80 protein-coding genes, 2 tRNA genes, 5 pseudogenes and 1 riboswitch (1 of these 88 cut by a window edge) are annotated in these 90,758 nt (G+C 59.6%); of the genes and pseudogenes, 45 read left to right on the top strand and 42 right to left on the bottom strand.

What is annotated here, in order from left to right; translation table 11 throughout:
* The 4 genes from AC1D2Q_RS15730 to AC1D2Q_RS15745 all read left to right on the top strand — a co-directional run.
* Positions 1-724, top strand: the 3' portion of a protein-coding gene (locus tag AC1D2Q_RS15730; RefSeq protein ID WP_477813779.1) for an ATP-binding protein. Its footprint begins 539 nt before the window's first position; only the last 724 of its 1,263 coding nucleotides appear in the window; its start codon lies beyond the left edge, outside the window; it ends in the stop codon at positions 722-724.
* Entirely contained in the window at positions 717-1,277 is a 561-nt protein-coding gene (locus AC1D2Q_RS15735) for a response regulator transcription factor (RefSeq protein ID WP_018929526.1), read from the top strand. Before AC1D2Q_RS15730 ends, AC1D2Q_RS15735 begins: the two co-directional genes overlap by 8 nt.
* Before the next feature lie 96 nt (positions 1,278-1,373).
* Complete coding sequence (locus AC1D2Q_RS15740; RefSeq protein ID WP_477813780.1) at positions 1,374-3,101, top strand: ABC transporter ATP-binding protein/permease; 1,728 nt, start codon at positions 1,374-1,376, stop codon at positions 3,099-3,101.
* Positions 3,102-3,275: 174 nt separating this feature from the next.
* A complete protein-coding gene (locus AC1D2Q_RS15745) occupies positions 3,276-4,022 on the top strand; it encodes a FadR/GntR family transcriptional regulator (RefSeq protein WP_258697566.1) in 747 nt (248 codons plus the stop codon).
* 20 nt (positions 4,023-4,042) lie between these two features.
* On the opposite strand, the gene AC1D2Q_RS15750 is transcribed toward AC1D2Q_RS15745, so the two are convergent.
* The 3 genes from AC1D2Q_RS15750 to AC1D2Q_RS15760 all read right to left on the bottom strand — a co-directional run bounded on the left by AC1D2Q_RS15750 (position 4,043) and on the right by AC1D2Q_RS15760 (position 6,328).
* Positions 4,043-4,396: a hypothetical protein gene (locus AC1D2Q_RS15750; RefSeq protein ID WP_477813781.1), complete on the bottom strand. Its 354-nt coding sequence runs from the start codon at positions 4,394-4,396 to the stop codon at positions 4,043-4,045.
* A gap of 394 nt (positions 4,397-4,790) precedes the next feature.
* Positions 4,791-4,982: a hypothetical protein gene (locus AC1D2Q_RS15755; protein WP_429544537.1), complete on the bottom strand. Its 192-nt coding sequence runs from the start codon at positions 4,980-4,982 to the stop codon at positions 4,791-4,793.
* Between the two features lie 14 nt (positions 4,983-4,996).
* Entirely contained in the window at positions 4,997-6,328 is a 1,332-nt protein-coding gene (locus AC1D2Q_RS15760) for a phospholipase (RefSeq protein WP_477813782.1), read from the bottom strand.
* Between the two features lie 235 nt (positions 6,329-6,563).
* On the opposite strand from AC1D2Q_RS15760, the gene kdgD reads away from it, so the two are divergent.
* The 4 genes from kdgD to garD all read left to right on the top strand — a co-directional run bounded on the left by kdgD (position 6,564) and on the right by garD (position 12,027).
* Positions 6,564-7,475 carry a 5-dehydro-4-deoxyglucarate dehydratase gene (gene kdgD, locus AC1D2Q_RS15765; RefSeq protein WP_305480072.1) on the top strand — a complete coding sequence of 304 codons (912 nt, stop codon included), beginning with the start codon at positions 6,564-6,566 and terminating at the stop codon, positions 7,473-7,475.
* Positions 7,476-7,548: 73 nt separating this feature from the next.
* Positions 7,549-8,994, top strand: a complete 1,446-nt coding sequence (locus AC1D2Q_RS15770) for an aldehyde dehydrogenase family protein (RefSeq protein ID WP_477813783.1) — start codon at positions 7,549-7,551, stop codon at positions 8,992-8,994.
* A 100-nt stretch (positions 8,995-9,094) separates the two neighbouring features.
* Positions 9,095-10,462 (top strand): MFS transporter, encoded by a 1,368-nt coding sequence (locus tag AC1D2Q_RS15775; RefSeq protein ID WP_477813784.1) that lies wholly within the window; start codon positions 9,095-9,097, stop codon positions 10,460-10,462.
* A gap of 11 nt (positions 10,463-10,473) precedes the next feature.
* A complete protein-coding gene (gene garD / locus AC1D2Q_RS15780) occupies positions 10,474-12,027 on the top strand; it encodes a galactarate dehydratase (RefSeq protein ID WP_477813785.1) in 1,554 nt (517 codons plus the stop codon).
* A gap of 135 nt (positions 12,028-12,162) precedes the next feature.
* Here the strand turns inward: garD and mksF are convergent, their stop codons facing one another.
* From mksF to mksB, 3 genes are read right to left on the bottom strand one after another with little or no spacing between them, the layout of a single operon-like run.
* On the bottom strand, positions 12,163-15,003 hold the full coding sequence (gene mksF / locus AC1D2Q_RS15785; protein ID WP_477813786.1) for an Mks condensin complex protein MksF: 2,841 nt from the start codon (positions 15,001-15,003) through the stop codon (positions 12,163-12,165).
* The gene (mksE, locus tag AC1D2Q_RS15790; protein ID WP_477813787.1) at positions 15,000-15,701 is read right to left on the bottom strand and encodes an Mks condensin complex protein MksE; all 702 of its coding nucleotides are present in this window, start codon (positions 15,699-15,701) and stop codon (positions 15,000-15,002) included. The genes mksF and mksE overlap by 4 nt, the downstream gene beginning before the upstream one ends.
* Entirely contained in the window at positions 15,691-16,968 is a 1,278-nt protein-coding gene (gene mksB / locus AC1D2Q_RS15795; RefSeq protein ID WP_477813788.1) for an Mks condensin complex protein MksB, read from the bottom strand. The genes mksE and mksB overlap by 11 nt, the downstream gene beginning before the upstream one ends.
* 220 nt (positions 16,969-17,188) lie before the next feature.
* Here mksB and AC1D2Q_RS15800 point away from each other — a divergent pair, with 220 nt between their 5' ends.
* Positions 17,189-17,935 carry an energy transducer TonB gene (locus AC1D2Q_RS15800; protein WP_477813833.1) on the top strand — a complete coding sequence of 249 codons (747 nt, stop codon included), beginning with the start codon at positions 17,189-17,191 and terminating at the stop codon, positions 17,933-17,935.
* Complete coding sequence (gene rimI, locus AC1D2Q_RS15805; protein ID WP_018929537.1) at positions 17,928-18,380, top strand: ribosomal protein S18-alanine N-acetyltransferase; 453 nt, start codon at positions 17,928-17,930, stop codon at positions 18,378-18,380. Before AC1D2Q_RS15800 ends, rimI begins: the two co-directional genes overlap by 8 nt.
* 111 nt (positions 18,381-18,491) lie before the next feature.
* Here the strand turns inward: rimI and AC1D2Q_RS15810 are convergent, their stop codons facing one another.
* On the bottom strand, positions 18,492-18,896 hold the full coding sequence (locus tag AC1D2Q_RS15810) for a serine kinase/phosphatase (RefSeq protein ID WP_477813789.1): 405 nt from the start codon (positions 18,894-18,896) through the stop codon (positions 18,492-18,494).
* Between the two features lie 191 nt (positions 18,897-19,087).
* Here AC1D2Q_RS15810 and can point away from each other — a divergent pair, with 191 nt between their 5' ends.
* On the top strand, positions 19,088-19,732 hold the full coding sequence (gene can, locus AC1D2Q_RS15815; protein ID WP_105348047.1) for a carbonate dehydratase: 645 nt from the start codon (positions 19,088-19,090) through the stop codon (positions 19,730-19,732).
* A 7-nt stretch (positions 19,733-19,739) separates the two neighbouring features.
* Here the strand turns inward: can and AC1D2Q_RS15820 are convergent, their stop codons facing one another.
* The 4 genes from AC1D2Q_RS15820 to AC1D2Q_RS15835 form a co-directional block, all read right to left on the bottom strand.
* Entirely contained in the window at positions 19,740-20,264 is a 525-nt protein-coding gene (locus AC1D2Q_RS15820; RefSeq protein ID WP_477813790.1) for an SET domain-containing protein-lysine N-methyltransferase, read from the bottom strand.
* A 181-nt stretch (positions 20,265-20,445) separates the two neighbouring features.
* Positions 20,446-21,618 carry a hypothetical protein gene (locus AC1D2Q_RS15825; RefSeq protein WP_477813791.1) on the bottom strand — a complete coding sequence of 391 codons (1,173 nt, stop codon included), beginning with the start codon at positions 21,616-21,618 and terminating at the stop codon, positions 20,446-20,448.
* Between the two features lie 113 nt (positions 21,619-21,731).
* Entirely contained in the window at positions 21,732-23,432 is a 1,701-nt protein-coding gene (locus tag AC1D2Q_RS15830; RefSeq protein WP_477813792.1) for an acid phosphatase, read from the bottom strand.
* A 153-nt stretch (positions 23,433-23,585) separates the two neighbouring features.
* Entirely contained in the window at positions 23,586-25,004 is a 1,419-nt protein-coding gene (locus tag AC1D2Q_RS15835; protein ID WP_477813793.1) for a short-chain fatty acid transporter, read from the bottom strand.
* A 196-nt stretch (positions 25,005-25,200) separates the two neighbouring features.
* Here AC1D2Q_RS15835 and AC1D2Q_RS15840 point away from each other — a divergent pair, with 196 nt between their 5' ends.
* The 3 genes and pseudogenes from AC1D2Q_RS15840 to AC1D2Q_RS15850 form a co-directional block, all read left to right on the top strand.
* Positions 25,201-26,514, top strand: coding sequence for an MFS transporter (locus AC1D2Q_RS15840; protein ID WP_477813794.1), 1,314 nt, complete (start codon positions 25,201-25,203; stop codon positions 26,512-26,514).
* A gap of 208 nt (positions 26,515-26,722) precedes the next feature.
* Positions 26,723-27,409: pseudogene (locus AC1D2Q_RS15845) on the top strand (PAS domain-containing protein); the annotation flags it as partial.
* A gap of 102 nt (positions 27,410-27,511) precedes the next feature.
* Positions 27,512-27,949: pseudogene (locus AC1D2Q_RS15850) on the top strand (methyl-accepting chemotaxis protein); the annotation flags it as partial.
* Between the two features lie 77 nt (positions 27,950-28,026).
* On the opposite strand, the gene ggt reads toward AC1D2Q_RS15850, so the two are convergent.
* From ggt to AC1D2Q_RS15865, 3 genes are all read right to left on the bottom strand, one after another.
* A complete protein-coding gene (ggt, locus tag AC1D2Q_RS15855; RefSeq protein ID WP_477813795.1) occupies positions 28,027-29,871 on the bottom strand; it encodes a gamma-glutamyltransferase in 1,845 nt (614 codons plus the stop codon).
* Positions 29,872-30,009: 138 nt separating this feature from the next.
* Positions 30,010-30,086, bottom strand: a tRNA-Met gene (locus AC1D2Q_RS15860).
* Between the two features lie 116 nt (positions 30,087-30,202).
* Positions 30,203-32,260: a methyl-accepting chemotaxis protein gene (locus AC1D2Q_RS15865; RefSeq protein ID WP_477813796.1), complete on the bottom strand. Its 2,058-nt coding sequence runs from the start codon at positions 32,258-32,260 to the stop codon at positions 30,203-30,205.
* Positions 32,261-32,580: 320 nt separating this feature from the next.
* Here AC1D2Q_RS15865 and AC1D2Q_RS15870 point away from each other — a divergent pair, with 320 nt between their 5' ends.
* The 7 genes and pseudogenes from AC1D2Q_RS15870 (at position 32,581) to AC1D2Q_RS15900 (ending at position 38,137) form a co-directional block, all read left to right on the top strand.
* Positions 32,581-33,798 (top strand): MFS transporter, encoded by a 1,218-nt coding sequence (locus tag AC1D2Q_RS15870; protein WP_477813797.1) that lies wholly within the window; start codon positions 32,581-32,583, stop codon positions 33,796-33,798.
* 102 nt (positions 33,799-33,900) lie between these two features.
* Complete coding sequence (locus tag AC1D2Q_RS15875) at positions 33,901-34,392, top strand: hypothetical protein (RefSeq protein WP_305411148.1); 492 nt, start codon at positions 33,901-33,903, stop codon at positions 34,390-34,392.
* Between the two features lie 4 nt (positions 34,393-34,396).
* Positions 34,397-34,630: a hypothetical protein gene (locus AC1D2Q_RS15880; RefSeq protein ID WP_019651144.1), complete on the top strand. Its 234-nt coding sequence runs from the start codon at positions 34,397-34,399 to the stop codon at positions 34,628-34,630.
* A 579-nt stretch (positions 34,631-35,209) separates the two neighbouring features.
* Positions 35,210-35,497 (top strand): putative quinol monooxygenase, encoded by a 288-nt coding sequence (locus AC1D2Q_RS15885; protein WP_018929562.1) that lies wholly within the window; start codon positions 35,210-35,212, stop codon positions 35,495-35,497.
* 216 nt (positions 35,498-35,713) lie between these two features.
* The gene (locus tag AC1D2Q_RS15890) at positions 35,714-36,601 is read left to right on the top strand and encodes a helix-turn-helix domain-containing protein (protein ID WP_429540271.1); all 888 of its coding nucleotides are present in this window, start codon (positions 35,714-35,716) and stop codon (positions 36,599-36,601) included.
* Positions 36,602-37,047: 446 nt separating this feature from the next.
* A pseudogene (locus tag AC1D2Q_RS15895) lies at positions 37,048-37,362 on the top strand (LysE family translocator); the annotation flags it as partial.
* Between the two features lie 151 nt (positions 37,363-37,513).
* Positions 37,514-38,137 (top strand): glutathione S-transferase family protein, encoded by a 624-nt coding sequence (locus AC1D2Q_RS15900; RefSeq protein ID WP_477813798.1) that lies wholly within the window; start codon positions 37,514-37,516, stop codon positions 38,135-38,137.
* A gap of 242 nt (positions 38,138-38,379) precedes the next feature.
* Here AC1D2Q_RS15900 and ychF read toward each other — a convergent pair whose 3' ends face one another.
* The 8 genes from ychF to AC1D2Q_RS15940 all read right to left on the bottom strand — a co-directional run bounded on the left by ychF (position 38,380) and on the right by AC1D2Q_RS15940 (position 45,299).
* Positions 38,380-39,480, bottom strand: a complete 1,101-nt coding sequence (gene ychF / locus AC1D2Q_RS15905) for a redox-regulated ATPase YchF (RefSeq protein ID WP_018929566.1) — start codon at positions 39,478-39,480, stop codon at positions 38,380-38,382.
* A gap of 22 nt (positions 39,481-39,502) precedes the next feature.
* Positions 39,503-40,087: an aminoacyl-tRNA hydrolase gene (gene pth, locus AC1D2Q_RS15910; protein ID WP_477813799.1), complete on the bottom strand. Its 585-nt coding sequence runs from the start codon at positions 40,085-40,087 to the stop codon at positions 39,503-39,505.
* Between the two features lie 169 nt (positions 40,088-40,256).
* Positions 40,257-40,856, bottom strand: a complete 600-nt coding sequence (locus tag AC1D2Q_RS15915) for a 50S ribosomal protein L25/general stress protein Ctc (RefSeq protein WP_018929567.1) — start codon at positions 40,854-40,856, stop codon at positions 40,257-40,259.
* A 142-nt stretch (positions 40,857-40,998) separates the two neighbouring features.
* Positions 40,999-41,940 carry a ribose-phosphate pyrophosphokinase gene (locus tag AC1D2Q_RS15920; RefSeq protein WP_003171603.1) on the bottom strand — a complete coding sequence of 314 codons (942 nt, stop codon included), beginning with the start codon at positions 41,938-41,940 and terminating at the stop codon, positions 40,999-41,001.
* Between the two features lie 46 nt (positions 41,941-41,986).
* A tRNA-Gln gene (locus tag AC1D2Q_RS15925) sits at positions 41,987-42,061 on the bottom strand.
* A 37-nt stretch (positions 42,062-42,098) separates the two neighbouring features.
* Positions 42,099-42,950 (bottom strand): 4-(cytidine 5'-diphospho)-2-C-methyl-D-erythritol kinase, encoded by an 852-nt coding sequence (ispE, locus tag AC1D2Q_RS15930; RefSeq protein ID WP_477813800.1) that lies wholly within the window; start codon positions 42,948-42,950, stop codon positions 42,099-42,101.
* A 2-nt stretch (positions 42,951-42,952) separates the two neighbouring features.
* The gene (gene lolB / locus AC1D2Q_RS15935; protein WP_477813801.1) at positions 42,953-43,570 is read right to left on the bottom strand and encodes a lipoprotein insertase outer membrane protein LolB; all 618 of its coding nucleotides are present in this window, start codon (positions 43,568-43,570) and stop codon (positions 42,953-42,955) included.
* Positions 43,571-43,574: 4 nt separating this feature from the next.
* The gene (locus AC1D2Q_RS15940) at positions 43,575-45,299 is read right to left on the bottom strand and encodes a tetratricopeptide repeat protein (RefSeq protein ID WP_477813802.1); all 1,725 of its coding nucleotides are present in this window, start codon (positions 45,297-45,299) and stop codon (positions 43,575-43,577) included.
* A 235-nt stretch (positions 45,300-45,534) separates the two neighbouring features.
* On the opposite strand from AC1D2Q_RS15940, the gene hemA reads away from it, so the two are divergent.
* The 6 genes from hemA to AC1D2Q_RS15970 all read left to right on the top strand — a co-directional run bounded on the left by hemA (position 45,535) and on the right by AC1D2Q_RS15970 (position 50,902).
* Positions 45,535-46,824 (top strand): glutamyl-tRNA reductase, encoded by a 1,290-nt coding sequence (hemA, locus tag AC1D2Q_RS15945; protein ID WP_007939757.1) that lies wholly within the window; start codon positions 45,535-45,537, stop codon positions 46,822-46,824.
* A complete protein-coding gene (prfA, locus tag AC1D2Q_RS15950; RefSeq protein WP_007939759.1) occupies positions 46,821-47,903 on the top strand; it encodes a peptide chain release factor 1 in 1,083 nt (360 codons plus the stop codon). The genes hemA and prfA overlap by 4 nt, the downstream gene beginning before the upstream one ends.
* Positions 47,904-48,734 carry a peptide chain release factor N(5)-glutamine methyltransferase gene (gene prmC / locus AC1D2Q_RS15955; RefSeq protein WP_477813803.1) on the top strand — a complete coding sequence of 277 codons (831 nt, stop codon included), beginning with the start codon at positions 47,904-47,906 and terminating at the stop codon, positions 48,732-48,734. It begins immediately after the preceding gene.
* Positions 48,728-49,483 carry a molybdopterin-synthase adenylyltransferase MoeB gene (locus AC1D2Q_RS15960; protein WP_477813804.1) on the top strand — a complete coding sequence of 252 codons (756 nt, stop codon included), beginning with the start codon at positions 48,728-48,730 and terminating at the stop codon, positions 49,481-49,483. The genes prmC and AC1D2Q_RS15960 overlap by 7 nt, the downstream gene beginning before the upstream one ends.
* Positions 49,476-50,267, top strand: a complete 792-nt coding sequence (gene murI / locus AC1D2Q_RS15965; protein ID WP_477813805.1) for a glutamate racemase — start codon at positions 49,476-49,478, stop codon at positions 50,265-50,267. The genes AC1D2Q_RS15960 and murI overlap by 8 nt, the downstream gene beginning before the upstream one ends.
* Positions 50,268-50,383: 116 nt before the next feature.
* Positions 50,384-50,902, top strand: coding sequence for an acyloxyacyl hydrolase (locus AC1D2Q_RS15970; RefSeq protein ID WP_019582388.1), 519 nt, complete (start codon positions 50,384-50,386; stop codon positions 50,900-50,902).
* Between the two features lie 68 nt (positions 50,903-50,970).
* Here AC1D2Q_RS15970 and AC1D2Q_RS15975 read toward each other — a convergent pair whose 3' ends face one another.
* The 6 genes from AC1D2Q_RS15975 to AC1D2Q_RS16000 form a co-directional block, all read right to left on the bottom strand.
* The gene (locus AC1D2Q_RS15975) at positions 50,971-51,276 is read right to left on the bottom strand and encodes a YkgJ family cysteine cluster protein (protein WP_018929577.1); all 306 of its coding nucleotides are present in this window, start codon (positions 51,274-51,276) and stop codon (positions 50,971-50,973) included.
* Positions 51,277-51,336: 60 nt separating this feature from the next.
* Positions 51,337-52,110: an SDR family NAD(P)-dependent oxidoreductase gene (locus AC1D2Q_RS15980; protein WP_477813806.1), complete on the bottom strand. Its 774-nt coding sequence runs from the start codon at positions 52,108-52,110 to the stop codon at positions 51,337-51,339.
* A 67-nt stretch (positions 52,111-52,177) separates the two neighbouring features.
* On the bottom strand, positions 52,178-53,626 hold the full coding sequence (gene phrB / locus AC1D2Q_RS15985; RefSeq protein ID WP_477813807.1) for a deoxyribodipyrimidine photo-lyase: 1,449 nt from the start codon (positions 53,624-53,626) through the stop codon (positions 52,178-52,180).
* 34 nt (positions 53,627-53,660) lie between these two features.
* Entirely contained in the window at positions 53,661-54,602 is a 942-nt protein-coding gene (locus tag AC1D2Q_RS15990) for a MerR family transcriptional regulator (protein ID WP_477813808.1), read from the bottom strand.
* Positions 54,602-55,564, bottom strand: coding sequence for a YbgA family protein (locus tag AC1D2Q_RS15995; RefSeq protein WP_477813809.1), 963 nt, complete (start codon positions 55,562-55,564; stop codon positions 54,602-54,604). The genes AC1D2Q_RS15990 and AC1D2Q_RS15995 overlap by 1 nt, the downstream gene beginning before the upstream one ends.
* Positions 55,565-55,718: 154 nt before the next feature.
* Complete coding sequence (locus AC1D2Q_RS16000) at positions 55,719-56,705, bottom strand: NAD(P)/FAD-dependent oxidoreductase (protein ID WP_477813810.1); 987 nt, start codon at positions 56,703-56,705, stop codon at positions 55,719-55,721.
* Positions 56,706-56,901: 196 nt separating this feature from the next.
* Here AC1D2Q_RS16000 and AC1D2Q_RS16005 point away from each other — a divergent pair, with 196 nt between their 5' ends.
* Together AC1D2Q_RS16005 and hemH are read left to right on the top strand one after the other, a co-directional pair.
* Positions 56,902-57,804 carry a TIGR01777 family oxidoreductase gene (locus tag AC1D2Q_RS16005; protein ID WP_477813811.1) on the top strand — a complete coding sequence of 301 codons (903 nt, stop codon included), beginning with the start codon at positions 56,902-56,904 and terminating at the stop codon, positions 57,802-57,804.
* A gap of 13 nt (positions 57,805-57,817) precedes the next feature.
* Entirely contained in the window at positions 57,818-58,840 is a 1,023-nt protein-coding gene (hemH, locus tag AC1D2Q_RS16010; protein WP_477813812.1) for a ferrochelatase, read from the top strand.
* Positions 58,841-58,948: 108 nt separating this feature from the next.
* On the opposite strand, the gene AC1D2Q_RS16015 is transcribed toward hemH, so the two are convergent.
* Both AC1D2Q_RS16015 and upp read right to left on the bottom strand, forming a co-directional pair.
* Positions 58,949-60,223: a uracil-xanthine permease family protein gene (locus tag AC1D2Q_RS16015; protein WP_477813813.1), complete on the bottom strand. Its 1,275-nt coding sequence runs from the start codon at positions 60,221-60,223 to the stop codon at positions 58,949-58,951.
* 2 nt (positions 60,224-60,225) lie between these two features.
* Positions 60,226-60,864: a uracil phosphoribosyltransferase gene (upp, locus tag AC1D2Q_RS16020; protein WP_007939777.1), complete on the bottom strand. Its 639-nt coding sequence runs from the start codon at positions 60,862-60,864 to the stop codon at positions 60,226-60,228.
* Between the two features lie 176 nt (positions 60,865-61,040).
* On the opposite strand from upp, the gene AC1D2Q_RS16025 reads away from it, so the two are divergent.
* Positions 61,041-61,598 (top strand): hypoxanthine-guanine phosphoribosyltransferase, encoded by a 558-nt coding sequence (locus tag AC1D2Q_RS16025; protein WP_007939779.1) that lies wholly within the window; start codon positions 61,041-61,043, stop codon positions 61,596-61,598.
* Between the two features lie 101 nt (positions 61,599-61,699).
* Here the strand turns inward: AC1D2Q_RS16025 and dauA are convergent, their stop codons facing one another.
* A complete protein-coding gene (gene dauA / locus AC1D2Q_RS16030; protein ID WP_477813814.1) occupies positions 61,700-63,421 on the bottom strand; it encodes a C4-dicarboxylic acid transporter DauA in 1,722 nt (573 codons plus the stop codon).
* Between the two features lie 151 nt (positions 63,422-63,572).
* On the opposite strand from dauA, the gene AC1D2Q_RS16035 reads away from it, so the two are divergent.
* The gene (locus AC1D2Q_RS16035) at positions 63,573-64,058 is read left to right on the top strand and encodes a hypothetical protein (RefSeq protein WP_019651163.1); all 486 of its coding nucleotides are present in this window, start codon (positions 63,573-63,575) and stop codon (positions 64,056-64,058) included.
* A gap of 63 nt (positions 64,059-64,121) precedes the next feature.
* Positions 64,122-64,409 carry a PA4642 family protein gene (locus AC1D2Q_RS16040; protein WP_019651164.1) on the top strand — a complete coding sequence of 96 codons (288 nt, stop codon included), beginning with the start codon at positions 64,122-64,124 and terminating at the stop codon, positions 64,407-64,409.
* Between the two features lie 117 nt (positions 64,410-64,526).
* On the opposite strand, the gene mqo is transcribed toward AC1D2Q_RS16040, so the two are convergent.
* A complete protein-coding gene (gene mqo, locus AC1D2Q_RS16045) occupies positions 64,527-66,035 on the bottom strand; it encodes a malate dehydrogenase (quinone) (RefSeq protein WP_018929589.1) in 1,509 nt (502 codons plus the stop codon).
* A 739-nt stretch (positions 66,036-66,774) separates the two neighbouring features.
* Positions 66,775-67,008, bottom strand: coding sequence for a hypothetical protein (locus tag AC1D2Q_RS16050; RefSeq protein ID WP_477813815.1), 234 nt, complete (start codon positions 67,006-67,008; stop codon positions 66,775-66,777).
* A 205-nt stretch (positions 67,009-67,213) separates the two neighbouring features.
* Here AC1D2Q_RS16050 and AC1D2Q_RS16055 point away from each other — a divergent pair, with 205 nt between their 5' ends.
* Positions 67,214-67,798 carry a YajG family lipoprotein gene (locus AC1D2Q_RS16055; RefSeq protein ID WP_253416736.1) on the top strand — a complete coding sequence of 195 codons (585 nt, stop codon included), beginning with the start codon at positions 67,214-67,216 and terminating at the stop codon, positions 67,796-67,798.
* Between the two features lie 79 nt (positions 67,799-67,877).
* Here AC1D2Q_RS16055 and AC1D2Q_RS16060 read toward each other — a convergent pair whose 3' ends face one another.
* A complete protein-coding gene (locus AC1D2Q_RS16060) occupies positions 67,878-68,084 on the bottom strand; it encodes a hypothetical protein (protein WP_018929592.1) in 207 nt (68 codons plus the stop codon).
* A gap of 194 nt (positions 68,085-68,278) precedes the next feature.
* On the opposite strand from AC1D2Q_RS16060, the gene AC1D2Q_RS16065 reads away from it, so the two are divergent.
* On the top strand, positions 68,279-68,557 hold the full coding sequence (locus AC1D2Q_RS16065) for a hypothetical protein (RefSeq protein ID WP_477813816.1): 279 nt from the start codon (positions 68,279-68,281) through the stop codon (positions 68,555-68,557).
* A 111-nt stretch (positions 68,558-68,668) separates the two neighbouring features.
* Here the strand turns inward: AC1D2Q_RS16065 and AC1D2Q_RS16070 are convergent, their stop codons facing one another.
* Complete coding sequence (locus tag AC1D2Q_RS16070) at positions 68,669-69,835, bottom strand: 1-acyl-sn-glycerol-3-phosphate acyltransferase (RefSeq protein WP_477813817.1); 1,167 nt, start codon at positions 69,833-69,835, stop codon at positions 68,669-68,671.
* Positions 69,836-69,974: 139 nt separating this feature from the next.
* Here AC1D2Q_RS16070 and AC1D2Q_RS16075 point away from each other — a divergent pair, with 139 nt between their 5' ends.
* From AC1D2Q_RS16075 to AC1D2Q_RS16085, 3 genes are read left to right on the top strand one after another with little or no spacing between them, the layout of a single operon-like run.
* Positions 69,975-70,157: a CPXCG motif-containing cysteine-rich protein gene (locus tag AC1D2Q_RS16075; RefSeq protein ID WP_477813818.1), complete on the top strand. Its 183-nt coding sequence runs from the start codon at positions 69,975-69,977 to the stop codon at positions 70,155-70,157.
* A 9-nt stretch (positions 70,158-70,166) separates the two neighbouring features.
* Positions 70,167-70,427 (top strand): putative signal transducing protein, encoded by a 261-nt coding sequence (locus AC1D2Q_RS16080; protein WP_007939795.1) that lies wholly within the window; start codon positions 70,167-70,169, stop codon positions 70,425-70,427.
* A 35-nt stretch (positions 70,428-70,462) separates the two neighbouring features.
* Entirely contained in the window at positions 70,463-71,086 is a 624-nt protein-coding gene (locus AC1D2Q_RS16085) for an SOS response-associated peptidase (protein ID WP_477813819.1), read from the top strand.
* 43 nt (positions 71,087-71,129) lie between these two features.
* Here the strand turns inward: AC1D2Q_RS16085 and AC1D2Q_RS16090 are convergent, their stop codons facing one another.
* Positions 71,130-71,972, bottom strand: a complete 843-nt coding sequence (locus AC1D2Q_RS16090) for a methyl-accepting chemotaxis protein (protein WP_477813834.1) — start codon at positions 71,970-71,972, stop codon at positions 71,130-71,132.
* A gap of 12 nt (positions 71,973-71,984) precedes the next feature.
* Positions 71,985-73,526: pseudogene (locus AC1D2Q_RS16095) on the bottom strand (methyl-accepting chemotaxis protein); the annotation flags it as partial.
* Between the two features lie 19 nt (positions 73,527-73,545).
* Between AC1D2Q_RS16095 and AC1D2Q_RS16100 the strand changes: the two are divergent.
* Positions 73,546-74,364 (top strand): M48 family metallopeptidase, encoded by an 819-nt coding sequence (locus tag AC1D2Q_RS16100; protein WP_477813820.1) that lies wholly within the window; start codon positions 73,546-73,548, stop codon positions 74,362-74,364.
* Positions 74,365-74,493: 129 nt separating this feature from the next.
* On the opposite strand, the gene AC1D2Q_RS16105 is transcribed toward AC1D2Q_RS16100, so the two are convergent.
* The 3 genes from AC1D2Q_RS16105 to AC1D2Q_RS16115 form a co-directional block, all read right to left on the bottom strand.
* On the bottom strand, positions 74,494-75,078 hold the full coding sequence (locus AC1D2Q_RS16105) for a TMEM165/GDT1 family protein (RefSeq protein ID WP_026286682.1): 585 nt from the start codon (positions 75,076-75,078) through the stop codon (positions 74,494-74,496).
* Between the two features lie 91 nt (positions 75,079-75,169).
* Positions 75,170-75,294: riboswitch (yybP-ykoY riboswitch) on the bottom strand.
* A 51-nt stretch (positions 75,295-75,345) separates the two neighbouring features.
* Positions 75,346-76,344, bottom strand: coding sequence for a methyltransferase (locus tag AC1D2Q_RS16110; RefSeq protein ID WP_477813821.1), 999 nt, complete (start codon positions 76,342-76,344; stop codon positions 75,346-75,348).
* A gap of 33 nt (positions 76,345-76,377) precedes the next feature.
* Positions 76,378-77,343 carry a 2-hydroxyacid dehydrogenase gene (locus AC1D2Q_RS16115; RefSeq protein WP_477813822.1) on the bottom strand — a complete coding sequence of 322 codons (966 nt, stop codon included), beginning with the start codon at positions 77,341-77,343 and terminating at the stop codon, positions 76,378-76,380.
* 91 nt (positions 77,344-77,434) lie between these two features.
* Here AC1D2Q_RS16115 and AC1D2Q_RS16120 point away from each other — a divergent pair, with 91 nt between their 5' ends.
* Positions 77,435-78,064: a LysE family translocator gene (locus AC1D2Q_RS16120; protein WP_349747115.1), complete on the top strand. Its 630-nt coding sequence runs from the start codon at positions 77,435-77,437 to the stop codon at positions 78,062-78,064.
* A 13-nt stretch (positions 78,065-78,077) separates the two neighbouring features.
* On the opposite strand, the gene AC1D2Q_RS16125 is transcribed toward AC1D2Q_RS16120, so the two are convergent.
* A complete protein-coding gene (locus AC1D2Q_RS16125; RefSeq protein WP_111454523.1) occupies positions 78,078-78,848 on the bottom strand; it encodes an AraC family transcriptional regulator in 771 nt (256 codons plus the stop codon).
* A gap of 84 nt (positions 78,849-78,932) precedes the next feature.
* Between AC1D2Q_RS16125 and AC1D2Q_RS16130 the strand changes: the two genes are divergently transcribed.
* The 6 genes and pseudogenes from AC1D2Q_RS16130 (at position 78,933) to AC1D2Q_RS16155 (ending at position 89,633) form a co-directional block, all read left to right on the top strand.
* Entirely contained in the window at positions 78,933-80,117 is a 1,185-nt protein-coding gene (locus AC1D2Q_RS16130) for an MFS transporter (protein WP_477813823.1), read from the top strand.
* 147 nt (positions 80,118-80,264) lie between these two features.
* Complete coding sequence (locus AC1D2Q_RS16135; RefSeq protein ID WP_477813824.1) at positions 80,265-81,947, top strand: fatty acid--CoA ligase; 1,683 nt, start codon at positions 80,265-80,267, stop codon at positions 81,945-81,947.
* Positions 81,948-82,281: 334 nt separating this feature from the next.
* On the top strand, positions 82,282-84,171 hold the full coding sequence (locus tag AC1D2Q_RS16140) for a DUF1302 domain-containing protein (RefSeq protein ID WP_477813825.1): 1,890 nt from the start codon (positions 82,282-82,284) through the stop codon (positions 84,169-84,171).
* 28 nt (positions 84,172-84,199) lie between these two features.
* Positions 84,200-85,564, top strand: a complete 1,365-nt coding sequence (locus tag AC1D2Q_RS16145; RefSeq protein ID WP_477813826.1) for a DUF1329 domain-containing protein — start codon at positions 84,200-84,202, stop codon at positions 85,562-85,564.
* 231 nt (positions 85,565-85,795) lie between these two features.
* Complete coding sequence (locus tag AC1D2Q_RS16150) at positions 85,796-88,534, top strand: winged helix-turn-helix domain-containing protein (protein ID WP_477813827.1); 2,739 nt, start codon at positions 85,796-85,798, stop codon at positions 88,532-88,534.
* A 131-nt stretch (positions 88,535-88,665) separates the two neighbouring features.
* Positions 88,666-89,633: pseudogene (locus tag AC1D2Q_RS16155) on the top strand (transposase domain-containing protein).
* Positions 89,634-89,721: 88 nt separating this feature from the next.
* Here AC1D2Q_RS16155 and AC1D2Q_RS16160 read toward each other — a convergent pair.
* A partial coding sequence (locus AC1D2Q_RS16160) for a calcium-binding protein (protein ID WP_477813828.1) occupies positions 89,722-90,758 on the bottom strand: 1,037 nt, incomplete at its 5' end.

Raw genomic sequence — 90,758 nt, forward strand, 5'->3', positions numbered from 1 at the left:
GCTGCGTCGTCAGGAAGAATTGCGCGCCATTCGTCGCGAAGAAGGCCTGCGAGATCAGCAATTGCTGGCCGTCGCGACTCAGGCTGCCGGTGCTGCTCATGAACTGGGCACGCCGTTGGCGACCATGAGCGTGTTGCTCAAAGAGATGCAGCAGGATCACCCCGACCCGATGTTGCAGGACGATCTGAAGGTTTTGCAGGATCAGGTCAAGTTGTGCAAGGAAACCTTGCAGCAACTGGTGCGCGCCGCCGAGGCCAACCGTCGTATGGCGGTGGAGATGCAGGACGTCACCGACTGGCTCGACGAAGCGCTCAACCGCTGGCACCTGATGCGTCCTGAGGCCAGTTATCGCTTCCAGCGTCTGGGCCAGGGGGCCGTGCCGCGCATGGCGCCGCCGCCGGATTTGACTCAAGCGCTGTTGAACCTGCTGAACAACGCCGCCGATGCCTGCCCTGAAGGCTTGCAAGTGACCCTGGACTGGACTGCCGAAGACCTGACCATCAGCATTCGCGACCATGGCGCCGGTGTGCCGCTGGCTATCGCCGAGCAGATCGGCAAACCGTTTTTTACCACCAAGGGCAAAGGTTTCGGCCTGGGCCTGTTTTTGAGCAAGGCCAGCGTGACACGCGCCGGCGGCTCAGTGAAACTCTACAGTCATGAGGAAGGCGGCACGCTCACCGAGCTGCGCCTGCCCCGTGTCGCCCGAGGAGACGAACATGAGTGACGAGATCCAAGTTGAAGGCGAAGAACTGCCGCATTTGCTGCTGGTAGATGACGATGCAACCTTCACCCGCGTGATGGCCCGCGCCATGGCCCGCCGTGGTTTTCGCGTCAGCACCGCAGGTTCCGCCGAAGAGGGCCTGACGATCGCCCAGGCCGATATCCCTGATTACGCCGCGCTGGACCTGAAAATGGACGGCGATTCGGGCCTGGTGTTGCTGCCCAAGCTGCTCGAACTCGACCCGGAGATGCGCGTGGTGATCCTCACCGGTTACTCGAGCATTGCCACCGCCGTCGAGGCAATCAAGCGCGGCGCCTGCAATTACCTGTGCAAACCGGCGGATGCCGATGACGTGCTGGCCGCGTTGCTCTCCGAGCACGCCGACCTCGACAGCCTGGTGCCGGAAAACCCGATGTCCGTGGACCGTCTCCAGTGGGAGCACATCCAGCGCGTGCTGACCGAGCACGAAGGCAACATCTCCGCCACTGCCCGCGCCCTGGGCATGCACCGCCGCACGCTGCAGCGCAAACTGCAGAAGCGCCCGGTCCGTCGCTGAACGAGCGCTGAACGGTTATCGCCAGCCCTCGCGAACACACGAGCCGATCATCTATGATCGGTTCGTGTGTGTTCTTTTCTTTATTGAGCCTTTTCCATGAATCAGAACGCTGAATATTCCGCGGTCAACGATGCTGTGCGCGGGCAGTTTTTTCGCAAAGTGTGGGCGATGACCACGCCTTACTGGCGCAGCGAAGAGAAGGGCAAGGCCTGGACGCTGTTGATCGCCGTGATCGCGCTGTCATTGTTCAGCGTGGCGATTTCGGTGTGGATCAACAGTTGGTACAAAGACTTCTATAACGCCCTGCAAAAGAAGGACGAAGCAGCCTTCTGGCAGCTGATTCTGTATTTCTGCGGCATCGCCGCCGTGGCGATTCTTGGCGCGGTGTATCGGCTTTATCTGACTCAGATGCTGACCATTCGCTGGCGAGCCTGGCTCACCGAAAAGCACTTCGCCCGCTGGCTAGGCAGCAAGAATTACTATCAGCTGGAGCAGGGCGGTTACACCGATAACCCGGACCAGCGGATTTCCGAAGACCTCAATAAGTTCACCACCAACACCTTGGGCCTGGGCCTTGGGCTGATACGGAACATCGTCAGCCTGGTGTCGTTTTCGATCATTTTGTGGGGCGTGTCGGGCAGCATCGAAGTGTTTGGCTTCACGATCCCCGGCTACATGTTCTGGTGCGCACTGGTTTACGCCGCTGTCGGCAGTTGGCTGACGCATGTGATCGGTCGTCGCTTGATCGGCCTCAACAACAACCAGCAACGTTTCGAAGCCGACTTGCGTTTCTCCATGGTGCGGGTCCGCGAAAATGCGGAGAGCATTGCGCTGTACAACGGCGAACCCAACGAGAACCGTCGTCTGAGCAGTCGCTTCGGCCTGGTCTGGCACAACTTCTGGGACATCATGAAAGTGTCCAAGCGCCTGACCTTCTTCACCTCCGGCTATGCCCAGATTGCAATCATCTTTCCATTCATGGTCGCTGCGCCGCGTTACTTCGCCGGCAAGATCGAACTTGGTGAGCTGATGCAAATCAACTCCGCGTTTGGCAATGTGCAGGAGAACTTCAGCTGGTTCATCAGCGCGTACCAGGACCTCGCCGAGTGGCGTGCCACCTGTGATCGTCTGCTGAGTTTCCGTCAGGCCATGACCGACAACGAAGAGCGCGCGCCAGCTATCGACGTGCAGAATCAGGGCTCGGCGCTACGGGTGCATAACCTTGGCCTCGACCTGGCGGATGGTCGTCACCTGCTGACCAACGCCGACATGACCGTGGAGGAGGGCGAGCGCGTCATGCTCAGCGGTCGTTCCGGCAGCGGCAAGTCGACCTTGCTGCGAGCAATGGGGCACCTTTGGCCAGCCGGCCACGGCAGCATTCGCCTGCCGACGGCGCGTTATCTGTTCCTGCCGCAAAAACCCTATCTGCCGATCGGCAACCTGCGCGAGGCGTTGAGTTATCCACAACCAGGCGACACCTACCCGCACGAACGCTACGTCCACGTGCTGGAAACCTGCCGCTTGCCGCACCTGGTTTCGCGTCTGGATGAAGCCAATCACTGGCAGCGCATGCTCTCGCCGGGCGAGCAGCAACGTCTGGCCTTCGCCCGTGCGCTGCTGTATGCGCCGCAATGGCTGTACATGGACGAAGCCACCTCGGCGATGGACGAAGAGGATGAAGCGTCGCTGTATCAGGCGTTGATCGATGAACTGCCGGGGCTGAGCATTGTCAGCGTCGGCCATCGCAGCAGCCTGAAGCGTTTCCATCCACGGCATGTGCGCATCGAGAATGGTCACCTGGTGGACCAGGCCGTGACCGCCTGACCGCCATACCTCCCTGTAGGAGCTGCCGAAGGCGGCGATCTTTTGATTTTACAAAGATCAAGATCAAAAGATCGCAGCCTTCGGCAGCTCCTACAGGGGGAGGGCGAGGTGATCGTACAACACGCATGCGCTATGATGCGGTTTCAGCCGTTTTTATCGAGACAGACGTTCACCATGGAAAACCCGATCGACGCACCTCGCCTCCCTCGCAAGCGCCGCAGCCTCGCACAGGAACTGGTGACGGTGCTGTCCGAGCAGATCCGCGACGGTCAGCTCAAGCGTGGCGACAAGTTGCCCACCGAGTCGGCGATCATGGATGCCCATGGCGTCAGCCGCACCGTGGTTCGCGAAGCGATTTCCCGTTTGCAGGCCGCAGGACAAGTGGAAACCCGTCATGGCATCGGCACCTTCGTGCTCGACACCCCGAGCCCGAGCGGTTTTCGCATCGACCCGGCCACCGTGGTGACTTTGCGCGACGTATTGGCCATTCTGGAACTGCGCATCAGCCTGGAAGTGGAATCCGCCGGCCTTGCCGCACAACGTCGCAGCCCTGAGCAGTTGGCGTTGATGCGAGCGGCGCTGGACGCGTTGAATGAAAGTGTCTCCCACGCCAGCGATGCCGTGGCATCGGACTTCCAGTTCCACCTGCAAATCGCCCTGGCCACCGGTAACCGCTACTTCACCGACATCATGACCCACCTGGGCACCAGCATCATTCCGCGAACACGCCTCAACTCTGCGCGCCTGGCCCACGACGATCAGCAGCACTATATGAGTCGCCTGAGCCGTGAACACGAAGAGATTTATGACGCGATTGCCCGGCAGGATTCCGATGCGGCGCGGGCGGCGATGCGGTTGCATCTGACCAATAGCCGTGAGCGGCTGCGCCAGGCCCATGAAGAGGCGCAGGCGCAGCGTTGAACCGTGTTACTTAACACTGCCTATAGTTCGAGACGGACTTGCAGAGCCGGAGAGACCGCTACATTCCCGGCATCGTCGCTGGTGCGATAGTGCAGTTTGGCCGTAGCGCCTGGGACCAATCCTTCGGCAAAGATTTTTTTTGGAATAGTGAAGACGATGGGTTTTCCCACCATTTCGGGGGTCAGTATGAGCCGATCACGCCGTTGGTTACCAGTAGAGGTTTCAACGGTTAATTCGACTTCATCCCCTGGTCTCGCGTTTGGGAAAGGGGCAATGACGGCGTGTGCCGGGTCTATCAGGTTATGAACGTAAAGCACGCCTTCGATGGCTTCTTTAAGCACGGGTGCAGGTAAGACTTTCTGTTGTGCAGTCATGATCAAAATCCTTTTAGCGATGAAATTGAACTGTTCGGAAGGTGCGCATTACGGCATCGCGCTGACGGAGCCGGTTCGTAAACTCCTGAGCTATTTAGGCTGAGGCAGCAGTGAACGGGCTACTGTTAGAAATAACAGTTTCGACGAATGGCATGCGTGGGCATTTCAGAGCAAGACTCCGGCCTGGGCGGTCGCATGTGTGAGGCAGAGCATCAGGTGCATGAAGCGGGTTCAGGTTTTCTGATTGAGGTGATTTCTTGCCTGACAGATAGCCATCGCGAGAAGGCTCGCTCCCACAAGGGGGTTTGTGTCTTTCACAATAATGCGATCACACGCAGATCCAATGTGGGAGCGAGCCTGCTCGCGATGAGGTCAGTGGCCTTCCTGGAATATGTCAGCCAGTCCTCAAAATCGAACGATCCACCCTCACTGCCAACTCAGCAGCCCCAGGTTTGGCATCGAAAACCGCATGCCCGCGCTCATCCACAAGCGCCCGGGCAATCGGCAAACCCTTCGACAGCAATTCCAGCGGCGCGCCTTTCAGCGATTGGCCAGAAGCCAGTTCCAGTTTCAATTTGATAGTCATCAGTAATCTCCTTATCAGGCGTTGGCCGCTGAGTTCAGCACGCCGGTTGGTTGGTAGTCCTTGAGCAGAAGATAAGTGCTCCAGCCCCACCAGTCGTCAACGGTGGCGGTGTCGTTGAGGTTGTTGACGTCCTTGCGCCGCAATACCTTGTTGCCCTCGACTTTGAACAGTGGCGAGAAATTGCCTGCCGGGTTCAGTACCGCTTGCAGGTCGGGCAGCCTTTTCAAAGCAGCAAAGCTGCCGGCCGACAGGGCAGTGCCACTGAGGTATGCCACGAATACTTCATCCGCAGACACCTGAACCGCTTGATTCACCTGGGCGCGATTGGCGCTGTCGATGGTGTCGAAGTAGCGCTTGTCGCCGTAGGCGTGCCAGCGATCGCCGTTGCCATTGCTCACGTTGAGGCCGAACTTGCTGTCTTCATCGTGCATGAAGCGGGTAATCAGCGAGCCGAGATCACTGGGCGTGACCACCGTCGCCAACTGTTTGCGCGGTACTCGCAAATGGCCGGCGGAATACAGGTCGGTCAGGTAGTGATCGGCAAAAGCGTTCATCGCATAGGCCCGCTCCAACTGCTTTTCATCGCCGCTGTTGTGGGCCAGCACTGCTTGTTGCAGCGCTGCGGTGTGCCCGGCGATGTAGGCCAGCAACGCCCATTCGGCAAAGTGGTCGGCATTGTTGGCGGCCAGTTTCAGATAACGCCCCAAAGGGAACAGCGCCGAGACGAAACTGCCGCCGCCGGTGATCTTGTTCCACTCTTCCGACAACGTATCACCTAGGGCGTCATAAGCTTCGTGAGGTTGTTTACCGTCCCTGATCGCTTGATTGATGGCGGCGATTTCTTTCTGCATGACGCCGAGGATCAACTTCGCCTCGGCGTTTGAGGCCGGCAGTACCGCCAGGGAGTTGAAGGCGTTGGTAAAGCGCTGGATTCGGTCCGCCGCTGTTGCGCCTTCGCAGATCGGTTGGTCGGGAATTCCATAAAAATCACCCCCCAGCGCAATCACTTGCCCATAGGTCAATGCCAGGCCATTGGGCAGGTGCAACTCCACCTGCGAGGCCGGTATGGCAGGTGCATCCTTGACGAAGCGCAGCAGGGTGCTGTCGCCGATCGCGGTATGTTCTGCACCCTCAAACCTCAACTGGGGCGCGCCTTTCAGCGATTTTTTCGGTGGCGTCTGCAGCGGGCCCTGGCGCTGATGCTTGAGGTCGTGATGGCTGCCGGCAGTGAGTTTAAGTGTGTCGCCATCGCCAGAAAGGGCGATGCCGTGCTCGGTAAAAAGATCATCCAGATCGGCAATGACCTGTCGGGTATTTTCCTTCGATTGTGCATGTAGACCTGACATTTCTAGCTCCTTGATATGTCGTAGGTAGAATCAAATTTAACTGTATATATATACAGTTGTCTGAATCATAGATGAGAACTTTCCTACGTCAAGGAATTACTTTTTCCGACGCAAATTTTGCGGCTCGCGATGAAATGCAGTTGACGGTTGTATTTTAAGTTGTACGATGACCTACAACTTCAGCGAAGGCTGAACGGTTTTCTCACACAACGTTGCTACCCAGGGTGTTCGAATAATGAATCCACAAGAACTGAAGTCCATCCTCTCTTCCGGCTTGCTGTCGTTCCCGGTCACCGACTTCAATGCTCAGGGCGACTTCCATCGCGCGGGCTACATCAAGCGTCTCGAATGGCTGGCCCCATACGGCGCCTCGGCATTGTTCGCCGCGGGCGGCACCGGTGAGTTCTTCTCTCTGGCGGCCAGCGAATATTCGGAAATCATCAAGACTGCGGTCGACACCTGCGCCAGCAGCGTGCCAATTCTTGCCGGTGTCGGCGGTTCTACCCGTCAGGCCATCGAATACGCTCAGGAAGCCGAGCGTCTGGGCGCCAAAGGTCTGTTGCTGCTGCCCCACTACCTGACCGAAGCCAGCCAGGACGGCGTCGCCGCCCACGTTGAAGCCGTGTGCAAATCGGTAAAAATCGGTGTGGTGGTTTACAACCGCAATGTCTGCCGTCTGACCGCTCCGCTGCTGGAACGTCTGGCTGAACGCTGCCCGAACCTGATCGGCTACAAGGATGGCCTGGGCGATATCGAGCTGATGGTGTCGATCCGTCGCCGCCTCGGCGATCGCTTCAGCTACCTGGGCGGTTTGCCGACCGCTGAAGTTTACGCCGCGGCCTACAAGGCTTTGGGCGTACCGGTTTACTCCTCGGCGGTGTTCAACTTCATCCCGAAAACCGCGATGGATTTCTACCACGCCATCGCCCGGGACGATCACGCCACGGTTGGCAAGATCATCGATGACTTCTTCCTGCCGTACCTGGACATCCGTAACCGCAAGGCCGGTTACGCGGTGAGCATCGTCAAGGCCGGGGCAAAAATTGCCGGCTATGACGCAGGCCCGGTGCGTGCACCGCTGACCGATCTGACGGGCGAAGAGTACGAAATGCTCGCCGCGCTGATCGACAAGCAGGGCGCGCAGTAATACCCGACAAGCCCGAGGCCGCTGAGCAATCAGCGGCTTTTTGTGTGAGGACTTCTTTTAAAAGGTGCAAGCCGTGGCTGATTTGAAGCGTTACGACAACTACATCGGTGGCCAATGGGTCACCGGCGTCGACTATTGCAGCAACATCAACCCGTCGGAATTGACCGACACCATTGGCGATTACGCCAAGGCCGATCTGGCTCAAGTCAACGCCGCCATCGACGCCGCTCGCGCCGCGTTCCCGGCGTGGTCCACTTCCGGCATTCAGGCTCGGCACGATGCGCTGGATAAAGTCGGCAGCGAAATCCTCGCCCGTCGCGAAGAGCTTGGCACATTGCTGGCCCGGGAGGAGGGCAAGACCCTGCCCGAAGCCATCGGCGAAGTGACCCGCGCCGGCAACATCTTCAAGTTCTTCGCCGGTGAATGCCTGCGCCTGTCGGGTGACTACGTGCCATCGGTGCGTCCGGGCGTCAATGTCGAAGTCACTCGCGAAGCGCTGGGCGTGGTCGGTCTGATCACGCCATGGAACTTCCCGATTGCGATCCCGGCGTGGAAAATCGCTCCGGCGCTGGCCTACGGCAACTGCGTGGTGCTGAAACCGGCGGATCTGGTGCCGGGCTGCGCCTGGGCGCTGGCGGAAATCATCTCCCGCGCCGGTTTCCCGGCCGGCGTGTTCAACCTGGTGATGGGCAGCGGGCGAGTGGTCGGCGAGGCGCTGGTCAACAGCCCGAAAGTCGATGGCATCAGCTTCACCGGTTCGGTCGGCGTCGGTCGGCAGATCGCGGTCAATTGCGTGTCGCGCCAGGCCAAGGTGCAGCTGGAGATGGGCGGCAAGAACCCGCAGATCATTCTTGACGACGCCGACCTCAAGCAAGCGGTCGAACTGTCGGTACAGAGCGCGTTCTACTCCACCGGCCAGCGTTGCACCGCGTCGAGCCGCCTCATCGTCACCGCCGGGATTCACGACAAATTCGTCGAAGCCATGGCCGAGCGCATGAAGTCGATCAAGGTCGGTCACGCGTTGAAGTCCGGTACCGATATCGGCCCGGTAGTGTCGCAAGCGCAGTTGGAACAGGATCTGAAGTACATCGACATCGGCCAGTCCGAAGGTGCGCGTCTGGTCAGCGGCGGTGGTCTGGTGACGTGCGACACCGAGGGCTATTTCCTCGCCCCGACGCTGTTTGCCGACAGCGAAGCGGCGATGCGCATCAGCCGCGAAGAGATCTTCGGCCCGGTGGCCAATATCGTGCGCGTCGCCGATTACGACGCTGCACTGGAGATGGCCAACGATACCGAGTTCGGCCTGTCGGCGGGCATCGCCACCACATCGCTGAAGTACGCTAACCACTTCAAGCGCCACTCCCAGGCCGGGATGGTGATGGTCAACCTGCCGACCGCCGGTGTGGATTACCACGTTCCGTTCGGTGGGCGTAAAGGTTCATCCTATGGCTCACGTGAGCAAGGTCGCTATGCGCAAGAGTTTTACACGGTCGTAAAAACTGCCTACGTCGGTTCCTGATACACCGCAATACCTGTAGGCGTCGGCTCCCATAAAAGCCGGCGCTTACAAATAAATCGCTATTACCCGCATAAAAATAATCAGTGGGAGTACATCTACAATGCAATCGACCAAGCCGACTCACGTCCGCTATTTGATCCTGCTCATGCTGTTCCTGGTGACCACGATCAACTACGCCGACCGGGCCACCATCGCAATCGCCGGCTCCAGCCTGCAAAAAGACCTCGGCATCGACGCGGTCACTCTCGGTTATATCTTCTCTGCATTCGGTTGGGCCTACGTGGCCGGGCAAATTCCCGGTGGCTGGCTGCTGGACCGATTCGGTTCGAAAAAAGTCTACGCACTGAGCATCTTCACCTGGTCGCTGTTCACCGTGTTGCAGGGTTATGTCGGTGAGTTCGGCATGTCCACGGCGATCGTTGCGCTGTTCATGCTGCGCTTCCTGGTGGGCCTGGCCGAAGCGCCATCCTTCCCCGGCAACGCACGCATCGTAGCGGCGTGGTTCCCGACCGCAGAACGCGGCACCGCCTCGGCGATCTTCAACTCGGCGCAATACTTCGCCACCGTACTGTTCGCGCCGCTGATGGGCTGGATCGTCTACAGCTTCGGCTGGCAGCACGTGTTCATCGTCATGGGCGTGATAGGCATCATCTTCTCGGGGATCTGGCTGAAAGTTATCCACAGTCCGCGCCAACACCCGATGATCAATGACGCCGAGTTCAAGCACATCGCCGACAACGGCGGCATGGTCGACATGGACCAGGACAAGGGCAAAGGCAAAAAGGTCGACGGTCCGAAGTGGGACTACATCCGCCAGTTGCTGACCAACCGCATGATGCTCGGCGTGTATCTGGGCCAGTACTGCATCAACGGCATCACCTACTTCTTCCTGACCTGGTTCCCGGTGTACCTGGTGCAAGAGCGGGGCATGACCATCCTCAAGGCCGGTTTCATTGCCTCGTTGCCGGCAATCTGCGGGTTTATCGGTGGCGTGCTCGGCGGGGTGATTTCTGACTATCTGCTGCGCAAGGGCCACTCGCTGACCTTCGCTCGCAAGGCGCCGATCATCGCTGGCCTGCTGGTTTCCAGCAGCATCGTGGCCTGCAACTATGTGGATGTTGAATGGATGGTGGTCGGCTTCATGGCCCTGGCCTTCTTCGGCAAAGGCGTTGGCGCTCTGGGCTGGGCGGTGGTGTCCGACACCTCGCCAAAACAGATCGCCGGTCTCAGTGGTGGCCTGTTCAATACCTTCGGCAACATTGCCTCGATCACCACGCCGATTGTCATTGGCTACATCATCAGCTCCACCGGCTCGTTCAAATGGGCGCTGGTGTTCGTCGGTTGCAACGCGCTGGTCGCGGTATTCAGCTACCTGGTGATCGTTGGCCCGATCAAACGTGTGGTACTCAAAGAGCCGCCAGTCAGCGGTCCTGAAACGAACAACAAGTTATCTGAAGCGCATTCCTGAGGAGCGGCGTCATGCAGTTGATTGAACATTCCGACTCGCCGCGCTACATCCGCCTGCACGAGCGGGACAATGTGGTGATCGTGGTCAACGATCAGGGCGTACCGGCCGGCACTGAATTCCCCGATGGCCTGGTCACCGTGGATTTCGTGCCGCAGAGCCACAAGGTCACCCTCGAAGATATTCCCGAGGGCGGTCAGGTGATTCGTTACGGCCAGACGATCGGCTACGCGTTGCAGCCGATTCCTCGCGGCAGCTGGGTCAAGGAAGATCAACTGCGCATGCCCACCGCGCCACCGCTGGACAGCTTGCCGCTGTCCACCGAAGTGCCGGCCGCGCAGGCACCGCTGGAAGGCTTCACCTTCGAGGGTTATCGCAACGCCGACGGCACCGTCGGCACGCGCAACATTCTCGGCATCACCACCACGGTGCAGTGCGTCACCGGCGTGCTGGATCACGCGGTAAAACGCATCAAGGACGAGTTGCTGCCCAAGTACCCGAACGTCGATGACGTGGTGGCGCTGACCCACAGTTACGGCTGTGGCGTGGCGATCACCGCCACCGACGCGTACATCCCGATCCGCACCGTGCGCAACCTGGCGCGCAACCCGAACCTGGGGGGCGAGGCACTGGTGATCAGCCTGGGCTGCGAGAAATTGCAGGCCGGGCAGGTGATGCACGACAACGACAGCTCGGTGGATTTGAGCGAGCCGTGGTTGTACCGCTTGCAGGATTCGAGTCACGGTTTTACCGAGATGATCGAGCAGATCATGGCGCTGGCCGAAACCCGTTTGAAGAAGCTCGATCAGCGTCGCCGGGAAACCGTGCCTGCATCCGAGCTGATCCTCGGCATGCAGTGCGGCGGCAGCGATGCGTTCTCCGGGATTACCGCCAACCCGGCCTTGGGCTATGCCTCGGACCTGTTGCTGCGGGCCGGTGCGACGGTGATGTTTTCCGAAGTCACCGAAGTGCGCGATGCGATTTACCTGCTGACGTCCCGAGCGGAAACCGAAGAAGTCGCTCAGGAGCTGGTGCGGGAAATGGACTGGTACGACCGTTACCTGGCCAAGGGCGAAGCGGATCGCAGCGCCAACACCACGCCGGGGAACAAGAAGGGCGGGTTGTCGAACATTGTCGAGAAGTCCTTGGGCTCGATCGTCAAATCCGGCAGCAGCGCGATCAACGGGGTGCTTGGCCCTGGCGAGCGCTTCAAGCGCAAAGGGCTGATTTTCTGCGCGACCCCGGCCAGTGATTTTGTCTGCGGGACGTTGCAGTTGGCGGCGGGGATGAACCTGCATGTGTTCACCACCGGGCGTGGCACGCCTTATGGGTTGGCGATGGCGCCAGTGGTGAAGGTGTCGACTCGCACAGAACTGGCGCAGCGCTGGCCGGACCTGATCGACATCGATGCCGGGCGGATTGCCACCGGGCGGGCGTCGATCGAAGACCTCGGCTGGGAGTTGTTCCACTACTACCTGGACGTGGCCAGCGGCAAGAAACAGACGTGGGCGGAGCAGCACAAGCTGCATAACGACATCACCTTGTTCAACCCGGCGCCGATCACGTAAGACAGCTATCGTTCATCGCGGCCTTGCCCGCGAAGGGGCCATGGAGCTCACCGAAGGTTTCAAGCATGTACCCATAAATAAAAAGGCCGCGATCCAGGTTGGATCGCGGCCTTTTTATTGGCTTCGATTCAGGCGTCAGACCGCATCCAGCTCCGGTTCGTCCGCCTGGACGTTAACGGTTGCCTTCACTTCATCGTGGCGACGGATGTACTTCCAGTCCGCCTCGTCGATGTAGATGCCGTTCGGGCCGCTGCCGCCTTCCAGGTCGATGGCGACGCTGGCGCAGACTTGCGGCTTCACGCTCGCCAGGATCGGCACGAAGCCCAGTTGCAGGCTGGTTTCCAGCAGCGCTGCCTGGTTCTTCTCGTCGATGTCCGCTGCCTCGTCGAGGTAGTACGGCAGGCGCACGCGGCCGGCCTGGTCGCGGTCCATCAAGTGCAGCAACAAGTACATGTTGGTCAGTGCCTTGATGGTCATGGTGGTGCCGTTGGACGCCGCGCCGTCGATGTCGGTGTGGATCACCGGTTGGCCATTGACCTTGGTGATCTCGAACGCCAGTTCGAACAGATCCTTGAGACCGAGCTGGTTGTGGTTGGCCGCCACCAGCCGTGCCAGATATTCCTTGGCTTCTTCGTTCTTGTTGTCCTGCTCGGCGCTTTGGCTCAGGTCGAAGACGGAGAGGGTTTCGCCTTCTTCGTACTGACCGGCGCTGTGGATGATCTGGTCAATATGCTTGAGCGCTTCCTTGTTCGGCGCGAGCACGATACGGAAGCTTTGCAGGTTGGAGACCTGACGCTTGTTGATCTCACGGTTGAACAGCGCCAGTTGATGTTCGAGGCTGTCGTAGTCGCTGCGGATGTTGCGCAGGGTCCGAGCGATATCGGTGACTGCCGCGCGGCGCGCCTTGCCGAGGGTCAGGGCTTCATCGGTGCGGTGTGCGTACGCGTTGATCAGCAGTTGCAGGCGACGCTCCATATCGTCTTCGCTGTCGAACTTGGCCACGCCCTTCAGGCGAACCTGCGCGTAGAGCGCGTCGATCTGCCCGTCGGCCCGCAGCAGGCCTTGCCAGCTGTCCTGATAGTCATTGAGCAATGGCAGCAGGTTGTCCATGGAATCGTCGACCGGGTCCATGAACGGCGTGCCGAACGGCAGGTCGGCCGGCAACAGCTGACGACGGCGCAGGGCATCGTCGAGGGTGCGTTGCTTGGCTTCCATGTCGCCGATCTGCCGGCCGACCAGTTGCAGCTTGGCCGACAATTGCTGGACGCGTTCGGTGAAGGCATCGCTGGAGCGTTTCAATTCGTCCTGGGCGGCTTCCATCTGCGCCAATTGCTCAAGCTTGTCGCCTTCTTCGGCGCTCAGGGTTTGCGCGCGGCGGAAGTCTTCCAGGGCTTTCTGCGCATCCAGCACTTGCTGGTACAGCGCTTCGGTCTGGGTCTTGCTGGCTGCGCGGTCGGCCGCTACGGCTTGTTGGGTTTTCAGTTGCTTGAGTTCTTTGTCCAGGCGCTCTTTCTGATCGCGCAGTGCCGCACGGTCGGCCAAGGCTTGCAGGGCCGGTGGCTCGATATGCGACAGGTCGATGGACAGGCCCGGCACTTCGAAGCGCTCGCCTTTGAAGCCATCAAGGATCAGCTCCATGGATTTGACCCACTGGCCGTCTTCATCCAGAGCGATGCCGTGTTCACCCAACGGCAGGCTGAACAGCGCGCTGTTGAACAGTCGCATCAGGCGCTCGACGTCCTGCTGCGAGAACTCTTCGCGCAGACGGGCATAGCTGTTGTTGTCGGCGTGATCGAGTTGTTGCTTCACCGATTTCAGGCGTTTTTCCAGATCCCGCAGACGCTCTTCCAGGTCTTCGGCCGAGAACTGTCGCGACTGGGCCAGCGCACCGGCCAGTTCATCGTGCGCGTCCTTGGCTGCGAGCAATTGCTGTTCGAGGACTTTGACGTCATCGACCAAGGCGAAGCGATGCTTGAGCACCGACAATTCGCCGAGCCAGCGCTGGATACCGGTGATTTCCCGCTCCAGACGCATCAGCTCTTGAGTGCCACCGCGTTGATCGTTTTGCAGGGCGTCCTGCTCGTTGCGGTAGTGCTCGGCCTGGATCGTCAGTTCTTCCTTGCGCGCACTGGCGTAGTCCGACCAGGTGCCGAGCAGGGAGTCGAGCAGCGGCGACAGGCGATGCAGTTTGCCGCGCAGGATATCCCGCTGTTTCACGCCGTTGGCCAAGGCTTCGACCAGGGGACCGGCTGCGACCAGCGAGTTGTAGTCCTGCTCCATGCGGCGGACATCGCGGAACGCTTCTTCGCACGCGGCGATGTAATCGACACTGCCGGAACGCAGGCTGTGTTCGAAGGCATCGAGGAACAGCTGCTTGAGCTTGGCCGCGGTGATTTCACGCATGTGCAGCAGGTTGATGAACAGGGCGCGGAAGGTCTTCAGGCTCTGTTCGCTGGTGGAGCGCAGCGGGATCAGCGTCAGGTCGAGCGGAATCGAGGTGTGGCCGCCCACCAGCAAACGACGCAGTTCATCCGGCTTGAGTTCGTAGGCTTTCAGGCCTTCGCGCTCAAGATTGGTGAACAGCTCTTTCTGCCGCAGGCAGGTGTCGTCTTTCTGATAATGAGCCAGGTCGAGTTTGCCGGCGTAGGCAAAGAACTGGTGACCGAAACCACCACCCGGGCCGCGACCGACCACGCCAATCACGTGCGGGCCGTGGGGCAGGGAAACTTCGACGAGGATGTAACTGGTGTCCGAGGCGAAGTAGAACCGCCGCGATTGTTCCAGGCTGTACTTGCCGAAACTCATGTCCGACATGCGCGCCAGGATCGGGAACTGCAAGGCGTTGATCGAGGCGGATTTGCCGAGGTTGTTCGCGCCGTAGACCGACAGCGGCTCTTCCAGCGGGAACAGGCCGAGGCTGTAACCGGCGGTGTTCAAAAGGGCAAAGCGGCGAATGCCGTAGCGTTCCTTGCTCATGCGTCGGTCTCCTGTTCTTCGGCAATGGCGCGGGCCAGGGCGTCTTCTTCGCTCTCTTCTTCAAACTCGGTGAGATCGAGCGGGTCGTCGGTCTGCAGCAGTTTTTCGTCGCTGTCTTCGTCGATCAGTACCGGCGCCGGCAACGGCAGCACGCTGTGCAGGCTGGCGGCCAGATCACGGTCTTGCTGTACCGACAGGCACACGTCGAGGAAACGGTGCATCGGCGGCAGGAAACGGTAGATGCCGTTTTCTTCGCCGGCGAAGCCGAGTTGGGTCATGCGGCGCATGATTTTTTCTTCGAGTTCTTCGACGGTCTGCACTTCGGCCTGGATGAACAGGTCGCGGTACTTCTCCAGCAACGATGGCAACTCATCGCGACCGAGGCTGCCACCGTCGAGCACGGCGATCGGGTCACGGCCCTGGTCGGCCAGGTGTTCAACGAGGATGAAGGTGAACAGCGCCAGACGTTGCGCCGTTTTGTTCACCGCGGCCGCCGCCAGGTCCGGCACGAAGTAGTAGAAACCGCGGGTGTCGCACACCAGTTCAAAACCCAGCGCCTTGAACAGGGTGCGGTACTGGTCCTGGAAGTTCGACAGTTGGGCGTACAGCTCCGGGTCGCGGCGGCTGACGTGGTAGCCCTTGAACAGCTCGCGAAAGATCGGCGCCAGCTGGGACAGTTCGTTTAGATCAAGATGCATGTGGGATGCTCGCAGAATCCTCGGCGGCGGTGTCGCGGGCCGAGAGCAGGGCGAAGGAGCGCAGGCTGACCTGATGCTCGTGAGTATGGTAATCGCGGCGTTCCAGACGCTCGCGCTTGAAGCGTTTTTCCCGCGACAGGCGCGAGAACCAGTAGAGCAATTCGTCGGTGGCGCCGTCCGGCTCCTGCTCCAGCAGCCAGCCCATCAGGTCCGGCATCGGCAGGGCATCTTCGCAACGTTCGAGCATTTCCCGAACCGTGCGTGGCGCGCGCGGGGCTTCGCCTTTCTGGGTCTTGTGGGCCTTGGGGAAACGCGCCGGTTTCGGCTCGAAACGGGCCAGGGCGTAGACATAGGCTTCGACCTGGCTGGCACTGCCGAGGAAGGTGCTTTGCGGGCGGGTGAACAGCGGCATCGCGGCTTGTGGCACCGCATCGATGCCTTTACGACGAATGGCCGACAACGCCAGGGCTGCGCCACGGGTCACGGCGTTATGCCGGCGCGCCTCTTCGCGCAGCGGCAGCAGCAGTTCGCGGGCGTGACGCAAGGTCAGCTGGGCGCTGGTCTGCATCTCGAGGATGCGCGCGTGGGTGCGCAGCAGCATGTCGTCGTCGACCAGATGGCCGAGGCGCTGCTGTTCGGTGAGCATGCGCAACAACACGTTCTCGACCTTGCGCACGCCTTGTTCGAAGGCGCCATCGGCGTTCACCAGCTGGATCATCGGTTCGACGTATTCGTCCCAGGTCGCCAGCACTTCAGCATAACGCTGACGCAGCGGAATCTGCCGGTCGCTGGTCTTGGCCCGCTCGGCGACGGCCACCAGGGCCTGTTCGTCGTTGGCGAGTTTCTTCAGCACGTCCCGCACACGCATGTCGAGCAGGCGCAACTGACGCGCCAGATCGTTGCCGTCGCGAATGTCGAAGGCGTCCTGGATGTAACCGGCCAGGCGCTCGAGGTGGCGCAGGTAGGCTTCGATTTCCAGGCACAGGCCCAGACGGTGCTCACGGCGCAGGTAAGCGAGGAAGTCGTGAATCTGCGCGTTGAGCTCGAAACGGTTCGGGCTTTTCGCCACGGGAACCAGAATGTCGAGGCGGATCCACACGTCCAGCAGGCTGGTGATGTCCTGCGGTGTGCTGTCCAGTTGCTGGGCGGCCAACTGTGAACGCAGTTCGTTGAGGCTCAGGGTGCCTTGGTCGAAGTGCTCGCACAGTGGCTCCAGAAGTGCCCAGTGTTCAGCGAGGGCGCGCAAGACGCGCTTGGGTTCGATCATCGGAATGGCCGGCTGGTTGGCAATTAAAAGCCGCGATTGTACTTCATCGCAGCCGTGTCGATTCACTCTGGGGATGGGCTGTCGCTTCTTCTATCGGTGAAGTCTATCGATCAAGCGTGGGCGATCTTGAGCGAAGGGCGGTAGAATCACCGCACTTTAGTTATCCACAAGTGGCCGACCTTTGCTTATCGAGTCCCGTCGTCGCGCTTATTTGACCGCCATGCAGGTGGTCAACTGGCTGCCGCGCACCGAATTGCCCTTTGCTGCGCCATCGCGGCCCGAGCTGCTGGAGACGCCTGAACCGTTGGTCGTCGCCCCGGTGACGCCTGCTCCGGTAGCGCAAACGCCCGTGGAACCTGTGGCCAAACCGGCCGAACGGGTGAAAATCGAGGTGCCACGGCCGACGCCATCGGCTGGAAAACCAGCAAGCAAAGCGACGCAAGAGAGCGAAGAGGCGCCGCTCGTCGCCAAGGCTGCGCCAGTGCCGCCGCCGCGTTTCGCTCTGCAATTGCTGCGAGCCGGTCGCTGCCTGTTGCTGGTTGAGTTACCCACAGGCGAAACTTTCCAGACCCGCGATCCCGCTTATCTGTTGCTCAAAGACATGCTGCGCGCCGCCGGTCTGCCGGACAGCCCGCAGATCGTCGGCGAGCCGGTACGCTGGCCGTTGCTGGCTCGCGGCACCATGGACCAAGGGCCGGAGGCGGCTCGGGATTTCGTACAAGGTTTTCTGTCGGCCCGCCTGGAAGACGCACCGTGCGTCTGCCTGTGGCTGATCGGTCTGCCGGCGGTGCGTTTTGCCGGTGAGGCCAACGCCGAATCCTTCAACCGTGAACTTCAGGTCGAAGGCCTGGGGTCGGTCTGGGCCTTGCCGGGCCTGGAGTTATTAATGGAAGAGCCACAGCGTAAGGCTGATGTCTGGCAAGCCATGCGTCGGCTGATGGCGCGTTGGAAAGAATCGAATGAGTGACGCTGTATCGTTCCGCCCGATGACCGAGGCGGACCTGGACGCTGTACTGAAAATCGAATACGCGGCCTACAGCCATCCCTGGACCCGCGGGATTTTTCTCGATGGCCTGGGCAAGTACCAGATCTGGCTGATGTTCGAAGGGCAGCAGCAGGTCGGTCATGGCGTAGTACAGATCATCCTTGATGAGGCGCATCTGCTGAACATCACCGTCAAACCGGAAAATCAGGGCCGCGGCCTGGGCTTGACGTTGCTGGAGCATTTGATGTCGATTGCCTACAAGGCTGAGGCGCGGGAATGCTTCCTGGAAGTGCGCGACAGCAACCGGGCGGCGTTTCGGTTGTATGAGCGATATGGGTTTAACGAGATCGGGCGTCGGCGGGATTACTACCCGGCGGTTGGCGGGCGAGAAGATGCCGTGGTGATGGCCTGCACTTTGGTTGATTGAACACTGGTAGGAGCTGCCGAAGGCTGCGATCTTTTGATCTTTTGTTGCCGCGACACAGGAAGGTCAAAAGATCGCAGCCTTCGGCAGCTCCTACATTGGAATGCGGTCAGATCAAGGCTTGCCGTCCAACGGATCGCGCTCGGCCAGTTCCGCTTCGTCCAGCCCATCGCCCCCACCGATATCGTCCTCGTCGACAATGCTCAACTCCCAATCCGCCTGGCCGTCTTCACCCGCTTCGTGGGCATCCCGTGCGCCGTCTTCACGGATCAGGGTTTCCGGGCTCAAGTCATCGTCGGTGGTGTCATTGTCATTGGTCGAGGCTCCGGTCATGCCGGCTTTACGGATGCGCTCGTCGGGCATCTTGTGCGCACGCTCGCTTTCGGGGATCAGGTCGCCGATTCTGGTGCCGGGTTCTTCCTCGTCGAAATCCAGCTCATGCACCGAGCCCATGCGGTCTTCATCGTCGTCGATGGGCTCGGGTTGCTCCTGATCGAACGGACGTCGTGAATCAGTCATGGCAATTCCTCATACTGTAGGCCCTACTACAATTGACCCACTGGGCTGCCGAGAATTCCCGCGGGCATGGAGCGCCGGCTAGCCGTTATAGGCATCAGGGCATCAGGGCATCAGGGGTATCTGCATCTTGCGCGTGACCCCGACACACGGTTGTCTGTCAAAGCAGCAAATCATTCTTGAGGCTTCATTGCATGAACGAATTACAAGATCTGATTGATAACAATGAGCGCTGGGCCGACGCGATCACCAAAGAAGATCCTGATTTCTTCGCCAAGCTGGCCCGTCAACAAACGCCCGAATACCTGTGGATCGGCTGTTCCGATGCCCGCGTGCCAGCCAACGAGATCGTCGGCATGCTGCCGGGCGACTTGTTCGTGCATCGCAACGTGGCCAACGTGGTGCTGCACACCGACCTCAACTGCCTGTCGGTGATTCAGTATGCGGTGGATGTACTCAAGGTCAAACACATCCTGGTGACCGGCCACTATGGCTGCGGCGGTGTACGCGCCTCGATGCAGGATCGTCAGTTGGGCCTGATCGACGGCTGGCTGCGCTCGATTCGTGATCTTTATTATGAAAAACGCGACGAACTGGCCAAGTTGCCCACCGAAGAAGAGCGGGTCGACCGCCTCTGCGAGCTCAATGTGATCCAGCAGGTGGCCAACGTCGGTCACACCAGCATTGTGCAAAACGCCTGGCACCGCGGGCAGAGCCTGTCGGTCCATGGTTGCATCTATGGCATCAAGGATGGACGCTGGAAAAGCCTGAACGCCACCATCAGCGGCTTCGAACAATTACCGCCACAGTACCGTTTGCGTCCTGTCGAGGCGTTGTAAAAGCTTTTCAGCCGAGACTTCGCCGACGCCAGTGTTGAAAGAACTGTTCACCATTGGCATTCGGTGACTCGTCATAACCAATGATCCAGCCACGGCAGCAAGGACAACCGCAGCGGCAGGCGAACTGCCGCAGCAGCTTGTCTTCTGTCGCGGCGAAATCCATCGTCAGCCGATCCCCCTTTTTGATGTCTTTGAGCGCCCATAACCACAGCTCACTCATGTCGAGAAAGACGTTGGGGTCGCAGGAGTGACTCAGCAGACCACTGAAGCACGGATCGTAGACATGGATTCCCGGCGCCAACTGCCGGGTGTGTCGGCAGCGATAGGGCAATAGATGTCCGGAAACCCGGCAGATTCGGCTGATGCGGGGGAACTCGCGCAGTGCCGCGACCGCCATTGCCGAGCCCTGAGCGTTATGGAGGATTTCAAAGTCTTCTTTGGAGGGGAATCCAAGGCGAAGGGGCAACTCTACAAACGGATAGATGCCATTTGATGACGGCGGTGGTAATCCTTGTTCGGCATGGCTTCTCATAACAATCCTTGTCAGTTGGGTGCTACGACCTCCGTCTGCTGACATCCTGTCAGCTCTGCAGCACGTGGATACGACACAAGCCTCTCGCAAATGAAATAACCGGTCTACTGTCAGATATGACAGGCGAAAAAAGCTCTTTCCCGCGTCAGCCATGGCTCACGCGGGAAAGACTTCCATCGTTTTACAAGTGTGGGGCAGAGGCGGAGGTCATAAGGGCCGGGGTCTGCAGCTGTTTCAGCTCGGATTTGACCGGCGCTGTCGAGCATTTGGCCACCGCTTGCTCAGGCGTCAGGTTGCGAATCGAGGTGTAGAACAGTTCGCAGGTTTTTTCTTTCTGGGTCACTTGCCAGGTCTGAGTGCAGCTTTTCAGCTGAGCGGTAGGGTCAGTGCCCGGTTTGCTGCCCATTCCGGCCTGCCAGCACGCGGCACTCAAATCCTGCCCCATGACTTTCAGCCCCGCGGCGTCGGCCTTGGCCTGTGCATCGTCGCCGCTATAGGCTTCGGGGTCGGCGGCGTACCAGATGTAACTCGGGTGGTTGGAACCCAGTACGGGGACCGCCACACCCTTGCTTGGGATGATGGTTGCCAGGCCCAGCACGTCCACGGTCTGCCCGTATTGTTGCTTGATCCAGTTACGCACCGGTGAACCAAAGGCGACCATGGGCAATGCAGCGCCTTTGGCGTTCTGGCTGACTTCCTTGACCATGGTGGTCTGGTAGTCCGTGAAGTAGTTGTAGACGCCTTCCAGATCCTTGCCGGCGGTGGACGGCGCGGCAATCGGCGCGATGTCGATGATGGTCTGATAGGCCGGCGTCTGGTCGGCGGGAATGTTGTTGGCGGTCAGCAGCGCGGCCCAGCGGTCGGTGGTCTTGGACTCCAGATAGTCCTGGGCCTGGGTCAGGGAATAATCCGGCGGGAAGTGCAGCAGTTCGACGCTTTTGCGGTTTTCCAGCGCCATGCCCAGCGGCAGGAACAGGTACCAGTTATAGGTCCACTTACCATCGGCGCTCAGCTTGTTGGCGCCCTTGTAGGCCAAATCCCCAGCATTGAGCAGCGCGGTCAGTGGCTTGTCATAGCCTTTGGGCACACCGCTGATATGGGCGTGGAGCTGCTTGTTTTCGGTTTTGACCAGCACTTTTGCGGTTTTGTAGCCATCGCGCTGGACGCTTTGGGTCAGGTAATGCTCGACGGTCTGCTCCAGTGTCCAGTTGCGGAAGCAGATGACATTACAGTTGTTGGGGTAGGCGAACAGCCTGGTAACGCGTTCGGTACTGCCCAGATTCAGATCGACATCGGCGTGAGCGGCGGCGCTCAGGGTGAGTGCGGCGAGGGTGAATCCTGCGAGTTTGAACATGCTCAGATCCTTTTCAGCGTGAGCCCTCGGAGGTGGGGCGGGTACATACTGAAACTAGTTGTGTCGAACGGTCTAGTAGACAAGTGAAAAGATCGCCAGTCAGAGCACCTCTTTCATCCGGCAAAGTGCAGTGCAGTGCTCAAATCGCCCATGGGCTTCTGGCCACGGGCAATCATCGCGTCATCCCGCTGCCTGAGCCCATCGAGCTTTTCAAGCTGAAACACCCGGGTGATCAACCGCAGAATCGAGCCAGTGTCATAGACCGTGTGATCCACCATGCCCTTGCGCGCAAACGGCGAAACCACCAGCGTCGGTACCCGCGAGCCTGGCCCCCAGCGGTCTCCCTTGGGCGGTGCGACGTGATCCCACCAACCGCCGTTCTCATCGACCGTGACCACGACCACCATGTTTTTCCACTGTGGGCTTTCCCGCAGCACTTTCAGGGCGCGGACGATGTGCCGGTCGCCGGACGCTACATCGGCGTAACCGGCGTGCATGTTCAGATTGCCCTGGGGTTTGTAGAAACTCACCGCCGGCAGCTTGCCCGCCTCGGCATCGGCAAAGAACTTGTTGGTATTCGACTCATCGCCCAACCCCGCATCCCGTAGACGTTTACCGCGCTCCAACGGGTTTTCCGGCCCCTGCTGCTTGAAGTAGTTGAACGGTTGGTGGTGGTACTGGAAGTTCGGGATTTTCGGAATGCCGCCAGAGTCCTTGTACTGATCCAGCGTCGCCTGCCAACCTCCGGCATACCAGGCCCAGTCGATGTTTTTCTTCGAGAGCTTGTCGCCTATGTGCTCGTGGGTCTGGGGGACCATGACGTTCGGCAGGTCTGGTTTGGCGTACGCCGGACGCTCCGGGTCGCGAATCCAGGTCGGCCAGTACGGCGGAGCGAGCGTGTTGACCCCATAGCCGTCCGGCGTCAGCGCGCTGGGGCCGAATTGGGGTGGGCCGGTCATGGCACTGGCCGGGGATTGTTCCAGAGGCTTGAGGCGTGGGTCGGCCGGATCATCGCTTTGCAGCGTGGCGATCTGTGTCTTGGCTACCGAGTCGACGGCGTCCGGATAGAACGGCGCGGTGGCGCTGATCAGGTATTGATGGTTGAGAAACGAGCCGCCGAAAGCCCCCTGGAAAAAGTTATCGCAGAGCACAAATTCTTGGGCAACGTCCCACAACCGCAGGGAATATCGACTCTGGGCGTAATGCCCCATGGGCAGGCCACCGGAGTCGGCCCAGGCGACAAAGCCGTCATTTTTGCCACCGTTGATCTGCATCTGGTTCTGATAGAACGCATGCCACAGATCGCGTGTCACCAGGCCGAACGGCAAGTCTTCTGCATTCGGACCTTTGAGGGCAAAGGGCGCGTTAGGCAGGTGTTCCTGGAACTGGGTTACGCTGGGGTAAGTCACGCCATCGAGGGTTTGCGGGCCGATCTGCAGCACGCCGCCCCAGACTGGCGGCAGGGTCTGCAACAGGCTGCCATCGCGATCACGCTGCTGATATTCGACGGGTTTGAGGCCCGAGAGCGGTTTCTCGACGCCGGGGAAGTCGCCGAACAGGTTATTGAAACTACGGTTCTCGGCGTAGATCACCACCACGGTTTTCACCTGGTCGCGTAGGGCTTTGTCCAATTCGACAGGTGAAAGCAGGCGTTCGACCGGTTTACCCGACTCATCGCCATGACTGCCACAAGCGCTGAGGGTCGCGCCGACACCGAGTACCGCCACGCCACCCAGGAAGCGGCGGCGACTGGTGTCGGTGGGCGTATCTGTTTGCGGGGAGGAGGCGTCGTTGCGGTTTTCTTCGTCGTTCATGGCGAGTTCCGTCTTGCTAAGTTGTTTCAATATGTTTCGGCGGGACGCTAGCAGCGAGGTGTGACAGAGGGGTTACGTTGGTGAAAACAATGAGTCGTCAGTGTGGAAGCAGCCCGCTTCCACACTGGATCGGTGGTGGATTGAAGGTCGGCGTCAAGGCATCACTGGCGCCATATACGTAAGCGTCGTCCCTAGCGCCCACAGCAGAAACAGCACCAGTGGCGTGTGCACCAGCAACTGCACGAACGAAAACCCGATCAGATCCCGGGCCTTCAACCCGAGCACGCCCAGTAGCGGCAGCATGTAGAACGGGTTGATCAGGTTCGGCAGCGCTTCGGCGGCGTTGTAGATCTGCACGGCCCAGCCCAGGTGGTAGTTCAGGTCATTGGCCACTTGCATGACGTATGGCGCTTCAATGATCCATTTGCCGCCACCGGAAGGGATGAAAAAGCCGAGGATGGCCGAGTACACGCCCATCAGCAGGGCATAGGTGTCGTGGGACGCGATTTGTACGAAAAAGGTCGAGATGTGGTGGGCCAATGATTGTCCGTCGGTGCCCTTGACCACCGTCATCAGGGCAGCGATCGAGCCGTACAGCGGGAACTGGATCAGCACGCCGGTGGTGGTCGGCACCGCACGGGCCACCGCATCGAGGAAGCTGCGCGGGCGCCAGTGCAGCAGTGCGCCGAGCATCAGGAACAGGAAGTTGTAGGTGTTCAGTCCGGAAATCGCGCTGATCGCCGGTTTGGTCGCAAACTCATGGAACAGCCATCCGGCCGCCAGCAATGCCAGCAGAATCGTCAGCAGCGGGCTGTATTCCAGCCATTCACCAGGGCGGGTACGCGGTGCTGGCGCCGGCAGACTGAAACCCGGATCGATACCGCAGGCTTTGGCGTCACGCGCTGTCGCGGGGCCGGGCGCGGTGGCGTAGGCAACGATTAGCGAGACCACGGTCAGTGCCAGCAACAGCACACCCGACTGCCAGAGAAAGATCGTTTGAGTGAAGGGAATGACGCCCGTGATCGACAGAATCGATGGCGGCAAACTGGCGGGGTTGGCCTGCAATTGTGCCGCGGACGACGACAGCCCCAAGGCCCAGACCGCGCCCAGACCAAGATAGGCGGCGGCACCGGCAGCGCGGTAGTCCATTTTCAGATCGGTACGGCGGGCGAGGGCACGTACCAGCAGCCCGCCGAATACCAGTGACAGCCCCCAGTTCAGCAACGACGCGACCATGGAAATCAGCGCCACCCAGGCCACGGCGGAACGGCCGTTTTTCGGGACCCGTGCCAGGCGATCGATCAGTTTCACCGCCGGTGGCGAACTGGCGACCACGTAACCGCCGATCACCACGAATGCCATCTGCATGGTGAACGGAATCAGGCTCCAGAAACCGTCACCGAAGGCCATGGCGGCGGCGATGGGTTTGGCGCCCATGGCCATGGTCGCCACAGCGACGATGATCACTGCCAGCGCGGCGAATACCCAGGAGTCGGGAAACCAGCGTTCGGCAAAGTTTGAACAGTGCAGGGCAAAGCGCGCAGAGCGGCTATCTTCGATATCAGCGGCCACGGGAGTACCTCGTTTTTATGTTTATTGTGGGGTTCAGGGCGCAATGGCCCATCCGGTCGGTGCCAACAGTAAATCAATCGGTCCGTTGCGGGGACGCTGTTTGGGGCGTTTGGGACTATGGTCTAACGGGTTGTCCACAAGCTCATTTGCGTAGACCATGGGCGCCTTGGTTTTTTGCCTGCCAGAGTTCTTTTACATGACTGCCAACATCGATGCGCGCCCGGCGCCCTTCACTCGTTCGGACTACAAGACCCTGGGGCTTGCAGCCTTGGGCGGTGCGCTGGAAATCTACGACTTCATTATTTTCGTATTCTTCGCGCTGACCCTCAGCCAGCTGTTCTTCCCGCCGCAAATGCCCGAGTGGCTGCGTCTGCTGCAAAGCTTCGGGATCTTCGTCACTGGCTACCTCGCGCGTCCGTTGGGCGGGATCCTGATGGCGCATTTCGCTGACCGGTTGGGACGCAAGAAGGTGTTCAGCCTGAGCATTCTGATGATGGCGTTGCCGTGCTTGCTGATCGGGATCATGCCGACCTACGCCCAGATCGGCTATTTCGCACCACTGCTGCTGTTGGCCCTGAGGGTCCTGCAAGGCGCGGCGGTGGGTGGTGAAGTGCCGAGCGCCTGGGTGTTCGTCGCTGAGCACGCGCCGGTCGGGCATCGCGGTTATGCCCTTGGTTTCCTGCAGGCGGGGCTGACCTTCGGTTACCTGATCGGCGCCTTGACGGCGACTTTTCTGGCTCAGGCGTTCACCCCGGCGCAAATCCTCGATTACGCCTGGCGTTACCCGTTTCTGTTGGGCGGTGTGTTTGGCGTGATCGGTGTCTGGCTGCGCCGCTGGCTCAGCGAAACCCCGGTGTTCATGGCGATGCAGGCCCAGCGCGAGGCCGCTGTCGAACTGCCGCTGCGCACGGTCCTGCGTGAGCACCGTCTGGCGATGCTGCCGGCGATGATCCTCACCTGCGTGCTGACCTCGGCCGTGGTGGTGTTTGTGGTCATCACCCCGACCATGATGCAGAAAACCTTCGGCATGACCGCCAGCCATACCTTTGCGCTGAGTGCCTTGGGCATCGTCTTTCTGAATATTGGCTGTGTGCTCGCCGGGCTGCTCGTCGATCGTATCGGCGCCTGGCGCACGGTGATGCTGTATAGCCTGCTGCTGCCTCTGGGCATCGGCGTGCTCTATACCTGTCTGATCATTGAGGGCCAGTGGATCGGTCTGGCCTATGCGCTGGCCGGCCTGGGTTGTGGGGTGGTCGGCGCAGTGCCGTCAGTGATGGTCAGCCTGTTTCCGGCGCGGATTCGTGTCTCGGGGATTTCTTTCACCTACAACATTGCCTACGCCGCCTGGGCAAGTGTCACACCGCTGCTGTTGATCGGTCTGATGCCGTGGAGTCCGTGGATTTGTGTGATCTTCTGCGCGGTAATGGGGACCGTGGGCATCAGCAGCGCGGTGTATTTCGGTGCGCGAATGCCGCGAGTCGGACGCTGTTCGGTGGCTGGCGCGGCATGAGGCTGTTTGTGCCGCGACTATTTTTGTAGGACAACCCTGCAACACTCTTCAGAAAATATCCGCAAAGCCGATGGTTAGGCTGTAAGCCGCTTTTTATCTCTGTCCATCGGTGCTTCCCATGTTCAATAAACGCTTGAAGCAGGAGCTGTCGGCTCTTCGCGAAGAACTCTCCAGCCTTCTGCAAGTCAAGGAGAGTCTGGAAAGCGAGATGCTGGTCCTGACCCTCGACTCCGATGGGCGAATTCAATCGGTCAACCAAAACTTCGTCAGTGAGATGCTCTACAAAAGCAATGATCTGATCGGCCGGCACATCGAAGACCTTGTTCCGGTCCATGTGAAATCGGATGAATTCCACAACCGTTTCAAGGCCGCGCTGACCCGTGGCGAGCACTTTGCCGGCGCGGTCCGTTTGCTACGCGGCAACGGTGCCGAAGCCTGGTTGCGTTCGATCATGCAGCCGGTGCGGTCCTCGGACGGCCGTATCAAGAACTTCTCGATTTACTCCAGCGACCTGACCCGTACCATCGAGGCGTCCCGTGAGCATGAAAACCTGATTGGCGCGCTGGTGCGTTCGACGGCAGTGATCGAGTTCGACCTCAATGGCAATGTGCTGACGGCCAACGAGCGTTTCCTCAGTGGCATGGGTTACAGCCTGGCGCAGATCCAGGGTAAACATCACCGGACCTTTTGCGAGCCAGAGGAATACAACAGCGCCGAGTATCAGAACTTCTGGCGTCGCCTGAACGCCGGGGAGTTCGTCGCTGATCGTTTCAAACGCATCGACAGCCACGGTCGCGTGGTCTGGCTGGAGGCTTCCTACAACCCGGTGCTCGACGCCAACAACAAGCTCTACAAAGTGGTGAAGTTCGCCACGGTGGTTACCGATCAGGTGCATCAGGAGCAGGCTGTCGCCGAGGCGGCCAACATTGCCTACAGCACTTCTCAGCAAACCGACCAGAGTGCACAGCGCGGTACTGCCGTGGTGACCCAAGCTGTGGATGTGATGCGTGACTTGGCCAAACACATGCAAACCGCTGGCGAAGGCATCGAAGCACTGAACGAGCAATCGTTGGTGATCGGCACCATCGTCAAAACCATCAGCGGCATCGCCGAACAGACCAACCTGCTGGCGCTCAATGCGGCCATCGAAGCGGCTCGCGCCGGTGAACAGGGGCGCGGGTTTGCCGTGGTGGCGGACGAAGTCCGGCAATTAGCCTCGCGCACCAGTCAGGCGACCGATGAAATTGTCGGCGTCGTGCGTCAGAACCAGGACATGGCGCGCAACGCCGTGGCGCTCATGACTGACGGCAAGCTCCAGGCTGAGCAAGGTCTGGCGCTGGCGGCGGAGGCGGGCACGGTGATCGTCGAGATCCAGGACGGTGCGCAGAAAGTGGTGAACGCGGTTGGGCAGTTTGCCAACCAACTATCGACTTGATGCTATCTACCCGGCGCGGGTGGTCCTCAAAAAGGCCTACCCCGCCCGGTAAGCCTTTCCTCGTTCCTGCGTACGACTCAATCCCCCAACGCTTCCCCCTCGCGCCGTGGATCGGCCCCGCCGGCCAACGCGGCTTTCCCCTGCGCATCCTTGACCCGAACAATCGCCTGAGTCCCGCTGGTCATGTCGATCTCGCCCACGCTGTGCCCTTTGTCCTTCAGCGCCTGAATCAGTGCCGGGCTGAACTGACCCTGTTCCAGTTCGGTCGGGCCGTTGCGGCTGCCGAAGTTGGGCAGGTTGATGGCGGCCTGTGGGTCGAGGTTCCAGTCGAGCAGGCCGATGGTGGATTTGGCCACGTACTCGATGATCTGCGAGCCGCCGGGCGAGCCGACGGTGGCCACGAACTCGCCGCTCTGGCGGTCGAAGATCAGCGTGGGCGCCATGGACGAGCGCGGGCGTTTGCCGGGTTCGACGCGGTTGGCGACTTTTTGCCCTTGCTCTTCGGGGATGAACGAGAAGTCAGTCATCTGGTTGTTGAGCAGAAAACCCTGGACCATCAAGTGTGAGCCGAATGCCGCTTCCACGGTGGTGGTCATGGACACGGCATCGCCCTCGTCATCGACCGCCACCACCTGCGAGGTGGAGATGCGCAGCGGCGAGCGGTCCGGCGCGTAGGCGACCTGAATGCCCGGCGGGGTGCCGGGTTTGGCCTGGCCCATGCTGCGCTCGCCAATCAAGGTTGCGCGGGTCGCCAGATAAGTCGGGTCGACCAACCCTTTGACCGGCACGGGTACGAAGTCGGTGTCGGCAACGTACTGCGCACGATCGGCATAAGCCAGGCGCTCGGCTTCGGCGATCAGGTGCACAGCTTCAGGGGCTGGCTCTATGCCCGCCGGTTTGCTGGTCTTGACCGGTTTGAGTGGTGCCAGTGCAAAACGCGGGTCGCGGGTTTCCAGGGCCTGCAAGGTGCCAAGGATCTGCGCCACGGCGATCCCGCCCGACGACGGTGGCGGCATGCCGCAAACCTGCCAGCGTTTGTAGTCGGTGCACAGCGGCGCGCGTTCCTTGGCCTTGTAACCCTGGAGATCGCTCAGCGACAGGCTGCCGGGGTTGGTATGGCCCTGAACCTTGGCGACGATCTCTTTTGCGATCGGGCCTTTGTACAGTGCGTCGGGACCTTCCTTGGCGATGCGCTTGAATACCGCGGCGAGTGCCGGGTTTTTCAGTTGCGTACCGACGGCTTTCGGGCTGCCATCGGCATTCAGAAAGTAGGCGGCCATGTCCGGCGAGCGTTGGATAAACGCGTCGGCCGCGATCAACTGATGCAGTCGTGGCGAGATGGCGAAGCCTTGCTCGGCGAGTTTGATGGCGGGTTCGAACAGCCTCGCCCACGGCAGGCGACCGTGCTTTTGATGGGCCAGCTCCAACGCCCGCAATACACCCGGCGTACCCACCGAGCGACCACCGATCTGCGCCTGGGTGAACGGCATCGGTTTGCCATCGGCTTGCAGGAACAATTTCTCGGTGGCGCCGGCCGGGGCGGTTTCGCGACCGTCGTAGGTGCGCACAGCCTTGCCATCCCACAGCACAATCAACGCGCCACCGCCGATACCCGACGATTGCGGCTCGACCAGCGTCAACACCGCTTGCATGGCAATGGCTGCATCAATCGCCGAGCCGCCTTCGCGCAGCATCTCCCGCCCGGCTTCGGCCGCCAGCGGATTGGCGGCTGCGGCCATGTGTCTGGAGGCGTGCCGCGTCTGCAGGTCGGTGCGATAACCGAAGGCGATTTCCGGCGCGACCGGCAAGGTCGAGACCGAAGGCGAAGAGGGCGGGGCGTTACACGCGGCGAGGGTTAAAGCGGTGGCGATCAGCGAAAGGGCTGACAGGCGATAGCGACTCAAGTGGAAGGCTGAGAACACGTGGGGCACTCCGTCCATGGGATAAAAGGTCTGGGGACTTTATCGGCCGAAGGAGTGCTACGCAAATCAGGGTTCGCCCGCCACTTTTCTCGAGGCATAAAAAAACGGCCTACCTTTCGGTAAGCCGTTTTTAGTACTTGGTGGCTACACAGGGACTTGAACCCCGGACCCCAGCATTATGAATGCTATGCTCTAACCAACTGAGCTATGTAGCCAAGTGGCGCGCATTATTCACCTGGAACGACGATGCGTCAAGCGTAAATCTAAAATATTTCTCCACACTTTCAACCGCTTATCCCCCTGACCCGAAAAATCGGGCCAGGGAAGGGCATCAACCGAGCTGAAATCTCCCGGTATTCGCACTCAAGGCCTTGCTGCCCTGGCTCAAGGTGTCCGCGGCGAGATTCACCGCCCGCGCGCCTTCGAGCAAGCGTACCGCCGCCTGATCGACTTGCTGGATGTTGCCGCTGACTTCATCGGCGGTACTCGCTTGCTCTTCAACGGCAGTGGCGATTTGTGCCAGGGTGTCGGTGACGCTTTGCACCGCGCTGGCGATTTCCCCCAGGCGTTCGCCGAGACCGGTGACGGCTTGCGCATCCGATTGCGCCTGGCCGCAGGCCGCTTCCATCAGGCTTACCGCTTCGTTCACGGTGCTACGCAGGCTGTCGACGGTGCCGGCGATCTGCGCGGTGGAGGACTGGGTGCGTTGCGACAGGCTGCGCACTTCATCGGCCACCACCGCAAAGCCGCGACCTTGCTCGCCAGCCCGTGCGGCCTCGATGGCGGCGTTGAGGGCCAGCAGGTTGGTCTGCTCGGCCACGCCGCGAATGGTATCGACCACCAATTGAATCTGCTGCCCTTGCTCGCTGACCCGACCCAGTGCCGCCGCCGTGTCGTTCAACCGCTGATTGAGCTGCTGAATACTCGCTGTCGTGCGTTGGCTGTCGCGGCTGCTGTCGGCGGCGATGCGCTGGGTGTGCTGAGCGCTGCCAGACGCCTGTTCGCAACTCTGGGCGACCCCTTGTGAGGTGGCGGCCAATTGCGTGGCCGCTGCGGCGATCTGGCTGATTTGCAACTGCTGGGCTTCGACTTCGCCAAGGGCACCGCTGGAGTGATCGTTGAGGGTGCGCACCGCGTTGCTTAACTGCAGGGTTTCGTGATCGACCCCCAGCAAACTGTTGCGCAGTTGTACCACTGCGACGTTAAGCGAGGTGCTGATCGCCGCCAGTTCGTCGCGGCCATGTACCGGCACTTGCAGGCTCAGGTTGCCGTCGCGCAGTGCTTCGGCCAGTAGTGTGATGCCGCTGGCGCTGCGACGGATCGAGGCCTGTAGACAGATGAACAGGTACAGCGCGGCCAGCAGCAGGCAGCCAAAAATTGTCGCCACCAGGATGAACTGGCGGATGGCCGAGCCGTGGTAATAATCCAGCCGTTGATCCAGAGAAACCAACGATTGCTGGCGCAGCGAGGCAAGGTTACCGAGGAGAGCGTCGAGACTGCGTTCGAAGTCTTCGGGCTTGAGGTTGATGCTGCCACCGAAGACGCCGTCGTCCAGCACTTTCAAGCCGGTATCCAGCTGCTTGAGGCTGTCATGGTACTGCCCGGCCCAGGTTTGCAGGGCACTGGGCAGGCGCGCTTCCAGCAGGCCACCAGTTTTCGCCAGCTGTTCCCGAGCGTCGCCGATGCGGCTGCGCAAGTCGCGCAATTGCAGGCGGCTTTGCAGAGTGAACTGCCCGGACACCACCGAAGCTTGGCCAACCGCGGCGAGGCGACCGACCCGTTCGATCAGGTCCGGTGCGTGTTGAGTGGAGATCTGCGTCAGCAGATAAGTTTCCAGCCATGGCGCGAGGGTCAGGCGATTGTCCATGGCGATTTGTTCGCGCAAGGCTTGCAGGGCGCTCAAGGCATTGGTGAAGCGATCATAGCCGTCCGGCCACCATCCAACGCTGCTCAGGCTTTTCGAATCCAGGCCGGTGAGGGCGCTTTGCAGGGCTTGATAGCGGGTGAGGGTCTCGCCCTCGGCGCCTTCGGTGTTCAGGGCATTACCCAAGTCTGTGATTGCCTGGGCCACAGCCGGCTGAACCGTGTCGAACGCCGCCATCGCAGCGATGGTTGCTGGCGTCGGCTGGCGGTTGGTTTCGGTGGCGCGCCAGCGCGCGGCACGGTCACGCTGGGCGGCGAGCAAGTTGTCGAGCGCATCCAGGGCAATCAATTGCCGGACCCCGGCGCGTTCGCCGGCGATCAGGCTCAACTTGTCACGATAGTCCTGGCCGATCATCCACAAGCTGCCTGCCAGCGGCAGGATAAACAGCAGAAACAGCAGCTGAAATTTGCGCGCGAAGCCGAAACGCCCCAGCAGCCCGATCCCCGGTGATAAAAAAGCCTGCATGCCCCATGACTCCTCTGGACACCACGCACCATTGGCGTGCGTCGAGGTCATTGCGACCGCGACTGATGCCCTTCTAAAACGCCTCGAAAGTTCACCTTGGTCCGCTCTGTAGGCCGACTCTGTAGCGAAACTTCCCATTCTCGGTCCCCTTTGTAAGGGGCCGCGTTGAAGCGGATAAGCAAGGCAAGATTCAGACCATGGCTTTGCGCTATCACCTTTTTTGAGGTCGTTAGCAGGCTAAGGGGATGGCGCGACTGCACCGAAAAATGGCACATTGACCGGCCTGCCTGTGCGCACCCATCCGCAGTACGGAAACTCTCATGGCCATCAGCAACGTTCAGTCCGCCACGACATCGGCGCCCGCCACTTCACAAAGCAGTCCGCTGGTCATGCGCATCATCGGCGCGGTGGCGCTGGCGCATTTGATCAACGACCTGATTCAGGCGGTGTTGCCGTCGATCTATCCGATGCTCAAGGCCAACTATGGCCTGACCTTCACGCAGGTCGGCCTTATTACCCTGACCTTTCAACTGACGGCCTCGCTGTTGCAGCCGTGGGTTGGTTACCACACCGATCGCCATCCCAAGCCCTGGCTGTTGCCGGCCGGCACCGTTTGCACATTGATCGGTATTCTGATGATGTCGGTGGTCGGCAGCTTCCCGATGATCCTGCTGGCGGCGGGGTTGATCGGCATCGGCTCGTCGACCTTTCACCCGGAAGCTTCTCGCGTCGCGCGACTGGCCTCGGGCGGGCGCTTCGGCTTGGCGCAGTCGACGTTTCAGGTGGGGGGTAATGCGGGCTCGGCCTTTGGGCCGTTGCTGGCGGCAGCGATCATCATTCCTTACGGGCAGGGTAATGTGGCCTGGTTCGGATTGTTCGCGCTGTTTGCGTTGTTCGTGCTGTACCGGATCAGCCGCTGGTACGCCAATCACTTGAACCTGTTCAAGCTCAAACAAGGTCAGGCAGCGACGCACGGTTTATCAAAGGGCCGGGTGATCAGTGCGTTGGTGGTACTGGGGTTGCTGGTGTTCTCCAAGTATTTCTACATGGCCAGTCTCACCAGTTACTTCACGTTCTACCTGATCGAGAAATTTGACCTGTCGGTGGCCAGTTCGCAGCTGCACCTGTTCCTGTTTCTGGGGGCGGTAGCGGCGGGGACCTTTTTCGGCGGGCCTATCGGCGACAGGATCGGACGCAAGGCGGTGATCTGGTTCTCGATCCTCGGGGTGGCGCCGTTTACGCTGCTGCTGCCCCATGTGGACCTGTTCTGGACCAGTGTGTTGAGCGTGGTGATCGGTTTCATTCTGGCCTCGGCGTTCTCGGCCATCGTGGTGTATGCGCAAGAACTGGTGCCGGGGAATGTCGGGATGATTGCCGGAGTGTTCTTCGGCCTCATGTTCGGTTTCGGTGGGATTGGTGCGGCGTTGCTCGGGCATTTGGCGGATATTCGCGGCATCGAGTATGTGTACTTCCTGTGTTCGTTCTTGCCGCTGTTTGGGGTGTTGGCTATCTTTCTGCCACGGACCAAAAAAGTCTGACCCGGAGCGCCTGCGGGCACCTGCAGCCGTGATTGCAATTTGCGCAAATCACTATCCTGGTGGACACTTCGCGCCTTTCTGGACTCGATAAGGACGCGAGCAGTGGAGTTTGACAGGAATCAATTTATCGCCAATCACGGCATTGTCTTCAGCGTCACCCGTTTCAGCATCACCCCCAGTGACCGGAGTGGCCTCAGGACGCTCCATTTCGGGGAGGCGAAATCGGCCCATTTTGAGGTCAGCAGTTTGCTGGTCGAGCTGTATGACAAGATGCTCGCCAAGGACCTGCCCTGCGTAATGATGGTAGGTATCTCCAGCCCGCTGACCCGCAAGCAGGGTGACCTGCTCAACGACCAGCGCATGAGTATTGCCAACGTTACCGCCGGGATCTTTATGGCGGCTGGCTCTAAAGTACCGGTTATTGGTCTCGCTGTCGGGCCAGCGGCCGGCTATTTTGGCCGAGAGTTGGTGAAGGGCAAGCTACCGACCTATCACGCTGGCGATATCATCGTCAGTCTGGACGCTAAAGTCAGCGGCGGCATCGGACCGCAGCGCTCGGTGTCTTCCATGATCATCAAGTCCCAAGGAACATAGGCCCATGAATCTCTACAGTCAGTATGCGTTGGCCTGTGTGGGGATGGTGCTGCTGTACACTTGCGTAAGGAGCTACGTACTCAGGAAATGGCTCGGTATTGCTCTGGTCGGTCTGGGCTTTGGCGTGATGTTTGTGCTGCCACCCTACATTGGCAGCATTGATGTCGGGATCTTTGCAATCGCGGTAGTGGGGGCGGGGTCTTCGATGTTCTTCAATCGGAGTAAGTACCGAGTGTGAACATCGCGGTGGCGGTTCCTGATAAAGGAGCCGCCGTAGCCTTTGTTGTGCTGGTTTTATCCACGAAAAAAGATGTCGCGTCCTGAATGAGGTTTATACCTGTTTCAGGATCCTCAAAATATTCAGCCGTTTCGTCAATTTCAGGCGGCGCATGCCATCGGCCGTCGCGCAAGAAAAACGCAAGAGTGACTGGAATCGTGCATTTTTAATCATTTTTAATCATTTTCATTTTTTCACTATATATATAGTAGTTGCTTCCATGGCGAATTCTTTGCGCCATATCGAATCTACACCAATAAGGAATTTACATAATAATCTCTAACGGAAGAGGGTTTTGGGCTAGCGCTGCGTGTCATGTGAAAGGAAAAGATTTTATTGATGCAGTCCAGGTCAAGCAATGGATTCAAGAACTTAGTGTTTTCGCTGGTCGGCTTGGCCATGTTAGATACGGGAACGGAACAGCAAATGAAAGCCTGAACATTCTTTTCGTATTCTGCGCATTTTGTTTGGCCGCCTCGTCAATCTACGGTTCCTGCAATCGACTTTTTTTTTGTAGTCAAATCCAACTGGAGAAGTAATATGTCCGTCAATCTCGTCATCAGCTTTAATGTAAAAGAAGAAAAGCTGCAATCGTTCAAGGACATCATGAACGACGTGAAGATCAATCTGCCGAAGGTGGACGGTTGCCAAACGGTCAAGATCCTCAACCACTTGGAGGATCCACTCGCGTTCACGCTAGTGGAAGCCTGGGATTCGCGTGAAATGCATGGCACCCACGTCGACCAGATGATCTCGAGCGGTCAGTGGAGCGTCATCGTCGAGCATCTGAGCAGTGCGCCGGTCAGCGGCTACTTCAGCGAAGTTTGATGCCGTAACGTCTGCGGCAGGGCGCGTGCGGCGAGTCCGGCCGCTTCCGACGCCATCTCGGGCATACACGCGCTATTTGCTGTTATGTATTTTCTGCTATTTTCCTGGATATCCTCTTCCGTCCCGAACGTCCTACACGCTTGGGCAGCAGCATGTCGCGCTGCTGGATACCGTCCTGTCCAAATGGGGCGGCCAATTTGTTGAGAAGCCATAGCAATGACACTCGAAGTAGTACCGGCGGCGCTTTATTCGATGCGCAACGTAAAGCCTATCCTCGCTGACGGTAGCTCGTCCATCCTCCATAAAACGCTTGAAACGAACCTGGAAAACAAGGCGATCTATATCGCCACGCCGTTGATCGTCTACATCAAGCAGGGCAAGCAGATTATTCGCGACTATGACGCCATGGCCAATGTCGTCGACGAGAATCATTTGATTTTCCTCTCCAAAGGCGTTTACACGGTATCGGACTACGTCACTGGCAGCGATATCTTCGAGGCGGTGCTGCTGTTTTTCGACGACAAGCTGATCGCCAAATACCTGTCGCGCGCGGCCGGCACAGGTAATTCGCATACGGACGGCCTGCAGAAAAACGTGCACGGCACTTATACCCTGCACGCCAATGAACAGATTCAGCGCTATATCGATTCGCTGAATTATGTCTACAAGGGCGCGGAGGGCTCCGACGCGCTGCTGGAATTGAAACTGCTCGAACTACTGCACCTGATCGCCATCCAGGACAAGTCCTTCCGTTTCCTGCGCGAGCTGTCCTGCGGCGGCAGCCGCAAACGCCGCCTCATCACCGACTTCATGGAGCAGTACTATTCGCACAAGCTGAAGATTGAAGATTATGCCCTGCTGACGGGACGCAGCGTGTCGACCTTTATCCGCGACTTCAGGCGCAGCTACAACACCACCCCGAACCGCTGGATCATCGAAAAAAAAGTCGACATCGCGCATCAGCTGTTGACGGCTAAAAATTATTCCGTCACCGACGCGGCTGCGGAGGTGGGATATGAAAATACCTCCCACTTCATCAAGGTCTACAAGCAACGGTACGGTGTCACGCCGAAGAAAGCCAAGACCTTCGCAGCGGAACTGTAGCGCGACAAGGCCCAAGCCCCCCGCTGCCGCGACAGGGTGTTGTTGGGCGTGGTTGTAGGCGCCGACTAAATTTTGACCCGGGTGGCCGATTCTGGCTGACCCAGGCTGAACCCAACCCCAGAAAAAGATCGACTCCGGAAGCCTCTGCCAAAAGTAAAGATTTCAATCCCGGACGCGTACTTTTTTGATGCGCAAACCATGACCGACTGTTTTCAACAGAGTCGGTCGATTCCGGCCTGCCACAACAGGCGGTTCCTGACCGAAAGCCCTCATCCATAATGCACGCGGCTGATTGCGTTAGAGTGTTTGGATGCGCTATTGGGGCAAGTCATTGCTCACGTTGAAGTCGAACGTATTCCCAGGGAGCGGATACCCAGTGCTGCGACCGCTGTATGACGTTTTGTCAGTCAATCTGTATCTAACGTTCCCCCTTTGACCACCCTACTATCGCAGCCTTGGTCTTGGCGGTTCCCTATGCGTATGACGCGCTGCGACTCGGCTGCGCGCGCTATCTGCTCTACCTTGCCTGGCAAGCGGTCAAGTCCAACACGCCGACCGCGGCAGCATGCTGGCGCAATCCATCGTGCTTGTTTTACGCAGATCGTCATTAGCGTGAGCGTCAACGCGCTGATTGCCGTCCTGGCTGGCCCCATCGCGACATTTCTCGCCAGCAGGCTCGTGTGGCAGATCGTGCAACGCTGGCTGATGGGGACGGTCCTCGCGGGCTAGCCGTGCGCATGGCCGTAGAAGGGCGGCGCTGAACCGGGCTGTTTGCGGTTGGTGCGGCGCGGTAAACCTGCGTCACCCGGATTTGAGAGCGGCCCCTGTGCATCGCGCCAGGCGCACTAGAAAAAGATCCGAGCGGGTTATCGAAAGCCCCTGACCAACCACCCTGAACGATAAGGACATGAAATGTTGCGCATATTGGGTAAGGCATCGTCGATCAATGTACGAAAGGTACTTTGGGCATGCGCCGAGATCGAAATCCCCTTTGAGCGAGAGGATTGGGGGGCTGGCTTCAAGTCGACGCGTACGCCCAAATTCATTTCGCTGAACCCCAACGCAACGGTGCCGGTGATCCTGGACGATGACTTCGTGCTCTGGGAGTCAAACTCGATCATTCGGTATTTGGCGTCTCGCTATAACGGAGGTCATTTTTACCCGGTCCAACCGAGAGCAAGAGCGCGGGTGGACCAATGGATAGACTGGCAAGCGTCGGACCTCAACAAATCGTGGACGTATGCCTTCATGTCGTTGGTCAGGCATTCGCCTGACCATCAGGACAGCAGAGCCTTGGCAGCCGCTTGCAGTCTGTGGTCAAGGCACATGGAGATCCTGAATCGACAACTCGAATCAACAGGAGCCTATGTCAGTGAAGACGGTTTTTCTCTCGCAGACATACCGATAGGCCTGTCGGTTAACCGGTGGTTTGAAACACCGCTCGATCATCCAGACTTTCCTGCTGTAAGTGCCTATTACGAACGGTTGAGTCGTCGACCTGGCTACCTCTTGCATGGAAGAAACGGGACTCCGTAATAGTTCAGCAGGGTGTCAGGCGGCGCCAGGGACATTTGTTCCCATTGCCTCCTCCACGGTCAACCGGCAGTTGCTGCAGTCGGCCAAGGGGGCGGTGGTCATGGCCGGCATGAACGCTGGTGTGCAGGCCGGTGGAGGCGCCGCGATCTACATGGGCTATCTGTTCTAGTCGCGCATAGCAGGTCGATATAACGCCCAAAAAAAAGCCGCGAATCAACGCGGCTTCTTCGATTCCAACAACGCTACACGTTGAAACGGAAGTGCATTACGTCGCCGTCTTTAACGATGTAATCCTTGCCTTCCAGGCGCCATTTACCGGCTTCTTTGGTGCCGGCTTCGCCTTTGTACTGGATGAAGTCGTCGTAGGCGATGACTTCGGCGCGGATGAAGCCTTTTTCGAAGTCGGTGTGGATCACGCCGGCGGCTTGCGGTGCGGTAGCACCGACGCGGACGGTCCAGGCGCGGACTTCTTCGACACCGGCGGTGAAGTAGGTCTGCAGGTGCAGCATTTCGTAGCCGGCGCGGATTACGCGGTTCAGGCCAGGCTCTTCGAGGCCCAGGGCTTCGAGGAACATGTCTTTCTCTTCGCCGTCTTCCAGTTCGGCGATTTCGGCTTCGATCTTGTTGCAGACCGGAACCACCACGGCGCCTTCTTCTTCGGCAATGGCCTTGACCACGTCCAGCAGCGGGTTGTTCTCGAAACCGTCTTCAGCGACGTTGGCGATGTACATGACCGGCTTGGTGGTCAGCAGGTGGAAACCGCGAATCACCTGCTTCTCATCGGTGCTCATGTTCTTCATCAGGCTGCGCGCAGGCTTGCCCAGGGTGAAGTGAGCGATCAGCTGCTCAAGCAGGCCTTTCTGGACCACGGCGTCCTTGTCACCGCCCTTGGCGTTACGAGCGACTTTCTGCAGTTGCTTCTCGCAGCTGTCGAGGTCGGCGAAGATCAGTTCCAGGTCGATGATTTCGATGTCGCGTTTCGGGTCGACGCTGTTGGAGACGTGAATCACGTTCTCGTCTTCGAAGCAGCGGACCACGTGGGCGATGGCATCGGTCTCGCGGATGTTGGCGAGGAACTTGTTGCCCAGGCCTTCACCTTTCGAGGCGCCGGCCACCAGGCCTGCGATATCGACGAATTCCATCGTGGTCGGCAGGATACGCTTGGGCTTGACGATGGCCGCCAAGGCTTCCAGACGCGGATCCGGCATCGGCACGATACCGCTGTTGGGCTCGATGGTGCAGAAGGGGAAGTTCTCGGCCGCAATCCCGGACTTGGTCAGGGCGTTGAACAGGGTGGACTTGCCGACGTTAGGCAGGCCGACGATGCCGCAATTGAATCCCATGGTGTTTCCCCTCGGGTAAGAGTCAGGCCTTCTGGCTGTGCAGGTTTTTCATCGCGCGGTTCCATTCCCCGGCGAGGATATCCGGCAGCACGCCGAGGGCAAAGTCGATGCTGGCATCGAGTTTTTCCTGTTCGGCGCGTGGCGCACGACCCAGGACGAAGTTTGAAACCATACTGGCAACGCCCGGGTGGCCAATGCCAAGCCGCAGGCGGTGAAAGGTATTCTGATTGCCCAGTTGCGCAATGATGTCGCGCAACCCGTTATGACCGCCATGGCCGCCGCCCTGTTTGAGCTTGGCAATGCCCGGAGGCAGGTCGAGTTCGTCATGCGCCACCAGAATCTCTTCCGGCTTTATGCGAAAGAAGCCGGCAAGTGCCGCTACGGCCTGGCCGCTGCGGTTCATGTAGGTGGTGGGAATCAGTAGACGAACATCCTGACCTTGATGCGAATAGCGCCCGGTCAGGCCGAAATATTTGCGATCGGCCACAAGGTTGACACCCTGTGCCTGCGCGATGCGCTCAACAAAAAGGGCCCCTGCGTTATGCCGGGTCTGTTCGTATTCAGCGCCTGGATTTCCCAGGCCAACGATCAGTTTGATGGCAGTCACGATAGGGGCCCTTCCTTGAAGTGGTGGATAACATCGCCGCCATCAGGGAGTGCGGCGAAAGTGGACGACAAGTGCTCATTTACCATTATGTAAACTCCGCGTTCTCGCCCGCTTTCTCGCTACGCTCTAGTCCGCGATGTTTCCGGTCACTCCGGCGTACAGAGTGAAATTACTCTGCAGCGCCTTCTGCAGCTTCTGGAGCAACACGTGGAGCGTGAACGTTGGCAACAGCCAGGTCGTTACCGTGAGCCAGAGCAACAAATTCAACGCCTTTAGGAGCGCTGATGTCGGACAGGTGAATGATCGAGCCGACTTCGGCGTTAGCCAGGTCAACTTCGATGAATTCAGGCAGGTCTTTCGGCAGGCAGGACACTTCGATTTCAGCAACAACGTGCGAAATCTCGCCGCCTTTCTTCACTGGAGCAGCTTCGTTGATGAAGTGCACTGGAACGATAGCGGTCAGCTTTTGGCCAGCAACTACGCGTACGAAGTCAGCGTGCATCACGTGGCCTTTGGCCGGGTGACGCTGCAGAGCCTTGATGATTACGTTTTGCTTGGTGCCGCCAACGTTCAGCTCGATGATGTGGCTGTAAGCCGCTTCGTTTTCGAGCAGTTTGGCAACTTCTTTAGCCAGCATGCTGATGGATTCAGGGGCTTTTTCGCCACCGTAGACTACAGCTGGAACCAGGCTTGCGAGACGACGCAGGCGGCGGCTCGCACCTTTCCCCAGGTCGGAACGCACTTCAGCATTCAGAGTAAAATCGTTCATGTTGTATCTCCAAAATAACCACATTCGCCCCAGCGTTTGCGACCAGCGCTAAAGGCGATATGGGCAAAAAAGCCCCGCCCCGACAGGAATGCCGGGGCGGGGCGCTTTTCGTCAACAGGATGTAATGAAAAGGGCAGGGCCCTTAACGGAACATCGCGCTGATCGATTCTTCATTGCTGATGCGGCGGACCGCCTCGGCAACTACCGGTGCGATATCCAGTTGGCGGATACGCGCACAGGCTTGTGCTGCAGCGGACAGCGGGATGGTGTTCGTCACCACCAGCTCGTCCAGCACGGAATTTTCAATGTTTTCGATCGCCCGACCCGACAGCACAGGGTGCGTGCAGTAGGCGAAAACCTTGGCAGCGCCATGCTCTTTCAAGGCCTTGGCCGCGTGGCACAGAGTGCCGGCGGTATCGACCATGTCATCGACCAGAATACAGGTACGCCCTTCGACATCACCGATGATATGCATCACTTCAGAGTGATTGGCTTTCTCACGGCGTTTGTCGATGATCCCGAGATCCACGCCCAGGGATTTGGCAACAGCCCGTGCACGCACGACGCCGCCAATGTCCGGGGACACGATCATCAGGTTTTCGAAGCGCTGATCTTCAATGTCATCCACCAGTACCGGGGAGCCGTAGATGTTATCTACCGGAATATCGAAGAAACCCTGGATTTGGTCAGCATGCAGATCAACCGTGAGAACACGGTCGATGCCGACTACGGTAAGCATGTCAGCAACGACTTTCGCGCTGATAGCCACACGTGCGGAACGCGGACGGCGATCCTGACGGGCATAACCAAAGTAAGGAATAACAGCAGTGATACGAGTAGCCGAGGAGCGGCGGAAGGCATCAGCCATCACTACCAGTTCCATCAGGTTATCGTTGGTCGGAGCGCAAGTCGGCTGAATAATGAAGACATCTTTACCGCGGACGTTTTCATTGATCTCGGCTGTAATTTCGCCGTCGGAAAACTTACCGACAGAGATGTCACCGAGAGGGATATGCAGCTGACGTACAACACGCCGAGCCAGATCGGGGTTAGCGTTCCCCGTAAAGACCATCATCTTGGACACGCGCAGTACCTGAAGGCTGAGGGTAACCTGGATGAGTATAGGAAAATGGCAGGGGCGGCTGGATTCGAACCAACGCATGGCAGGATCAAAACCTGCTGCCTTACCGCTTGGCGACGCCCCTGTATCTGTTGCTACGAGTACCCAGTACCCGATTCCTTTTAGAGCAGACTTTGCAGCTTGCGATGCAACATCGAAACGTTGCTTCCTTTTGCCACAAACCCTGTAAGGGTCTCTGTAAGAAGGGCCGAGACTTTATCAGCTTCAGCTTTGCTTGGGAAGCCCCCAAACACACAACTTCCAGTTCCGGTGAGTTTTGCTTCGGTAAATTTACCTAACAAATTCAAGGCGTTACGTACCTCTGGATAACGTCTTGCTACCACCGGTAAGCAGTCATTTCGACTGTTTCCCTTGGGAACGGGGCGCACTTTAATGGGAGGAGTGTTACGTGTCAACAGTGGATCTGAAAAAATTTCTGCTGTACTTACAGATACTTGCGGCACAAGCACCAGATACCACGGTTCCTCGGGTTCTACAGGTGTGAGTTTCTCTCCCACACCCTCGGCGAAAGCCGCGTGGCCACGCACGAAAACCGGGACGTCGGCGCCAAGCGTCAGGCCCAGCGCGGCCAGCCTGTCGTCATCCCAGCCCAGTTGCCAAAGATGATTGAGGCCCAGCAACGTGGTTGCCGCATTCGAACTGCCGCCACCGATTCCGCCGCCCATGGGCAGGATTTTTTCGATCCAGATGTCGATGCCCAGCGAGCAACCGGATTGCTCCTGCAGTTTTTTTGCGGCTTTGACGATCAGATTACTGTCATGAGGGACGCCAGCGAATTCGGTGTGCAACCGAATCACGCCATCGTCGCGAACGGCGAAGGTGATTTCATCGCCGTAATCGAGAAACTGAAAAATCGTCTGCAACTCGTGGTAACCGTCTTCACGGCGACCGAGGATGTGCAGCATCAGGTTGAGTTTGGCGGGCGAGGGCAGTGTCAGGCGTGGTGCAGTCATCTTCACTGCCCCAGCTTGCGCGGTTGCCAGTCCTTGATCACCAGCGTGACATCAAGGTCGGTGCCGTGCAGTTTGATCCGCTCGGGCAGCCAATAGCCGTTTTGCTCGGCATAACTGAGGTACTCGACCTGCCAGCCATCCTGTTCGAGATTGGCCAGGCGGCTGTCGACGTCCAGGGTCAGACGACTTTTGCTGTCCGGGGCCGGGAGACCGCGAACCCACCACGCCAGATGGGACACCGGCAATTTCCAGCCCAGTTGCTCTTCGACCAGGGCTTCTGGAGTCGATGCGTCATAACGGCCTTGATTGGCCACTTCCAGCGAGACTTTGCCGGGGCGCCCGGTCAAACGGGCCGCGCCACGACCCAGCGGGCCGGAGAGGCGGATGTCGTAATAATCCTGGCGCTGCAGCCAGAACAAGGTGCCGCTGCCCGAATCTTTCGGGGCGCGGATGCCGATCTTGCCGTTGATCTGCCAGCCATCGAGACCGGCCAGTTGCTGTTTATGCACGCGCCATTGGGCCGGGTTGCCGTGTCCCTCGACCGATTCACGGGCGCTGAAGCCCGCGCAGCCGGCGAGCAGGGCGATGAAGCTGAAAACGATAATGTGGCGCAAAAACATAATCTTAAAGAGTCTCTGATCCGGTCAGGCGCTTGATGGTGCTGCGCAGGGCAGGGCTGTCGGGCTGTTCCTTGAGGAATTTGCTCCAGACTTGTTTGGCTTCGCGTTGTTTGCCATTGGCCCACAGGACTTCGCCCAGGTGAGCGGCGACTTCCTGATCGGGGAAGCGTTCCAGTGCCAGGCGCAAATAGCGCTCGGCTTCGTCGAGGTTGCCCAGGCGGAAATTCACCCAGCCGAGGCTGTCGAGAACGGCCGGGTCTTCCGGGTTCAACTGGTGCGCCTGTTCGATCAGGGCCTTGGCTTCGACGTAGCGCGTGGTGCGGTCGGACAGGGTGTAGCCGAGGGCGTTCAACGCCATCGCATTGTCCGGGTCGCGTTTGATGATCAGTCGCAGGTCTTTTTCCATCTGCGCCAGGTCATTACGTTTTTCCGCCTGCATGGCCCGGGTATACAGCAGATTCAAATCGTCCGGATATTTCTGCAGGGCTTGCTGCAAGACTTTCCAGGCCTTGTCGCCCTGTTTGTTGGCCGACAAGGTTTCGACTTCGATCAGGTACAACTGGATCGCGTAATCGGGTTGCTCGTCGCGCTGGGCCGCCAGACGGCTTTGGGCTTCGGCGGTCCTGCCGTTGTTCATCAGAATATCGGCCTGACGCAATTGCGCTGGCAGGTAATCGTTGCCCGGCCCGACCTGGGCGTACTCGATCAGCGCGCCCTGGGGGTCGTTACGCTCTTCAGCGATACGCCCAAGGTTCAGGTGAGCTGAGTCGACATGGCTTTCCCTGGCGATCAAGTCTTCCAGATAACCTTTTGCTTCGTTCCAGGCCTTGGCTTCCAGGCAGACCAGAGCCAACGAATAACGCAGTTCGTCGTCTTCCGGGTATTGCTGCACCAGGCTCGAGAACTCGACCTTGGCGTCGTCCATGCGGTCCTGTTCGACCAGCATGCGCGCGTAGGTCAGGCGCAGGCGTTTGTCGTCCGGGTATTTCTTGATGCTTTTTTGCAGTAACGGCAAGGCTTCACCGCCACGGCTGAGCCCTTGCAGCAGGCGCGCGCGCAGCAGAATCGGCGCTATTTCGCCTTCTCCCGGCGGGTTGTCTTCGAGCAGGGTCAGCGCGCCTTTGGCGTCGCCATCCTGTTGCAACAGCAAGGCCTTGCCGAAAATCAGCTGGTTGTTGTGCGGATGGCGCTGCAGCAAGCGGTCGAAACCTTTCATCAGACCGTTGCGGGTCTCCTGGTCAGTATCGGCCGCGGACAGGGCAAGGAAGTCGAAATGGGTGTCGCCTTTGCCCTGCAGGACTTTTTCCATATAAGTCATGGAGTCGTCATAACGCCCGGCGCGGGCGAGTTGCACGGCCGCCGCCCGTTGCGCCTCCAGATCGTTCGGGGCGTTTTTTGCCCAGATCAGCGAGGTGTCGAGGGCCGCTTGATCAGCGCCCAGGTATTCGGCAATGCGAAATGCCCGCTCGGAGATGCCCGGATCCTGGGTGTTGATGGCCTGGGTCACGTAGTTGTCCAGGGCAATGTCGTAACGATTGCGCTGGCCTGCCAGTTCTGCGCTCAACAGGCTGAAGATGGTTTCTTCACTGAACGAGCTGTAAACCTTGGGCTTTTCAGGCGCCGGAGTGCTGTCTTCGACCGGCGGCGTACCGTCCGACGAAACGGGTGCCAAGGCCTGGCAGCCGCTGAGGAAGACAAAAGCAAGGAGCAACGCGGAAGATCTATTCATATAGGGAAGAGGACGACTAACCTGCGGTCGGATCATCATGACACAAGCCTTCGGCCAAACATAACCGCCCGGCCAATTTACCCGCACACGCAATCCCGGCAGGCCCGGCGCCGGTGTAAACGAGAACGGATCGCAGCTTCGGCAGCGTCAACCGGGACGATAGATATCGAGTGGTTGTTCTGGCTCTGTCGAAGTAGGACAATTGTCGGCTTCACGTCACCATCAGCGACCTTGAATGGCCTTCCTTGCACTCGGTATTAACCACAAGACTGCTTCAGTAGACGTCCGCGAGCGCGTGGCCTTTACCCCTGAGCAGCTGGTTGAGGCCTTGCAGCAGCTCTGCCGACTCACCGACAGCCGCGAAGCTGCGATCCTCTCCACCTGCAATCGCAGTGAGCTGTATATAGAACAGGATCACCTTTCGGCTGACATCGTGCTGCGCTGGTTGGCCGATTATCATCATTTGAGCCTCGACGAGCTGCGTGCGAGCGCTTATGTGCATGAAGATGATGCGGCAGTTCGTCACATGATGCGGGTCGCCTCCGGGCTCGATTCGCTGGTGTTGGGTGAACCACAGATTCTCGGCCAGATGAAATCGGCCTACGCCGTGGCTCGCGAGGCGGGCACCATCGGTCCGCTGCTCGGGCGCTTGTTCCAGGCCACGTTCAATGCGGCCAAACAGGTGCGAACCGATACCGCCATCGGTGAAAACCCGGTGTCCGTGGCGTTTGCCGCGGTCAGCCTGGCGAAACAGATTTTCAGTGATTTGCAACGCAGCCAGGCCTTGCTGATCGGCGCCGGCGAGACCATCACCCTGGTCGCCCGCCATCTGCATGAGCTGGGCGTGAAGCGAATCGTGGTCGCCAACCGCACCCTGGAGCGCGCAAGCACCCTGGCCGAGCAGTTTGGCGCCCACGCGGTGTTGCTCTCGGACATCCCGACAGAACTGGTGCGCAGCGACATCGTCATCAGTTCCACCGCTAGCCAGTTACCTATTCTCGGTAAAGGCGCGGTGGAAAGTGCCTTGAAATTGCGTAAGCACAAGCCGATTTTCATGGTGGATATCGCAGTCCCTCGGGATATCGAACCGGAAGTCGGCGAGTTGGATGACGTTTACCTGTACAGCGTCGACGATCTCCACGAAGTGGTCGCCGAAAACCTCAAGAGCCGTCAGGGCGCTGCCCAGGCGGCCGAAGAGATGGTGTCGGTCGGTGCCGAAGATTTCATGGTTCGCCTGCGCGAACTGGCGGCGGTGGATGTGCTCAAGGCCTATCGTCAACAAAGCGAGCGCCTGCGCGACGAAGAATTGCAGAAGGCCCAGCGTATGCTCGCCAACGGCAGCAGTGCCGAGGACGTGCTGGTGCAACTGGCCCGTGGCCTGACCAACAAACTCTTGCATGCCCCGAGCGTGCAATTGAAAAAGCTCTCTGCCGAAGGCCGCCTCGATGCGCTGGCCATGGCCCAGGAACTCTTTGCCCTCGGTGAGGGCTCATCGGATAGCTTTTCGGATAAGAAACCGCAATGAAAGCGTCACTGCTCAATAAGCTGGACATCCTCCAGGACCGTTTCGAGGAATTGACCGCCCTGCTTGGCGATGGCGAAGTCATTTCCGATCAGAACAAATTCCGCACCTATTCCAAGGAATACGCGGAAGTCGAGCCGATCGTCGACACCTATAAACAGCTGCTTAAAGTGCAGGGCGACCTCGAAGGCGCACAGGCACTGCTCAAGGACAGCGACCCGGACATGCGTGAAATGGCCGTGGAAGAAGTCCGCGAAGCCAAGGAACGATTGATCGAGCTCGAAGCCAGCCTGCAACGCATGCTGCTGCCCAAGGATCCGAACGACGGTCGCAACGTGTTCCTGGAAATCCGCGCGGGTACCGGCGGTGACGAAGCGGCGATTTTCTCCGGCGACCTGTTCCGCATGTATTCGCGTTACGCCGAGCGGCGTGGCTGGCGGGTAGAGATTCTCTCGGAGAACGAAGGCGAACACGGTGGCTATAAAGAAGTTATCGCCCGTGTCGAAGGCGAGAACGTCTACGGCAAACTGAAGTTCGAATCCGGTGCGCACCGTGTGCAGCGGGTTCCGGCCACTGAATCGCAAGGTCGCATCCACACCTCGGCCTGCACCGTGGCGGTATTGCCCGAGCCGGATGAGCAGGAAGCCATTGAGATCAACCCGGCGGATCTGCGGGTCGACACCTATCGCTCCTCCGGTGCCGGTGGTCAGCACGTCAACAAGACCGATTCGGCGATTCGTATCACGCACTTGCCGTCCGGTATTGTCGTCGAGTGCCAGGAAGAACGATCCCAGCACAAGAACCGCGCCCGGGCGATGTCCTGGCTGTCGGCCAAGCTCAACGACCAGCAGACCAGTGCCGCGGCCAATGCCATCGCCAGCGAGCGTAAATTGCTGGTCGGTTCCGGTGACCGCTCCGAGCGGATCCGTACCTACAACTTCGCCCAGGGCCGGGTCACCGACCATCGGGTCAACCTGACGCTGTATTCGCTCGACGAAATTCTCGCGGGCGGCGTGGATGCGGTGATCGAACCGCTGCTGGCCGAGTACCAGGCCGACCAATTGGCAGCGATAGGTGAGTAAATGACGATCATTGCCAGCTTGCTGCGCGCCGCCGATTTGCCTGATTCGCCCACTGCGCGTCTGGATGCCGAATTGCTGCTGGCGGCGGCCTTGGGCAAGTCCCGCAGCTTTCTGCACACCTGGCCTGAGCGTATCGTCCCGAGCGAAGCAGCACTGACGTTTGCCGAGTATTTGCAGCGCCGCCGCAGCGGCGAGCCAGTGGCCTATATTCTGGGTCAGCAAGGCTTCTGGAAGCTCGACCTGGAAGTCGCGCCCCACACGTTGATTCCGCGTCCCGACACTGAATTGCTGGTGGAAGCGGCGTTGGAACTGTTGCCGGCTACCCCAGCCAAGGTGCTCGATCTGGGCACCGGCAGTGGTGCCATCGCCCTGGCGCTGGCCAGCGAGCGTCCGGCCTGGAAGGTCACCGCCGTGGATCGCGTGCTGGAAGCCGTGGCCCTGGCCGAGCGCAATCGTCAGCGCTTGAACCTGAACAATGCCACGGTGTTGAGCAGTCATTGGTTTAGTGCCCTGGAAGGCCAGCGTTTTCAACTGATCATCAGCAATCCGCCCTACATCGCTTCGACCGATCCGCATCTGGTGGAGGGCGACGTACGCTTTGAGCCGGCCAGTGCCTTGGTGGCCGGCGTCGATGGGCTCGACGATCTGCGTCTGATCGTCGCTCAGGCACCGGATTATCTTGACGCGGGTGGCTGGTTGATGCTCGAACACGGTTACGATCAAGCCTGCGCGGTGCGCGATTTGCTGCTGACCCGCGGCTTTGAAGAAGTCCACAGCCGCACCGATCTGGGCGGTCACCAACGCATCAGTCTGGGGCGCTTGCCGTGCTGAATGATCAGGAGTTGCTGCGCTACAGTCGGCAGATTCTGCTGCAACACGTTGACATCGACGGTCAGTTGCGACTCAAGGAAAGCCGCGTATTGATTGTCGGCCTCGGCGGCCTTGGCTCACCGGTTGCGCTGTATCTGGCCGCGGCCGGGGTCGGTGAACTGCATCTGGCGGATTTCGACACGGTGGACCTGACCAATCTGCAGCGCCAGATCGTTCACGACACCGACAGCGTCGGCCTGAGCAAGGTCGATTCGGCGATCCGTCGCCTGACCGCGATCAATCCAGAGATTCAGCTGATCGCCCATCGCACTGCATTGGACGAGGATTCGCTGGCCGCCGCCGTTGCTGCGGTGGATCTGGTGCTGGACTGTTCCGACAATTTTTCCACCCGCGAGGCGGTCAACGCTGCGTGTGTGGCCGCGCGCAAGCCGCTGGTCAGCGGTGCGGCGATTCGCCTGGAAGGGCAATTGTCGGTGTTCGACCCGCGTCGTCCAGAGAGCCCGTGCTACCACTGTTTATACGGGCACGGCAGCGAGGCCGAGTTGACCTGCAGCGAGGCGGGCGTCGTCGGTCCTTTGGTCGGGTTGGTCGGCAGCCTCCAGGCACTGGAAGCGCTGAAACTGCTGGTGGGGTTCGGCGAGCCGCTGGTGGGGCGCCTGTTATTGATCGATGCCTTGGGCTCACGCTTCCGTGAATTGCGGGTCAAGCGTGATCCGGGCTGCAGCGTCTGCGGGGCGCGCCATGCGTGAAGCGCCGATTGCTGTGTTCGATTCCGGCGTCGGCGGGCTGTCGGTGCTGGCCGAGATCCAGCAGTTGCTGCCAAACGAGTCTCTGTTGTACTTCGGCGATTGCGGGAATATTCCCTACGGCGAGAAAACCCCGGCATTCATCCGCCAGCGTTGCAGTGTCATGGCGCAGTTCTTTCAGCAGCAAGGCGCCAAGGCGCTGGTGCTGGCCTGCAACACCGCGACGGTGGCTGGCGTTGCGGACTTGCGGCGCGATTACCCCGAGTGGCCTATCGTCGGCATGGAGCCTGCGGTCAAACCGGCCGCTGCGGCGACGCGCAGCGGTGTGGTCGGCGTGCTCGCCACCACCGGTACTTTGCAGAGTGCCAAGTTTGCTGCCTTGCTCGATCGTTTCGCCACCGATGTACGGGTGATCACTCAGCCGTGCCCCGGGCTGGTGGAGCTGATTGAAAATGGCGATCTGCACAGCGAGACATTGCGTCAGTTGCTGCGAGGGTATGTCGAGCCGCTGCTGGCTGGCGGTGCAGATACGATCATTCTGGGCTGTACGCATTATCCCTTTTTAAAGCCGCTGCTAAAGCAGATGCTCCCGCAAAGCATCAGCTTGATCGATACCGGTGCCGCTGTGGCGCGGCAGCTCCAGCGTCTGCTGGCCGAGCGAGAGTTGCTGGCCGAGGGGCCTGCTCGCCCCGCACAGTTCTGGTCGAGTGCGGACCCAGAGCATTTCAGAAATATCTTGCCGATCCTGTGGAATATGTCTGGGGTTGTGCGAAGCTTCGAAAGATAGAGATGCGTAGCAAACGAATGATTGGGGTGAGCTTCTGATTAAACGGTGACTTCTATAGCTTTGTTTGTTGTGCAGCATAAAAACCATACTAAATTGTTCGGAAAAGGATGTTTCTAATGAAGCGACTATTCTGTTTGGCCGCGATTGCGACCGCATTGATGGGGCACAGTTTTACCGCGCAGGCGGCAGGGGTGGAGTTCGGGGTCGGCCAGACCAGCGATTCGACCATGACCTACCGACTGGGCATGCAGTTCGATTGGGACAAGAGCTGGTTGCAGAGTGATGTCGGTCGCTTGACCGGCTACTGGAGCGGCGCTTACACCTATTGGGATGGCGACAAAACAGCGAGCAATCACAGTTTGTCGTTCTCGCCGGTGCTGGTGTATGAGTTTGCCGGTCAGACCATCAAGCCCTACGTCGAAGCGGGTATCGGTATCGCGGTGTTTGCCAACACCGAATACGAAGATAACAAGCTTGGCAGTGCCTTTCAGTTCGAAGACCGTTTCGGGTTTGGCCTGCGCTTTGCCGGCGGACATGAAGTCGGGATTCGCGCCACCCACTACTCCAATGCCGGGATCAGTACCCCGAACGACGGTGTAGAAAGCTACGCATTGCATTACACGATGCCGTTGTAAGCCTGCAATGTTTGGGTGTGGGAGCTACCTGTGGCGGGGCTCCCACATGGCATCGGGTGACTTCGATCTCACCGGTACGCCGTCGCAATCCCCTGGCGTTCGGTGATGCATTCCGGTGCGCCCATTTCGAACTCCCGGCAGATCAGCGGACGCTTTTCATAGATGGTGCACATCATGCTGTTGCGATCCAGTGCGGCGCACCAGCCGTCATCCAGTCGCAGCATGACTTCACCACCCCAATCATCGGTATCGATAAAACGTTCGGGCACGCCGGTGTCAGTGATCAGCATCACTTCAAGCTGGCAGCAGCAGGCTGCGCAGGTCGAGCAGGTGACCGCAGGCTCGGCGACTTGCGTGTGGGGAATGGTTTTCATGGCGCGCAGTGTAAGGCAGTGGGCCCACGCTGTGTAAAAGGCCTGACAGACGCTCAGGCTTCACGGCAGATCCTCGATCGGCGGCTTGTTTCGCGCTTGTTCGTCGATTGCCAGTCCCGTCCGCTCGAGTTGTTGCGGCAGGGGCCAAAGAACAGGCATGAGCAGCTCCGGCAAGGAGAATTCCAGTGGACGATTCTTGATCATGTCGAGGAGATATCGCGCGGCTTGGCCTGCCGACCAGTCGAGATGTATCGGGGCGCCGTCGTTCAGAGGCGTATCGATAAACCCTGGGCTGACCACGGTCATTTCGATGTTTTCCGGCTCCATGTCGATGCGCAACGACTCGAATAGATGACGCAACCCGGCCCTTGAATCGCCATAGGATTCGGCCCACGGCAGGGGTAACCAGGTCACCGAACTGGCCATGCCCACCAGATGCGGCGCAGTGCCCGCCTGCAGCAAGGGCCGGGCGGCTGCGATGCAATAACTGCTGGCAAGCAAGTTGGTACGCATGATGTGCTCGATGATTGACGAGTCGAGCTGATTGGCGTCGACGTATTCGCAGGTGCCTGCGTTAAGGATCATGGTGTCCAGAGAGCCCCATTCCTGCGCAATCTGCTCACCGATTTCGCGCACTCTTTGGCCGTTGGTCAAATCCCCCGCGACCACCAGCACCTGTCCGGGATATCGCTGAGACAGGGCTTTCAATGACGTCTCCGAGCGGGAGCTGACGGCCAGATGGGCACCGGTTTTCAGTATTTCTTCAGCCAGCACAGCACCAATACCGTTGCTGGCGCCGGTCAACCAGTATCGCCTTGGAGGTGTACGACTCATCCCAATCCCCTTATTTACCCAATATTTCCTTGGCTCAATTCCGTGTTCATGACGCAACGCTGCAGCATCAATTTAATGACGGTGGCGATAAACCCTGTCGTGATGGCAGGTTCTTGAACGCGGCCAGGGCCCGTTCACGGGAAGCACTCAGATTGACGAGAGGCGACGGGTAGCCCCTCACACCGAACAATCCGCCGAGATTGGCCAGATTGTGCAGGTCTTTATTGTTCATTTCGTTGAGCTCCGGCAACCAGTGCTTGATGAACACCCCTTGTGCATCGAATTTTTCCGACTGGCTCAGCGGGTTAAAAATCCGGAAGTAGGGCGCCGAATCGGTGCCGGTGGACGAACTCCACTGCCAGCCACCATTGTTCGCCGCCAGGTCGCCATCAATCAGGTGTCGCATGAAGAAGCGCTCGCCTTCACGCCAGTCGATCAGCAGGTTCTTGGTCAGGAACATCGCCACCACCATGCGCAGGCGGTTGTGCATCCAGCCGGTTTCCAGCAATTGGCGCATGGCGGCATCGATGATCGGCAGGCCGGTGCGGGCTTGCTGCCAGGCCTTGAGTTCTTGCGGGGCGTCACGCCAGACCAGGGCTTCGGTTTCCGGACGGAAGGCGCGGTGCCGGGATACACGTGGGTAGCCCACCAATATGTGTTTGTAGAACTCGCGCCACAGCAGCTCGTTGATCCAGGTGACGGCGCCGACCTTGCCGCTTTCGAACTCGCCCTGATTGCTTCGCAACGCGGCGTGCAGGCACTGACGAGGGGAAATCACCCCGGCGGTGAGATAGGCCGAGAGCTGGCTGGTGCCGGGTTTTGCCGGGAAGTCGCGTTCGCTGTGGTAATAGTCGATCTGGGCGTCGACAAAGGTGTCGAGGCGGCGCCGGGCTTCGATTTCACCGGCTGGCCAGAGGGCACGCAAGCTGTCGTTGGGAGAATCGAAACCCTCGACACGGGACGGCGGTTCGTCGCTGCTGATATGCAATGGAGCCTGAAGGGCGGGTGCAGCGACCAATCCGGGCAATGAAGCGTGCAGGCGTTCGTAGCAGACCTTGCGAAACTGGCTGAAGACCTGGAAGTAGGTTCCGGTTCTGGTGAGCACGGTGCCTGGCTTGAACAGCAGCTGATCAAGGTAGCTGTAAAAGTCGATGCCCCGGTCTTTCAGCGCGTGGGCCACCGCCGCATCACGGCGGGTTTCATGAATGCCGTATTCCTCGTTGACGTGCACCGCGTCGATCTTCAACTGCTGGCACAGTTCGAGCAGAACCTTGGGCGCTTCATCCCAGCGGGACGCCTGGCGAATCAGTAGCGGGATGTTCAGGGCGTCCAGCGCGCGGCGTAATTCGGCGAGGTTGCGCAACCAGAAGTCCACTTTGCACGGCGCGTCGTCGTGCGCAAGCCACTGCTGCGGGCTCGGCAAATACACCGCCACACTCGGGCCACGGGCTGCGGCGGCCGAGAGGGCGGTGTTGTCGTGTAGACGCAAGTCGCTGCGCAGCCAGATCAATTGCATGGTCGTATCCGTACGATTCATCAAAAAAGCGCCATTAAATGAGCCCGCGCTGAATCAGGTCCAGATGGGCCGATAACGGGCTATCGGCCAGGATCAAATCAGCAATGGCGGTGCTTTTTGCGGACAAATCGGCGTGGTGGATGCACACCGTTGGTCCGGCGATCATTTTTGGGCAACTGACGCCATTCAAAAGTTTCGACAATTTTGCAAGATTCATGGCTTTGCTGGAATACAGCAGTACACCGCGGGCTTGCAGGTGATCGACCGCCAGCGTCAGTTCGCCGGCCGGGAGTGGCCAGTCGAAAACTTCCACCGGGCAATCGGTGCTGCTGATCAGCCAGGCGGTGAGCCATAGATGAGGTTCCAGAGGCAGGTCCGAGTGATTGATCAGCAGCAGCGGCGCGGTGCGTAACTGGCGGTTGTTGTGGTAAATCCTAGCGCCGAATTTGCTGCGCAACCAGGAATAGACAAACACCCGCTCCATCTGCGCGCCGAACTGGCCTTGCCAGCGTTGTTCCAGTTCCGCCAGCAACGGCATCAACAGGTGTTCACACAAGGTGCGTGGCGGATACAGCGCCATCGCCTGGTTCACGGTGTCATCGAGGGTGCGCTCGGCCAATTGGGTAACGGCTTGTAGCAGTGTCTGGCGCAACACCAGCCAATCGTTTCCGGCGGGCTCGGCAAGTACCTGAGGCGTGTCGAGCAGTTGCTTGACCTGACCGACAGCCACGCCGCGATTGAGCCAGGTGAGGATCGTCAGGATGCGTTGAACGTGTTCGGCACAGAACAGCCGATGCCCCTTGGGAGTGCGCTGAGGCACGATCAGCCCATAGCGCCGTTCCCAGGCGCGCAAGGTGACGGCGTTGACCCCGGTCTGCCGGGCCACTTCACGGATGGGCAGCCAGCCTGCGTCCAGGGCCTTTTTGAAGTCGGTGCCGAGGTCTTCGCTGGCGCTGGTGTCCGGTGGGGTTTTCATTAGATTGCGTTTCGCAGGCTGAGGTTTTCCGGGTGCGGTTGCAGGTACACCTGTTGCGCAATGTATGGATCCGGGTGTTGGCGAAAGTAGTGTTTGAGCAACGTCAGTGGTACCACCAGCGGCACGATGCCGTGACGATACTGGCCAATGACGTGCTGCACTTCCTGTTTGTCTTCAGTGCTGATGGCCTGTTTGAGGTAGCCGCTGAGGTGTTGCAGAACGTTAGTGTGGGTACGGCGCGTGGCGCATTTTTTCAAGGCCGCCATCAGCTCGCTGAAATAGCGCGGGCCGATGACTTCAGGGGCGGTGCGGCCCATGTTGCCGAGCAGGTTTCCCAGGGTTTTGTATTGCACCGGGTTGTGGGCCATTAACAGGTATTTGTAGCGCGAGTGAAAATCCGTGAGGCCGCGCCGGGTCAGGCCGGTTTGCAGCAACTGCTGCCAGGCGCTGTAGGCGAATACGCGAGTAAGGAAGTTTTCCCGCAGCACCGGATCGTTGAGCCGACCTTCTTCCTCCACCGGCAAATCGGGATGCAGCGCGCAGAAGGTCCGGGCGTAAATGCCACGGCTACCGCCGTCCACCGGCGCGCCGTTGGCGCGGTAGACCTTGACCCGCTCCAGACCGCACGAAGGGGATTTCTGCATGAAGATATAGCCGCAGATGTCGCCCAGATCCAGCGCCATTTTCTGGGCATACTCGGCCAACGGCCGGGTGACGTTGTTTTCAGGGTTGACGGTGCCGACCGCCTGCGGATGTTCTGGGTTGCCGACCAGGCGGATCGGTTCGCGAGGGATACCCAGGCCGATGGCGATTTCCGGGCACACCGGGATGAAATCGAAATAATCAGAAAGGATGTGGCTGCACAGCCGTGACGTCTTGTGCCCGCCGTTGTAGCGCACCTCGGCCCCCATCAGGCAGGCGCTGATGGCGATTTTGGGTGGGGTCGCTGATTGTGCAGGCATCGGAGCACCTCGAATCCAGACCTGTACGGATTATTAAATCTGTACAACATCCGTTCAGCATAGATTCAAGGGTGTACAAGTCAATTTTTTTGTATAGGTTTTTTCAGGGCTGCTGTCCATGTCGACAGCAGCAATGTGCTCGAATCGAGGCGGTTCACTGCAGGTGTTCGTGCAGACGGCGGGCCGCTTCCTGGCCACTGAGCCAGGCGCCTTCGACACGGCCGGACAGGCACCAGTCGCCGCATACATACAAGCCCAGGTCAGCATCAGCCAGGGCACCCCACTCATGGCTGCTGGCCGGACGGGCGTAAAGCCAGCGGTGAGCGAGGCTGAAAGTCGGTGCAGGCATGGCGTCGTGCAGCAGTTCGGCAAAGGCACCATGCAATTGCTCGATCACCGCTTCCTTGGACAGATCGATATGCTGCCGGCTCCAAGCGCTGGTGGCGTGCAGCACCCACGTGTCGAGGGTATTGTCGCGTCCCGGTTTGCTACGGTTGCGCGCCAGCCAATCGAGGGGGCTGTCCTGCACGAAGCAGCCTTCGATCGGGGTATCCAGTGGTGTGTCGAAAGCCAGGGCGACCGCCCAGGTCGGCTCCATTTTTACCCCGGCGGCGGCCCCCGCGAGTTTCGGCGCGGCGGGCAGCAGCGCGGTTGCCTGGGGGGCTGGCGTGGCAATCACCACATGACTGAACGGCCCGTGGGTGAAGCCTTCGGCGTCTTGCAGATGCCAGTGCTCTTCACCGCGATAGACCTCGGTGATCCGGCAGCTGAACTGCACTTCCAGGTCACCGAGCAGCGCACGGGTGATGGCGCTCATGCGCGGTGTGCCGACCCAGCGTGTCTGTTCGTCCGGCGAGGGTCTGAGCTGGCCGCCGTGGTAGGTATAGAGCTGCGGTGTCCACACGGCGACCCAACCGTTGGCTTGCCAGCGCTGGACTTCGGTGACGAAGCGACGGTCGCGGGCGGTGAAATATTGCGCGCCCATGTCCAGAGCACCCGCATCGCTGCGCTTGCTTGACATGCGTCCGCCACTGCCGCGGCTTTTATCGAACAGATGAACGACATGCCCGGCCTCCGTAAGGGCCTGGGCTGCTGAGAGTCCGGCGATGCCGGTGCCAATGATTGCGATAGGTACAGTCATAGGGGCCTCGTTTGCCTTTCTGTACAGACTACGCCGTGGTTCAAACCTGTACAATATTGTTTTTTGGTATAACTTTTAGCGTTCTCGTTCTGAGAGCTTGGCCTATTGTTAAACACAGAACCTGCCCGATACCAAAGATCCCTGCATATAAAAATAGACTAGTGATCTGGGTAAAACGCCACGCGAGGAAGATGTCATGCACATATTGCTGACCGGCGGTACTGGTTTGATAGGACGTCAGCTCTGCCGACACTGGTTGAGTCAGGGACATCACCTCACGGTCTGGAGTCGCACGCCCGCAAAAGTCGCCAAAATCTGCGGCACTCAGGTACGGGGAATCGCACGGCTTGAAGATTTTGGGCCAGAACCGGTGGATGCAATCATCAACCTTGCGGGGGCGCCGATCGCCGATCGGCTCTGGACCCACAAACGCAAAGCGCTGTTGTGGAGCAGCCGGATCACCCTGACCGAAACCCTGTTGGCCTGGCTCGAAAGTCGTGAGCAGAAACCACAGGTGCTGATCTCCGGCTCAGCGATCGGTTGGTACGGCGACGGCGGCGAGCGGGAGTTGACCGAGCAATCGCCACCGGTCATCGACGATTTCGCCAGCCAGTTGTGCATCGCCTGGGAAGAAACCGCGCAACGTGCCGAGGCCTTGGGCATTCGCGTGGTTCTCATCCGTACCGGGTTGGTGTTGTCCGCCGAGGGCGGCTTTTTGTCGCGGCTGTTGTTGCCGTTCAAACTGGGGTTGGGCGGGCCGATCGGCAACGGTCGGCAGTGGATGCCGTGGATTCATATCGAGGATCAAATCGCCCTGATTGATTTTCTTCTGCATCGCAATGGGGCCAGCGGTCCCTATAATGCCTGCGCGCCCAAGCCGGTGCGTAATCGCGAATTCGCTAAAACGTTGGGTGACGTGTTGCATCGTCCGGCGTTCATGCCGATGCCGACCCTCGTCTTGAAGGTCGCCCTGGGCGAATTGTCATTGTTGTTGCTGGGTGGCCAGAAGGCGATGCCGGCTCGCTTGCTGGAAGCGGGTTTCACTTTCCGGTTCACTGATTTGCGCGCGGCATTGGACGATCTGTCCGGCCGCCTCTGAAATAGGACGTTGCATGACCGATCACGCGTTGCTTCTGGTCAACCTGGGTTCACCTGCCTCCACCTCGGTGGCGGATGTGCGCAGTTACCTCAATCAATTTCTGATGGACCCGTACGTGATCGACCTGCCGTGGCCGGTGCGGCGTTTGCTGGTGTCGTTGATTCTGATCAAGCGCCCGGAACAATCGGCTCACGCTTACGCGTCGATCTGGTGGGAGGAGGGCTCGCCGCTGGTGGTGCTCAGCCGTCGCCTGCAACAGGCCATGACCCGGCAGTGGGCTCACGGGCCTGTTGAGCTGGCGATGCGGTACGGCGAACCGTCCATTGAGTCCGCGCTGGTGCGGCTGGCTGCCCAGGGGCATAAGAAAGTGACCCTGGCACCGCTCTATCCGCAATTCGCCGACAGCACTGTGACCACGGTGATCGAAGAAGCCAAGCGCGTGGTGCGCGATAAAAAGCTCGACGTGCAGTTCTCGGTTCTTCAGCCGTTTTACGATCAGCCGGAATACCTCGATGCGTTGGTGGCGAGTGTCAGGCCTTATCTGCAACAGGATTTCGATCATCTGCTGCTGAGCTTCCACGGTTTGCCGGAGCGTCACTTGAAAAAGCTCAATCCGGGGCACAGCTTCGAGGGTGGCGGCGATTGCTGCGCCGGTGCGCCACCGGAAGTGGTCGCGACCTGTTACCGCGGTCAGTGCCTGCGCACGGCCGCAGAGTTTGCCAAACGTGTGGGCATACCGGACGGCAAGTGGTCCGTATCGTTTCAGTCGCGTCTGGGCCGGGCCAAGTGGATAGAACCCTACACTGAAGCTCGCCTCGACGAGTTGGCCAAAAGCGGCGTGAAGAAAGTCCTGGTGATGTGCCCGGCGTTCGTTGCCGATTGCATCGAGACGCTGGAGGAAATCGGTGATCGTGGGAAGGAGCAATTCCGCGAGGCGGGAGGGGAGGAGTTGGTGCTGGTGCCTTGCCTCAACGATGAGCCGCTGTGGGCGCGGGCGTTGAGCACCTTGTGCGAAAGGGCGCCATTGGCGCTTTAAAAGCATCGTCGGAATGCCGCCCAGACCAAGCCTCGCTTGTATGCTGGTACTTGAAGGAGCGAGCGGTGCGGCGATCCGACTTGCCCGCGAAGGCATTCTTGAGGCCGCTTATAACAGCGGCTCATCCGCCTTCTTGTGCTTCCAGCTGTCATTGCCCGGCAGCAACAGGTTCAGTGCAATCGCCACCACCGCGCACAGCGCGATGCCTTTGAGGCCGAAATCGTTCTGGCCGGTACCGGTGCCGACCAGCATGCCGCCAATCCCGAACACCAGCGTCACCGAGACAATCACCAGGTTGCGTGCTTCGCCCAGGTCGATCTTGTGGCGGATCATAGTGTTCATGCCCACCGCGGCAATCGAACCGAACAACAGGCAGAGAATCCCGCCCATCACCGGCACCGGGATGCTTTGCAGCAGCGCGCCGAATTTGCCGATGAACGCCAGGCTGATTGCGAAGATCGCCGCCCAGGTCATGATTTTCGGGTTGTAGTTCTTGGTCAGCATCACCGCGCCAGTCACTTCGGCGTAAGTGGTGTTGGGTGGGCCGCCGAACAGACCGGCCGCGGTGGTGGCGATGCCGTCACCGAGCAGGGTGCGGTGCAGGCCGGGCTTTTTCAGGTAGTCGCGACCGGTCACGCTACCCACGGCAATCACGCCACCGATGTGCTCGATGGCCGGGGCCAGAGCCACCGGAACGATGAACAGAATCGCCTGCCAGTTGAATTCCGGCGCGGTGAAGTGTGGAATCGCGAACCACGGTGCCACGGCAATCTTCGCGGTATCGACCACGCCGAAATAAAACGCCATGGCAAAACCCACCAGCACACCGGAGATGATCGGCACCAGGCGGAAAATACCTCTGCCGAACACCGCGACGATCAGGGTGGTCAGCAGCGCCGGCATCGAAATCATCATCGCCGTCTGGTAATGAATCAGCTCAGTGCCGTCGCCCGCCTTGCCCATCGCCATGTTGGCGGCAATCGGCGCCATGGCCAGGCCGATGGAGATGATCACCGGGCCAATCACCACCGGAGGCAGCAAACGGTCGATAAACCCGGTGCCTTTGATCTTCACCGCAAGACCGAGGAAGGTGTAGACGAAACCGGCCGCCATCACACCGCCCATGGTCGCCGCCAGGCCGAACTGGCCCTTGGCGAGAATGATCGGGGTGATGAAGGCGAAGCTCGACGCCAGGAACACCGGCACCTGACGCCCGGTGACGATCTGGAACAGGATCGTCCCTAAACCTGCGGTGAACAGCGCCACGTTCGGGTCGAGGCCGGTAATCAGCGGCATCAACACCAGGGCGCCGAAGGCCACGAACAGCATCTGCGCGCCGGACAGAACCGTGCGCCAGAGCGGATCGTTGAACTCGTGCTGCATGGTCACGCGTCCTTCTGCTTGGTGCCGAAGATCTTGTCACCGGCATCGCCCAAGCCTGGGATGATGTAACCGTGTTCGTTCAGTTTCTGGTCAATGGAAGCGGTGTAGATGGTCACGTCCGGGTGAGCCTTCTCCACAGCGGCGATGCCTTCGGGAGCGGCCACCAGGACCATCGCACGGATGTCCTTGCAGCCAGCCTTTTTCAGCAAATCGATGGTGGCGACCATCGAGCCGCCGGTGGCGAGCATCGGGTCGATGATCATCGCCAGGCGCTCGTCGATTTCCGGCACCAGTTTTTCCAGGTAGGTGTGGGCTTCGAGGGTTTCCTCGTTACGGGCCACGCCCACGGCGCTGACTTTGGCGCCCGGGATCAGGCTCAGCACGCCTTCAAGCATGCCGATACCGGCACGCAGGATCGGCACCACAGTAATTTTCTTGCCGGCGATTTTCTCCACCGACACCGTGCCGCACCAGCCTTCGATGTCGTAGCTTTCCAGCGGCAGGTCTTTGGTGGCTTCATAGGTCAGCAGGGCGCCGACTTCCTGAGCGAGCTCACGGAAATTCTTCGTACTGATGTCGGCGCGGCGCATAAGGCCAAGTTTATGACGGATCAGCGGATGGCGGATCTCACGGATGGGCATGGGGAAAGGCTCCGGCGGCGGGCAAAAAAACCGGTCTAGATTAATCTATCCGAGGGTGTTGTCCTATAGACATACAGTACGTTAGTCCACAAACGCTTGATCTGGCCGTGCGGGATGCGTACCTTTGCCCGCTTTTCCGAATCTGTCCCTCCCCCTCAAACCCCTTGGAGAGCGCCATGTCCGCTGATCTCGAGCATATCCGTCAAATCATGCGAGAGGCTGACTGCCTGTACACCGAAGCTGAAGTCGAGGCGGCCATCGCCCGCGTCGGTGCACATATCAACGAACAACTGGCTGAAAGCAATCCGGTGGTGTTCTGTGTGATGAACGGCGGCCTGATTTTCGCCGGCAAGCTGCTCACCCATCTGCAATTCCCGCTGGAAGCGTCCTACCTGCACGCCACTCGCTATCGCAACGAAACCAGCGGCGGCGAGCTGTTCTGGAAAGCCAAGCCGGAAGTTTCGTTCATCGACCGTGACGTGCTGATCATTGACGACATCCTCGATGAAGGTCACACCCTGGGCGCGATCATCGATTTCTGCAAACACGCCGGCGCCCGCAAAGTGCACACCGCCGTGCTGATCGACAAGGACCATGACCGCAAGGCTCGCCCGGACCTGAAAGCCGATTTCGTCGGCCTGCCGTGCATTGACCGTTACATCTTCGGTTATGGCATGGACTACAAAGGCTACTGGCGTAACGCCAACGGGATTTTTGCCGTTAAAGGCCTGTAAGCAGGTTGACTGTCTGGGGACGGTTTTAGCCGCCAGACACGTTGATGCTTGAAGGCAGATCTCCCATCCGAATGCGTGCGCAGTTCGCTTGAACCGCGCGTTCAGTCCTGCCCGACGAGCCAGCGTTCGCTTTTGCGTCGAGCCTGTTCCAGGTTGTTCACGTAAGCCAACTGACGCTGTTCCCGATGGATGCCCGCGCGCCTGAGTTTCAGGCGCACGCGCGCAGCCGTCCCGACCAGAATCAGGCCGATGCCGTCGGTGCGGTAATCCCTGAGGATATTGTCGAAGGCTGCCAACGCCGTCATGTCCAGCATGGACACGGCACTCATCTCGACAATCACCACTTTGACCTCCGGGCTGAATTTGCGCAGTACGCCCAGGGCCTTTTCCGCCGCACCGAAAAACAACGGCCCGCGTATCGCATAGCAACGAACATGCTCCGGCAAATCCTGCAAGGCTTGATGGAACTCTCGAGGCAGTTCGGCGGTGTCCGTGAGGTCGCTCATGCGCTTGACGAATAACCCGGCGGCCAGCAACAGCCCAACGGCAACGGCCAGCACCATGTCGAACAGCACTGTCAGGCTCAGACAGGTCAGCAAGACCAACACATCGCTGCGTGGTGCAATGCGCAAGGTGTGCACGACATGCCGGGCCTCGCTCATGTTCCACGCCACCATCACAAGCAATGCCGCCAGCGCGGCCATCGGCAGGTAGCTGAACAGTGGGGCGAGGGCGAGTATCGCCAGCAGCACCACCGCGCTGTGGATAATTGCCGCCAATGGCGAAAACGCCCCGCTGCGTACGTTGGTGGCGCTGCGGGCAATCGCCGCGGTAGCGGTAATGCCGCCGAACAGCGGTGCGACCAGGTTACCAATGCCTTGACCCAGGAGTTCGGCGTTGGGGTCATGTTTGCTGCCCGTCATGCCATCGGCCACCACCGCACACAATAACGATTCGATGGCGCCGAGCATGGCAATGGCGAACGCTGGCGCCATTAATTGGCGGATCAGGTCGTAAGACAAATGCAGCGGCTGGCCGTTGGGCCCCGGCAGATTCCACGGCCAGTCGAAGCTCGGCAGAAACGGCGGAATACCGGGGTGGCTGACGCCATCGACGATATAGCTGAAGCGCTCGCCCAGCGTCGCAATCGGTAACCCGCCGCTTTCCAGCGCCAGCCCCAACATTGCGCCGACGGCCAGTGCCACCAGATGCCCCGGAACCCTTGGCACAAACCGCGGCCAGACGATCAGAACCACCAGGCACATAACACCGATGATCCCGTCCCCCAGACGGGCGCTGGGCAACGCCTGGAGCAGCGCACCTAATTGCTCGATGTAGTGTTCGGCATGCCCGGTGGTACTCAGGCCCAGCAAATCCTTCAATTGGAGGGTGGCGATGACAATACCGATCCCGGCGGTAAAGCCCAGAGTCACCGGATAAGGGATGTACTGAATCAGCCGTCCGGCCCGAATCAGCCCCAAGGCAATCAGGATGGCCCCGGCAAGCATGGTGCAAAGCAGCAGGCCACCCAGGCCATATTGTTGGGTGATCGGCAGCAGTATCACCACGAACGCGGCTGTCGGCCCGCTGACATTGAAGCGCGAGCCTCCCGTCAGGGCGATCAGCGGGGCCGCGATCAGCACCGTATATAAACCTTGTTGGGGCGCTACTCCCACCGCAATCGCCAGGGCCATGGCCAGGGGAATGGCGATAATCCCTACCGTCACCCCGGCACTGATGTCGCCACGCAAGCGTCTGAGGCTATAACCTGCACGCAGAGTTTGACGCCAGGCGGCGAATAACGGGGGGATGGAGAATGGCATAGGGACTCCACAGTAGACGGCACGCCGTCGAAATAGGGCTGAAGGCTCTTTCAGTATGCCCAGCCTTGTCTTCGAGAGTATTGATCTGGATCGGTTATTCGCCCGATTGATCATCGTGCTAGAGTGCTCGGCCTCGTCCCTGGAGCCTGTCATGAGTCTTTTGATCCGCAGCTGCGCCGCCCTGATGTTGGTCTTCAGCCTACCCCTGGCCGCCGCTCCGGCACCGATGCATGTGCAGTTTTTGCCCCCGGACGACTTGACTCTGCGTGAAGCGGAACCCGAGCAGCAACAACTGTTGCAGGTCACCGAGTATTCGGTGGTCCTCGGCAGCCAACGTCAGTCCAACCAACAACCGATCCCGGTCACCTCACCGTTGCTGATCCGCCTCAAGGGCAAACCCTTGAACAAGGGTGCGACCATCAGCCAGGTGCTGGTCAACTTCGATGGCGAAAGCAAAAGCCTGAAAAAGCCGATCTACGACAACAAAAGCAAAACCCTGACCCTCTATTACCCGCTGGCCCAGTACCGCGTGGTGATCGACTTGTTGCGCAACGACACGGTGTATTGCCAGTTTCTGAGTTACGCCAACGGCCATATCTGGGCCGATCTGCACACCGGTAGCGTTCGTCCGCGTTGAGCCCGGCATCAAGGCAGGGGTAAACTGCCCGCCCCGTGAACTGTCTGCGAGCTGGAGTCGGCAATGCGTAAAGATAAGAAGCAAGTGATTGGTGACGAGATCGGCGATGCGCAGATCAAACTGTTCCTCGATTTCGAGCCGGTCGACGCCACTTCACCGTCGCTGCACAAACTGATCAAGGCGTACCGCGGCCTGCGCATCGATGACTTCGAGCGTTTTCTGACGTTCTTTGTCGAAGCTGGCTACGATCTGGATGGCAAGGATGAGCACGGCAATAACTTTGTGGCCCTGATTCAGGATCAACGTAACGCGGCCGAGTACATCGAGTTGATCGAAAAGGCTCGCGGTTAACGTCAGSCACTGGAATTTGTGGCGAGGGAGCAAGCTCCTTCGCCACAAGATTGTTTCACCGCATATAAAAAAACGCCCCGCCCTCAATGAGGACGGGGCGTTTTTTATGCGGCTGAATCAAGCGTAGCTTTGGGTTTCGCTGCTTGCTTCAACCAGTTCCAGTGCGACGTTGTTCTGCGCATTGATCTTGCGATACAGCGCAGCGTCGGTTTCCAGGACTTTCTCCCGGGCCGGGAAGATTTCCGCCAGTTTGGCAGCCCACTCGCCCTTGGCCTTGTTCGGGAAGCACTTCTCGATCAATTCCAGCATGATCGACACGGTCACCGAGGCGCCTGGCGAGGCACCGAGCAGGGCGGCAAGGGAACCGTCCTTGGCCGCGACCAGTTCGGTACCGAATTGCAGAACGCCGCCTTTCTTCGGGTCTTTCTTGATGATCTGCACCCGTTGGCCGGCCACTTCCAGGCGCCAGTCTTCGGCTTTCGCTTCCGGGTAGAAGCGACGCAGGGACTCCAGGCGCTGCTCCATCGACTGCATCACTTCACTGACCAGGTACTTGGTCAGGTCCATGTTGTTTTTCGCCACGGCCAGCATTGGGCCGATATTGCCGGCGCGGACCGACATCGGCAGGTCCATGAACGAACCGTGCTTGAGGAACTTGGTGGTGAAACCGGCATAAGGTCCGAACAGCAGGGACTTCTTGCCATCGACCACACGGGTGTCCAGGTGCGGCACGGACATCGGTGGCGAACCGACCGCGGCCTGGCTGTAGACCTTGGCCTGGTGGTGCTTGACCACTTCCGGGTTGTCGCAACGCAGCCACTGGCCACTGATCGGGAAGCCGCCGAAGCCTTTGCTTTCTTCGATGCCCGACGCTTGCAGCAGCGGCAGTGCCGCGCCGCCGGCGCCGAGGAAGACGAATTTGGCGTCGACTTCACGGGTGTTGCCGCTGTTGACGTCCTTGATGCTGACGGTCCAGCCGCCATTGTTACGCTTCAGGCCGGTGACGCGCTTGCAGTATTTGACCTGGGCATCGGGTGCGCTGGTCAGGTGCTTGAGCAATTGGTTGGTCAGGGCGCCGAAGTTGACGTCGGTGCCGTTCATCACGCGGGTGGCGGCGAGGACTTCGTCAGCCGGACGGCCCGGCATCATCAGCGGCATCCACTCGGCCATCTTGGCTTTGTCTTCGGTGTATTCCATGTCCGAGAAGGCATGGTGCTTGCTCAGGGTCTTGAAGCGTTCCTTGAGGAAGGACACGCCGTTCTCACCCTGCACGAAGCTCAGGTGCGGCACCGGGCTGATGAACGATTTGCACGAACCGAAGGTGCCTTTCTTGGTCAGGTAGGACCAGAACTGCTTCGACACCTCGAACTGGGTGTTGATGTGCACGGCTTTCTTGATGTCGACGGTGCCGTCAGCGGCCTGCGGCGTGTAGTTCAGCTCACACAGCCCGGCGTGACCGGTACCGGCGTTGTTCCACGGATTGGAACTCTCCGCGGCACCGGAATCCATCAGCTCGACGACTTCCAGCTTGATCGCGGGGTCGAGCTCTTTAAGCAGTACAGCGAGGGTGGCACTCATGATGCCGGCCCCAACCAGTACTACGTCGACTGCTTCGTTATGCGCCATTTAACGCGTCTCCAAAATCTGCAGCACCAAATTGTCGGCATAGCTGCCAGGCGTTCCGGGGCGTGTCAGTGATGCCCCAGGTACCCATGGCCAGGATCGCCATGTCCGAATCTTCGCAATTTTTCGCAACTTCGACGGATGCATGCGGCCTGGCCTCAAGAGTCACATGAACTCATTTCGGCACGCGGCTGGCAATTCGACTTATGGTCGAGACATCCGTTTGTGCAACCAAATCCGTAGCGGACAGGCTTCAGGCTCCGGTGTTCGAGGAGTACTCGGTCCTGTGTCGTTGGGCTGTTGTAGACGCTAATGGTGCATATTCAGACGCAAAACTATTCATTTGCTCGCCACACTCTTGTGAAGTTGTGAAAACCCGTTTTTTTCACGCTCTTTTGAAGACGTGAACCTCAAAAAGGGCTGTCCCAGCCTGGCACCGCGCCCGGATGGATTGCCGCCATGGGATACATGGGCAGCAAAAACGGGCAAACAGCTCAGTGACCGAGCGTAATGACAGCTCTGCAGATTCGCGAAAAGTGGGGGTTTTGCTTGAGAAACAGCAAGCGCGCCAGCTTCACTCGATCTGTGTGGGCGGCTCTCTGTGGGCGGTTCGGGGTGTCAATACCGAGGCATTGACGATGCTGCGAGGCCCGATCAGGAGACGTCCTTATAATCGGGGGGAGATTGTAACGAAGAAACGCAGGGAAATGGTCGTGTTTAATGACTTTTATTAGGTGTCCGGTCAGGTGGTCAGCAGTTGCTGCGCGCGTGCACGTGGCGGGTGCTGGCTGACACGGGCGCTGGCGGGCAGGGGATGGTGCAGCCAGTTGAGGCGAATTTCTTCGATTTCGATCCAGCCATCGCCCATGGGCTGGAGGCTGCACTGCTTGAAGGCCTGGCAGTGGCCGTTGTGGTCGAGCAGGGCGAAACTGCGGTGCAGCGGGCGTGGCGCGAACATCGAAATGAGAAAACGCATGACAAAGCACCTTGTGGATAGCTGCCGTGAAGGTTGCCAGCGGGCGATGACGTACGCGTGTCCGGGCGGTGACAAAAGTGTGACAGGATCCGCGCTGTACCGGGTTTGTCAGAGATTTCAGTAATCATTGCGCGAAGCTAGTTCGCCGCAGTGGCGCACCGCTATACTGCAGGCACTGTTAGTGCCTGATTCTGGAGAGAAGAGCATGTTGCAACGCCTGTTGTTCGGTTTGATCACTGTGACCAGTTTGACCCTCGTCGGCTGCGCCCACAGCCCGCAACAACTGAGCCCGGAACCCAAGCTGACGGCTCAGCTGGCGCCGGTCGGCCATGGTCAGCCGGTGGTGGTGCGTGTGGTGGACGGTCGTCCGTCGCCAACCCTGGGGACCCGTGGCGGTCTGTACCCGGAGACCAGTGCGATCACGGTGCAGGGTGCGCAGATTCTGCCGAAGCTGCAGGCTCAGGCTGAAGCGGCCGTGCGCTTGCTGGGCTTCACGCCGACGGCCAATGCGCTGAATGCGCCGCAATTGACGGTGACCCTGGCCGAGCTGAAGTATCAGTCGCCCAAAGAAGGTTTGTATGTGACTGAGGCAACGATTGGCGCGACGTTCCGTTCGGATGTGCAGAATGCCAACCGTCGTTACAGCGGTCGCTACGGCGCGTCGCTGGATCAGCGTTTTGGCATGGCGCCGAATCAGGAAACCAATACCAAGCTGGTCAGTGATGTGCTGAGCGATGCGTTGACCCGCTTGTTCAAGGACCCGACGATTGGTCAGGTGCTTGCCGAGTAACGGTTTGCGGCTTGTTTAAAGAACCCGGTGTCAGTGATGGCGCCGGGTTTTTTTCTGCCTGCCGTTCCAGCAAGGGAAATCAAGCCGCTTGCGAATAGAAGTCCAGAACACTCACCCCGGTCAGCAAATCCGTCTCCGGCAAATCCGCATGTTGATGCCCGCCCAACGCGCAATACACCAGCCAATGCCGGTCTTGTACATTGAAGGCGAGGCTGCCGACTAAGGTTTGTTGTTCGTCGCTTTGGGCAATGAGGTAAAGGCGGTCCTGGTTTTCGGCGTGGAGCATGACGGGGTCCGTGTCGGTTTCGAGGGGCGACAGACTGGCGGATTCAGATGACGGCGCCGTGACACAGGACAATAATCGGCTAAATGGTTTCGTTATTTGTCGGAAAGGGGGGGCAGGTCAGGGCGCTTTCGGTAGAATCCGCGCCGTGGTCGTCGGTCCCGGCGTCTGTTACACCGGTTTGCCTGAGGTTTGTGATGTCGCTGCAATTGATTTCGCTCTTTACCGCTCATCCCGCCAAATTGATCAACCTGCTGGCCTTGCTGTTCGCCTGCCCGGGCGGCTGGTTGCTGCATGCCACCCGTCGTCGTGAACAGCGCGCGATGGCCAGTATCGAAGCCCAGCGCCAGAGCCGGCCCGACGAAGAGCCAACACTCGATTGGGCCACCTTGCGCATGAACCGGTTTTTCTATCGCTTCGGTTTTGCCTGCCTCGGGATGGCGTTGCTGGTGTCGTGGGTCAGCACCCGCGTCTGAGTCTCTAAGAAACAAAAGATCGCAGCCTTCGGCAGCTCCTACAGGGTGTACATCAATCCTCTGTAGGAGCTGCCGAAGGCTGCGATCTTTTGATCTAAAAACGTCGCTCGCTTAAAGCGGCAACCCGGCCTTGACCCGATACTGATTGCGCACCGGTGTCGCATATTGCAGCACCAGGAACGGACGATGTTCCTCAGGGCAAGCCTCCAGCCGACGCTGCCATTCTTCCTGAGCCTTGGCCAGTTCATCTGCCGCAAACAGCTCGGCCGCGTTCGGCACCTGCAATTGCGGGTCGGCGTCTTTCCACTGTGCATACGCCAGGTAATGCACTGGGAATAACCGGTAACCGCCCAAAATCTGCTTGTCCATTTCGATCGCCAATTGCTTGGTGTCTTCGAACAGTTCGGTGATCGGCGCGGCGAAGTTCACGTGGACCCGGCCTTTGTAACCGGTGATGCCCTTGGCGATGCTCACGTCATCCTCGCCCGGCGCCTTGGTGTAGGTGCCGGTGGTGGCGCGGATGTACAGCTCGCGGGCCTTGGCCTGGTCGCAGGGGTCGTACTCGTAGCTGATCGACACCGGGGTGAGGTTCAGCGAACGGATGACTTCGCCGAACGGCTCGTCCTTGCGGCTCATGTGGAACATCTTGAGGATCGCCGACTCGGTGCGGTCGTCGCCGTCCTTGGCCCGGCCTTCAGCCTGGGCGATCCAGATCGAGGCGCAATCGTTGCGGATCGAATGGTTGATGTAGGCCGACAACAATTGATACGCCGCCATTTTCTCGCGACGACCGGTGATTGAACGGTGCACGATGAAGCTCTTGTTCAGGCGCATCAGGTCGCTGACAAAAGGCTTCTGCAGCAGGTTGTCGCCAATGGCGATGCGTGGCGTCGGCAGGCCGGCGTGGTACACGGCGTAGTTGACGAAGGCCGGGTCCATCACGATGTCGCGGTGGTTGGCGATGAACAGGKAGGCACTGCCGGACTTGAATTGCTCCACGCCGGTGTAGGTCACCCCGTCCGTGGCGCGCTCGATGGTGTGGTCGACGTAAAACTCGACTTTGTCCTGCAACGTGGCCACCGACGTGACGTCGGCGAACTCACGGCGCAGCCGATGCGCTATAAGAGGTTTGAGCATCCAGCCGAACGCACCGGCAAAACGCGGGAAGCGGAAGTGGGTGAGGATATCTAGAAACGCCTTGTCGCCGAGCAGTCGTGCCAGCACCGCTGGTACTTCGCTGTCGTCGTAAGGTCGGATGGCATCGAATTCGCCCATCATGCTCTCTTGTTGGAAACGGCTAGGGTAAGTAAAGGTTTTGATCGAAAAACACCGGGGCACGGTCTGAAAAGGTAGCCAGACAAAAATAGCCCTGCAAATAGACCGGCGATTATACGCACAAGTCACCTGGGAGACCGCGATGCTGGAAACCGAGCGTTATGAATGCCCGTATTGTGGTGAAGAGTCCGACGCGGTTCTGGACTTGTCCGGTGGCGATCAGGAATATATCGAAGACTGTCCGGTCTGTTGTCGGCCGATCAGGTTTCATCTCGAAACCGATGGTTTGGAATGGATGCTTGAGGTTTACAGCGAAGACGAGTGAGGGGCACCCATGCAGCGCATCTACGAGCCGGAAAACCTGATGGAAGGCGAATTGCTGCTAAGCATGCTGGCCAGTGAAGGCATCGAGGCGCATCTAGTGGGCCGGGATTTGATCGGCGGTACCGGGGAATTGCCGATATTCGGCCTGCTGGGAGTATCGGTCGATAACGACCAGGCGCAATACGCGCGGGAGCTGATCGCCGCGTACAATGCCGCGCTGCCGCTGTCCGGCGATGAACCGGACAGCTTTCCCGGCACGCTGGTCTGTTAGGCTGACGTTCGTTTGATCAAGAGTCGTATTGCCCCATGTGTGGACGTTATGCCCTGTTTCGCTGGAACCCCGCCTTCGCGGCCCTGCCCGGATTTCCCGCCGATCAGCAGGCCCAGTGGAATATTTCTCCCAACGATTCGGTGTTGATGCTGCGTGCCGGTGCGGACGGGCAGCGTGAGTTGGCCCGCGCCCGCTGGGGCCTGACGCCGCCGTGGCTGACCGACCTGTCCCGCACGCCGGCCCATGCCCGTGCCGAAACCGTTGCCGAACAGCCGATGTTTCGCGAAGCCTTGCGCCTGCGCCGTTGTCTGCTGCCGGCCAATGGTTTTTACGAATGGCGCGGCACCACACGCAAACGTCCGTATTGGCTCACCCCGGGGGAGGGCTCGGCGCTGTTTTTCGCGGCGATCTGGGAGGCGTATCCGGTGCAGGAGCAGGTGTGGCTGAGCACGGCGGTGATCACCCAGCCTGCTTCGAGTCAGCGTCGGCCGTTGATTCTCGATGCGGCGGGGCAGGAGGCCTGGCTCAACCCTGAAACCCCCTTGCACGCCTTGCAGGCGCTGCTGGCCAGCGAACCTGCGCCATTGCGCGAGCGGGTGCTGGCGAACCTGGTGAATGATCCGAAGCTTAATGGGCCGGAATGTTTAACCCCGGGTTGAGCGCGTAATGATCGTTCCCAAGCGTGGGAACGATCATTGAACCCTACACCTTGAACTGATTGATCAACCGCCGCTGCTGTTCCGCCAACTTGGTCAAATCCGCACTCGCCGCGCTCGATTCATCCGCGCCACCGGCCACTTCATTGGCTACTTGTCCGATATTGATCACGTTGCGGTTGATGTCGTCGGCCACTGCGCTCTGTTCCTCGGCGGCGCTGGCGATCTGGGTGTTCATGTCGTTGATCACCGACACCGCTTGGGTAATGGTTTCCAGCGCTTGGGCCGCTTTCGCCGCGTGCTGCACGCTTTCGTCGGTGCGGTTCTGACTGTCTTCCATGACCCGCACCACATCGCGGGTGCCTTGTTGCAGTTGCTGGATCATGGTCTGGATTTCTTCCGTGGCCTTCTGGGTTTTCTGCGCCAGGTTGCGTACTTCATCGGCCACCACCGCAAAACCCCGGCCCTGTTCACCGGCCCGCGCCGCTTCGATGGCCGCGTTCAAGGCCAGCAGGTTGGTCTGCTCGGCGATGCCGCGAATGGCCGTAAGGATTGCGTTGATGTTTTCGCTGTCCTTGGCCAGGGTCTGCACCACGCCTACGGCCTTGCCAATTTCCACCGCCAGAACACCAATCGAATTCGACGTATCCCGCACGATTTGCATGCCCTGCGCCGCCGCCTGATCCGCATGGCTGGCAGCTTGCGCGGCCTGGGTGGCGTTGCGCGCCACATCCTGGGCGGTGGCGGTCATTTCGTGTACGGCGGTGGCGACCTGATCGATCTCGGCCATTTGTTTGTGCACACCGATGTTGGTGCGAATGGCGATGTCGGCGGTGTGTTCCGACGAATCGCTGACGCTCTGCACCGATGTCACCACTTGAGTAATCATCGCCTGCAACTTGGCCAGGAAGGTGTTGAAACCCTTGGCGATCGAGCCCAGTTCGTCGCTGCGGTCGCTGGTCAGGCGGCGGGTCAGGTCGCCTTCACCCTGGGCGATGTCATCGAGCATGGTCACCATCTGCTTCAGCGGCCGGGCAATGCCGTGGCCCACCAGCCAGATCACCAACAAACCAATGCCGGCGATCAGCAGGCCGACCATGGCCATGCCAAAGGTGTCGGACTTGCGCTGTGCGTCCAGGTCACTCTGAAGTTTTTGCAGGTCGGCCATCACCGCGTTCAGTGGCAGTTGCAGCATCAAGGTCCAGCGGGCGTCGGTCTGGCCGATGCCGAAGGGCAGGTACAACTCGATCCGGCCCTGGGCCTTGTCGACGGTGTAAGTCACTTCGCCGCGCTTGAGATTGGCCATGTTGGCAATCTGCTTGCTGTCGAGGATGTCGCTGACCTTTTCGCCGAATTTGCTCGGGTCTTTGGTGTAGGCGACGATCCGGCCATTACCGCCGATCAGGGCCATTTCCCCGGCGCCGCTGTACAGTTTCTGATTCGCCCCCAGGAGCATTTCCTGGATGAAGTTCACCGACAGGTCGGCGCCGACGATGCCCTGGAACGCGCCGTTGAGCATGATCGGTTCAATGAAGGAGGCGAGCATGACGATCTTGTCGCCCACCTTGTAGGGTGCCGGATCGATCACGCAGGCTTTTTTGGTTTCCTTGGAGCACAGGTAGTACTCGCTGGCGCGCACACCGGTGGACAAGGTTTTCTGGTCGTCGACGTCGACCAGTTTGTCCAGGCCCAGGCTGCCGTCTTCGTTACGGAACCACCATGGCAGGAAGCGCCCGTTGCTGGCGTCGATGCCGGCCACTTTGGTGTCGACGTAGGCCGCATCGTTGTGGTCGAGGGCGTTTTTTTCCCACCCAATGTAGGTGCCGAGAATTTTCGGGTTCCGGGCGACGTTTTCCTTGATCAGGCTGATCAGTTGCTCACGGCTCAGGCTCAGTTGCGGCTGGCCATCGGCGCCCGGTGTGCCGATCAATGCGTTGACCCGCACCAGACCGCCGGCAATCAGCAGCGGCGCTTCGAGTTCGCGCTGGATCTGGCTGACCTGGGTTTGCGCCAGCGACGTCAGGCGCTGTTCGATGACTTGCTCAAACTGCGCCTGAGTCCGTTGCTGGACCATGTCTTGGGTCCGGGCACCGGAAAACAGCGCGTACAGCACCAGGGCTGCGACAACGCTGAGCACAATGGCCCCGGCCAGGGCGGCAACGGAAAACTGGATTGACTTGAATTTCATGGGTGCTCCGCACGCAAGAGGACGTCTGCAGAGCTGTATCGGCAAGGAGCCGGAGGGGCATGAGCGCGGAGTGGCGAATTGACTGTTTTGGAGTGCTGGATGTCGTAAATGAGTCATTGCTGAGCGTGATCGGTCGGGGCGGGCGCTGTTGTGTGAATTTTTTCCTACGGTGATCGGAGCTTTGTCTGAAATGTGCGTGTTACACGTCTGTTGTATCTGGCGCCGATACAAATCCCCACCTAGGATACGCGGCATGTTTCCAGGGAGCTTTTTGATGAATAAGACATTGGTTTTGTGTGCACTGAGCGCGGGTCTGCTGCTCACCGGTTGTCAGTCGGTCAACACCACCAGCGGCGGTGCCGTGGGCGTGGAGCGCAAGCAATACATGTTCAGCATGTTGTCGACCTCTGAGGTCAATCAGATGTACGCCCAGTCGTATCAAAAGACCGTCGGGGAGGCGAGTAGCAAAGGCGTGCTGGACAAATCCAGTAACGATGCCAAGCGCGTCCAGGCGATCTCCAATCGCCTGATTGCCCAGGCGCCGGTGTTCCGTCCGGATTCGGCCCAGTGGCAATGGGAAGTGAACCTGATCAAGAGCGACGAGCTGAATGCCTCCTGTGGGCCCGGCGGCAAGATCATTTTCTACTCCGGGCTGATCGACACCCTGCAACTCACCGACGACGAAATCGCCGCCATCATCGGCCATGAAATCGCTCACGCCCTGCGCGAGCACGGTCGCGAAGCGATGTCCAAGGCCTACGGTATCGAAATGGCCAAGCAGGGTGCTGGTGCGTTGTTCGGTCTGGGCGAGGGCGGCCTGGCTCTGGCGGATACCGTGGCGAAATACGGCATGACCTTGCCCAACAGTCGCGAAAACGAAAACGAAGCGGACCTGATCGGCCTCGAACTGGCCGCCCGCGCCGGTTACAACCCGAACGCCGCGATCACCCTGTGGAACAAAATGAGCAAAGCCTCGGAAGGCGCACCGCCGGAGTTCTTGAGCACCCACCCGGCGTCGGCCAGTCGGATTGCGTCGTTGCAGGCGGCGATTCCGAAAGTCATGCCGTTGTACGAGAAAGCCAGGAAATCTTGAGTAAGTGATCGTTCCCACGCTCTGCGTGGGAATGCCGCCATGGGCGCTCCGAGTCCGCTTTAACGTCGTGACGCGGAGCGTCACCGGATGCATTCCCACGCAGAGCGTGGGAATGATCGGGTTGTCGTCTCAAACCCAGCCACTGCTCTGCATCGCCTTGTACACCGCGACAATCGCCAGGATAAAGAACGCCGACGCCGCCAGGCGACGGATCAAAGTCAGAGGCAGTTTTTCCGCCGCAAAGTTACCCGCCAGTACCACCGGCACGTTGGCAATCAACATCCCGGCGGTGGTGCCGAGGATCACCAGCCACAGATCCGGGTATTGCGCGGCGAGCATCACGGTTGCGACCTGGGTCTTGTCGCCCATCTCCGCGAGGAAGAACGCAATCAGCGTGGTCAGGAACGGCCCGAACTTGCGGGCAGTGCTGGCTTCGTCCTCGTCCATTTTATCCGGCACCAGGGTCCACAACGCGGTGGCGGCGAAGCTCGCGGCGAGGATCCAGTGAAGTGTCGCATTCGAGAAGAAACTGCCGAACCAGGCGCCTACCGCACCCGCCGCCGCGTGGTTGGCCAGGGTCGCGGCGACGATGCCGGCGATGATCGGCCAGGGTTTGCGAAAGCGAGCGGCTAGAATGAGTGCGAGCAGTTGCGTCTTGTCGCCGATTTCGGCCAAGGCAACGATTGCGGTGGGAACGAGTAGAGAGTCCAGCATCATCAGGGTTTTCCTAAGGGGCGGGTCGACACGGCTATGACACGTACAGCCTTCCCGCCCCGGGTAAGGTGTTCGTGTCATAGGTCTTGTCAAACCCTGCGATCCGTCTGATGCGGACGCGTGGGTCGCATACGCCATGGTCTGAGGACCAAGTATGTTGACGTATGCCGGACGAGCATGGCGCTCGTGGGAGACTACTCCCCTAGGACGGAGCGGATTCTGCCTAGGCAAATCCGATTGGGCAAGCCCTCTTTTGCAAAAGCGTTTTCAGCCACGCTTGGCCCGGTAGATTCTAAAACCCTGTCCTTCAGCCTTGATTGCACACACGCCCAAATGCTCTTCGATCAGCGGCTGATACTTCAGGAAGCTGTTCGCAACCAACCGCAGTTCGCCGCCATTTTTCAGATGTTTAGCTGCTTTTCGCAGCAAGTTCTCTGTGGCGAAGTAGTCGGTGTGTACGCCGACATGGAACGGTGGATTACTCAGAATCGCGCTCAAGCCCATGGGCGCTGCGTCGATGCCGTCGCCGGTCAACACTTCCGCTTCCAGACCGTTGGCGGCCAGGGTCAGGCGACTGCTGGCGGCGGCAAACGCGTCGACATCGAGCAGGGTGACCTGATTGTGCGGGTAACGCCGCTTGACCACTGCCCCCAGCACACCTGCACCGCAACCGAAGTCCAGTAGATGGCCGCTGGGCAGTTTGTCCAGATGCTCCAGCAACAGGGCGCTGCCGCGATCCAGTCGACCGTGGCTGAACACGCCCGGCAGGCTGATGACTTTCAACGGCCCTTCGGCCAAGGGCAGTTCATAGGTCTGGGCCAGGCTTTCCAGCGACTTGGCTTCTGGCGCATGGGCCACGGTGACCTGCCAGAGCTGGCAATGCCGTGCGCTGTCGAGCTTGCGTGGTTTGCCGAAGGGGTTCAGTTGCTTGGCTGCGCCTTCGATGCCGCTGCGTTTTTCGCCGACCAGATACAACTCACGCCCGGCCAGACGAGAGGCGAGGGCGTTGAGGATATAGTCGGTCAGGTCCTTGGACTTGGGCAGAAACACCACGGCGCTGTCGAATTCGCGCTCGGGCGCATTCACGCCAAAATGGCTGCGCTCGGCGAAACGGGCGTCCAGTGCTGCTTGATCGCCGGCGTGCCAGCACCAGCCGTGGGCATCGGGCAAGCGCCCCAGCAAGTCGTCGGCGGGCAAGCCGGCCAGCAGCACCGAACCCTGGAACAACTCGGCCTGACGAAGCAGTACTTCACTGCGCGGATCCATACTCTGCTCCTTGAAAAAAAGTGCCGCAGTTTATCAACTGACGACCCGCAGCGCTTTACCGCTGAAATAAGCCTGAGCGTTTTCCGTCAACTGGCCAACGATTCGTTGCCGCGCCTCGCGGCTGCCCCAGGCGTTGTGCGGGGTGACGATCAGCCGTGGAATGTCCCGGGCCAGCAGCGGATTGCCCGCAGTCGGTGGTTCGACACTCAACACGTCGGTGGCCGCGCCGCCCAAGTGGCCGTTGCGCAGGGCGTCGGCCAATGCTTGTTCGTCGATCAAGCCACCGCGCGCGGTGTTGACCACGAAAGCACCGGGCTTCATCGAGCCCAGTTCACGGGCACCGATGAAGTGTCGGGTGTGTTCGTTGAGCGGGCAATGCAGGGTCAGGGCGTCGATTTGCGGCAGCAGTTCATCCAGCGGCAAGCGATCCGGGCGGGCAGGGCGGCCCGGAATCTGCCCCAGCAAGACGCGCATGCCGAACGCTTCAGCCAGCCGCGCGACGGCACCGCCCAATTCACCGTGGCCGAGCAAACCGAGGGTTTTGCCTTCGAGTTCGATGATCGGGTAATCCAGCAGGCAGAACTGTTTCGCCTGTTGCCAGCGCCCTTCGGCGACGGCTTTTTGATAGTCGGCCAGGCGCGTCGCCAGGTTCAGTAACAACATGATCGTGTGCTGAGCCACCGACGGCGTGCCGTAGCCCTGGCAATTGCAAACAGTGATTCCGTGGGTGCGGGCGGCGGCCAGGTCGACGTTGTTGGTGCCGGTGGCTGTGATCAGGATCAGCTTCAACTCGGGGCTGGCCGCCATGGCCGCCGCATCGATCAGGATTTTATTGGTGATGGCGACGGTGGCGCCTTTGAGGCGTTCGATCACCTGCGCAGGCGTGGTCTGGGCGAATAGCTGCAAGTCGCTGAAGCACTCGAGTAGTGGGCTGAGGTCGAGATCGCCGAGGTCCAGGGACGGATGGTCGAGGAAAACGGCGCGGCGAGAGTTCGTCATCAACTGTACCTTTTGTGCGTTGAACTGAAGGCGTAATCTGCCGAGCCTACCAGATGAAACACGCAGTTACGCTTGGCCAAAGGGAGCCCCCATGTACTGGACAGAATTCTTGACCGTTGCGCTGATTCACCTGCTGGCTGTTGCAAGCCCCGGCCCGGATTTCGCCGTGGTGGTGCGAGAGAGCGTGACTCACGGTCGCCGTGCCGGGACCTGGACGGCGCTGGGCGTCGGTTCGGCGATTTTCCTGCACGTCGGTTATTCACTGCTGGGGATCGGGCTGATCGTGTCTCAGTCGATCGTGCTGTTCAACGCCTTGAAATGGGCCGCTGCCGCGTACCTGCTGTACATCGGCTACAAAGCCCTGCGCGCGCAACCGGCCAAACCTGCGGCTGACGACCTGCACCAGGAAGCGGGTGAGCGCACCGCGCGGGGCGCCTTCACTGCGGGGTTCGTGACCAATGGCCTGAACCCGAAGGCCACGCTGTTTTTCCTGTCGCTGTTCACCGTGGTGATCAACCCGCACACGCCGCTGGCGGTACAGGCCGGTTACGGGGTCTATCTGGCGGCGGCAACGGCTATCTGGTTTTGCCTGGTGGCGATGCTGTTCAGTCAACAACGCGTGCGCGCCGGCTTCGCCCGCATGGGCCACTGGTTCGACCGGACGATGGGCGCGGTGCTGATTGCCATCGGCGTGAAACTCGCGTTCACCGAGATGCATTGATCGCGCTGAGTGTCTACGGGGGATTGAGTTCGCTCAATTTGTTCAGCGCGTTCAGGTATTCCCGAGGGTTTTCCCCGAGCAAACGGCGAAACATTGCGCTGAACGCTCGAGCACTGCCGTAGCCCAGGTCGCGCGCCACGCTCTGCACGCTTTCCCCGGCGAGCAGACGCGGCAGGGCTTCCATCAGGCGCAGTTGCTGGCGCCAGGCATTGAAATTCATCTTCAGTTGCTGCTGGAACAGCCGCGCCAAGGTTCGAGAACTGGCGCCGACCTGCTGTGCCCAGTCTTCCAGGGTGTTGGAGTGATTCGGTGCGCGCAGCAGCGCCATGCAGATGCCCTGCAGGCGTCGGTCCTCGGGCATTGGAATGTGTAGCGGAAGGTTTTCCAGGCTGGCGATCTCTTCCAGCATCAGCTTCTGAATCAATGAGTTTTCCGCGTGTCGCGGACCTTGCACCGCGCGCAGGATCAGCTCGCGCAGCAGCGGCGTGACGGCCAGCACACAGCACTGTTGCAGCGTTGGCGGCGACAGTTCGGGGGCAATGAACAGCGAACGCATGCGCACCTCGCCCGACATGAAAATTTCATGCGCCACCAATGGCGGAATCCACACGGCTCGGGTTGGTGGAATGACCCAGGCACCTTGCGCAGTGACCACTCGCATGGTGCCGCAAACGGCGTACAGCAACTGAGCTTCGCGGTGTTGATGCAGTTCCTGGTGAGCACCGTCCACGTAATCTCGCGGATAGGCGCTGACCGGCCCGTGCAGGAAATGGCTGATTAACATGTCAGATCCAATGACTTTGTTGTCAGGCTTACTCTTTTTCGCCAACTTAGCATAAGCCGCTCACTACAACGTAAGCGTGCCGCGATGAACCAGTCCAGAAATGTCCTCCGCTATATCAACGCAGCTCATGTGATCGATCACATGTTCATGCTGATTTTTCCCGCCGCCGTTCTCGGCATGACCCAGGCCTTCGCACTGGACTACGCTGCGCTGATCGGCCTGTCTCTCGGTGGCTTTATTGCCTTTGGCGCCTGTTCGCTGCCGGCTGGCTGGCTGGGGGATCGCTGGAGCCGACGGAAAATGATGCTGGTGTTTTTTTTCGGCGTTGGCGCTTCGGCGATCTTTACCGGCGTGAGCAGCAGCGCACCGATGCTGGTACTCGGCCTGACGCTGATCGGTATTTTCGCCGCGATCTATCACCCGGTGGGCACCGCGATGCTGGTGGCTTACGCGCACAACCGGGGCCGCGAAATCGGTATCAACGGCATGTGGGGCAATCTTGGCGTGGCGTTTTCGGCGCTGATCACTGGGTTGCTGGTGGCGCAACTCGGCTGGCGTTCGGCATTCGTTTTGCCTGGCGTGGTAGCGATTGGGCTGGGCATCGGTTTCGCGTTTCAGGTGCGCGAAGAACCGATCCCCAAGCGTGCGCACACACCGCTCAAAGATGCGGCCGGTCAGAGGATTTCCATGGTCATGGTGTTCGGCGTACTGGCCTTGGCCACCGCGACCGGCGGTGTGGTGTTCAACGCCACGACCATGACCTATCCGAAATTGTTTCAGGAACGCCTGCACGATTTGTTTACTTCACCGCAAATCCTTGGCGTCGTGGTCAGCCTGGCGTATGCCTTCGGCGCCGTGGCGCAGTTGAGCATCGGCCGGGTCTTGCATCGTTTCAGTCTGAAATGGCCGTTTATGGTGTTGACGCTGTGCCAGGCGCCACTGTTGTTCGGGTTGGCCTATGTCGACGGCTGGGCCGTGATCGTGCTGGGTGCGGCGTTCATGTTCGTGGTGTTTGGCCAGGTCACGGTAAATGATGCGATGGTCGCCAACTTTGTCGCGCCGCAATGGCAATCCCGAGTCTTCGCGCTGCGTTACTGTTTATCGTTCGGTGCCAGTGCTACCGCGATTCCGCTGATTTCGTTCGTCGAACCGCGCCAAGGTTTTGTAGGCCTTTACCTGATATTGGCGGGTTTTGCGGCGTTGACCTTCGTGGCTGCAATGGTTTTCCCCCGGACACCAGCCGAGGCTGCCGTAGGAAAAATGGCGTAACAGCTGACGAATTCTCGCAAGTGCTGGCGCAAAGCTAGCATTTGTACGGCTCTGCAAATCATACCTTTGGCTGATTTGACTGGCGTTCAAGGCCTCTAGAGTGCTTAGCTTTAGCAGCCAAGACTGTGCAGTCAAAAAGGGACTCTTATGTTGCAGACTCGCGTTATTCCTCCAGCCGAGGGCGCTTACCAGTATCCGCTGTTGATTAAACGGCTGCTGATGTCCGGCGCCCGTTACGAAAAAACTCGCGAAATCATCTACCGCGATCAGTTGCGCTACAGCTATCCGACCCTGATCGAGCGGGTTGCGCGGCTGGCCAATGTGCTGACAGAGGCCGGCGTGAAGGCCGGGGATACCGTGGCGGTAATGGACTGGGACAGCCATCGCTACCTGGAATGCATGTTCGCCATCCCGATGATCGGCGCGGTGATCCACACCATTAACGTGCGGCTGTCGCCAGAACAGATTCTCTACACCATGAACCACGCCGAGGACCGCTTTGTGCTGGTCAACAGCGAGTTCGTCGGTTTGTACAAGGCGATTGCCGGGCACCTGACCACGGTGGAGAAAACCCTGCTGCTGACCGACTTGCCGGAAAAGACTGCCGAGTTGCCGAACCTTGTCGGCGAGTACGAGCAACTGCTGGCCGCGGCGAGCCCGCAGTACGACTTCCAGGACTTCGACGAAAACTCGGTGGCCACCACGTTCTACACCACCGGCACCACCGGTAACCCCAAAGGCGTGTATTTCACCCATCGGCAACTGGTGCTGCATACCATGGGCGTGTCGACCATCATGGGCGCCATCGACAGCGTGCGGTTGTTGGGCACCAACGACGTGTACATGCCGATCACCCCGATGTTCCATGTGCACGCCTGGGGCTTGCCGTATGTGGCGACCATGCTCGGGCTCAAGCAGGTTTATCCGGGCCGTTACGACCCCGAGTATCTGGTGGAGCTGTGGCGCAAGGAGAAGGTGAGCTTTTCCCACTGTGTGCCGACCATTCTGCAAATGATCCTCAATGCCAAAGCGGCGCAAAACGTCGATTTCGGTGGCTGGAAAATCGTCATCGGCGGCAGTGCGCTCAATCATGCGCTGTACGACGCCGCCAAGGCCAAGGGCATCCAATTGACCGCCGCTTATGGCATGTCGGAGACCGGGCCATTGGTATCCTGCGCCCACCTCAACGATGAGCTGATGGCCGGCACCGAAGACGAACGCACCACCTACCGGATCAAGGCTGGTGTGCCGGGGCCGTTGGTTGAGGCGGCAATCGTCGACACCGAGGGCAACTTCCTGCCTGCCGATGGTGAAACCCAGGGCGAATTGGTGCTGCGTGCGCCGTGGCTCACCGAGGGTTACTTCAACGAGCCGCAAAAAGGCGCCGAGCTCTGGGCCGGGGGCTGGTTGCACACCGGCGACGTGGCAACTCTGGACAGCATGGGCGTGATCGACATCCGTGACCGGATCAAGGATGTGATCAAGACCGGTGGCGAGTGGATCTCTTCCCTGGACCTGGAAGACCTGATCAGTCGCCACCCTGCGGTACGCGAGGTAGCAGTGGTGGGCATCGCCGATCCGCAGTGGGGCGAGCGCCCGTTTGCGCTGCTGGTGGTTCGCGAAGGGCATCAGATCGGGGCCAGGGAACTCAAGGAGCACCTCAAGCCGTACGTTGAACAGGGGCACCTGAGCAAGTGGGCTATCCCGAGTCAGATCGCCATTGTTACTGAAATTCCCAAGACCAGCGTCGGCAAACTCGACAAGAAGCGTATCCGCGTCGACATCACCGAATGGCAGGCCAACAACAGCACCTTCCTCTCGACGCTTTAAGCGTCATCTGGCGTGCCCGAAAGGGCACGCCAGAGCCACCAAGCAAGCGCTTGGCTTGTGAAATCCGAATTTTCAGCCATCCTTGCCGTGCCGACATGTGTCGGACTGGCGAAAGGACTGTTCCAGAGTGGCCGGCAGCGCAAATCACACTTTAGAGGGATCAAGCACTACTACCTGCTGGCTATAGTCCGCTCAAGGATTTTTAAGAACGGAGCTCACGCAATAAACGGGGGCGATGCAACTTTGGAGTGACTTCGGACCGCTTGGCTTCCGGTTACCCACAGCGTTTTTAAAAGTACTAAGCCATAACAATAATGCACATGGAGTAGCGTCGATGACATCAGTAAACCAGTTCTGGCGCCGGGCGAAACTGCCCCTGGCGGTCAGTCTCGCCTCTTCGCTCGCCGGGCCCGCATTCGGCGTCAGTTTCAACGTTGGTGAAATCGAAGGCCAATTCGACTCATCCCTGTCGATCGGAGCCAGTTGGTCTACTCAGAGTCCCAACAAAAACCTCATCGGCGTCAATAACGGGGGCCACGGCCTGTCCCAGACGTCCGATGACGGTCACGCCAACTTCAAGAGCGGCGAAACCTTCTCGAAAATCTTCAAGGGCATCCATGACCTTGAATTGAAATACGGCGACACCGGCGTCTTCGTCCGGGGCAAATACTGGTACGACTTCGAACTCAAGGATGAAAGCCGCGAATTCAAGGACATCAGCGACAGCAACCGCAAGGAAGGCGCCAAGTCCTCCGGCGGCGAGATCCTCGACGCCTTCGTCTACCACAACTACTCCATCGCCGATCAGCCGGGGTCCGTGCGCCTGGGCAAGCAGGTTGTGAGCTGGGGTGAAAGTACCTTCATCGGCGGCGGCATCAACTCGATCAACCCGATCGATGTCTCTGCGTTCCGTCGTCCTGGCGCCGAGGTCAAGGAAGGTCTGATCCCGGTCAACATGTTCTACGTGTCCCAGAGCCTCACTGACACGCTGTCGGCAGAAGCCTTCTATCAACTGGAATGGGACCAGACCGTCGTCGATAACTGCGGCACCTTTTTCTCCCAGCCCGACATCATTGCCGACGGTTGCGACAACAACCTGCGAGTGCTGAACAAGCGCTCGACCATCCCGGGCGCCGCTTTGCCCACATTGGCCAGGCTGGGCGTCGACGTCAACGAAGAAGGTGTGCTGGTGCGCCGTGGCGGGGATCGCGATGCTCGGGACAGCGGCCAGTGGGGGGCGTCCCTCAAATACATGTTCGAGCCGCTGGACACCGAGTTCGGTGCCTACTTCATGAACTACCACAGCCGTGCGCCGATCTTCAGCGCTACGGGGGCTCCAGCATCGGCCTATGCGCGGGCAGCGGCCTTGCCGGGGGCGCTTCGGGCTTTGGCGCCGTTGGTGGTCGCGGGAAACTCGAACTATTTTGTCGAGTACCCGGAAGACATCCGCCTCTATGGCTTGAGCTTCTCCACCACTCTGCCCACCGGCACGGCATGGAGCGGCGAGATCAGCTACCGTCCGAACGCGCCGGTGCAGCTCAACTCCACCGATATTCTGTTCGCCGGCGTGCGTCCATTGGGCGGCGCTCTGACCAATGCTTCGCTGCTTAATGGTGTGCCGGGTCAGGACTTGCACGGCTATCGCCGCAAGGAAATCACCCAGTTCCAGACCACCCTGACGCACTTCTTCGATCAGGTCATGGGCGCCAATCGTCTGACCCTGGTGGGCGAAGTGGGCGTGACCCATGTGGGCGGCCTGGAAAGCAGCTCTGATGTCCGTTATGGCCGTGACCCGGTCTACGGGCCTGGCGAACTGCCGTCCACCGGTGGTCTCGATACCTGCTCGGCGATCCTCAACACCAGCACCATCAACGGTGCCGGCGCAGGTGCTGCCACCAACAACCGCAGCCGCAATTGCAACGACGACGGCTTCACTACGGCCACTTCGTGGGGTTATCGCGCCCGGGCCATTTGGGAATACCCCGACGTATTCGCCGGTGTGAACCTCAAGCCGAACGTGGCCTGGTCCCACGACGTGAGCGGTTACTCGCCCGGCCCTGGCGGCAACTTCGAGGAAGGTCGTAAAGCGGTAAGCCTGGGGCTGGATGCCGAATACCAGAACACCTACACCGCGAGCCTGGCGTACACCAACTTCTTCGACGGCAAGTACACCACCGTAGATGACCGCGACTTCGTTGCGCTCAGCTTCGGCGTGAACTTCTAAGCACTGCATTTTCAGGACGAACACATTTATGAAAATAACAAAGAGTCTGTTCCACGTTAGTGTTCTGGGGCTTTCGCTGCTGGCGACCAGTGTCATGGCGGCGGTCCCTGCGGCCGAAGCGGACAAGCTGGGCAAGAGCCTGACCCCGATGGGGGCCGAGATGGCAGGCAACGCCGACGGCTCGATCCCGGCCTGGAAACCGATGCCGAAAAACGCCGGTAGCGTGGACAGCAAGGGTTTTCTGTCTGATCCGTTCGCGAGTGAAAAACCGCTGTTCACCATCACCGCGCAGAACGTCGACCAGTACAAGGACAAGCTTGCGCCGGGCCAGTACGCGATGTTCAAGCGCTACCCGGAAACCTTCAAGATGCCGGTCTACCCGTCCCATCGCGGCGCCACTGTGCCGGATGAGGTGTTTGCCTCCATCAAGAAGAACGCTACCAACACTAATCTGGTGTCCGGCGGCAACGGTCTGGAAAACTTCGAAACCGCGATCCCGTTCCCGATTCCGAAAAGCGGCGTTGAGGTGATCTGGAACCATATCACCCGTTATCGCGGCGGCAGTGTGACCCGTCTGATAACCCAGGCCACACCGCAGCCGAACGGCTCGTTCAGCCTGGTGTACTTCGAGGACCAGTTCGTGTTCCGCGACAGGATGAAGGATTTCGACCCGAAGAACCCGGGCAACATTCTGTTCTACTTCAAGCAGAAAGTGACCGCGCCGGCTCGTCTGGCCGGTGGCGTGCTGCTGGTGCACGAAACCCTCGACCAGGTGAAAGAGCCGCGTTCGGCGTGGGTCTACAACGCCGGGCAGCGCCGTGTGCGTCGTGCGCCGCAAGTGTCCTATGACGGACCGGGTACCGCTGCCGATGGCCTGCGTACCTCCGACAACCTGGACATGTACAACGGTGCGCCGGATCGCTATGACTGGAAGCTCGAAGGCAAGAAAGAGATGTACATCGCCTCCGACAGCTACAAGCTCGATTCGCCACAGCTGAAGTACGCCGACATCATCAAGGCTGGTCACATCAACCAGGACCTGGCTCGTTATGAACTGCGCCGGGTCTGGCATGTGGTCGCGACGCTGAAGGAAGGTCAGCGTCACATCTACGCCAAACGTGACTTCTACATCGACGAAGACACCTGGCAGGCGGCAGTGGTCGACCACTACGACGGTCGCGGGCAACTGTGGCGCGTCGCCGAGGCTCACTCCGAGAACTACTACGACAAGCAAGTGCCGTGGTACGCCCTCGAAACCTTGTACGACCTGCAATCGGGCCGCTACCTGGCACTGGGCATGAAGAACGAAGAGAAGTCGGCGTACAACTTCGGTTTCACCGCCAGCACCGCCGACTTCACTCCGGCCGCGTTGCGTCAGGAAGGCGTTCGCTAAAACGTTGTAACCCCGAGGCCGCATCCTCGAAAAAAACGCCCCGACTGGTTCGGGGCATTTTTTTGGAAGTTCATAAAGAGCGTCGTCCGGTGTGGCTGTCCGGTTTACTGACATTTTTGCTCGTAGTCTTTTTGTAGCCATTTGTAGCAATAACCTTCAATAGCTCTTCGTTTACCGCTAGGCTGCGGACATCTGTAACGCCGCCATCAGTATTTCAAACAAGAGCCGGCCATGACTGATCTGTCCCCACTTCCGGGCCCTRCAAGCGTTGCCGTCGCGGCACTGGACGGGCGTTTTTTCCGGCCTCCGCTGCCCGCCGGCCATGTGCTGCGGCCGCGTCTGTGTGAGCGCTTGAGTGCAGGTCTCGGTGGCAGGCTGTTGCTGGTCAGCGCGCCGGCAGGGTTTGGCAAGAGTTCATTGGCGGTGGAGTTTTGTCAGGGGTTGCCGGATCACTGGCAAAGCCTGTGGCTGGGCTTGAGTCTGCGGGACAGTGATCCCGGCCGTTTTCTTGAGCGCCTGCTCGAAGGTCTTCAGGACTACTTTCCACAACTGGGCAGCCAGGCGTTGGGACTGCTGAAAATGCGCCAACGTCATCAACCGTTCGCCTTTGAAGAGTGGCTGGACGGTTTGCTCGATGAACTGGCCGTGCACCTCTCACCCAACACGCCGCTGCTGTTGGTACTTGATGACTATCATCTGGCCCAGGGCCCGGTGCTCGATCGTTGTCTGCAGTTTTTCCTCAATCATTTACCCGATGGCCTGTTGGTCATGGTCACCAGTCGGCAGCGTCCGGACTGGCATCTGGCACGCCTGCGGCTGTCGCGGCAACTGCTCGAGTTGCATGAGCAGGATCTTCGGTTGACCCATGATGAAGCCCTGAGCCTGCTTGATCGACACAGCATTTCATTGCGTGGCGAGGCGCTGGAGAATTTGATCCAGCGCAGCGAAGGCTGGGTGGCAGGGCTGCGCTTTTGGCTATTGGCGGCCTCCGAGGTGGGCAGCGCTGGTGCATTGCCCCAGTCGTTGTACGGCGGGGAAGGGCTGATTCGCGATTACCTGCTCGAAGAAGTCATCGATTGCCTGCCCGCCGAGGTGCAGTCATTCCTGTACGACACCGCGCCCCAGGAGCGCTTTTGCAGTGAGCTGTGCGATGCGGTGCGCGAAGCCCATGACAGCGCCGAAATCCTGCGTTTCCTGCTGGCGCATCAGGTGTTTCTGGTGCCGTTGGACGAACACGGTCACTGGTATCGCTATCACCACCTTTTTTCCGATCTGTTGCGCAGCCGGCCCACCGCCCAGGCGATGGTGCCGACGGCCAGTTTGCACCTGCGCGCCTGCCGCTGGTTCAACGCCCAAGGGCTACTCGATGAGGCGGTGGAGCAGGCGTTGCGCGCCGGGCATCTGGATGTCGCGGCGAATCTGGTGCAAAACCTTTCTGAAGAGCAACTGCTGGCCGAGCAGAACGTCGGCATGCTGCTGCGCTGGAAAATGGACTTGCCCGATAGTCTGTTAATCAGCACGCCACGGTTGATCGTGCTCTACAGCTGGGCATTGGGGCTGGCCTGTCAACTGGACGCCGCCGAGGAGCTGGCCAGTCACCTGAGCCGCTTCCTGCCGGCGCCGTCGGCTACTGCGCAAAAATCCATGCTGGCGCAATGGCTGGCCCTGAGCGGGATCATTGCCCGGGGGCGAGGCGATCGCGAGCTGACCATGCTCTATTGCACCGAAGCGCTGGATAGCCTGCCGGCCAAACGGTATGGGCAGCGACTGATGTGCCTGTCGACATTGTCCAATCTGGCGATTGCCGACAGCGACCTCTGGCGTGCGAGGGGGTTGAATCGTGAGTCCCTTGAGCTGGCGCAGCGCGTTGGCAATCCGTTGTTCGAGGCCTTGGCTCATTACGACCGCGCCCGGGTATTGCAGGCGCGAGGGGAGATCCTGCGTTCACTGGATGAAGTCCGTCAGGGGCTGCAACGCCTGCAAGGTTTATCCCCACAACGGCTTTATGCGGTGCGCGCGCGCCTGACCTTGTACGAGGGTTTTTTGCTGGCGCTGCGCTTGCAACCCCAGGCCGCACGGGCACGTTTGCAAGCGGGGTTGGGCGAAGCCCGGGCCTGTCGCGATATCAGCGTATTGATCGGCCACTGCGTGATTGCCCGGCTGGAGGGAAACAGCGGCGAATTCGCGAAGGCCTTCGCCGAACTTGCCGAGGCCGAGCGCCTGATGCATGTCTGGGACGTCCCGCCGATTTACTATCTGGCGATGATTACCCTGGTCAAATGTGAACTCTGGCTGGCTCAGGGCCGCACCGATCTGGCCGAAGCCTGGCTTGCGCGCCTGGGCCAGACCTACAACGGCGAGCGCCCGGCTGCACCACCGGAATTCCATCCACAACTGCCGCTGCACATTGAGTTGCAACAGGCGGTGCTGGACATGATGAAGGGCCAGCCCATGCTCGCCGAGGGACGCTTGAACGCGTTGCATGAGCACGGTCAGCGCAGCGGTCGGCAGATGCTCAGCGTGATGGCGCTGAGTCAGAAAGTCATGCTGTTGCTGGTGAGCGGGCGCGAACCCGAGGCCCGTAAGGCGTTGGCCCAGGCTTTGGAGGCGGCCGCCGGAGGTGTCCTGCAACCGTTTGACCGATTACTGGCTGAGAACGCGGACTGGCTGCGCGGGCAACTTCAACTCTGTGCGCCGACGGCCGTTTCGCAGAGCCTTTCGGAAAAACTTCCGGCCCTGGTCTCCCGCCCGATGCTGGAGGCATCGCCTGCTGCGGAACAACTCAGTACGCGTGAACTGGCCGTTCTGCGATTGATCGCACTGGGGTGTTCGAATCAGGAAATCAGTGAGCAGTTGTTCATTTCGCTGCATACCGTTAAAACCCATGCCAGCCATATCAACAGCAAACTTGGGGTAGAGCGCAGGACCCAGGCGGTGGCGCGAGCGAAGGAATTGGGGGTGTTGGTTTAATCGTTCAAGAGCCTTTCACGGTACAAACAAAAAACGCCCCGAACCAGTCGTAATGCTGTTCACTTAAGCATTTGAGTCTCAGCAGGGCTTACTCGAAAATCCGATGCCAGACCTCTGGCATCGGATTTTTTATGTCTGTTCAACAAGACCTGCTCGACCTTGGCGATCTTTCAACTTCTGCGATCTGAGTACCTTTACCCAACATATTCCGGTTGAGTGGGTAGCGTTTGCGCTGGATCTTTCCAGCCAGGCGACCATTCGCCGACGTTGCTTGCCCGCCGATCAAGTGCTTTGGCTGGTACTCGGCATGGCGCTGTTTCGTGACGAGCCGGTTCACGAAGTGGCCAGGCGTTTGAACATTTGTGCCCAAGGCCTGGCCTCTGACCAGCTATTGGCCCGAAGCGGTGTAACCGAAGCGCGTAAGCGGCTCGATGCCTGTCGAGCCTGAATAAAGCCGGCACCCATAGGCACTGGTTGATTCCGGCCAAAAAAAGGCACGGTTTGTGAGGAAGTGGCTCGTTACAACCCGCACGATCGCCTGGTGCGCATGAAGGTCTCACCGCGAGCCAGAGCCCGAAATCCGGGCCTTTCAACGCATTGGGAGGCCCGCGAAGTCAACTATGAAATTCAAAGACAGTTATGACGTCGCTGCCGGCGAACACCTACAGCACCAAAGCCGTGGCTCGGCTTTATCAGGAGCGTTGGGAGATCGAGTTAGGCTTCAGAGACATCAAAAGCTCAATGCAACAGAACGCAGTGACCTTGCGTAGCAAAAAAGTCGACTTGATCTATCAGGAAGTCTGGGGGGCTGTTGCTGGCTTACAACGTGGTTCGTCGGAAAGCCAGTCAGGCGGCAATGGCATTTGGTCGGGCCCCCTCGGACATCCGCTTCAAACCAGCCTGTCAGTACATCGTGGTCCAGCTGATCGTGATGGCAGCAGCCAATCCGATTTCAGCGAGAGGGAGGCGGTTATCAGAGTTAAGGGCAGGTATTGGAGGATTGTTTCTGGATCACCACCCAAGGCCTTCGAGGCCCAGGACGGTGAAAATTTCAAAGACCCGGTTTCCAGTGGATCGTAAGGCTGCTCCACTTAAGTGAACAGCATTACGATCATTGATCGGGGCGTTTTTGTTTGTACATTCCGGCCTGACTGACAGGCCGGAATTTGCGTTTGCGATGAGAACCGTCAGGCAACCAGATCGGTGGCGCTGAAGGTATTGACACCCACCAGCTGGATTTCAAAGTCCGCACCGGCGTTGCCGCTGACATTGCCTGAGAGCACATGGTCGACGAAGCGTATTTGGCCTGCTCCTGTGAAGTCATTGGTACCAATGAAGCTGAAGCCATTGAAGCCATCCTGTAACAGATTGGCATCGAATTTCGACAGGTCGATCTTGTCGCCCTGCTGGCTGCTGAAGTCGGTGATGACATCACTGTTTACCCCTTTGCCCAGCTCGCTGAGCAAATTGAAAACAAACCGGTCGGCGCCAGAGCCGCCCGTGAGGGTGTCTGCGCCCAAACCACCTACCAGTAGGTCATTGCCCGCAGCACCGTCAAGCAGGTCGTTGCCTGCCCCGCCCTGCAAGGTGTTGGCGTAGGCGTTGCCTTGCAGGGTGTTGTTCAGATCGTTGCCGATCACGGTGAAGGTGCCGGCACCGGTGAGGGTGACGTTTTCGACGTTTTGCAGGTTGCTTTGGCTGAGGTCGACGGTGCTGGTGGTCGGGGTCGAGGCGTAGTTGATGTACAGCAGGTCACGGCCCTGGTCGGCCGTTTCCTGCAGTAGCGCCAGTTCGCCGAACTGGTCGAGGGCATAGGTGTCGTCGCCGGCGCCACCGCTCATGGTGTCCAGACCGCCCTGGCCGTTGAGGATGTTGTTGCCGCTGTTGCCGATCAGCACGTTGTTCAGGGCGTTGCCGACCGCGTAGATATTGTCGCTGCCGGTCAGGGTSAGGTTTTCCAGGTTGGCACCGAGGAGCCAGTTGACCGAGGAGCGCACGGTGTCGATTTCGCTCGCCAGGGTGCTGGTTTCGGTGACCACGTCCTTGAGGTTATCGACGCTGTAGGTGTCATTGCCGCTGCCGCCGATCATCACATCGGCACCGGTGCCGCCCTCCAGCACGTTGTTGCCGCTGTTGCCGATCAACACGTTGTTCAGGGCGTTGCCGACCCCGGTGAGGTTGTCGTTGCCGGTGAGGGTCAGGTTCTCGACGTTGTTGCCCAGGG

The organism is Pseudomonas sp. P1_A1, from assembly GCF_056406935.1.

What these genes read in the sequence shown, in the direction of transcription:
- AC1D2Q_RS15735 (WP_018929526.1), top strand. Translation starts at nt 717, where the DNA reads ATGAGTGACGAGATCCAAGTTGAAGGCGAAGAACTGCCGCATTTGCTG.
- AC1D2Q_RS15740 (WP_477813780.1), top strand. Translation starts at nt 1,374, where the DNA reads ATGAATCAGAACGCTGAATATTCCGCGGTCAACGATGCTGTGCGCGGG.
- AC1D2Q_RS15745 (WP_258697566.1), top strand. Translation starts at nt 3,276, where the DNA reads ATGGAAAACCCGATCGACGCACCTCGCCTCCCTCGCAAGCGCCGCAGC.
- AC1D2Q_RS15750 (WP_477813781.1), bottom strand. Translation starts at nt 4,396, where the DNA reads ATGACTGCACAACAGAAAGTCTTACCTGCACCCGTGCTTAAAGAAGCC.
- AC1D2Q_RS15755 (WP_429544537.1), bottom strand. Translation starts at nt 4,982, where the DNA reads ATGACTATCAAATTGAAACTGGAACTGGCTTCTGGCCAATCGCTGAAA.
- AC1D2Q_RS15760 (WP_477813782.1), bottom strand. Translation starts at nt 6,328, where the DNA reads ATGTCAGGTCTACATGCACAATCGAAGGAAAATACCCGACAGGTCATT.
- kdgD (WP_305480072.1), top strand. Translation starts at nt 6,564, where the DNA reads ATGAATCCACAAGAACTGAAGTCCATCCTCTCTTCCGGCTTGCTGTCG.
- AC1D2Q_RS15775 (WP_477813784.1), top strand. Translation starts at nt 9,095, where the DNA reads ATGCAATCGACCAAGCCGACTCACGTCCGCTATTTGATCCTGCTCATG.
- garD (WP_477813785.1), top strand. Translation starts at nt 10,474, where the DNA reads ATGCAGTTGATTGAACATTCCGACTCGCCGCGCTACATCCGCCTGCAC.
- mksF (WP_477813786.1), bottom strand. Translation starts at nt 15,003, where the DNA reads ATGAGCAAGGAACGCTACGGCATTCGCCGCTTTGCCCTTTTGAACACC.
- mksE (WP_477813787.1), bottom strand. Translation starts at nt 15,701, where the DNA reads ATGCATCTTGATCTAAACGAACTGTCCCAGCTGGCGCCGATCTTTCGC.
- mksB (WP_477813788.1), bottom strand. Translation starts at nt 16,968, where the DNA reads ATGATCGAACCCAAGCGCGTCTTGCGCGCCCTCGCTGAACACTGGGCA.
- AC1D2Q_RS15800 (WP_477813833.1), top strand. Translation starts at nt 17,189, where the DNA reads ATGCAGGTGGTCAACTGGCTGCCGCGCACCGAATTGCCCTTTGCTGCG.
- rimI (WP_018929537.1), top strand. Translation starts at nt 17,928, where the DNA reads ATGAGTGACGCTGTATCGTTCCGCCCGATGACCGAGGCGGACCTGGAC.
- AC1D2Q_RS15810 (WP_477813789.1), bottom strand. Translation starts at nt 18,896, where the DNA reads ATGACTGATTCACGACGTCCGTTCGATCAGGAGCAACCCGAGCCCATC.
- can (WP_105348047.1), top strand. Translation starts at nt 19,088, where the DNA reads ATGAACGAATTACAAGATCTGATTGATAACAATGAGCGCTGGGCCGAC.
- AC1D2Q_RS15820 (WP_477813790.1), bottom strand. Translation starts at nt 20,264, where the DNA reads ATGAGAAGCCATGCCGAACAAGGATTACCACCGCCGTCATCAAATGGC.
- AC1D2Q_RS15825 (WP_477813791.1), bottom strand. Translation starts at nt 21,618, where the DNA reads ATGTTCAAACTCGCAGGATTCACCCTCGCCGCACTCACCCTGAGCGCC.
- AC1D2Q_RS15830 (WP_477813792.1), bottom strand. Translation starts at nt 23,432, where the DNA reads ATGAACGACGAAGAAAACCGCAACGACGCCTCCTCCCCGCAAACAGAT.
- AC1D2Q_RS15840 (WP_477813794.1), top strand. Translation starts at nt 25,201, where the DNA reads ATGACTGCCAACATCGATGCGCGCCCGGCGCCCTTCACTCGTTCGGAC.
- AC1D2Q_RS15865 (WP_477813796.1), bottom strand. Translation starts at nt 32,260, where the DNA reads ATGCAGGCTTTTTTATCACCGGGGATCGGGCTGCTGGGGCGTTTCGGC.
- AC1D2Q_RS15870 (WP_477813797.1), top strand. Translation starts at nt 32,581, where the DNA reads ATGGCCATCAGCAACGTTCAGTCCGCCACGACATCGGCGCCCGCCACT.
- AC1D2Q_RS15880 (WP_019651144.1), top strand. Translation starts at nt 34,397, where the DNA reads ATGAATCTCTACAGTCAGTATGCGTTGGCCTGTGTGGGGATGGTGCTG.
- AC1D2Q_RS15885 (WP_018929562.1), top strand. Translation starts at nt 35,210, where the DNA reads ATGTCCGTCAATCTCGTCATCAGCTTTAATGTAAAAGAAGAAAAGCTG.
- AC1D2Q_RS15890 (WP_429540271.1), top strand. Translation starts at nt 35,714, where the DNA reads ATGACACTCGAAGTAGTACCGGCGGCGCTTTATTCGATGCGCAACGTA.
- AC1D2Q_RS15900 (WP_477813798.1), top strand. Translation starts at nt 37,514, where the DNA reads ATGTTGCGCATATTGGGTAAGGCATCGTCGATCAATGTACGAAAGGTA.
- ychF (WP_018929566.1), bottom strand. Translation starts at nt 39,480, where the DNA reads ATGGGATTCAATTGCGGCATCGTCGGCCTGCCTAACGTCGGCAAGTCC.
- AC1D2Q_RS15915 (WP_018929567.1), bottom strand. Translation starts at nt 40,856, where the DNA reads ATGAACGATTTTACTCTGAATGCTGAAGTGCGTTCCGACCTGGGGAAA.
- ispE (WP_477813800.1), bottom strand. Translation starts at nt 42,950, where the DNA reads ATGACTGCACCACGCCTGACACTGCCCTCGCCCGCCAAACTCAACCTG.
- lolB (WP_477813801.1), bottom strand. Translation starts at nt 43,570, where the DNA reads ATGTTTTTGCGCCACATTATCGTTTTCAGCTTCATCGCCCTGCTCGCC.
- AC1D2Q_RS15940 (WP_477813802.1), bottom strand. Translation starts at nt 45,299, where the DNA reads ATGAATAGATCTTCCGCGTTGCTCCTTGCTTTTGTCTTCCTCAGCGGC.
- hemA (WP_007939757.1), top strand. Translation starts at nt 45,535, where the DNA reads ATGGCCTTCCTTGCACTCGGTATTAACCACAAGACTGCTTCAGTAGAC.
- prfA (WP_007939759.1), top strand. Translation starts at nt 46,821, where the DNA reads ATGAAAGCGTCACTGCTCAATAAGCTGGACATCCTCCAGGACCGTTTC.
- prmC (WP_477813803.1), top strand. Translation starts at nt 47,904, where the DNA reads ATGACGATCATTGCCAGCTTGCTGCGCGCCGCCGATTTGCCTGATTCG.
- murI (WP_477813805.1), top strand. Translation starts at nt 49,476, where the DNA reads ATGCGTGAAGCGCCGATTGCTGTGTTCGATTCCGGCGTCGGCGGGCTG.
- AC1D2Q_RS15970 (WP_019582388.1), top strand. Translation starts at nt 50,384, where the DNA reads ATGAAGCGACTATTCTGTTTGGCCGCGATTGCGACCGCATTGATGGGG.
- AC1D2Q_RS15975 (WP_018929577.1), bottom strand. Translation starts at nt 51,276, where the DNA reads ATGAAAACCATTCCCCACACGCAAGTCGCCGAGCCTGCGGTCACCTGC.
- AC1D2Q_RS15980 (WP_477813806.1), bottom strand. Translation starts at nt 52,110, where the DNA reads ATGAGTCGTACACCTCCAAGGCGATACTGGTTGACCGGCGCCAGCAAC.
- phrB (WP_477813807.1), bottom strand. Translation starts at nt 53,626, where the DNA reads ATGCAATTGATCTGGCTGCGCAGCGACTTGCGTCTACACGACAACACC.
- AC1D2Q_RS15990 (WP_477813808.1), bottom strand. Translation starts at nt 54,602, where the DNA reads ATGAAAACCCCACCGGACACCAGCGCCAGCGAAGACCTCGGCACCGAC.
- AC1D2Q_RS15995 (WP_477813809.1), bottom strand. Translation starts at nt 55,564, where the DNA reads ATGCCTGCACAATCAGCGACCCCACCCAAAATCGCCATCAGCGCCTGC.
- AC1D2Q_RS16000 (WP_477813810.1), bottom strand. Translation starts at nt 56,705, where the DNA reads ATGACTGTACCTATCGCAATCATTGGCACCGGCATCGCCGGACTCTCA.
- AC1D2Q_RS16005 (WP_477813811.1), top strand. Translation starts at nt 56,902, where the DNA reads ATGCACATATTGCTGACCGGCGGTACTGGTTTGATAGGACGTCAGCTC.
- hemH (WP_477813812.1), top strand. Translation starts at nt 57,818, where the DNA reads ATGACCGATCACGCGTTGCTTCTGGTCAACCTGGGTTCACCTGCCTCC.
- AC1D2Q_RS16015 (WP_477813813.1), bottom strand. Translation starts at nt 60,223, where the DNA reads ATGCAGCACGAGTTCAACGATCCGCTCTGGCGCACGGTTCTGTCCGGC.
- upp (WP_007939777.1), bottom strand. Translation starts at nt 60,864, where the DNA reads ATGCCCATCCGTGAGATCCGCCATCCGCTGATCCGTCATAAACTTGGC.
- AC1D2Q_RS16025 (WP_007939779.1), top strand. Translation starts at nt 61,041, where the DNA reads ATGTCCGCTGATCTCGAGCATATCCGTCAAATCATGCGAGAGGCTGAC.
- dauA (WP_477813814.1), bottom strand. Translation starts at nt 63,421, where the DNA reads ATGCCATTCTCCATCCCCCCGTTATTCGCCGCCTGGCGTCAAACTCTG.
- AC1D2Q_RS16035 (WP_019651163.1), top strand. Translation starts at nt 63,573, where the DNA reads ATGAGTCTTTTGATCCGCAGCTGCGCCGCCCTGATGTTGGTCTTCAGC.
- AC1D2Q_RS16040 (WP_019651164.1), top strand. Translation starts at nt 64,122, where the DNA reads ATGCGTAAAGATAAGAAGCAAGTGATTGGTGACGAGATCGGCGATGCG.
- mqo (WP_018929589.1), bottom strand. Translation starts at nt 66,035, where the DNA reads ATGGCGCATAACGAAGCAGTCGACGTAGTACTGGTTGGGGCCGGCATC.
- AC1D2Q_RS16050 (WP_477813815.1), bottom strand. Translation starts at nt 67,008, where the DNA reads ATGCGTTTTCTCATTTCGATGTTCGCGCCACGCCCGCTGCACCGCAGT.
- AC1D2Q_RS16055 (WP_253416736.1), top strand. Translation starts at nt 67,214, where the DNA reads ATGTTGCAACGCCTGTTGTTCGGTTTGATCACTGTGACCAGTTTGACC.
- AC1D2Q_RS16060 (WP_018929592.1), bottom strand. Translation starts at nt 68,084, where the DNA reads ATGCTCCACGCCGAAAACCAGGACCGCCTTTACCTCATTGCCCAAAGC.
- AC1D2Q_RS16065 (WP_477813816.1), top strand. Translation starts at nt 68,279, where the DNA reads ATGTCGCTGCAATTGATTTCGCTCTTTACCGCTCATCCCGCCAAATTG.
- AC1D2Q_RS16075 (WP_477813818.1), top strand. Translation starts at nt 69,975, where the DNA reads ATGCTGGAAACCGAGCGTTATGAATGCCCGTATTGTGGTGAAGAGTCC.
- AC1D2Q_RS16080 (WP_007939795.1), top strand. Translation starts at nt 70,167, where the DNA reads ATGCAGCGCATCTACGAGCCGGAAAACCTGATGGAAGGCGAATTGCTG.
- AC1D2Q_RS16085 (WP_477813819.1), top strand. Translation starts at nt 70,463, where the DNA reads ATGTGTGGACGTTATGCCCTGTTTCGCTGGAACCCCGCCTTCGCGGCC.
- AC1D2Q_RS16090 (WP_477813834.1), bottom strand. Translation starts at nt 71,972, where the DNA reads ATGATTACTCAAGTGGTGACATCGGTGCAGAGCGTCAGCGATTCGTCG.
- AC1D2Q_RS16100 (WP_477813820.1), top strand. Translation starts at nt 73,546, where the DNA reads ATGAATAAGACATTGGTTTTGTGTGCACTGAGCGCGGGTCTGCTGCTC.
- AC1D2Q_RS16105 (WP_026286682.1), bottom strand. Translation starts at nt 75,078, where the DNA reads ATGCTGGACTCTCTACTCGTTCCCACCGCAATCGTTGCCTTGGCCGAA.
- AC1D2Q_RS16110 (WP_477813821.1), bottom strand. Translation starts at nt 76,344, where the DNA reads ATGGATCCGCGCAGTGAAGTACTGCTTCGTCAGGCCGAGTTGTTCCAG.
- AC1D2Q_RS16115 (WP_477813822.1), bottom strand. Translation starts at nt 77,343, where the DNA reads ATGACGAACTCTCGCCGCGCCGTTTTCCTCGACCATCCGTCCCTGGAC.
- AC1D2Q_RS16120 (WP_349747115.1), top strand. Translation starts at nt 77,435, where the DNA reads ATGTACTGGACAGAATTCTTGACCGTTGCGCTGATTCACCTGCTGGCT.
- AC1D2Q_RS16125 (WP_111454523.1), bottom strand. Translation starts at nt 78,848, where the DNA reads ATGTTAATCAGCCATTTCCTGCACGGGCCGGTCAGCGCCTATCCGCGA.
- AC1D2Q_RS16130 (WP_477813823.1), top strand. Translation starts at nt 78,933, where the DNA reads ATGAACCAGTCCAGAAATGTCCTCCGCTATATCAACGCAGCTCATGTG.
- AC1D2Q_RS16135 (WP_477813824.1), top strand. Translation starts at nt 80,265, where the DNA reads ATGTTGCAGACTCGCGTTATTCCTCCAGCCGAGGGCGCTTACCAGTAT.
- AC1D2Q_RS16140 (WP_477813825.1), top strand. Translation starts at nt 82,282, where the DNA reads ATGACATCAGTAAACCAGTTCTGGCGCCGGGCGAAACTGCCCCTGGCG.
- AC1D2Q_RS16145 (WP_477813826.1), top strand. Translation starts at nt 84,200, where the DNA reads ATGAAAATAACAAAGAGTCTGTTCCACGTTAGTGTTCTGGGGCTTTCG.